Origin of the sequence: Aeromicrobium sp. Root472D3 (assembly GCF_001426485.1) — a bacterium.
Lineage (GTDB): Bacteria > Actinomycetota > Actinomycetes > Propionibacteriales > Nocardioidaceae > Aeromicrobium.
Genome location: NZ_LMET01000001.1, coordinates 2123387 through 2236570 on the forward strand (window position 1 = coordinate 2123387; position 113184 = coordinate 2236570).

115 protein-coding genes, 4 tRNA genes and 2 pseudogenes (2 of these 121 only partly in view) are annotated in these 113184 nt (G+C 71.4%); 72 read left to right on the forward strand and 49 right to left on the reverse strand.

All coding sequences use genetic code 11. The features are described from left to right. Together ASD10_RS10400 and ASD10_RS10405 are read left to right on the forward strand one after the other, a co-directional pair. Positions 1 to 83 carry the 3' portion of a histidine-type phosphatase gene (locus ASD10_RS10400; RefSeq protein WP_056607969.1) on the forward strand. It extends 1174 nt beyond the left edge of the window, so only the last 83 of its 1257 coding nucleotides appear in the window; its start codon lies beyond the left edge, outside the window; the stop codon is at positions 81 to 83. 41 nt (positions 84 to 124) lie between these two features. Continuing rightward, entirely contained in the window at positions 125 to 1399 is a 1275-nt protein-coding gene (locus ASD10_RS10405) for a histidine-type phosphatase (protein ID WP_056607970.1), read from the forward strand. Between the two features lie 19 nt (positions 1400 to 1418). Here the strand turns inward: ASD10_RS10405 and ASD10_RS10410 are convergent, their stop codons facing one another. Continuing rightward, positions 1419 to 4007: a DEAD/DEAH box helicase gene (locus tag ASD10_RS10410; RefSeq protein WP_056607973.1), complete on the reverse strand. Its 2589-nt coding sequence runs from the start codon at positions 4005 to 4007 to the stop codon at positions 1419 to 1421. A 108-nt stretch (positions 4008 to 4115) separates the two neighbouring features. On the opposite strand from ASD10_RS10410, the gene ASD10_RS10415 reads away from it, so the two are divergent. The 6 genes from ASD10_RS10415 to bluB are packed head-to-tail and all read left to right on the forward strand — an operon-like array spanning position 4116 to position 8505. Then, a complete protein-coding gene (locus ASD10_RS10415) occupies positions 4116 to 4484 on the forward strand; it encodes a DUF2256 and DUF3253 domain-containing protein (RefSeq protein WP_200938217.1) in 369 nt (122 codons plus the stop codon). 40 nt (positions 4485 to 4524) lie between these two features. After that, positions 4525 to 5700, forward strand: a complete 1176-nt coding sequence (locus tag ASD10_RS10420) for a serine hydrolase (protein WP_056607977.1) — start codon at positions 4525 to 4527, stop codon at positions 5698 to 5700. Positions 5701 to 5734: 34 nt separating this feature from the next. Further along, complete coding sequence (locus ASD10_RS10425; protein WP_056607978.1) at positions 5735 to 6211, forward strand: hypothetical protein; 477 nt, start codon at positions 5735 to 5737, stop codon at positions 6209 to 6211. A 35-nt stretch (positions 6212 to 6246) separates the two neighbouring features. After that, positions 6247 to 7065 (forward strand): dioxygenase, encoded by an 819-nt coding sequence (locus ASD10_RS10430; protein WP_056607980.1) that lies wholly within the window; start codon positions 6247 to 6249, stop codon positions 7063 to 7065. Between the two features lie 55 nt (positions 7066 to 7120). Then, positions 7121 to 7825, forward strand: coding sequence for a lytic murein transglycosylase (locus ASD10_RS10435; RefSeq protein ID WP_056607983.1), 705 nt, complete (start codon positions 7121 to 7123; stop codon positions 7823 to 7825). A 38-nt stretch (positions 7826 to 7863) separates the two neighbouring features. Further along, positions 7864 to 8505 carry a 5,6-dimethylbenzimidazole synthase gene (gene bluB / locus ASD10_RS10440; RefSeq protein WP_056607984.1) on the forward strand — a complete coding sequence of 214 codons (642 nt, stop codon included), beginning with the start codon at positions 7864 to 7866 and terminating at the stop codon, positions 8503 to 8505. 4 nt (positions 8506 to 8509) lie between these two features. Here the strand turns inward: bluB and trxA are convergent, their stop codons facing one another. Beyond that, complete coding sequence (trxA, locus tag ASD10_RS10445; RefSeq protein WP_056607986.1) at positions 8510 to 8902, reverse strand: thioredoxin; 393 nt, start codon at positions 8900 to 8902, stop codon at positions 8510 to 8512. Between the two features lie 174 nt (positions 8903 to 9076). Between trxA and ASD10_RS10450 the strand changes: the two genes are divergently transcribed. From ASD10_RS10450 to ASD10_RS18805, 3 genes are all read left to right on the forward strand, one after another. Continuing rightward, a complete protein-coding gene (locus ASD10_RS10450; RefSeq protein ID WP_056607988.1) occupies positions 9077 to 10573 on the forward strand; it encodes a DUF6884 domain-containing protein in 1497 nt (498 codons plus the stop codon). A gap of 218 nt (positions 10574 to 10791) precedes the next feature. Continuing rightward, the gene (locus ASD10_RS10455; protein ID WP_056607990.1) at positions 10792 to 11931 is read left to right on the forward strand and encodes a sorbosone dehydrogenase family protein; all 1140 of its coding nucleotides are present in this window, start codon (positions 10792 to 10794) and stop codon (positions 11929 to 11931) included. A gap of 118 nt (positions 11932 to 12049) precedes the next feature. Next, entirely contained in the window at positions 12050 to 12226 is a 177-nt protein-coding gene (locus ASD10_RS18805) for a hypothetical protein (protein WP_157432545.1), read from the forward strand. Between the two features lie 97 nt (positions 12227 to 12323). Here ASD10_RS18805 and ASD10_RS10460 read toward each other — a convergent pair whose 3' ends face one another. Together ASD10_RS10460 and ASD10_RS10465 are read right to left on the reverse strand one after the other, a co-directional pair. After that, positions 12324 to 12527 carry a cold-shock protein gene (locus ASD10_RS10460; RefSeq protein ID WP_056607991.1) on the reverse strand — a complete coding sequence of 68 codons (204 nt, stop codon included), beginning with the start codon at positions 12525 to 12527 and terminating at the stop codon, positions 12324 to 12326. Positions 12528 to 12755: 228 nt separating this feature from the next. After that, positions 12756 to 13220: a CAP domain-containing protein gene (locus tag ASD10_RS10465; RefSeq protein WP_056607993.1), complete on the reverse strand. Its 465-nt coding sequence runs from the start codon at positions 13218 to 13220 to the stop codon at positions 12756 to 12758. Positions 13221 to 13441: 221 nt separating this feature from the next. Between ASD10_RS10465 and ASD10_RS10470 the strand changes: the two genes are divergently transcribed. Then, on the forward strand, positions 13442 to 15847 hold the full coding sequence (locus ASD10_RS10470) for an immune inhibitor A domain-containing protein (RefSeq protein WP_056607995.1): 2406 nt from the start codon (positions 13442 to 13444) through the stop codon (positions 15845 to 15847). Between the two features lie 104 nt (positions 15848 to 15951). On the opposite strand, the gene ASD10_RS10475 is transcribed toward ASD10_RS10470, so the two are convergent. The 5 genes from ASD10_RS10475 to ASD10_RS10495 are packed head-to-tail and all read right to left on the reverse strand — an operon-like array spanning position 15952 to position 20195. Then, positions 15952 to 17253 (reverse strand): MFS transporter, encoded by a 1302-nt coding sequence (locus ASD10_RS10475; protein WP_056607997.1) that lies wholly within the window; start codon positions 17251 to 17253, stop codon positions 15952 to 15954. Next, positions 17246 to 17668, reverse strand: coding sequence for a MarR family winged helix-turn-helix transcriptional regulator (locus ASD10_RS10480; RefSeq protein ID WP_082556144.1), 423 nt, complete (start codon positions 17666 to 17668; stop codon positions 17246 to 17248). Before ASD10_RS10480 ends, ASD10_RS10475 begins: the two co-directional genes overlap by 8 nt. A 47-nt stretch (positions 17669 to 17715) precedes the next feature. After that, entirely contained in the window at positions 17716 to 18951 is a 1236-nt protein-coding gene (locus tag ASD10_RS10485; RefSeq protein WP_056608000.1) for an APC family permease, read from the reverse strand. A gap of 2 nt (positions 18952 to 18953) precedes the next feature. After that, the gene (locus ASD10_RS10490; RefSeq protein ID WP_200938219.1) at positions 18954 to 19769 is read right to left on the reverse strand and encodes an exodeoxyribonuclease III; all 816 of its coding nucleotides are present in this window, start codon (positions 19767 to 19769) and stop codon (positions 18954 to 18956) included. A 30-nt stretch (positions 19770 to 19799) separates the two neighbouring features. Beyond that, on the reverse strand, positions 19800 to 20195 hold the full coding sequence (locus tag ASD10_RS10495; protein WP_056608004.1) for a DUF1304 domain-containing protein: 396 nt from the start codon (positions 20193 to 20195) through the stop codon (positions 19800 to 19802). 146 nt (positions 20196 to 20341) lie between these two features. Between ASD10_RS10495 and ASD10_RS10500 the strand changes: the two genes are divergently transcribed. After that, a complete protein-coding gene (locus ASD10_RS10500) occupies positions 20342 to 20854 on the forward strand; it encodes a hypothetical protein (protein WP_056608006.1) in 513 nt (170 codons plus the stop codon). 68 nt (positions 20855 to 20922) lie between these two features. On the opposite strand, the gene ASD10_RS10505 is transcribed toward ASD10_RS10500, so the two are convergent. After that, complete coding sequence (locus ASD10_RS10505; protein WP_056608008.1) at positions 20923 to 22173, reverse strand: geranylgeranyl reductase family protein; 1251 nt, start codon at positions 22171 to 22173, stop codon at positions 20923 to 20925. Positions 22174 to 22216: 43 nt separating this feature from the next. On the opposite strand from ASD10_RS10505, the pseudogene ASD10_RS10510 reads away from it, so the two are divergent. Continuing rightward, positions 22217 to 22882 (forward strand): annotated as a pseudogene (locus tag ASD10_RS10510) (queuosine precursor transporter); the annotation flags it as partial. A 27-nt stretch (positions 22883 to 22909) separates the two neighbouring features. Here the strand turns inward: ASD10_RS10510 and tgt are convergent. From tgt to ASD10_RS10545, 7 genes and pseudogenes are all read right to left on the reverse strand, one after another. Further along, positions 22910 to 24138, reverse strand: a pseudogene (tgt, locus tag ASD10_RS10515) (tRNA guanosine(34) transglycosylase Tgt); the annotation flags it as partial. Positions 24139 to 24165: 27 nt separating this feature from the next. Then, complete coding sequence (locus tag ASD10_RS10520) at positions 24166 to 24801, reverse strand: M50 family metallopeptidase (protein WP_235501805.1); 636 nt, start codon at positions 24799 to 24801, stop codon at positions 24166 to 24168. 35 nt (positions 24802 to 24836) lie between these two features. Continuing rightward, positions 24837 to 25241, reverse strand: coding sequence for a tetratricopeptide repeat protein (locus ASD10_RS10525; RefSeq protein ID WP_056608013.1), 405 nt, complete (start codon positions 25239 to 25241; stop codon positions 24837 to 24839). A 55-nt stretch (positions 25242 to 25296) separates the two neighbouring features. Beyond that, on the reverse strand, positions 25297 to 26013 hold the full coding sequence (locus ASD10_RS18810; RefSeq protein ID WP_056608016.1) for a hypothetical protein: 717 nt from the start codon (positions 26011 to 26013) through the stop codon (positions 25297 to 25299). A gap of 10 nt (positions 26014 to 26023) precedes the next feature. Next, the gene (locus ASD10_RS10535; protein ID WP_056608018.1) at positions 26024 to 26644 is read right to left on the reverse strand and encodes an NAD(P)H-dependent oxidoreductase; all 621 of its coding nucleotides are present in this window, start codon (positions 26642 to 26644) and stop codon (positions 26024 to 26026) included. A 45-nt stretch (positions 26645 to 26689) separates the two neighbouring features. Next, complete coding sequence (locus ASD10_RS10540) at positions 26690 to 29668, reverse strand: AAA family ATPase (protein WP_056608020.1); 2979 nt, start codon at positions 29666 to 29668, stop codon at positions 26690 to 26692. Further along, positions 29665 to 30828 (reverse strand): exonuclease SbcCD subunit D, encoded by a 1164-nt coding sequence (locus ASD10_RS10545; protein ID WP_056608022.1) that lies wholly within the window; start codon positions 30826 to 30828, stop codon positions 29665 to 29667. The genes ASD10_RS10540 and ASD10_RS10545 overlap by 4 nt, the downstream gene beginning before the upstream one ends. A gap of 131 nt (positions 30829 to 30959) precedes the next feature. Between ASD10_RS10545 and ASD10_RS10550 the strand changes: the two genes are divergently transcribed. Together ASD10_RS10550 and ASD10_RS10555 are read left to right on the forward strand one after the other, a co-directional pair. After that, entirely contained in the window at positions 30960 to 32447 is a 1488-nt protein-coding gene (locus ASD10_RS10550) for an APC family permease (RefSeq protein ID WP_056608024.1), read from the forward strand. A gap of 1 nt (position 32448) precedes the next feature. Further along, on the forward strand, positions 32449 to 32883 hold the full coding sequence (locus ASD10_RS10555) for a universal stress protein (RefSeq protein ID WP_056608026.1): 435 nt from the start codon (positions 32449 to 32451) through the stop codon (positions 32881 to 32883). Here the strand turns inward: ASD10_RS10555 and ASD10_RS10560 are convergent. From ASD10_RS10560 to ASD10_RS10590, 7 genes are all read right to left on the reverse strand, one after another. Further along, positions 32830 to 33486, reverse strand: coding sequence for a DUF998 domain-containing protein (locus tag ASD10_RS10560; protein ID WP_082556295.1), 657 nt, complete (start codon positions 33484 to 33486; stop codon positions 32830 to 32832). The two genes, ASD10_RS10555 and ASD10_RS10560, sit on opposite strands and share 54 nt — an antisense overlap. After that, entirely contained in the window at positions 33483 to 34628 is a 1146-nt protein-coding gene (locus tag ASD10_RS10565; protein WP_056608030.1) for a cystathionine gamma-synthase, read from the reverse strand. Before ASD10_RS10565 ends, ASD10_RS10560 begins: the two co-directional genes overlap by 4 nt. Then, entirely contained in the window at positions 34625 to 35998 is a 1374-nt protein-coding gene (locus ASD10_RS10570; RefSeq protein WP_056608032.1) for a cystathionine beta-synthase, read from the reverse strand. The genes ASD10_RS10565 and ASD10_RS10570 overlap by 4 nt, the downstream gene beginning before the upstream one ends. A 16-nt stretch (positions 35999 to 36014) precedes the next feature. After that, positions 36015 to 36452, reverse strand: coding sequence for a hypothetical protein (locus tag ASD10_RS10575; protein ID WP_157432546.1), 438 nt, complete (start codon positions 36450 to 36452; stop codon positions 36015 to 36017). A 287-nt stretch (positions 36453 to 36739) separates the two neighbouring features. Continuing rightward, positions 36740 to 37243 (reverse strand): DUF6318 family protein, encoded by a 504-nt coding sequence (locus ASD10_RS10580; RefSeq protein ID WP_157432547.1) that lies wholly within the window; start codon positions 37241 to 37243, stop codon positions 36740 to 36742. Between the two features lie 139 nt (positions 37244 to 37382). Next, the gene (gene secD / locus ASD10_RS10585) at positions 37383 to 39683 is read right to left on the reverse strand and encodes a protein translocase subunit SecD (protein ID WP_056608037.1); all 2301 of its coding nucleotides are present in this window, start codon (positions 39681 to 39683) and stop codon (positions 37383 to 37385) included. Positions 39684 to 39749: 66 nt separating this feature from the next. Further along, a complete protein-coding gene (locus ASD10_RS10590; protein ID WP_056608040.1) occupies positions 39750 to 40094 on the reverse strand; it encodes a hypothetical protein in 345 nt (114 codons plus the stop codon). Between the two features lie 54 nt (positions 40095 to 40148). Between ASD10_RS10590 and ASD10_RS10595 the strand changes: the two genes are divergently transcribed. After that, complete coding sequence (locus ASD10_RS10595) at positions 40149 to 41117, forward strand: aldo/keto reductase (RefSeq protein ID WP_056608041.1); 969 nt, start codon at positions 40149 to 40151, stop codon at positions 41115 to 41117. A gap of 333 nt (positions 41118 to 41450) precedes the next feature. On the opposite strand, the gene ASD10_RS10600 is transcribed toward ASD10_RS10595, so the two are convergent. The 5 genes from ASD10_RS10600 to ASD10_RS10620 all read right to left on the reverse strand — a co-directional run bounded on the left by ASD10_RS10600 (position 41451) and on the right by ASD10_RS10620 (position 46103). Beyond that, positions 41451 to 42041 carry a hypothetical protein gene (locus tag ASD10_RS10600; RefSeq protein WP_056608043.1) on the reverse strand — a complete coding sequence of 197 codons (591 nt, stop codon included), beginning with the start codon at positions 42039 to 42041 and terminating at the stop codon, positions 41451 to 41453. A 76-nt stretch (positions 42042 to 42117) separates the two neighbouring features. Further along, positions 42118 to 43281 carry a serine hydrolase gene (locus ASD10_RS10605; protein WP_056608045.1) on the reverse strand — a complete coding sequence of 388 codons (1164 nt, stop codon included), beginning with the start codon at positions 43279 to 43281 and terminating at the stop codon, positions 42118 to 42120. Between the two features lie 26 nt (positions 43282 to 43307). Then, entirely contained in the window at positions 43308 to 44192 is an 885-nt protein-coding gene (efeU, locus tag ASD10_RS10610) for an iron uptake transporter permease EfeU (protein WP_056608048.1), read from the reverse strand. A gap of 67 nt (positions 44193 to 44259) precedes the next feature. Continuing rightward, positions 44260 to 45513, reverse strand: a complete 1254-nt coding sequence (locus tag ASD10_RS10615) for an HRDC domain-containing protein (RefSeq protein ID WP_200938221.1) — start codon at positions 45511 to 45513, stop codon at positions 44260 to 44262. Then, entirely contained in the window at positions 45510 to 46103 is a 594-nt protein-coding gene (locus tag ASD10_RS10620; protein WP_056608050.1) for a DUF3000 domain-containing protein, read from the reverse strand. The genes ASD10_RS10615 and ASD10_RS10620 overlap by 4 nt, the downstream gene beginning before the upstream one ends. Positions 46104 to 46173: 70 nt before the next feature. On the opposite strand from ASD10_RS10620, the gene hemE reads away from it, so the two are divergent. The 3 genes from hemE to hemQ are packed head-to-tail and all read left to right on the forward strand — an operon-like array spanning position 46174 to position 49252. Further along, positions 46174 to 47217, forward strand: a complete 1044-nt coding sequence (gene hemE, locus ASD10_RS10625; RefSeq protein ID WP_056608051.1) for a uroporphyrinogen decarboxylase — start codon at positions 46174 to 46176, stop codon at positions 47215 to 47217. After that, on the forward strand, positions 47214 to 48545 hold the full coding sequence (gene hemG / locus ASD10_RS10630; protein WP_056608054.1) for a protoporphyrinogen oxidase: 1332 nt from the start codon (positions 47214 to 47216) through the stop codon (positions 48543 to 48545). The genes hemE and hemG overlap by 4 nt, the downstream gene beginning before the upstream one ends. Next, positions 48542 to 49252, forward strand: coding sequence for a hydrogen peroxide-dependent heme synthase (gene hemQ, locus ASD10_RS10635; protein WP_056608056.1), 711 nt, complete (start codon positions 48542 to 48544; stop codon positions 49250 to 49252). The genes hemG and hemQ overlap by 4 nt, the downstream gene beginning before the upstream one ends. Positions 49253 to 49269: 17 nt before the next feature. Here the strand turns inward: hemQ and ASD10_RS10640 are convergent, their stop codons facing one another. The 4 genes from ASD10_RS10640 to ASD10_RS10655 are packed head-to-tail and all read right to left on the reverse strand — an operon-like array spanning position 49270 to position 51560. Then, entirely contained in the window at positions 49270 to 49884 is a 615-nt protein-coding gene (locus ASD10_RS10640) for a hypothetical protein (RefSeq protein ID WP_056608058.1), read from the reverse strand. A gap of 49 nt (positions 49885 to 49933) precedes the next feature. Next, complete coding sequence (gene msrB / locus ASD10_RS10645; protein ID WP_056608060.1) at positions 49934 to 50356, reverse strand: peptide-methionine (R)-S-oxide reductase MsrB; 423 nt, start codon at positions 50354 to 50356, stop codon at positions 49934 to 49936. Positions 50357 to 50394: 38 nt separating this feature from the next. After that, positions 50395 to 50883, reverse strand: coding sequence for a hypothetical protein (locus ASD10_RS10650; protein WP_056608062.1), 489 nt, complete (start codon positions 50881 to 50883; stop codon positions 50395 to 50397). Positions 50884 to 50909: 26 nt separating this feature from the next. Further along, entirely contained in the window at positions 50910 to 51560 is a 651-nt protein-coding gene (locus ASD10_RS10655; protein ID WP_056608065.1) for a dihydrofolate reductase family protein, read from the reverse strand. A 40-nt stretch (positions 51561 to 51600) separates the two neighbouring features. On the opposite strand from ASD10_RS10655, the gene ASD10_RS10660 reads away from it, so the two are divergent. After that, complete coding sequence (locus ASD10_RS10660; protein ID WP_056608068.1) at positions 51601 to 52455, forward strand: PPK2 family polyphosphate kinase; 855 nt, start codon at positions 51601 to 51603, stop codon at positions 52453 to 52455. Between the two features lie 19 nt (positions 52456 to 52474). On the opposite strand, the gene ASD10_RS10665 is transcribed toward ASD10_RS10660, so the two are convergent. The 5 genes from ASD10_RS10665 to ASD10_RS10680 form a co-directional block, all read right to left on the reverse strand. Beyond that, complete coding sequence (locus tag ASD10_RS10665) at positions 52475 to 53533, reverse strand: AbrB family transcriptional regulator (protein ID WP_056610130.1); 1059 nt, start codon at positions 53531 to 53533, stop codon at positions 52475 to 52477. 99 nt (positions 53534 to 53632) lie between these two features. Then, positions 53633 to 54391, reverse strand: coding sequence for a sirohydrochlorin chelatase (locus ASD10_RS10670; protein WP_056608070.1), 759 nt, complete (start codon positions 54389 to 54391; stop codon positions 53633 to 53635). A 55-nt stretch (positions 54392 to 54446) separates the two neighbouring features. Beyond that, a complete protein-coding gene (locus ASD10_RS19185; RefSeq protein WP_200938223.1) occupies positions 54447 to 54611 on the reverse strand; it encodes a hypothetical protein in 165 nt (54 codons plus the stop codon). Beyond that, positions 54608 to 56293, reverse strand: a complete 1686-nt coding sequence (locus ASD10_RS10675) for a nitrite/sulfite reductase (RefSeq protein ID WP_056608072.1) — start codon at positions 56291 to 56293, stop codon at positions 54608 to 54610. Before ASD10_RS10675 ends, ASD10_RS19185 begins: the two co-directional genes overlap by 4 nt. Before the next feature lie 327 nt (positions 56294 to 56620). After that, positions 56621 to 57247: a hypothetical protein gene (locus ASD10_RS10680; protein ID WP_056608074.1), complete on the reverse strand. Its 627-nt coding sequence runs from the start codon at positions 57245 to 57247 to the stop codon at positions 56621 to 56623. A 79-nt stretch (positions 57248 to 57326) separates the two neighbouring features. Here ASD10_RS10680 and ASD10_RS10685 point away from each other — a divergent pair, with 79 nt between their 5' ends. After that, positions 57327 to 58220: a YihY/virulence factor BrkB family protein gene (locus tag ASD10_RS10685; protein ID WP_056608076.1), complete on the forward strand. Its 894-nt coding sequence runs from the start codon at positions 57327 to 57329 to the stop codon at positions 58218 to 58220. A gap of 684 nt (positions 58221 to 58904) precedes the next feature. On the opposite strand, the gene ASD10_RS10690 is transcribed toward ASD10_RS10685, so the two are convergent. The 4 genes from ASD10_RS10690 to ASD10_RS10705 form a co-directional block, all read right to left on the reverse strand. Then, entirely contained in the window at positions 58905 to 59162 is a 258-nt protein-coding gene (locus ASD10_RS10690; RefSeq protein WP_056608079.1) for a hypothetical protein, read from the reverse strand. Positions 59163 to 59301: 139 nt separating this feature from the next. Beyond that, positions 59302 to 59373 (reverse strand) — tRNA-Val (locus ASD10_RS10695). 36 nt (positions 59374 to 59409) lie between these two features. Then, positions 59410 to 59480: transfer RNA gene (locus tag ASD10_RS10700), tRNA-Cys, on the reverse strand. Positions 59481 to 59507: 27 nt separating this feature from the next. Beyond that, positions 59508 to 59579 (reverse strand) — tRNA-Gly (locus ASD10_RS10705). An 84-nt stretch (positions 59580 to 59663) separates the two neighbouring features. Between ASD10_RS10705 and ASD10_RS10710 the strand changes: the two genes are divergently transcribed. The 4 genes from ASD10_RS10710 (at position 59664) to ASD10_RS10720 (ending at position 61405) form a co-directional block, all read left to right on the forward strand. After that, positions 59664 to 60497 carry an aminotransferase class IV gene (locus tag ASD10_RS10710; protein ID WP_056608081.1) on the forward strand — a complete coding sequence of 278 codons (834 nt, stop codon included), beginning with the start codon at positions 59664 to 59666 and terminating at the stop codon, positions 60495 to 60497. Then, positions 60494 to 60634: a hypothetical protein gene (locus ASD10_RS18815; protein WP_157432548.1), complete on the forward strand. Its 141-nt coding sequence runs from the start codon at positions 60494 to 60496 to the stop codon at positions 60632 to 60634. The genes ASD10_RS10710 and ASD10_RS18815 overlap by 4 nt, the downstream gene beginning before the upstream one ends. Before the next feature lie 36 nt (positions 60635 to 60670). Beyond that, the gene (locus ASD10_RS10715) at positions 60671 to 61270 is read left to right on the forward strand and encodes a hypothetical protein (RefSeq protein WP_056608083.1); all 600 of its coding nucleotides are present in this window, start codon (positions 60671 to 60673) and stop codon (positions 61268 to 61270) included. A 63-nt stretch (positions 61271 to 61333) separates the two neighbouring features. Further along, positions 61334 to 61405: transfer RNA gene (locus tag ASD10_RS10720), tRNA-Val, on the forward strand. Between the two features lie 131 nt (positions 61406 to 61536). On the opposite strand, the gene ASD10_RS10725 is transcribed toward ASD10_RS10720, so the two are convergent. The 5 genes from ASD10_RS10725 to ASD10_RS10745 all read right to left on the reverse strand — a co-directional run bounded on the left by ASD10_RS10725 (position 61537) and on the right by ASD10_RS10745 (position 65120). Further along, positions 61537 to 61722, reverse strand: a complete 186-nt coding sequence (locus ASD10_RS10725; protein ID WP_157432549.1) for a hypothetical protein — start codon at positions 61720 to 61722, stop codon at positions 61537 to 61539. Between the two features lie 117 nt (positions 61723 to 61839). Next, positions 61840 to 62403 carry a hypothetical protein gene (locus ASD10_RS10730; RefSeq protein WP_056608087.1) on the reverse strand — a complete coding sequence of 188 codons (564 nt, stop codon included), beginning with the start codon at positions 62401 to 62403 and terminating at the stop codon, positions 61840 to 61842. Positions 62404 to 62458: 55 nt separating this feature from the next. Beyond that, entirely contained in the window at positions 62459 to 63070 is a 612-nt protein-coding gene (locus ASD10_RS10735; RefSeq protein WP_056608089.1) for an acetoacetate decarboxylase family protein, read from the reverse strand. Next, positions 63067 to 64509: an NAD(P)/FAD-dependent oxidoreductase gene (locus ASD10_RS10740; protein ID WP_056608091.1), complete on the reverse strand. Its 1443-nt coding sequence runs from the start codon at positions 64507 to 64509 to the stop codon at positions 63067 to 63069. The genes ASD10_RS10735 and ASD10_RS10740 overlap by 4 nt, the downstream gene beginning before the upstream one ends. Next, positions 64506 to 65120: a TetR/AcrR family transcriptional regulator gene (locus tag ASD10_RS10745; protein WP_056608093.1), complete on the reverse strand. Its 615-nt coding sequence runs from the start codon at positions 65118 to 65120 to the stop codon at positions 64506 to 64508. Before ASD10_RS10745 ends, ASD10_RS10740 begins: the two co-directional genes overlap by 4 nt. A gap of 56 nt (positions 65121 to 65176) precedes the next feature. Here ASD10_RS10745 and ASD10_RS10750 point away from each other — a divergent pair, with 56 nt between their 5' ends. The 19 genes from ASD10_RS10750 (at position 65177) to ASD10_RS10840 (ending at position 85271) form a co-directional block, all read left to right on the forward strand. Next, complete coding sequence (locus tag ASD10_RS10750) at positions 65177 to 66910, forward strand: FAD-dependent oxidoreductase (RefSeq protein WP_056608095.1); 1734 nt, start codon at positions 65177 to 65179, stop codon at positions 66908 to 66910. A gap of 74 nt (positions 66911 to 66984) precedes the next feature. After that, entirely contained in the window at positions 66985 to 68973 is a 1989-nt protein-coding gene (gene thrS, locus ASD10_RS10755) for a threonine--tRNA ligase (RefSeq protein WP_056608097.1), read from the forward strand. Further along, positions 68970 to 69533, forward strand: a complete 564-nt coding sequence (locus ASD10_RS10760) for an HIT domain-containing protein (RefSeq protein WP_056608099.1) — start codon at positions 68970 to 68972, stop codon at positions 69531 to 69533. The genes thrS and ASD10_RS10760 overlap by 4 nt, the downstream gene beginning before the upstream one ends. 35 nt (positions 69534 to 69568) lie before the next feature. Beyond that, positions 69569 to 70201: a phosphatidylinositol phosphate synthase gene (gene pgsA / locus ASD10_RS10765; RefSeq protein WP_056608101.1), complete on the forward strand. Its 633-nt coding sequence runs from the start codon at positions 69569 to 69571 to the stop codon at positions 70199 to 70201. Positions 70202 to 70309: 108 nt separating this feature from the next. Next, a complete protein-coding gene (locus ASD10_RS10770) occupies positions 70310 to 71350 on the forward strand; it encodes a diiron oxygenase (protein ID WP_056608103.1) in 1041 nt (346 codons plus the stop codon). A 1-nt stretch (position 71351) separates the two neighbouring features. Continuing rightward, positions 71352 to 73028 (forward strand): FAD-dependent oxidoreductase, encoded by a 1677-nt coding sequence (locus ASD10_RS10775; protein ID WP_056608105.1) that lies wholly within the window; start codon positions 71352 to 71354, stop codon positions 73026 to 73028. A 58-nt stretch (positions 73029 to 73086) separates the two neighbouring features. Continuing rightward, the gene (gene pdxS, locus ASD10_RS10780) at positions 73087 to 74022 is read left to right on the forward strand and encodes a pyridoxal 5'-phosphate synthase lyase subunit PdxS (protein ID WP_082556146.1); all 936 of its coding nucleotides are present in this window, start codon (positions 73087 to 73089) and stop codon (positions 74020 to 74022) included. A 342-nt stretch (positions 74023 to 74364) separates the two neighbouring features. Then, positions 74365 to 74976 carry a pyridoxal 5'-phosphate synthase glutaminase subunit PdxT gene (gene pdxT, locus ASD10_RS10785; RefSeq protein ID WP_235501807.1) on the forward strand — a complete coding sequence of 204 codons (612 nt, stop codon included), beginning with the start codon at positions 74365 to 74367 and terminating at the stop codon, positions 74974 to 74976. Between the two features lie 67 nt (positions 74977 to 75043). After that, on the forward strand, positions 75044 to 75805 hold the full coding sequence (locus tag ASD10_RS10790; RefSeq protein WP_056608108.1) for a YebC/PmpR family DNA-binding transcriptional regulator: 762 nt from the start codon (positions 75044 to 75046) through the stop codon (positions 75803 to 75805). Further along, entirely contained in the window at positions 75802 to 76230 is a 429-nt protein-coding gene (locus ASD10_RS10795; RefSeq protein WP_056608110.1) for a hypothetical protein, read from the forward strand. The genes ASD10_RS10790 and ASD10_RS10795 overlap by 4 nt, the downstream gene beginning before the upstream one ends. A gap of 70 nt (positions 76231 to 76300) precedes the next feature. After that, a complete protein-coding gene (ruvC, locus tag ASD10_RS10800) occupies positions 76301 to 76840 on the forward strand; it encodes a crossover junction endodeoxyribonuclease RuvC (RefSeq protein WP_056608112.1) in 540 nt (179 codons plus the stop codon). Then, positions 76837 to 77427 carry a Holliday junction branch migration protein RuvA gene (gene ruvA / locus ASD10_RS10805; protein WP_056608114.1) on the forward strand — a complete coding sequence of 197 codons (591 nt, stop codon included), beginning with the start codon at positions 76837 to 76839 and terminating at the stop codon, positions 77425 to 77427. Before ruvC ends, ruvA begins: the two co-directional genes overlap by 4 nt. 17 nt (positions 77428 to 77444) lie before the next feature. Beyond that, positions 77445 to 78485, forward strand: a complete 1041-nt coding sequence (gene ruvB / locus ASD10_RS10810) for a Holliday junction branch migration DNA helicase RuvB (protein WP_235501808.1) — start codon at positions 77445 to 77447, stop codon at positions 78483 to 78485. Positions 78486 to 78601: 116 nt separating this feature from the next. Further along, positions 78602 to 78892 (forward strand): preprotein translocase subunit YajC, encoded by a 291-nt coding sequence (gene yajC, locus ASD10_RS10815; protein WP_056608118.1) that lies wholly within the window; start codon positions 78602 to 78604, stop codon positions 78890 to 78892. Continuing rightward, on the forward strand, positions 78892 to 80529 hold the full coding sequence (secD, locus tag ASD10_RS10820; protein ID WP_056608119.1) for a protein translocase subunit SecD: 1638 nt from the start codon (positions 78892 to 78894) through the stop codon (positions 80527 to 80529). The genes yajC and secD (ASD10_RS10820) overlap by 1 nt, the downstream gene beginning before the upstream one ends. Continuing rightward, a complete protein-coding gene (gene secF / locus ASD10_RS10825) occupies positions 80529 to 81632 on the forward strand; it encodes a protein translocase subunit SecF (protein WP_056608121.1) in 1104 nt (367 codons plus the stop codon). Before secD (ASD10_RS10820) ends, secF begins: the two co-directional genes overlap by 1 nt. Positions 81633 to 81721: 89 nt before the next feature. Next, positions 81722 to 82210 (forward strand): hypothetical protein, encoded by a 489-nt coding sequence (locus tag ASD10_RS10830; protein WP_056608123.1) that lies wholly within the window; start codon positions 81722 to 81724, stop codon positions 82208 to 82210. 47 nt (positions 82211 to 82257) lie between these two features. Further along, positions 82258 to 82788 carry an adenine phosphoribosyltransferase gene (locus ASD10_RS10835; protein ID WP_056608125.1) on the forward strand — a complete coding sequence of 177 codons (531 nt, stop codon included), beginning with the start codon at positions 82258 to 82260 and terminating at the stop codon, positions 82786 to 82788. Between the two features lie 173 nt (positions 82789 to 82961). Further along, positions 82962 to 85271, forward strand: coding sequence for a bifunctional (p)ppGpp synthetase/guanosine-3',5'-bis(diphosphate) 3'-pyrophosphohydrolase (locus tag ASD10_RS10840; protein ID WP_082556148.1), 2310 nt, complete (start codon positions 82962 to 82964; stop codon positions 85269 to 85271). On the opposite strand, the gene ASD10_RS10845 is transcribed toward ASD10_RS10840, so the two are convergent. Beyond that, complete coding sequence (locus ASD10_RS10845) at positions 85253 to 86248, reverse strand: hypothetical protein (RefSeq protein WP_056608127.1); 996 nt, start codon at positions 86246 to 86248, stop codon at positions 85253 to 85255. The genes ASD10_RS10840 and ASD10_RS10845 overlap by 19 nt on opposite strands. A gap of 131 nt (positions 86249 to 86379) precedes the next feature. After that, positions 86380 to 87615 (reverse strand): DUF349 domain-containing protein, encoded by a 1236-nt coding sequence (locus ASD10_RS10850; protein ID WP_056608129.1) that lies wholly within the window; start codon positions 87613 to 87615, stop codon positions 86380 to 86382. Between the two features lie 64 nt (positions 87616 to 87679). Between ASD10_RS10850 and ASD10_RS10855 the strand changes: the two genes are divergently transcribed. The 27 genes from ASD10_RS10855 to carA form a co-directional block, all read left to right on the forward strand. Continuing rightward, positions 87680 to 88375, forward strand: coding sequence for an MBL fold metallo-hydrolase (locus ASD10_RS10855; RefSeq protein ID WP_056608131.1), 696 nt, complete (start codon positions 87680 to 87682; stop codon positions 88373 to 88375). Next, the gene (gene hisS, locus ASD10_RS10860; protein ID WP_056608134.1) at positions 88372 to 89673 is read left to right on the forward strand and encodes a histidine--tRNA ligase; all 1302 of its coding nucleotides are present in this window, start codon (positions 88372 to 88374) and stop codon (positions 89671 to 89673) included. Before ASD10_RS10855 ends, hisS begins: the two co-directional genes overlap by 4 nt. After that, positions 89670 to 91487 (forward strand): aspartate--tRNA ligase, encoded by a 1818-nt coding sequence (aspS, locus tag ASD10_RS10865; RefSeq protein ID WP_056608136.1) that lies wholly within the window; start codon positions 89670 to 89672, stop codon positions 91485 to 91487. The genes hisS and aspS overlap by 4 nt, the downstream gene beginning before the upstream one ends. Positions 91488 to 91562: 75 nt before the next feature. Next, the gene (locus ASD10_RS10870) at positions 91563 to 92927 is read left to right on the forward strand and encodes a replication-associated recombination protein A (protein ID WP_082556149.1); all 1365 of its coding nucleotides are present in this window, start codon (positions 91563 to 91565) and stop codon (positions 92925 to 92927) included. A gap of 51 nt (positions 92928 to 92978) precedes the next feature. Then, positions 92979 to 93473, forward strand: coding sequence for a hypothetical protein (locus ASD10_RS10875; protein ID WP_056608139.1), 495 nt, complete (start codon positions 92979 to 92981; stop codon positions 93471 to 93473). Further along, positions 93470 to 93751 carry a DUF6167 family protein gene (locus tag ASD10_RS10880; protein WP_056608141.1) on the forward strand — a complete coding sequence of 94 codons (282 nt, stop codon included), beginning with the start codon at positions 93470 to 93472 and terminating at the stop codon, positions 93749 to 93751. The genes ASD10_RS10875 and ASD10_RS10880 overlap by 4 nt, the downstream gene beginning before the upstream one ends. 35 nt (positions 93752 to 93786) lie before the next feature. Next, the gene (alaS, locus tag ASD10_RS10885) at positions 93787 to 96444 is read left to right on the forward strand and encodes an alanine--tRNA ligase (protein ID WP_056608143.1); all 2658 of its coding nucleotides are present in this window, start codon (positions 93787 to 93789) and stop codon (positions 96442 to 96444) included. Next, complete coding sequence (gene ruvX / locus ASD10_RS10890) at positions 96441 to 96893, forward strand: Holliday junction resolvase RuvX (protein ID WP_056608145.1); 453 nt, start codon at positions 96441 to 96443, stop codon at positions 96891 to 96893. Before alaS ends, ruvX begins: the two co-directional genes overlap by 4 nt. Before the next feature lie 2 nt (positions 96894 to 96895). Continuing rightward, positions 96896 to 98053, forward strand: a complete 1158-nt coding sequence (gene mltG, locus ASD10_RS10895; protein WP_056608148.1) for an endolytic transglycosylase MltG — start codon at positions 96896 to 96898, stop codon at positions 98051 to 98053. Positions 98054 to 98078: 25 nt separating this feature from the next. Beyond that, positions 98079 to 98882 (forward strand): shikimate dehydrogenase, encoded by an 804-nt coding sequence (locus ASD10_RS10900; protein WP_056608151.1) that lies wholly within the window; start codon positions 98079 to 98081, stop codon positions 98880 to 98882. A gap of 9 nt (positions 98883 to 98891) precedes the next feature. Next, on the forward strand, positions 98892 to 99578 hold the full coding sequence (locus ASD10_RS10905) for a prepilin peptidase (protein ID WP_056608154.1): 687 nt from the start codon (positions 98892 to 98894) through the stop codon (positions 99576 to 99578). Positions 99579 to 99613: 35 nt separating this feature from the next. After that, the gene (gene aroC / locus ASD10_RS10910) at positions 99614 to 100792 is read left to right on the forward strand and encodes a chorismate synthase (RefSeq protein ID WP_056608157.1); all 1179 of its coding nucleotides are present in this window, start codon (positions 99614 to 99616) and stop codon (positions 100790 to 100792) included. Further along, positions 100789 to 101313, forward strand: a complete 525-nt coding sequence (locus tag ASD10_RS10915; RefSeq protein WP_056608161.1) for a shikimate kinase — start codon at positions 100789 to 100791, stop codon at positions 101311 to 101313. Before aroC ends, ASD10_RS10915 begins: the two co-directional genes overlap by 4 nt. Further along, positions 101310 to 102407 (forward strand): 3-dehydroquinate synthase, encoded by a 1098-nt coding sequence (gene aroB, locus ASD10_RS10920; RefSeq protein WP_056608164.1) that lies wholly within the window; start codon positions 101310 to 101312, stop codon positions 102405 to 102407. Before ASD10_RS10915 ends, aroB begins: the two co-directional genes overlap by 4 nt. Next, positions 102404 to 103471: a Xaa-Pro peptidase family protein gene (locus ASD10_RS10925; protein ID WP_056608167.1), complete on the forward strand. Its 1068-nt coding sequence runs from the start codon at positions 102404 to 102406 to the stop codon at positions 103469 to 103471. Before aroB ends, ASD10_RS10925 begins: the two co-directional genes overlap by 4 nt. Then, the gene (efp, locus tag ASD10_RS10930) at positions 103468 to 104034 is read left to right on the forward strand and encodes an elongation factor P (RefSeq protein ID WP_192166969.1); all 567 of its coding nucleotides are present in this window, start codon (positions 103468 to 103470) and stop codon (positions 104032 to 104034) included. Before ASD10_RS10925 ends, efp begins: the two co-directional genes overlap by 4 nt. Continuing rightward, complete coding sequence (nusB, locus tag ASD10_RS10935; protein ID WP_056608173.1) at positions 104034 to 104444, forward strand: transcription antitermination factor NusB; 411 nt, start codon at positions 104034 to 104036, stop codon at positions 104442 to 104444. Before efp ends, nusB begins: the two co-directional genes overlap by 1 nt. A 100-nt stretch (positions 104445 to 104544) precedes the next feature. Next, positions 104545 to 105276 (forward strand): WecB/TagA/CpsF family glycosyltransferase, encoded by a 732-nt coding sequence (locus ASD10_RS10940; protein ID WP_056608175.1) that lies wholly within the window; start codon positions 104545 to 104547, stop codon positions 105274 to 105276. A gap of 204 nt (positions 105277 to 105480) precedes the next feature. Further along, positions 105481 to 106131: an ABC transporter permease gene (locus ASD10_RS10945; protein ID WP_056608178.1), complete on the forward strand. Its 651-nt coding sequence runs from the start codon at positions 105481 to 105483 to the stop codon at positions 106129 to 106131. Beyond that, on the forward strand, positions 106124 to 107323 hold the full coding sequence (locus tag ASD10_RS10950; protein ID WP_056608181.1) for an ABC transporter ATP-binding protein: 1200 nt from the start codon (positions 106124 to 106126) through the stop codon (positions 107321 to 107323). The genes ASD10_RS10945 and ASD10_RS10950 overlap by 8 nt, the downstream gene beginning before the upstream one ends. Continuing rightward, positions 107320 to 108111 carry an ABC transporter permease gene (locus tag ASD10_RS10955; RefSeq protein ID WP_056608184.1) on the forward strand — a complete coding sequence of 264 codons (792 nt, stop codon included), beginning with the start codon at positions 107320 to 107322 and terminating at the stop codon, positions 108109 to 108111. The genes ASD10_RS10950 and ASD10_RS10955 overlap by 4 nt, the downstream gene beginning before the upstream one ends. 1 nt (position 108112) lies before the next feature. Continuing rightward, positions 108113 to 109084, forward strand: a complete 972-nt coding sequence (locus ASD10_RS10960; protein WP_200938224.1) for a glycine betaine ABC transporter substrate-binding protein — start codon at positions 108113 to 108115, stop codon at positions 109082 to 109084. Between the two features lie 102 nt (positions 109085 to 109186). Then, on the forward strand, positions 109187 to 109495 hold the full coding sequence (locus ASD10_RS10965; protein ID WP_056608187.1) for a hypothetical protein: 309 nt from the start codon (positions 109187 to 109189) through the stop codon (positions 109493 to 109495). Between the two features lie 74 nt (positions 109496 to 109569). Further along, positions 109570 to 110175 (forward strand): bifunctional pyr operon transcriptional regulator/uracil phosphoribosyltransferase PyrR, encoded by a 606-nt coding sequence (pyrR, locus tag ASD10_RS10970; RefSeq protein WP_056608190.1) that lies wholly within the window; start codon positions 109570 to 109572, stop codon positions 110173 to 110175. Further along, complete coding sequence (locus ASD10_RS10975; protein WP_200938321.1) at positions 110175 to 111152, forward strand: aspartate carbamoyltransferase catalytic subunit; 978 nt, start codon at positions 110175 to 110177, stop codon at positions 111150 to 111152. Before pyrR ends, ASD10_RS10975 begins: the two co-directional genes overlap by 1 nt. Beyond that, positions 111149 to 112465, forward strand: coding sequence for a dihydroorotase (locus ASD10_RS10980; protein WP_056608196.1), 1317 nt, complete (start codon positions 111149 to 111151; stop codon positions 112463 to 112465). Before ASD10_RS10975 ends, ASD10_RS10980 begins: the two co-directional genes overlap by 4 nt. Continuing rightward, positions 112462 to 113184: the 5' portion of a glutamine-hydrolyzing carbamoyl-phosphate synthase small subunit gene (gene carA, locus ASD10_RS10985; protein WP_056608197.1), read on the forward strand. 414 nt of this gene lie beyond the right edge of the window; the window shows 723 of its 1137 coding nt (coding positions 1-723); its start codon is at positions 112462 to 112464; its stop codon lies off the right edge, out of view. Before ASD10_RS10980 ends, carA begins: the two co-directional genes overlap by 4 nt.

Consider the following 113184-nt stretch of genomic DNA (forward strand, 5'->3'; position numbering starts at 1 on the left):
AGCCCGTCCGGCTCGCGAGCCGGTGCCGCGAGACGGTGCCGTACTTCTACCGTCCGGCCGAGCTCGAGCGCTGCCTCGCCTGAGCGTCGCGTTCCCGGGGCGACCGAGGCATAGGGTGGGCCGCATGCGATCCCGCCTCACGGCCTCCGCCTCGGTCCTCGTCACTGCCACGGCCCTCGTGGCGGTGACGCTGCCGCTGTCGTCGGCCCACGCCGCCGACGGGCCGACCGGCGCCTACGCCAACCAGCAGCCGTACGGTGACCCCGCGTCCACCCAGGTCGTCGCCCCGCCGACCGGCTACGACCTGTTCTTCGTCGAGAACGTCGGACGCCACGGGGCCCGCTCGCTGACCAGCAGCGGCGCCGAGAAGCGCGCGCTCGCGGTCTGGAGGGGCGCCGCGCGTCGAGGCGACCTGACGACGCGCGGCCGGACGCTCGACGACCGCATCCGCACGTTCCAGCGGGCCGAGAAGAAGCTCGGATACGGCAACCTGAGCTCGGTCGGCAAGCAGGAGTGGCGAGGCATCGGACGACGGACGGCCACGAGCTACGCGGGCTTCCTGAGCGCCTCGGCCGCCAGGGGTGAGAAGGTCGCGATGCAGACCAGCCCCGTCTACCGCACCAAGCAGAGCGCCGTCTCGTTGCGGCAGGGCCTCGAGTCGGTCGTGCCGGGTCTGCGGACGTCCGCGCGCACCGTCAACCGCGACCTGCTGATCGAGGAGGGCTCGACGAGCAAGGGGCGCGCGGCGATCGCGAAGGCGCAGCGGCGCTCGTCGGTCAAGGCCGCCGCGCGGCAGGTGCTGCTGCGGGCGTACCGACCGTCGTACGTCAAGCGCCTGGCCGACCCGGTCGGCGCGGCCCTCGACCTGCACCTGCTGTACTCGACGGCCGCCGGCATGGCCGGCGACACCCGCGTGACGTTCGCGGAGTTCGTGCCGCTGCAGGCGGCCCGGCGGCTCGCCGAGGCGACCGACGCGCGGACGTTCTACCGCTTCGGTCCGGGGGTGTCGGGCCAGAGCACGACGTACCGCCAAGCGCGGCCCGTGCTCGACGACTTCTTCGCCGCGCTCGACCGGCGCGTCGCCGGCGGCGACACCGCCGCGGTGTTCCGGCTCGCGCACGGCGAGGTCACGATGCCGTTCGCGGCGCTGATCAAGGCGCCCGGCAGCCAGAAGCAGGCGTCGCGCACGTTCTCGTACGGCAGCAACCCGTGGCGTGGGTCGGTCGCAGGACGCCTGGCCAGCAACATCGAGTGGGCGGCGTACCGCAACGCCGGCGGCGAGGTGCTGGTGACCATGCGCGTGAACGAGCAGCCCGTGCAGTTCAACGCCTCGTGCACCCCGTCGGCGTCGAACCCGTACTTCTACCGCCTCGACCAGCTGCGGACGTGCCTCACCTGAGCCGATCGGCGGGCAGCGTCTAGTGCTTGAGGCGGACGAGATCGGCCAGCGCGGCGTCCGACAGCTCGGTCAGCGCGCCCTCGCCGCCGTTGACGACGGCGTCGGCGAGTGAGCGCTTCGAGCGGATGAGCTCGGCGATCGACTCCTCGATCGTCCCCTCGCTGATGAGCCGGTGCACGTGGACGTTCTTGGTCTGACCGATGCGGTGCGCGCGGTCGGTCGCCTGGTCCTCGACGGCGGGGTTCCACCAGCGGTCGTAGTGGATGACGTGATCGGCCCGCGTCAGGTTGAGACCCACGCCAGCGGCCTTCAGCGACAGGACGAACACCGGCACCTCGCCGCCCTGGAACTGCCGCACCATCTTCTCGCGCCCGCGCACCGTCGTGCCGCCGTGCAGGAACTGGTTGGCGATCTTCTTCTCGTCGAGCCGGCGCGTCAGCAGGCGTCCCATCTGGGCGTACTGCGTGAAGACGAGCGTCGCGCCCTCCTCGGACACGATCTCGTCGACGAGGTCGTCGAACACGCCGAGCTTGCCCGAGCGCCCGACGAGCTTGGTCTCGGGCTCGCGCAGGAACTGCGCGGGGTGGTTGCAGATCTGCTTGAGCTGGGTCAGCAGCTTGACGACGAGCCCGCGACGCTGGATGCCCTGCGCCTGCTCGATCTGCGCCATGGTGCTGCGCACGACGGCCTCGTACAGCCCGACCTGCTCGCGGGTCAGGTTGATGCGGTGGTCGGTCTCGATCTTCGGCGGCAGCTCAGGGGCGATGCCGGGATCGGACTTTCGCCGGCGCAGCACGAACGGCCGGATGAGGTGCGACAGCCCGGTGGCCTTCTCGGGGTCGCGCCGGGACTCGATGTCGCGCGACCACGTGCGACGGAACTGCTCGTACGTGCCGAGCAGGCCCGGCGTCGTCCAGTCGAGGATCGCCCACAGCTCGGAGAGGTTGTTCTCGACCGGCGTGCCGGTCAGGGCCAGACGTGCGACGGCAGGGACGTCGCGCAGCGCCTTGGCCGTGCGGGCGTGCGGGTTCTTGATGTTCTGCGCCTCGTCGGCCACGACGAGGCCCCAGCCGGGCTCGTGCTCGGACAGCTCGATGACGTCGGCGCGCATCGTGGCGTACGTCGTGACGAGGAAGCCCTCCTTGACGTCCTCGAGCGAGCGGCCCGGACCGTGGTAGCGGCGCACGGGCACGTCGGGGGCGAAGCGCTGGATCTCGCGCTCCCAGTTGCCGAGCACCGAGGCGGGGCACACGACGAGCGTCGGGGCGGTGGTGTCGACGGCACGCTGCAGGTGCAGCGCGATCAGCATGACGGTCTTGCCCAGGCCCATGTCGTCGGCGAGGATGCCACCGAGCCCCAGGTCGACGAGCTGGGTCATCCAGCGCAGGCCCTGCAGCTGGTAGTCGCGCAGGTGGCCGTCGAGGTCGCCGGGCTGGACGGCCGGGGCGATGTCGCGGTCCTGGACGGCCAGGCGTCGTCGGACGTCCTCGAGCCACCCGACCGTGTCGACCTCGGTGCGGCGGCCGTCGATCTCGAGCTCGCCGGTGACGGCGGCCCGCAGCGCCTCGATCGCCGAGATGTCGTGGGTGCGCTGGTCGAGGACACGGTGCAGCCGCGCCTTGTCGACGAACACCCACCGGTCGCGCAGCCGGAGCAGTCCGGTCTGCGACTGGGCGAGCTGGTCGAGCTCGGCGGCCGACAGCACGTCGTCGCCGAGGGCGACCTGCCAGTCGAAGCTGAACAGCTGGCCGTGGGTGAAGGCCGACGGGCGGTCGGAGCCGGGTGTCTCGCGCCGGCTGACGACGGCGGTCGTCGACAGCTCGCGCACGAGCTCGGGCGGCCAGCGCACCTCGATGCGGTTGGCCATGAGCGTCGGGGCGAGGCTGCGGTCGCCGAGGCGGGCGAGCGCGTCGGGGCCGACCGTCACCGCGCCGCGCGCGTGCGGGTCGCGCAGGGTCTCGGCGGGCGACCACCACACCTCGATGCGACGCAGCATCGCCGCGGTGGGCTCCTTGGCGTCCTGCGCCATGGGGTGCGACGAGCCGTTGAACAGGTCGCCGGCGTCGAAGGCGCCCCACGAGCCGGCGCGCGGGTGGACCCGCAGCCGCACGACCGCGGCCTGGTCGGGTGTCGGCTCCTCGAGGAACGTGACGATCAGCGACCACGAGAACGTCGTCTCGCGGGTGCGCTGCGGCGCGGCCTTGGGCGAGACGTACGCCTGGCGCTGCGGCGTGGACGCGGCCTCGGGAGCGTCGACCTCGAGGGCCCGCAGGAACGCGGAGATGGCGGCCTGGCCGGCGCCCGCGTTGGGGCCGATCGCGGCGCCCGCGTTCTGCAGCTGGTTGAGCTCGGTCGCGTCGGGGGAGCCGAGGGCACCTCGCGCCATGATGCGCAGCGCGAGGATCGCGGGGGTCGCCCACGCGCGCACCGACTTGTCGGCCGACATGACCCGGATGCCCTGGCTGAGCGCGCCGATGGCCTCGTTGGCGGTCGCGGTCTCGTCGCCGTCGGGGGTGTGGAAGACGAAGCGCGACTCCGCGGGCGTGGCACCCGCCACGAACTCCACCGGATGGCGCAGCAGGAGGCGCAGATCCGTCGCAGCAGGCATCCCTCCATTGTCGCGCACGGGTCCAAGGAGCACTCGTCGAGGTCGGGTGGTGAGCGTCACGACGGTGGACGAGATGCCGTCCGGCCGCGCCCGGTGCACGCTGGACGGGTGTCTCCCGAGTCCAAGACCTGCGCCGCGTGCGGTCGCACGATCGAGTGGCGCAAGAAGTGGGCGCGCGACTGGGACGACGTGAAGTACTGCAGCCAGGCCTGTCGACGGCGCGGTGTGACGTCGCAGGACGTCGACCTCGAGCGTCGCGTGCTCGAGATGCTGGCGAGCCGTGCGCGCACGTCGACGATCTGCCCGTCGGACGTCGCCCGGGCCGTCGCGCCCGACGACTGGCGCCCGCTGATGGAGCCCGTGCGGCGCGCGGCGCGGCGCCTCGTCGACCGCGGCGAGGTCGAGATCACGCAGAAGGGCTCGGTCGTCGACCCGTCCACCGCCAAGGGCCCGATCCGCATCCGGCTCCCGCGCTGACAGGCTCGTCCGGTCCGGTCCGGTCTGGCACGCTGGACTCGTGAAGGTGCGCGCTGGGCTGGTCGTCGCGACGCTCGCGACGGCGGCGGCCTGCTCGGGGCCGGTCGACGAGCCCGCGACGCCCGCCACGCCGGCCGCCCCGACGTCATCGCCTGCCCCGGCCGCCCCGGCCGCGCCGGCCACGACGACGCCGTCACCCGCGGAGCCCGCGGTCTTCCCCGGCCGCACGTGGCAGCGGGCCGACGAGGGTGACTGGTCCGACCTCGACGCCGAGCTGCGGCGCGACGGGTCGACGTGCGTCGCCGTCGTCAAGGACGGTCGTCTGGTGCACGACGCCTACTTCAACGGCGGCGCCGAGCGGACGGGCGGGCGGATCTACTCGATCACCAAGTCGCTGACGGCCCTGCTGGCCGGCCAGCAGGTCGACGACGGCGACCTCGACCTCGACGCGCCGGCGGCCCGGCAGGTCGAGCGCTGGCGGGCCGCCGGCACCGGCGCCGCGGACGTCACGGTGCGCAGCCTGCTGTCGATGACCTCGGGCCGCCGCTGGAGCGAGGCCGCCGACCGGCAGATGATCCGCGCCACGACCGACCAGACCGGCTTCGCCGTGGCCGCCGCGCAGGAGCGGCCGCCGGGGGAGCGGTGGGTGTACGACAACGCCGCGGCGCAGACGCTCGAGGACGTCCTCGACGACGCGGCCCCGGGCGGCGACGTCGTCGCGATGGCGGACGACCGCCTGCTGGGCCCGCTCGGCATGCGCGACACCGCGTGGGGGCGCGACGGCGCCGGCAACGCGCTGACGTACTCGGGCGCCACGTCGACGTGCCTCGACCTCGCCCGCGTGGGTCACCTGATGCTCAACGAGGGCCGGTGGGACGGCCGCCAGCTGGTGTCGTCCGACCTCGTCCGCCAGATCACGACGCCGTCGTCGGCCGACAACGCCGCGTACGGGCTGCTGTGGTGGACCAACGCGACAGGTCGCGTCGTCGAGATCAGGCGGCAGGCGGGCTTCGCGGTCGACCGCGAGCCCTACGCGGGTCGGATCGCCCCGAACGTCCCATTCGACGCGTTCTGGGCCCTGGGCTACGGCAACCAGTACGTCGCGGTCGTGCCGAGCGAGGGCGTCGTCGCGGTGCGCCTCGGTGCCCGGCCGGCCTCGCCCGACCGGGTCACGTTCGACGGTTTCACCGCGGGCGTGCTGGACGCGCTCGACTGACGCTTGTGTCGGACCCGGCTGCTTGAGTCGAGGCATGGACCACGACGAGCCGGGCTGGCCGCTGATCGACGACTTCTTCCGCGCCGAGGCCGAGGGGCGCTCGACCGCCACCGCACGCCGCTACGACCGGGTGCGGTCGCGCCTCTACGACTTCCTCGACACGGCCGACATGACGCTCGGGCTGGGCAGCCACTGCGCCGTCCTGCTCGAGTCCGAGCGACAGTTCCACCAGACGGGTGCGTTCTGGACGCTTTTCGGCGTCGACGAGCTCGCGTGCTGCCTGCCCAGCTTCGTCCACGAGACGTGGTTGCCCGCGTCGAACGGCGAGGCGCGCACGCAGATCAGCCTCGTGGGGCGTCTGCTCCCACGGCTCGGCTCGTCGTGCGGCCGGCCCGAGGCCGAGGCGGCCGTCGCCCGTGCGCGCCGTGAGGTCGCGGAGCGTCCCGCGGGCGAGACGGGGTCGCCGCGGATGCCCGACCGGTTTCGTCGGCAGGAGGGACCGCGATGGTGATATGATTGAACCATCAACTAGTCAAGGGATGCGTCATGGCCACCTACTCGATCTCCGACCTCGACAACCGCCTGGCGCCCAGCGCCCTCATGCCGGTCATGTTCGTGGGCCACGGCAACCCCATGCACGCGATCTCCGACAACGCGTACACGCGCACGTGGACGCACCTGGGCACCGAGCTGCCGCCGGCCCAGGCGATTGTCGTGGTCAGTGCGCACTGGCTGACGCCCGGGGCGACGCACATCACCGACGCCCCGCGCAACCCGATCATCTACGACTTCGGCGGCTTCCCCGACGAGCTCTCGCGCGTCCGGTACGACACGGTCGGCGACACCGACGTCGCGCGGCTGCTGGCCCGCCAGCTCGTCGAGTACGAGGCCGCGCTCGACCAGCAGTGGGGCCTCGACCACGGCACCTGGAGCGTCCTGAAGTTCATCGCACCCGCGCCCGAGGTGCCGGTGCTGCAGATCAGCATCGACTACTCGATGCCCCTGCCGCAGCTGTACGAGCTCTACGGACGTCTGCGGGCGATGCGCCGTCGCGGCGTGCTGTTCATCGGCAGCGGCAACATCGTCCACGCGCTGGGCCGGGCCCGGTGGGACGGCGGCGCCGCGTGGGACTGGGCCGAGCAGTTCGACGCCGACACCGCCGTGGCCCTGCGCGAGCGGCAGATCGGCAAGCTGCTCGACCCGTACGGCACGTGGGCCGAGGCGCGCATCGCCGTGCCGACCGACGACCACTACCGCCCGATGGTCGCGGCGCTGAGCCTGCTCGAGGACGGCGAGGACATCCGCTTCTTCAACGACTCGATCGACATGGGCTCGATCAGCATGCGGTCGTTCGTCTCGGTCTGACGAGGACTGCTCGAGGGGCGACGGCCGGGTTGGTCCGGGTCGGGAGAATGGCGACGTGACTCGTTCCTCCACCTCGGTCGTCCTGGCCGTCGCCGTGCCTGCCGCGATCATCGTCCTGGTGATCGTCGCGGGGCTGGTGACGACGGGCACGGGCTCGCGCAGCGCCGGGCCCCCTGCCGCCGAGGTGCCACCCGTCGCCGCGACCCCGACGCCCGAGCAGCTGCGCCAGGTGTCGCGGTCGACCGGCATCCCGCGGCGGGCCCTGACCGCCTACGTCGCGGCGGCGCAGACCGTCGAGCGCGACGACGCCACGTGCCGCATCGCGTGGAACACCTTGGCGGGCATCGGCTCGTCCGAGAGCAGCCACGGCGCGTTCGGGGGTGCGCGCCTCGACGCCGAGGGCGTCGCCCGACCGCTCATCATCGGCGTGCCGCTCGACGGCAGCGGAGGCAACCGGGCGATCCGCGACACCGACGGCGGACGCCTCGACGGCGACACCCGGTGGGACCGGGCCGTCGGGCCGATGCAGTTCATCCCGACCACGTGGAGCACCTGGGGGGCCGACGGCGACGGCGACGGCCGCGTCGACCCGCACGACATCGACGACGCCGCGCTCGCCGCGGCCCGCTACCTGTGCCGGGCCGGCACCGACCTCAGCAGCTCGGCAGGGTGGTCACGCGCGGTGCTGACCTACAACAACAGCGGCGAGTACGCCCGCAAGGTCGCCCGGACGGCCACGGAGTACGCCGAGGCCACCTGAGCGTCGGGTCGACGACCCGCTCGTGTGACGCTGGTGTCGTGCACGACCACGCCTACTCGGACCCCGACCGCGCCGCGGTCCACCGCGTCATCGCCCAGCGCCGCGACATGCGGCACTTCGTCGGCGGTGTCGTCGACGACGACGTCCTGGTGCGGCTGCTGACCGCGGCGCACCACGCGCCCAGCGTCGGGCTGATGCAGCCGTGGCGGTTCATCCGCGTCACCGACCCCGGGCTGCGGGTCGCGATCCACGGGCTCGTCGAGGTCGAGCGCGAGCGCACCGCCGAGGCGCTGGGGGAGCGGTCCGACGAGTTCATGCGGCTGAAGGTCGAGGGCGTGCTCGAGTGCGCCGAGCTGCTGGTCGTCGCGCTGGGCGACGACCGCGAGCGGCACGTGTTCGGGCGACGCACCATGCCGCAGATGGACCTCGCCTCGGCGGCGTGCGCGATCCAGAACCTGTGGCTCGCCGCCCGGGCCGAGGGCCTCGGGATGGGCTGGGTGTCGCTGTTCGAGCCGGACGACCTGCGCCGGCTGCTGGGCATGCCCGTGGGCAGCGAGCCCGTCGCGGTGCTGTGCCTCGGCCCGGTCGAGGAGTTCTACGACCGCCCGATGCTCGAGGAGACCGGGTGGGCCGTGGCCCGCCCGCTGACCGACCTCGTGTCGGTCAACGGGTGGGCCTAGGGCGTCACTCGGACTGGGGAGCGCCGGCCGCCTCGGCGGCCTCCTGCTCGGCGACCTGTCGCTTGACGTCGTCCATGTCGAGGTCGCGCACGGCCTGGATGACCTGCTCGAGGCCCGCGGCGGGCAGCGCGCCCGGCTGCGAGAACACCAGCACGCCGTCGCGGAACGCCATCAGGGTCGGGATCGACGAGATCTGTGCGGCGGCGGCGAGCTGCTGCTGGTCCTCGGTGTCGATCTTGCCGAAGACGACGTCCTCGTGCTTCTCGCTCGCGGCCTCGAAGACCGGTGCGAACTGCCGGCACGGGCCGCACCACGACGCCCACCAGTCGACGAGCGTGATGCCCTCGGCTCCGATGACGTCGTCGATGGATTCCTGGGTCAGGGTGACGGTGCTCATGATTGCCTCTCGTCCGAAGATCTGTACCGGGGTGTCAACGGTCGCCGGGGCGTGGACATTCCCGGTGGAGAAAGTCCGCGGATCGCCGTCATGCGCGCCGGGACGAGGGCTCTCCACGTCTGTGGGAATGAACTCAGACGGTCGGGACGTCTCGACTCGGGGACGGAGCGGGTCGTGAAGTACGACAGGCCGGTGTGGCAGATCATGCACGAGTGTGCCGATGCCATGCCCGACGTCTTCCGGTACGACGACGTGCGCGGCTGGTTCGCCGAGAGCTATCCCGACGTCAACGAGGCGACGATCCGAGCCCACCTGATCGGCATGACCGAGGGGGGCCGCGCCAAGCACGTGCAGTTCGCCGCTCGCTCGCCGATCTTCCGCCGCGTCGCCCGTGGCGAGTACTCGCCGATCCCGCTGCCCGAGCGCGGCGAGGACCCCGACGCCGCCTACCCGTCGCCGAGCCGCATCAAGATGTCCGGCACCGGACACCACCCGCTGCCGCCCGACGACGGCCCCGTCCCTGACGCCCCGGTCCCCGACGCCGAGGCGGGCGTCGACGACGCGCCCTCGACCTCGGCCGGTCCGGCCGCGAGCACCTTCGACGACGAGCCGCCGACGCCCGACGTCGTCCTGCTGGGCAGCATCGGCGACCGGGTCAACGTGCCGGCCCCCGCCAAGGAGGTCTACCGCGAGGTGTCCTTCCAGCTCAGCCGTCTCGACGCCGAGCTGAGCGGCTCGGAGTGGTTCGTGCTGTCGGCCGAGCACGGTCTCCTCGCGCCCAACGAGTGGATGTCGCCCGACTCGCGCACGATGGCCGACATGGACCCGGCCTACCGGGTCGTGTGGGCGTCGTGGGTCGTGGCGCGGCTGCAGTCGCTCGTCGGGTCGCTCGACGGCCTGATCGTGCGGGTCGACGCCCCCGATGCCTTCGTCGGCCCGCTGTTCGCCGGCCTGCAGGACGCCGGTGCGGCGGTGTCGTCGGGCTCGCCCGCCGCCGCCGGGGAGGTCGTGGTCGACGACGAGATCGACACGGAGCCTGCCGCCGAGACCCAGGTGCCGGACGAGGACGAGGACGTCGACGTCGTTGACGACGACGTCGTGGTCGAGCAGGACGACCGGGTGCTGGCGACGGTGTCGGGCATCGGACGCCGTGCCATCATCACGCAGCACCTGGGCGACCCGCGCAACGCGGTGCCCGCGACCGAGCTGGCAACGCTGCCGCAGGTGCCGGGCCTCTACGGCTGGCTCGTCGACCCGATCGGCGCACGTGTCCTGAACCGGTGCCTGCGTCTGCCGGTCCGGCCCGGGCTGGTGTTCGTCGGCGAGGTCGGCGGGTCCACGTGGCACGCGCTCGTCGATCCCGTGCTCAACCTGCGCGACCACCTCGACCGGGTTCAGCTCAACGGTCGCACCCGTGCCTCGACGTTCCGCATGACGCTCGCGACGGTGCTGGGCGACCACCTCGGCATGACGTCGATCGAGGACCCGAAGCTGACCGAGTGGATGCTCGAGCACCTCTCGATCACGACGTGGGGCGTCGACGACGGCAACGGGCTGCGCGAGCTGGCGCGCGTCGTGATCGACGAGCTCGACCCACCGCTGAACGTCGACCACCTGGCCTCGACCGAGTACCGCGCACGCCTGCAGCAGATGCGCGGCGAGCTGGCCTGAACTGGTACGTCCGCACCTGTTCGGACGATCGCCGACGTAACTCCCGGTTGCGGTCCAGACTGGATGACGCACCCCCTGCGAGGGAGGGAGTCCCGGTCGGTCCGCCGAGCGCGAGGGTGCCACGGAGGCCTGACGGCGTCGCCCGGCACGAGGCGGGCGACGCCTCAGGCCGTCCTCCTCGCTCGGCGAGGGTTGGCCGTCGCGGGCATGATCGGTCCATGGACCGTCGAGTCGTCGAACGTCGCACCTTCCTGTCGAGCCTGGCCGTGATCGGCGCCGCGGCGCTGGTCGGCTGCAGCCGGGGTGGCGGGGGCGGTCCGGCACCCGAGCCGACGACTGCGGGCACGGCGTCGTCGCCCTCGGCGTCCCCGGTGCCCAGCGCCCCGCCGACGGCCGGCACGCCGACCGTCGCCGGCACCGTCGCGACAGGCCTCAACGTGCCGTGGGGCATCGCCTTCCTCTCGACCGGGGACGCCTTGGTCTCGCAGCGTGACGAGGGCACGATCGTGCGCATCGCGACCGACGGGACCGTCACCGAGCTCGGCGCGGTGCCGGGATCGGTGGGTCGACCCGGCGGCGAGGGAGGCCTCCTCGGGCTGGCCGTCGCGCCGGGCGACGACGGCACGGTGTTCGCGTACGTCACGACCAGCACCGACGACCGCGTCGTCCGCATGAGACTGCGGGGGGATCGGCTGGGCTCGCCCGTCGAGATCCTGACGGGCATCCCGGTCGGGTCACGACACCACGGCGGGCGCCTGTTGTTCGACGCGTCCGGATCGCTGTTCGTCTCGACCGGCGACGCCGGCGACGGGCGTCTCGCCCAGGACCGCGACTCGCTGGCGGGCAAGGTCCTGCGCATCGACACCGACGGCGCGGCCCATCCCGACAACCCCTTCGACAACCGCACGTGGTCGTACGGCCACCGCAACATCGAGGGCCTCGCGCTCGACGCCGACGGCCGTCTGTGGGCCGCCGAGTTCGGCGACAAGTCCGCCGACGAGCTGAACCTGATCCGGCGGGGCGGCAACTACGGCTGGCCGGGCGTCGAGGGCACCGGGGGAGGCGGCGCCCTGGTCGACCCCCTCGTCACGTGGGCCCCCGACGACGCCTCGCCGGCCGGCATCGCGATCACGGGGTCGACCGCGTTCATCGGCGCCCTGCAGGGCGAGTGCCTCTTCGCGGTCCCGTTGGACGGCGAGACCGCCGGCGAGCCGGTCGCGCACCTCGCGGGGGAGCACGGACGCATCCGCAGCGTCGCGCTGGCTCCCGACGGCGCGCTGTGGGTCACGACCAGCAACACCGACGGACGCGGCGACCCGTCGTCCGGCGACGACCGCATCCTGCGCGTCACGGTCTGAGGACGTCGCGAAGACTACCCACGGGTAGGGCCTTCCCGCGACGCAAACATGAGGATAGCCTCATGAAAGGCGTCGGTACCTCGTCGCCGACCACCGTCCGCGACACCGGGAGACCGCCATGGAAGAGACCGCCTTCGACGTCGACTCGCGTCAGCTCGCCGAGACCTCGCGTCGCTTCCCGGCCACCCGTCTGGCGCCGGTCGCCCCGCGACCCGTCGGCGACGTGAGCTACCTGAGCGCCCCGCACGGCGCCGACTTCGTCCGCCACGCCTGGGACGAGGCCGGACGCCCCTGAGTCCGCGCTCTCCCTCGGGCGCACACGAGGAAGCCCCCGGAGCACTGGGCTCCGGGGGCTTCGTCGTGCTCACCGGCGCGGCCGGTGGGCGATGGCGTCAGAGGGGACGGATGTTCGCCGCCTGCAGGCCCTTCTGGCCCTGCTCGACGTCGAACTCGACCTTCTGGTTCTCGTTCAGCGAGCGGTAGCCGCTCGTCTGAATGGCGGAGAAGTGCGCGAACACGTCCTCGCTGCCGTCGTCAGGGGCGATGAATCCGAAGCCCTTGTCAGCGTTGAACCACTTGACGGTTCCTGTTGCCATTGTCCTACTCCTCTTGGCGAGATGCCGCCCACGACCGTCGCGAGCGGCTGTCGCGACGTACATCCAACCTTCGAGAAGAACTAGACACCCGAGAAACTCGTACCCGAGAGAAGTGTTCATTCATTCAAACGGCCCAACGTCGTGCAACTGGCCAAAGCCTAGGGCACCGATCTGCGTTTGTGGGGGGTGCCGAACGCGCTGAATGAAAATTCTGGGTGAACGCGGGATCTACCGGCGGCTGCCGAACACCTGCGCGACGTAGATCTCGCCGTCGTCGGACCGCGCCACCCCGACGCCGATCCACCGCATGCGCGGTGCCCGCATGTTGGCCGCGTGACCGGGCGACGCGGCCCAGGCGGCGACCGCCTTGCGACCCGTGGAGTAGTTCCACGCGATGTTCTCGGACGCCGCCCCGAGCTTGCACGAGCGCATCATCTTCTCGAGGCGGCCCTTGCGGTGCTTGAGGGTGTCGTGGTCGGCCATCCAGCGGGCCTGGCCGTTGGCGAACCGGTCGAGGCACCGGCGGAGCTTGACGGTCCTGAGGTCCTCGTGGGTGCGGAACGCGTTGGTGGCCGCGACGACCTGCTTCTCGTACGTCTTGGCGCTGACGGCCGAGGCCGGCGCGATCGCGACGAGCGTGAGCAGGGCGACGAGGGCGGTGGCACGGGCGATCGTGGGAGCGATACGGGGCATGGGTCGAGCGTAGGTCATCGACGGCCGTCGGCGTCTAGTCCGAAAGAACTAGGCGCCTATAGTCCGTCCGGGTCAAAGTCAAGACTGCCGTTCTTCCTGAAAGTTGCCTAAGTTGGCGTGATCGCGCCGGGCGCGCCCCACGAGGGTGTGCCCGGCACCGACCGGGGCAACCGTCCCGACGCGTCGACACCGACACCAGCGAAGTTCAACTAGGGGGAACAGTGAAGCGTGTGATCCCAGGCCTCGTCGGCCTCACACTCGCAGCCTCACTCGGTCTGGCATACGCCTCTCCGAGCTCGGCGGCACCCGCACCACCGACCAACGCCACCGACCAGCCGACGAAGGTCGGCAAGGACGAGCTGCCGAACCCGCTCGAGCAGAAGCGGCGCGCCCTGCGCGAGGCGGGACTGACGTCGGTGCTCAACGGAGACGCCACCGCGGTCCAGAAGAACGGCGCCTCGGTCGTCAAGGTCGGCAAGGGCTACAGCCCGGCCGATGCGGCGGCGCTGGCCAACAAGCGGGCCTCCAAGACGCAGAAGAAGGCCATCCAGAACAAGAAGCAGAAGGACCAGTACGTCGAGCTCGAGCAGGAGCGCGCCGACAAGATCTTCGTGATCCTGGCGGAGTTCGGCGACCAGCGTCACCCCGACTTCCCCGACCAGGACACCGACCCGTCGGTGCCCGGTCCCACGACCTTCGACGGTCCGCTGCGCAACCAGATCCCCGAGCCCGATCGCACGAAGGACAACTCGACGATCTGGCAGAAGGACTACGACCGCCAGCACTACCAGGACCTCTACTTCGGCACCGGCAAGGGCAAGGAGTCGGTCAAGACGTACTACGAGACGCAGTCGTCGGGCCGGTACACCGTCGACGGCCAGGTGCAGGACTGGGTCAAGGTGCCCTACAACGAGGCCCGCTACGGCCGTGACGAGTCCTACCGCACCGTCTGGAACCTGATCCAGGACTCGCTGACCGCCTGGGTCGCCGACCAGAAGAAGGCCGGCCAGACCGATGCCCAGATCAAGGCCACGATCGCGTCGTACGACAAGTACGACCGCTACGACTTCGACGGCGACGGCGACTTCAACGAGCCCGACGGCTACATCGACCACTTCCAGATCGTCCACGCCGGCGGCGACGAGGCCGACGGCGACCCGCAGCAGGGTGAGGACGCGATCTGGTCGCACCGCTGGTACGCCTTCGGCACCGACGCCGGTCTGACCGGTCCGTCGCAGAACAAGCTCGGCGGCACCCAGGTCGGCAACACCGGCGTGTGGGTCGGCGACTACACGGCCCAGCCCGAGAACGGTGGCCTGTCGGTCTTCGTCCACGAGTACGGCCACGACCTCGGCCTGCCCGACGACTACGACACCAGCGGTGGCGGCGACAACAGCAGTGAGTACTGGACGCTGATGGCCCAGAGCCGGCTCAACGCCAAGGGCGAGGCGCTCGGCACCCGTCCGGGCGACCTCGGGGCCTGGAACAAGCTGCAGCTCGGCTGGCTCGACTACGAGGCCATCGCGACGAAGCAGAAGAAGACGCTCGAGCTCGGCCCGCAGGAGTACAACTCCAAGAAGGCGCAGGCCGCGGTGGTGGTGCTGCCCAAGAAGGAGGTCAGCAAGGACAACGGCGCGCCCGCCTCGGGCACGAAGCAGTTCTTCTCCGGCTCCGGCGACGACCTGAGCAACACCATGACGACCGACGTCGACCTGACCGGCAAGACCGGTGGGGTGCTGACGGCGAAGGTCCGGTACGCGATCGAGGCGGGCTACGACTATGCGTACGTCCAGGCCTCGACCGACGGCGGATCGTCGTGGACGTCCCTCGACGGGACGATCGGCGGCACCGCGATCGCCGACGACGCCTCGGGCAACCCGGCGATCGACGGCGAGCAGGCCACGTGGGCCGATCTGAACGTGCCGCTCGGCGCGTACGACGGCCAGAAGATCAAGCTGCGGTTCCTGTACAAGACCGACGGCGGCGTGGCCGAGGCCGGACTGTTCGTCGACGGCCTCGCGGTCACGGCCGGTGGCCAGACGCTGCTGACCGACGGCGCCGAGGCCGGCGGCCCCGCGTGGACGTACGACGGCTTCTCGATCGTCGGGTCGACCTCGACGGAGCTGTTCGACAACTACTACATCGCAGGTCACCGGTCGTACGTCTCGTACGACAAGTACCTGCAGACGGGACCGTACAACTTCGGCTTCCTGAACACCAAGCCGGACTACGCCGAGCACTACTCCTACGGCCACGGTCTGCTCATCTCCTACTGGGACACCTCCCAGCAGGACAACAACACCAACGTGCACCCGGGAACCGGACGCAACCTGATCATCGACGCCAACCCGTCGCCGATCACGAACATCGCGACGGGAGCCCCCTGGCGGGCCCGCGTCCAGATGTACGACGCGCCCTTCTCGCTGCACAAGGCCGACTCGTTCACCCTGCACACCGACGGCAAGCCCAGCTACATCCGTGGCCAGGCCGCCAAGCCGCTGTTCGACGACACCAAGAAGTACTGGTTCAAGGAGCTGCCGAACCACGGCGTCAAGCTCCCGGCCGCCGGTGTCACGATCCGTGTCCAGAAGGAGAGCGGGACGTCGATGAAGGTCAGGTTCAACTGACCCTCCCATGATCGGCCGGGCGTCCATCAGGGGGTGGACGCCCGGCCCACCGTCAGAGGCGGCACGTACCGGGGGGTGCGTGCCGCCTCTCGTCGTGCCGGGGGTCAGCGCCGCGCGTTGACGACCTCGTCGATCGCGCCGGAGGCTCCGCCGAACTCGTCGGCGACCTCTCCCTGCACGTCGTCGACGTCCTCGGCGTGGTGCCCGTCCTCGTCGAGCCCGGCGTCCGCCGCGGCCAGGAGGCGGTGGCCGCTCGCGAGCACCACGATCGCGACGAGCACGGTGCCCGAGGCCAGGGCGAAGGGCACGTGCACGTTGAGGTGCTCGACGAGCTTGCCCGCGGCGAAGGGCGCCAGTCCGCCGCCGATGAAGCGCACGAAGCCGTAGGCGGCGGAGGCGACGGGACGCTCGACCGGCGAGACGATCATGACGGCCTGGGTCATCAGGGTGTTGTTGATGCCGATGAAGATGCCGGCCGCGATGACCGCGCCGATCATGAGTGTCTGGTTGGTCGGGCTGATGGCCATGACGCCCAGGTCGACCGCGAAGAGCAGGAGCGAGCCGTACAGCGACGCCGCGGTGCCGAAGCGACGCTGCAGCCATGGGGCGCCGAGCACCGAGAAGAACGCGACCAGGATGCCCCAGCAGAAGAACACCCAGCCCAGCGCCGTGATCGACAGGTCCATCGGGAAGGGGGCGTAGCCGAGCATCGTGAAGAAGCCCCAGTTGTAGAGCAGGGCCGTGATGCTCATGGTCAGCAGCCCGCGGTGGGTCAGGGCCTTGAGCGGGGCGCTGAGCGCCGTCCGGTGCTCGGGCTTCGGGGTGGCCGGCAGCAGGAGAAACGTCGCGACCAGGGCGATCGCCATGAGGGCCGCCACGCCGAAGAACGGACCGCGCCAGCTGATGTTGCCCAGCACGCTGCCGACGAGCGGACCCGCCGCGATGCCGAGGCCCAGGGCGGCCTCGTACAGGATGATCGCGCCGGCGAAGCCGCCGCGCGCGCTCGAGACGATCGCCGCCAGCGACGTCGCGATGAACAGCGCGTTGCCCAGACCCCAGCCGGCGCGGAACGCGACGATGCCCGAGATCGTGTCGGTCGACCCGGCGAGCGCCGCGAAGATCACGATGATCAGCAGGCCCGTGAGCAGGGTGCGCTTGGCACCCAGGCGGCTCGAGACCCAGTTGGTCGCGAGCATCGCGACGGCGGTGACGACCAGGTAGCTCGTGAACAGCAGCGTCACCTGGCTCTCGGTCGCGTCGAGCTGGGTCTTGAGCGCCGGCAGGATCGGGTCGACGAGCCCGATGCCCATGAACGAGATGACGCAGGCGAACGCCACGGCGTAGACGGCCTTGGGCTGGTTGAACAGGGAGGTGCTGCCGGTGTGACCGGCGGTCGTGTCAGACATGTGACTCCATGAGGTGGACGAGGGCGGGAGCGGCCGCGGCCAGCAGGGCGCGGTCGTACGACGACAGCAGGCCGAGGCGCGCGGAGATCGCGTCCTCGTGACCCTGTCGTCGCGCGGCGAGCTCGTGCGAGCCCGCCGGGGTGATCGTGATGAGCGCGGCGCGCCCGTCGACGGGATCGGCCTCGCGCGAGACGAGTCCGGCGGCCTCGAGCCGCTGGACGAGGCCGGTCATCGCCGGCTGCGACACCGACTCGTGCGTCGCGAGCGTCGTGATGCGCTGGGGGCCGCCCCGTTCGAGGACGGACAGCGTCGCGGCGGCCGTACGACTCAGCGAGTCCTGCGGGGCGTCGCGCACCAGCGAGAGCGCGAACTCGCGGAGCACGGGTGCCAGCTCGGCGAGGTGTGGTTGCAACATGCAACCAACTGTATCAGGACCTTATGCATCTGTCGGCGTCTCGTGCGTCACGTCCAGGCGCCGGTGCGCACCCGGAACGACGCCGCTCCGGTGGCGAGCACGACCAGGGCGACCACCGCCGTCGTCCACGGCAGGAGCGCGGCCAGGACGACGCACCCGGCCAGGCCGGTGCCCGCGACGACACGCGACACCGGCGACGACGGGATCGTGAGCGCGGCGCAGTTGGCGACCGCGTAGTAGACCAGCACGCAGAACGACGAGAACGCCACGCTCGTCGCCAGGTCGCCGAGCAGCACGGTGGTGGCGACGACGACCGCGACCGCGATCTCGGCGGCACGGGGGACCCGGTGCCGCGGGTCGACGGCCGCGAGACGCCGGGGCAGGTGCCCGTCGCGGGCCATCGCCAGCACGGTCCGCGACACGCCGAGCACGAGCGACAGCAGGGCACCGGCCGCAGCCAGTGCGGCCGCCCCGATCACGACCGGCACGGCGTCGCCGTGTCCCGCGGCCCGCAGGCCCGTGACGAACGGACGGGCGGACGCCGCGAGACGATCGGTGCCCAGCGCGTGCAGCAGGGCGACGGTGCAGACGGCGTAGACCGCCACGACCAGCACGACGGCGACCGCGATGGCCAGAGGGATCGTTCGGACGGGGTCGCGCACCTCCTCGCCGAGGGTCGCGAGCCGCGCGTAGCCCGCGAAGGCGAAGAACAGCAGCCCGGCCGCCTGCAGCACGCCCCGTGCGTCGGTGCCGACCTCGGCGGGTCGCGCGACGGCCCCGGGGGCGCCGAGCATCAGGACGACCGACGTCAGCACGACCGCGAGCACCAGGCCGAGGATCGCGATGCCGGCCACCGCGGACTTCTCGACGCCGCGGAGGTTCACGAGCGTGACGAGCGCGACGACCGCGAGGGCCACGGGGCGCTGGTGCTCGGGCCAGGCGTACGTACCCACCGCGAGTGCCATCACGGCGCACGACGAGATCTTGCCGATCACGAACGCCCACCCGGCCAGGTGCCCCCAGCCCGGTCCGAGGCGCTCGCGCCCGTAGACGTAGGTGCCGCCCGACACGGGGTGCAGCCGCGCCAGCCGTGCCGTGGAGTGCGCGTTGCACCCGGCGACGAGTGCGGCGATCGCCAGGGCGAGCAGGACCGCGTCACCCGCGGCCGCGACCGCCGGACCCAGCACGACGAACAGTCCCGAGCCGATCATGGCGCTCGCGCCGACCGCGACCGCCCCGGTCGGACCGAGGCGACGGTCGAGACGGCCGGGGGAGCCGGTCATCGTCAGAGGTCGTAGTCGACCACGAGCGGCGCGTGGTCGGACCAGCGCTCGGCCCAGCTCTCGGCCCGGTCGACCGTGGCCGACGTGGCCGTCGCGGCCAGCTCGGGCGTCGCGATCTGGTAGTCGATGCGCCACCCGGTGTCGGTGTCAAAGGCCTGGCCGCGCATCGACCACCACGTGTAGGGGCCCGGCACGTCGCCGGCGAGCGTGCGGTGCACGTCGACCCAGCCGAGCTCGCCGAGGAAGCGGTCGAAGTAGGCGCGCTCCTCGGGCAGGAAGCCGGCCTTCTTCTGGTTGCCCTTCCAGTTCTTGATGTCGAGATGGGTGTGACCGACGTTGAGGTCGCCCGTGACCACCGCGTGGTGGCCGTCGGCGCGGATCTCGGCCAGCCGCGTCGCCATCTGCTCGAGGAAGCGGTACTTCTCCTCCTGGCGCGGCGTGCCGGCCTCGCCGGAGTGGACGTAGGCCGACACGGCGGTCAGGGTCGAGCCGTCGGGCAGCGCGATGTCGGACTCGATCCAGCGACCCGCGTCGTCGAAGAACTCGTCGCCGTTGCCGATGCGGTGGGCGGTCGGTGCGGTGCGACTCAGCACCGCGACCCCCGCGCGTCCCTTGGCGGCGGCCTCGGCGTGCACGACGTGGTAGCCGGAGTCGTCGAGGATGTCGTGCACGATCGCGTCGGGGGCCCGCACCTCCTGCAGCGTGACGACGTCGGCGCCGCGCTCGGCCAGCCACTCGCTGAGCCCGGACGACTGGCCGCGGGTCTTGTTGTGGGCGGCACGGATGCCGTTGACGTTGACGGTGGCGATTCTGAGCACGTGCCTCACCCTAACCGGGCGCGCCGACGCTCACGCGGTGGCGGCCACCAGCGCGGTCGCGACCGCGAGCAGCGCGGGGACGCCCTGGATCGAGGCGGCACGCAGGTTCGACAGGCCGGTCGAGAGCAGCACCAGGGCGGCCGCGAGCATGCTGCCGCACGCGAACACGACCAGCGTCCAGCCGATCGGGTCGTGCGTGTCGGAGACGGCCACGACGACGATGCCGACGAACGTGCCGACCGCCAGGAAGAGGTTGTAGAAGCCCTGGTTGTAGGCCAGCGGTGCCGTGGTGTCGGCATCGGCCTGCGACGCGACGCCGAACGTCCGCCACGTGCTGGGCTCGCGCCAGCGCAGCGACTCCAGCGTGAAGATGAAGACGTGCAGGAGGCCGGCGGCTGCGGCCAGGACGAGGGCGATCACGGTCATGCGGGGAGCCTAGCGGGGTACAGGCCGTCTTCTACCACACCGTGCGGGGTGCGAAAGCCGCGCCAACACGGGGCGAAACGATTGTTCTGGAGCGCTCGCGACCACTAGGTTCGAGTCGTTCACACTCATCGTTGGGAGAAAACGACATGGCCACCGACTTCAAGTCAATCGGCAAGTACGACCAGGGTGCGCTGATCTCTGGTGGGCTCGCCCTCATCCTGTCCTTCATCAGCAGCTACGTCACGGTGTCGTTCGACGGTCCGGGCAGCGTCAGCATCTCGGACGGCACCAACGCGTGGACGAGCTACGCGACCCTCGGGATCCTCCTGGTCATCGTGGCCACCGCGATCGTCGCGGTCAAGGCGTTCGCGCGCGAGAACCTGCCCGACGGCGTCCCGTGGAACCTCGCGGCCGCCGCGCTCGCCGGTGTCGGCACCCTGCTGCTCATCCTGCGCGCCGTCTTCCCCGGTGGCCCTGACATCTCCGGGTACAGCATCGGTCCCGGCTGGTCGGGCTACCTGCTGTTCCTCGCCGGCATCGCGCTGACGGTCTTCACGGTGCTCTCGTTCCGCGCGTCGGGCGAGAAGCTGCCGCAGGCCAACAAGAACAACAACAACAACGGCGGCACGACGCCGCCGGCGGCTCCGCCCGCTGCCTGATCGGCACCACCTCGGACGTCATCCCCGGCGAGCGCCTCGGCGCTCGCCGGAGATGACGTCCTCGTGTCTCAGGACGTGAAGGGCGGACGGTCGTCGAGCCGCACCGACTGCCGCCCGGCCCAGCGCCAGAGGCGTGCCGTCAGGTCGCGGTCCTCGTCGGTCACGAGGTTGCCCATGACCCGCAGGGCGAACGTCATCAGCGTGTGCGAGCGCATGCCGACGGGACCGGCCGTCGGCAGCAGGCGAGGGACGGTGATGAGGCCCGCCAGGCGCCGGGCGATCGAGAACGCCTCGCCGTAGCGGCTCGTCAGCAGCTGGGGCCACGCCTCGGCCAGGTCGGTGCGCGAGCGCATCAGCTCGGCGGCCTCGCGACCGGTCTCCATGCCGTAGTCGATGCCCTCGCCGTTCAGCGGGTTGACGCACCCGGCGGCATCGCCGACGACGACCCAGTTGGGCCCGGCGACGCCCGAGACGGCACCGCCCATCGGCAGCAGCGCGCTCGTGGGGGCGCGCAGCTCGCTCGTGAGGTCCCACTCCTGGCGGCGCAGCGTCGCGTAGTACTCCATCAGCGGACGGATCTGGATCTCGGCCGGACGCTTCGCGGTGGCCAGCGCCCCGACGCCGAGGTTCACCTCGCCGTTGCCGAGCGGGAAGATCCACCCGTAGCCGGGCAGCAGCTCGCCGCCCTCGCCGCGCAGCTCGAGGTGCGACGAGATCCACGGGTCGTCGCTGCGACCGGACTTCACGTACGACCGACCGGCCACGCCGTACGCGGTCTCGCGGTGCCACTCGCGGCCCAGCACGCGGCCGAGCGGTGACCGGACGCCGTCGGCGACGATCAGCCGCTCGCACGTGACGGTGTGCGGCGTCCGGTCCTTGCCGACGTGGAACACGACGCCCGTCACGCGACCGGCCGGGTCGCGGACCGCGTCGACGGCGCGCGCACCCTCGAAGGCGGTCGCCCCGGCCTCGGTGGCCACGCGGAAGATGCGGTCGTCCAGCTCGGTGCGGGGCACCGCGGAACCGTGGTCGGGCAGCGAACCGCCGGGCCAGGGCAGCAGCAGCTCTTGGCCGAAGCCGGCCGCGCGGAGCCCACGGTTGGTGCCGTGGCCCCGCACCCAGTCGCCGAGGCCGAGCAGGTCGAGCTCGGCGATCGCCCGTGGCGTGAGTCCGTCGCCGCACGTCTTGTCGCGCGGGAAGGTCGCGGCGTCGGCCAGCACGGTGTCGAGGCCGAGGCGGGACGTCCAGGCGGCGGCCGCCGAGCCGGCGGGTCCGGCACCGACGACCAGGACGTCGGTGTGGACGGGGAGCTGCGTCATGCCCTCATTCTCCCACCGATCGGCCGGTGGGAGGATGTGGGCCATGAGCTCCCGAACGACCTCGCCGCGCCCCGATGCCGAGATCCACTACGCGTCGCGCGGCTCGTCCTACTTCGACGTGATCCTCGCGGTGTTCTGCGTCGTGCTGGTCGTGTCGAACATCGTCGCCACGAAGGGGATCGAGTTCGGCTCGTGGGACTGGTCGATCGGGTCGATCCAGGTCTCGCCGGTCATCACCGACGGGGGCGCGTTCCTGTTCCCGCTCGCCTACATCCTCGGCGACGTGATCTCGGAGGTCTACGGGTTCCGGGCGGCCCGGCGGGCGATCCTGACGGGCTTCGCGATGGCGATCCTCGCGGCCGTGACGTTCTACGTCGTCGAGCAGGCGCCCGCCGCGGGCTTCTACGCCAACCAGGCCGCCTACGAGGCGGTGCTGGGCTTCGTGCCGCAGATCGTGCTGGCCAGCCTGTGCGGCTACGTCGTCGGGCAGCTGCTCAACTCGTTCGTGCTGGTGCAGATGAAGCAGCGCATGGCCGAGCGCGGTCTGTGGGCCCGCCTGATCGGCTCGACCGGTGTCGGCGAGGCCGCCGACACGCTCATCTTCTGCGCGATCGCGGCCTCGGCCATCGGCATCACGACGGTGGGCCAGTTCTGGAACTACGCCGTGATCGGCTTCGTCTACAAGGTCGGCGTCGAGGTCGTCGTCAGCCCGCTCACGGTCGGCGTCATCGGCCTGCTCAAGCGGCGCGAGTCGTCCTACTTCGCGTAGAACCTCGCGAGGAAGTCGGCCTTGAAGTCCGCGAACGTGCCGGCCTCGAGGTGGGCGCGCATGTCGTCGACCAGGCGCACCGTGAACCGCTCGTTGTGGATCGTGCAGAGCGTCGCGGCGACGTACTCCTTGGTCTTGAACAGGTGGTGCAGGTACGCCTTGGTGTAGTGCGCGCACGTGTAGCAGTCGCAGTCGGCGTCGATCGGGCCGAAGTCGCGCCGTGACGCCGCCACCAGCAGGTTGTAGCGACCCGTCATGGCGTACACCCGCGACGAGCGGGCCACGCGCGACGGCGAGACACAGTCGAACGTGTCGCAGCCGTTCTCGACCGCGGTGAACAGGTCGTCCGGCTCGCTGATGCCGAGCAGGTGGCGTGGCTTGTCGACCTCGAGCTCCTCGGCGACCCACCGCACGATCGTGCCGAGGTTGTCCTTCTCGATCGCGCCGCCGATGCCGTACCCGTCGAACCCCGCGCCGTCGACCTCGAGCGAGACGAGCCCGCGGGCGGCCTGGCGCCGCAGGTCCTCGTGCTGGGCGCCCTGCACGACCCCGAACAGCGCCTGGGCCGGCTTGTCGGCGCGCTCGGCCGACAGGCGGCGGTGCTCGACGAGGCACCGCTGCGCCCACGCCTGGGTGCGCGCCAGCGACTCGACCTGGTAGCCGTACGAGTTCATCAGGGTCGTCAGCTCGTCGAAGGCGAACAGGATGTCGGCGCCGAGCTGGTGCTGGATCTGCATCGACACCTCGGGGGTGAAGCGGTGCTTCGAGCCGTCGAGGTGCGACGTGAACGTGACGCCGTCGTCGTCGACGTGCGCGAGCCGGTTCTTGCCCTCGGCGATGACGTCGTCGGCCTCGACGCCCGTCGACGCCATCGACAGCGTCTTCTGGAACCCGGCGCCCAGCGACAGCACCTGGAAGCCACCCGAGTCGGTGAACGTCGGCCCGGGCCAGTTCATGAACGCGCCGAGCCCACCGGCCTCGTCGACGATGTCGGGACCGGGCTGCAGGTACAGGTGGTAGGCGTTCGCGAGCAGGGCCTGGGCGCCGAGCTCGGCCATCTGCTCGGGCAGGACGGCCTTGACGGTCGCGCGCGTGCCGACCGGGACGAAGGCCGGGGTGCGGATCTGTCCGTGCGGTGTCGAGATCGTGCCGGTGCGTCCGAGGGCGCCGGGCAGCTCGTGGCCGAGGGTGAACATCTGGCCCCCATTAGACCAGAGCGGCGATCAGGGCACGCCGACGAGCCGGACCGCCCCGGCCAGCGAGGCACCGGTCAGCACGACGAACACGATGTTCCAGACGGGGGCGGGCAGGAACGTCAGGCGCGCCAGCACGTCGGCGTCGGTCGTCCGGGTGCGCGCCCGTCGGCGGTGCGACCACAGGTCGACCGTCGTGCGGGGTGCCGCGATCAGCAGGAACCACGCGAAGGTCAGGGCGGCGAGGTCCTGGACGTCGGCGGGTGCCCGCCAGATCAGCAGCGCGACGGCGGCGCCCACGACCACGACGACGACCAGCCCGAACCAGTTGCGGATGAAGGCCAGCATCAGCGCCATCGTCGTCAGGCCGGCGTAGAGCGCCCAGGGGGTGTGCCCGCCCTCGACGAGCACGATCGACAGCAGGCCCAGCACGGCCGGTGCGAGGTAGCCAGCCGCCGCCGTGGCGATCATGCCGGGGCCGCGCGGCTTGCCGCTCGAGACCGTCAGTCCGGACGTGTCGGTGTGCAGGCGGATGCCGTTGAGCCGTCGTCCCGTCAGCACCGCGACGAGCGCGTGCCCCGCCTCGTGGACGAGCGTCACGAGATGGCGCGTCACGGACCACGCGGGCGGCAGGACGACGAGCAGCAGTGCTGCCGCCGCCGCCACCCACGTGGGGTCGAACGACTCGAGCGCGGGCGGGATCAGCCGGCCTGACGGTCGACGAGCTCGACGCGCGTCGCATCGTGCGGGGAGGCGCCCATCGCGGCGGCCAGGCGGTGGTGCACGGCGCCCTCGCGGTGCCGGCTCTGCCGGTCGAGCGACAGCCCGAGCGCGGTCTGCGCCCACGCGCTGGTCGGCTCGAGGTCGACCAGGCGGCGGAACGCCTGCTCGGCGGGCACGAGCTGCGCGGCCGCGAAGTGCGCGCGACCCAGGAGCTCCCACCCGGCGGCGTTGGACGGCTCGGCGTCGACGACCTTGCGCAGGACGCGGACGGCGTCGCGCGGGTGGCGGTCGGCGACGAGCTCCTCGCCGGTGCGGAAGGCGTCGAAGACGTCCATCGACTCGATCATGGCGTCCGAGATGCTGGGGGTGAAGCGGATCGTCATGGGTGGTGCGCTCCTCTCGGGGTGGGTGCCCACCTCAACAGCGGGGCCGGCGCGGTCATTCCGCGCGCTTGGGGGTGGCCGTGGGCGTCGGGGTCGCGGTCGGCGTCGGCGTCGTGGCGGTCGGCGTCGGGGTGGGCGCCGGCGTGGTCTCGCTCGGCGCCGGTGTCGTGGCCGTCGGTGCGGGTGCCGGCGTGGTGGCCGGGGGAGCGGGCGTCGTCGTGGAGGCGGTCGGCTCGGGGGTGGGGCTGTCATCGGGTGCGGGGTCGTCGCCCTTCGAGTCGTGCGACCCGCCCAGGGGGTTGCCGATGCGCGCATTGTCGCCGCGGACGCCGTACGACTCGCCCGTGACGAGCTCGTACGTGCCCATGGCTCCCAGCGAGATCGCGAGCACGATCGCGGTCGTGGCGCCGATGGTCTTCCAGTGCAGGCGGCGGGGTGCCTCGCCGTCCGCGTCGTCGACGACCTGCGCACCCGTGACGGGGGAGCCCTCGGCCTCCTCGACCTTCTCGAAGGCCTCGCCGATGTCGCCGTCGTCGACGGGCGCCTGGACGATCGTCCCGCTCGCGGTCTGCACGATCAACGTCTTGCCCTTGTCGAGCGTCCGGCCGTAGAACGCCGAGCTGATCGTCACGACCGAGCTGCCGAGCGCCGCGCCGATCAGGGTGCCGGCGACGCCGAGGCTCGACGCGATCCAGGCCGCCGTCACGGCGGCGAGCGCGCTGACGGTCACCTGGAGCCAGGAGACCTCTGACAGGAAGCCGGGACGGGACATGGCGTCCAGACTAGGAGGTGCGACCGAACGTCTCGACCGTCAGCGCGTCGACCTCGTCGAGCCAGTCGGCGCGCTGCTCCGGTGTCGCGTCCGTGACGGGGCGCAGGACGCGCCGGGTGACCTCCGGACCGCCGAGGTACGGCGCGACGCACCGGCCCCAGATCGAGGCGAGCGGGTCGCCGTAGAGCGTGGCCTCGCGCTCGTCGGTCGTGTCGGACGTGTTGACGACGAACAGCTGCTGCACCGGCGCCAGCGGCTCGGGGTGCCCCGTCGCCTCGGCGAGCCGGTAGGCGACGCCCGGCACGACGACCCGGTTGATCCAGCCGGTCAGGATCGCGGGCGGCATGCCCCACCAGTTGGGGTGGACGACCACGAGCCCCTCGGCCTGGCGCAGCTCCTCGCGGTGCAGGGCGACCAGGGGGTCGTCCTCGCGGGCGAGCGTCGACTCGATCGCCGGTCCGCTGGTGTGCGACTCGAGCGCCGGCATGATGGGGTCGAACAGCTCGGCGTAGAGGTCGTGCGACCGCACCTCGTGGCCCAGGTCGAGCAGTCGCTCGCCGATGCGCTCGGCGATGGCGTGGCAGTAGCTGTCGACCCGCGGGTGGGCCAGCAGCAGCACGAGGTGACTCATGGATCGATAGTGCCAGTGGTCGGGGGCAGCCGCGCGCGAACCCGGTCAGCCCTGCCGGGACGTCCGGATGGTGCTCCAGCCGCCCTCGGTGCGATCGACGAACAGCTGCGCCGGGATCGACTCCTTCATGGCCTCGACGTGGCTGATGAGGCCGATCGTGCGGCCTCCCTCGCGCAGGTTGTCGAGCGTGGTCATGGTCGTCTCGAGGGTGTCGGCGTCGAGCGAGCCGAAGCCCTCGTCGATGAACAGGGTGTCGAGGCGGATGCCGCCGGCCCGGTTGGTGAGCACCTCGGCGAGCCCCAGCGCGAGGGCGAGGGAGGCCTGGAACTTCTCGCCGCCCGACAGCGACTGCGGCGGGCGCGTCTCGCCCGTGTAGGCGTCGAGCACGTCGAGCGCCAGACCCGACTGGGCACCTCGCCCGGCGAGCGCGTCGGAGTGGAGGAACTCGTAGCGGCCGCCGGTCATCTCGACGAGTCGCGAGTTCGCCGCGCGAACGATCTCCTCGAGCTCGGCGGCCAGGGCGAACGTCTCGAGCGCCATCTTCATGGTGTTGGGCGTCTGACCGCGCACGGTGCTGGCGAGACGGTGCACGACCGCGTGCTCGTCGCGCAGGCCGCCGGCGGCCGCCAGCGCCTCGCGGATCTGCGTCGCCAGGCGGTCGACCGTCGCGAGTCTCTGGCGAGCGGTCGACTCGGCGGCGACCGCCTGCTTGTCGGCGGCGTCGGCGGCGGTGAGGTCGGCGCGCGGACCCTGGAGATCGACGGGCTCGTCGGGAAGGTCGTGCAGGTCGGCCGACGCGAGGGTCGTGGCGACCGCTCGAGCCTCGCCGTCGTGGTCGGCGAGGCGGGTCTCGAGGTCGGACTGCTCGCGTGACGAGAGGCGGGCGGCCTCGGCGGTCGCCGCGTCGTCGAACTCGTGCTCGACGAGCGCGGCGGCCAGCAGCTGGTGGGCGGCCTCGATGTGCTCGGCCGACTCGGCGAGCGCCGCGGTCGACTCGATCAGGGCGCGACCGGCGCGCACGTGGGCCGTGACGGCGGCGAGGCGTCCGGCCACCGAGTCGTGGTCGCCGCGGGCGGCGGTCAGCGAGCGGACGGCCTCGTCGCGGCTGCGTGCCGTCGCGGCCTCGTCGGCGACGAGCGTCGCGCGACGCTGCTGGGCGGAGCTGATCTGCTCGGTCAGGGCGTCGACGTCGGTCGTCAGCTGCTCGATCGACTGCTGCGCCAGGTGGAGCTCGGCGACGGCCTCGGCGGCGTCGTGGGCGGCGAGCTCGGCCTCGCCGACCAGGGCCGTGAGCGTCTCGGACGTCTCGTCGCCGCCGGCCTCGCGCTCGGTGGCCAGACGGTTGACGAGCTCCTTGAGGTCGCCGTCGGCGGAGAAGGAGGCGCGCATCGCGACCTCGAAGTCGGCCTCGGCCCGGTCGACGTCGCCCTCGTCGACGTGGTCGGCGGCGAGTGCCGCCGGCGACGGGTGGGACGTCGACCCGCAGACGGGGCAGTGCTCGTCCGGCGCGAGACCCTGCGCCAGCACCCCGGCGAACCCGGCGCGCTGCTGGGCGCGCACCTCGTCGCGCCGCGCGGACGCCCGGGTGACCTCGCGCCCGGCGTCGAGACGACGTCGTTCGGCCTGCTCGATCCGGACGGTCGTGCGGTCGGCGGACCGTGCGGCCTCGAGCCGTCCGCGCAGGGCGGTCAGCGTCTGCTCCGCCGCGACGGTGCCGGCGGCGCGCTGCTCGAGGGCCGGCACCGACGCCCGGACCTCGTCGCGGCGGGCGCGCAGCGCCGCGTGGGCTTCGGTCTGCTCGGTCACCTGCTCGTCGAAGGACGCCAGCGCCGTCGAGGCGTCCAGCACCGCCCGGTGCAGGCCGTCGAGCGCCTTCTCGCGCTCGGCGCTCTCGCGCAGCGACCCCAGCAGCTCGGACCACCGCTGCACCGACGCCGAGAGCGTGTCGGCGTCGGTCGGCTCGTCGGGCAGCAGCGCCCGGAACCGTTCGTCGGCGGTGCGGTGCCGATGCTCGGCGTCCTGCTCGGCGCGCAGGGCGTCGCGGGCCGCCTCGATGCGGTGCCACACGTGGGCGGCGCGTCGCGCCTCGGCCAGACGGATGCGGGCCTCGTCGATCTCGGGGCGGACGAGCTCGAGATCGGCCTGGCGTCGCAGCACGTCCGCACGGCGGTCCTGGCGGGCTCGCAGCGTGCGCGCCTCATCGTGCGCCGCGCGGGCGGTCTCGAGCGCCGCCTCGGTGGCCCGACGCTGCGCCACGGCGTCGTCGACGGTCTCGGCGTGCCGCGCGACGACCTCGTCGACCCACGCGCCGACCCCCTCGCCCGTGACGGTGTCGACGGTGTCGGGCAGCTCGTGCTGCGTCTCGCCGGCCAGCGACGCGGTGTGGGTGCCGATTGCCGCCGACGAGACGGCGAGGAGCTCGCCCAGCGTGCGTGCCCTCTCGTCGAGCGCCTCGCTGTAGTCGGAGAAGCGGCGGGTGTCGAACAGCATGCGCAGCAGCTCGCGCCGCTTGTCGCTGGTGGCGACCAGGAACTCCTGGAACTGCCCCTGCGCCAGCAGGATGACCTGCAGGAACTGCTTGGCCGACAGGCGCACGATCTCCTCGATGCGCACCTCGGCGTTGCCGGTCTTGGACTCGACGACCTCCCACTCGTCGCCGTCCTGCCGGGCCAGCTCGAACGTCGGTGGGGCCGTGGTCGTGCCGGAGCCGCGCTGCTTGGGGCGCAGGTGCGCGGGGCTGCGGGTCACCCGGAACCGACCGTCGGCGGTGCTGAGCTCGACGACCACGCGGCACGGATCGGTCGGGCCGATGTGGTCGCTGCGCACCTTCTCGCCGGCGCCGCCCTCGTAGCGGGGGACGCTGCCGAACAGCGCGTACGTCACGGCGTCGAGGATCGTGGTCTTGCCGGCCCCCGTGCGTCCCGTGATGAGGAAGATGCCGTCGTCGTCGAAGGCGTCGAAGTCGACCGTCTCGGTGCCCCGGTACGGACCGAACCCCGTCATGGTGACCTGGTGGATCTTCACGCCGACGACCTCGCCTCGTGCTCGGCGATGACGTCGCGCACCAGGTCGACCTCGAGCTCGGTCGAGCCCTCGCCGTTGCGCACCTTGGTCAGGAACGTGTCGACGAGCTCGTCGTCGGACTTGCCGCGCACCAACTCGGCGTAGCTGCGGCCACCGTCGTCGTGGACGCGGCTCGGCCGGAACTCGAGGTGCGCGCAGTGCGGGAACCGCGACTGCAGCCGCCGCATGGCGTCCATCGGTCGCGTCCGGTCGGTGAGCACCGCGCTGACCCAGTGGTCGGTGACGCCGTCGAGCGATCCGTCGGACAGGAGCTCGTCGATCGTGCCGGTGACGACCGACAGCGGCCGGGGGACGGGCAGGTCGACCCACGTGACGTCGGCGAGCCCCGCGGCGTCGAGGTCGACGAGCCAGCCGCCGCGCGGCTTGCCCGCCTCGGAGAACGAGTAGTGCAGGGGCGCACCGCTGTAGCGGACGTGCGGCGACAGCTGGGCGCGACCGTGGATGTGCCCCAGCGCGGCGTAGTCGACACCGTCGAGGACCGGCACCGGCACCTTGTCGACACCGCCGACCGTCGTGCCGACGATGTCGCGCTCGGAGTCGCACGACTCGCCCTCGACACCCTGCACGAAGGTGTGGGCCAGCACGACGGAGCGCCCACCGCGCTCGGCCAGGTCGGCGCGCACGAGCTGCATCGCGCGGGTGAGCACGTCCTTCTGCGAGCGCATGGGCGCGTCGGACCAGACGTGGCGCAGCCGGGCCGGCTCGAGGAACGGGATGCCGTAGACGTGCACCGGCCCGTGCTCGTCGTCCAGCGTGACCGGCTGCGTGATCTGCGCGGGGTTCGTGACGACGTGCACGCCGGCCGCGGCGGCGAACGCCGACATCGTGCCGAGGCGGGCGGGGGAGTCGTGGTTGCCGCTGGTCAGGACGACCGTGGCGCCCGCGTCGCGCAGGCGCAGCAGGATCGAGTTCAGCAGGTCGACGGCGTCCGCCGACGGCGTCGAGGAGTCGTAGACGTCGCCCGCGACCACGACGACGTCGACGTCGTGCTCGCGCACGACCCGGGCCATCGCCTCGACGACCTCGTCGAGCGCGGCGAGCGTCGAGTGCCCGTGGAAGGTGCGCCCGACGTGCCAGTCGGAGGTGTGCAGGATCCGCATGCCTGGAGCCTAGACGGGACGACCGACAGCCCGTCCGTCACACCGATCCGACCGTCCGGTGGACAGGACGGCGTCGGTGCGATGGGGTGTCACCACGGCACCGTGCCGGTGGACGAGCGGAGGGAGACCCGGTGGCCGAGGTGGAGGAGGAGCCGCGCGAGGAGCTGCGGGCCGATGCGATCGGCTTCGTCGACGCGCTGGTCATCGGGCTGAACGCGACGTCGCCGGCGTACTCGATCGCCGCCGTGATCGGCCCGCTCGTGGTCGTCGCCGGGGTGCACGCACCGGGCGTCATGCTCGCCTCGTTTGTGCCGATGCTGTTCATCGCGTCCGCGTTCTACTACCTCAACAAGGTCGACAAGGACTGCGGCACGACGTTCTCGTGGGTCACCCGGGCCATGGGCCCCTGGGCCGGCTGGCTCGGCGGCTGGGCCATCACGATGACCGGCGTGCTGGTCGTCGGATCGCTCGCCGACGTCGGCGTCAGCTTCACGCTGCGCGGATTCGGGCTCGACGACGCCGCCGACACGGCGTGGATACGGCAGGGCCTCGCGGTGCTGCTGATCGTCGTCATGACCGCGATCTGCGTCGCGGGCACCGAGGGGTCGGCGAGGCTGCAGAACGTCCTGATCCTCGCGCAGGTCGTGTTCCTGCTGGTGTTCGCCGCGGTCGCGTTCTACCGCGTCTACGCCGACACGAGCTCGCTCGACTCGATCAGGCCGAGCCTCGGCTGGCTCAACCCGTTCGACGTCGGGGGAGCGGCGCTGACGTCCGGCCTGCTGCTCGGCGTGTTCATCTACTGGGGCTGGGAGTCGGCGGTCAACCTGACCGAGGAGACCAGCGGTGCCGCGTCGGCGCCGGGCCTGGCGGCCATCTGGTCGACCGTCGTGCTGCTGGCGACGTACCTCGCGGTCGCCTTCGCGGTCGTCGCCTACGCGGGCACGCAGTTCCTCGTCGACAACGCCGACGAGGAGGAGTTCATCTTCCCGCTGCTGGCGACCGAGGTGCTGGGCCAGTGGGACTGGATCGTGTACTTCGCCGTCGCGACGTCGGCGATCGCGTCGACCCAGACGACGATCATCCCGGCGTCCCGCACCGCCCTGTCGATGGCGCGGAGGGCAGCGCTGCCACGGACGTTCGGGCACGTCCACCCGCGCTTCCGCACCCCCGACGTCAGCACGTGGTGGGTCGCCGGCATCGCGATCGCCTGGTACCTGGTCGTCAACCAGCTCAGCGAGAACGCCCTGTTCGACTCGCTGTCGGCCCTGTCGCTGCTGATCGCGTTCTACTACGCGCTCACCGGCATCGCGTGCGCCGTCTACTACCGCCGGCACCTGACCGAGAGCGTCCGCAACTTCGTGCTGATCGGCCTCGCGCCCGTGGTCGGCGCGCTGCTGCTGGCGTGGCTGCTGGTCGCCTCGGTGCGCGACCTGTCCGACCCCGCCAACTCCTACAGCCAGACGTCGTGGTTCGGGCTGGGCCCGCCGCTCGTCATCGGCATCGGCATCGCCCTGGCTGGAGTCGTCATCATGCTCTGGTGGCGCATCGTGGCGCCCCGCTTCTGGCAGGAGCGGCCCGGCGTGGCCGATCCCGCCCTCGTCCACGGCAAGGAGTCCTGACATGGCAGTGGTGCTCGGCTACGACGAGTCGCCCGGCGCGGCGCGCGCCCTCGAGGCGGCCATCGAGGTGGCGGCCGCCTTCGGCGAGCCGCTCGTCATCGTCCACGGGGTCGGGGCTCCCGGCGGGCTCGGCGAGGAGTACCGCAGCCACCGAGCCGCCCTCGAGGCGGCCGGACGCACGGCGCTGGCCGCGGCCGTCGAGGCCGCCGACGAGGCGGGCGTGCCGACGTCCGTCGAGCTCGTCGACGCCAAGCCGGCCGACGCGCTGCTGCGCGTGGCCGACGCCCACGACGCCCGGGTGGTCGTGGTGGGCTCGTGGGGCGAGAGCCCCCTCAAGGGTGCGGTGCTGGGGTCGACGCCGCACAAGCTGCTGCACCTGTCGTCACGTCCGGTGCTGTGCGTGCCGGCGAGGCCCGACCAGACCTCCCAGGGCTGAGCCGATCGCGAAGGCCGAGACCCACAGGTAGCCGGGCCACAGGGCCAGCCGCTCGAGCGCGCCGATGGCACCCGAGTCGCTGCCGACCGTCACGCCGAAGCCGATCGCCCCGACCAGGGAGACGGCGGCCACCACGAACGCGGCGGTCGACGCGCGGGGGCGCGTGCCGCGCAGGCTCACGCCCATCAGCGCGACCGCGAGGGGCTGCGCGACGAAGATCGGCAGCGCGACGAGCCCGTGCGCCGCGGCGTCCTCGTTGACGGGGAACAGGCCGACCCCGATCGAGCCGACGCCCGACACGCACCACGCGACGACCGCAACCGTCCCCGAGCGCCCCTCGAGCAGGCGGGACCCGATGAGCAGCGCGCCGACGAGCAGGGTGCAGCCGAACCACACGAAGGCGACGTTCATGCCCGCGTGCCACGGCGAGCACAGGACGTCGCCGCGCACCTGGCGGCACGCGGTGTTGCCGAGGTCGCTGACGGTGCTGCCCGCGAACGAGTAGTCGGCCGAGGCCCGCAGCCCCACCACCACCTCGACGGCGATGTACAGGGGCTGCAGGGCCCACGCGAGCAGGCCGGCGCCGACCAGCCGCGACGTCAGCGCAGTGCCTGCTCGAGGTCGCCGACGAGGTCGGCGACGTCCTCGATGCCCACCGACAGGCGCACCAGGTCGTCCGGCACCTCGAGCTGCGACCCGGCCGTCGAGGCGTGGGTCATCGCCCCCGGGTGCTCGATCAGCGACTCGATGCCGCCCAGGCTCTCGGCGAGCGTGAACAGCTCGGTGCGGGCGCAGAAGTCGAGGGCCGCCTGCTGGTCCTTCAGACGCACCGAGACCATGCCGCCGAACCGCTTCATCTGACGGGCCGCGACCTCGTGGTTGGGGTGCTCGGGCAGGCCCGGGTACAGCACCGACTCGATCGCGGGGTGGCCCTGCAGGAAGTCGACGACGGCCTCGGCGTTGTCGCAGTGCTTGTCCATGCGGACGGCGAGCGTCTTGGCGCCGCGCATCGTCAGGTAGGCGTCGAACGGTCCGGGCACGCCGCCCGACCCGTTCTGCAGGAAGGCGAACGCCGCGTCGAGCTCCTCGTCGTCCGTGACGAGCACGCCGCCGACGACGTCGGAGTGCCCGCCGATGTACTTGGTGGTCGAGTGCAGCACGACGTCCGCGCCGAGCGTCAGCGGCTGCTGCAGGTACGGCGAGGCGAAGGTGTTGTCGACTACGAACGTCGCGCCGGCGTCCCGGGCGATCTGGGCGATCGCCGACACGTCGCCGACGTTGAGCAGCGGGTTGGTGGGGGTCTCGATCCAGATCGCCTTGGTCGCGTCGGTGACCGCGGCGCGGATCGCGTCCAGGTCGTTGACGGCGGCCACGGTGTAGGTGATGCCCCACTGGCTGAAGACCTTGTCGATCAGCCGGAACGTGCCGCCGTACGCGTCGTCGGGGATCACGAGGTGGTCGCCGGGGCGCAGCAGCGACCGCAGCGCGCAGTCGGTCGCGGCCATGCCGGAGCTGAACCCGCGTCCGTACGTGCCGTTCTCGAGCGACGCGAGGTTCGCCTCGAGGGCCTTGCGGGTCGGGTTGCCGGTGCGGGCGTACTCGTAGCCGCCGCGCATGCCGCCGACGCCGTCCTGGGCGAAGGTCGAGCTGGCGTAGATCGGCACGTTGACCGCGCCGTTCTCGGCGTTCGGCTCGTAGCCGGCGTGGATCGCGCGTGTCGCGAAGCCCTGCTCGTCGGTGCTCATACGTGGACTCCCAGCAGGTCGTGGCGGGTCAGGACGCCGAGTGGCTTGCCGTCCTCGACGACCATGACGGCGTCGCTGGCGCTCAGGGCCTTCAGCGCGTCGTCGAGGCTCTCGCCGGAGCCGAGCAGGGGGAGCGCGGGCTCCATGTGCTGCGACACCGGGTCGGTCAGCTGCGCGCGGCCCTCGAAGACGGCGCTGATGAGCGCCCGCTCGTTGACGCTGCCGGCGACCTCGCCGATCACGACGGGCGGTTCGGCACCGACGACGGGCATCTGCGAGACGTTGTACTCGCGCAGGATCTCGATCGCGTCGCGGATCGTCTCGGACGGGTGGGTGTGCACGAGCGCCGGCATGCCGCCGGTCTTGCCGTGCAGCAGGTCGCCGACCGTCATCTCGTGCGGCTTGCCGCCGAGGGGCTGGCGCAGGAAGCCGTACGACGACATCCAGTCGTCGTTGAAGATCTTCGACAGGTAGCCGCGGCCGCCGTCGGGCAGCAGCACGACGACGAGGGCGTCGGGCCCCGCCTCGGCTGCGACCTGTAGCGCCGCGACGGTCGCCATGCCGCACGAGCCACCGACCAGCAGGCCCTCTTCGCGGGCGAGGCGGCGGGTCATGTCGAACGAGTCGGCGTCCGAGACCGCGATGATCTGGTCGGGGATCGACGGGTCGTAGGCGCTGGGCCAGAAGTCCTCGCCGACTCCCTCGACGAGGTACGGGCGCCCCGTGCCGCCGGAGTAGACCGATCCCTCCGGGTCGGCGCCGATGACCTTGATGTCGGGGTTCTTCTCCTTCAGGAACCGGCCGACGCCCGTGATCGTGCCACCGGTGCCGACGCCGGCCACGAAGTGCGTGACCTTGCCGTCGGTGGCCTCCCAGATCTCGGGACCCGTCGTCTCGTAGTGGCTCGCGGGGCCGGCGGGGTTGGAGTACTGGTCGGGCTTCCAGGCCCCCTCGGTCTCGCGCACGAGGCGGTCGGACACGTTGTAGTAGCTGTCGGGGTGCTCGGGCGGCACGGCCGTCGGGCAGACGACGACCTGGGCGCCGTAGGCCTTCATGGTGTTGACCTTGTCGGCGCTCACCTTGTCGGGGCACACGAAGATGCACGTGTAGCCGCGCTGCTGGGCGACCAGCGCGAGGCCGACACCGGTGTTGCCGGACGTCGGCTCGACGATCGTCCCGCCGGGCTTGAGGGCGCCGGAGGCCTCGGCGGCATCGACCATCTTGACGGCGATGCGGTCCTTGGCGCTTCCGCCGGGGTTGAGGTACTCGATCTTGGCGGCGACCGTGGCTGATCCAGCGGTGGTCACGGAGTTGAGCCTGACCAGCGGGGTGTTGCCGATCAGGTCGACGATGTGCTCTGCAATGGGCATGTCGCCATTCTTGCACTCACGGTCTGGTCATCACCGGGGCCGCTTCGTCGACGTCGAGGGCCGTGGGCGGGCCGGCGGCGAGCAGCGTCTGGCCGATCGTCTGCCACGGTCCGCCGTCGACCCGGAACCGCACGCGATACGTCACGTCGACGCGGGCGCGGACGTCGTCGGCCGGGACGGTGTAGCGGTGGACGACGTCCATCGCGGGGTAGGGGCGGCCCGGTTCGGTGGTCGTCGCGGTCGTGCCGTCGCCGTGCACCCACTGGTACCCGACGGGCTCGGCGACGAGGTCGACGTCGAAGCCCAGCAGCTCGACGCTGCGCTCGAACGGCTGCGGCTCGGTGTAGAAGATGGTCTCGACGTTCACGAGCGTCTCGGCATCGGGCTGCACCTCGAGCCGCAGGCTCGGCAGCCCGATCTCGCGCACGGCCCGCAGGATGTCCCCGGGCGTCACCTCGGGCCCGTCCGCCTCCGCCTCCGGCCCCGGCTCGACGTTCTTGCACCCGTAGATCCCGAGGGACGCATCCGTCCTGCACGACACGATCGGATCGAACGTCGGCTTCTTCGATGCCACGGGGTTGGCGGTGGTGGGGGCTTGAGGTGACGACGTTGGCGACTGCTCTCGCTCAACTCGAACGAAAAGCTCAGGACTCAAGTCCGAGGGGTCGACGTCTACGCCGGCGAAGGCAGGAAAAGCGATCAGGGACACGATGCAACCGATCACTAAGCTTGACAAGATCTTCACGACGTCTCCTCGAGTGTCAATTGCTCAACGACGAAGGGAGCTTCGTTCGGCAGGTCGAAGTTGAACTTGTAGGGCTGAGTTTGTCCGTGGCCCTTATTGACATTGATCACTGCTGTCACACGCATATGTCGGCTAATCAAGAGGTCGCTATCGCTTAGCGTCCAAAGTTTCTCCGCAATTCGGTCTCCGCCTGAGTAGATCGCGCGGAACTTCGAGGCGTATTTCTGGCAGCCCTCGCAGTCGGGGGACGAGAGGCGGGACAGCTCGTCGACGTCGCCGGTGGCGGCGGCGTAGTTGAAGACGTCGACGTAGTGCTTGACGAAGGCGGCGGCTCCCTCGGGGGAGTCCTCGGACGCCTGCGGCGGCATGGTCGGAAGGGTCGCGGTGGATGTCGGTGCTGCCGAGGCCGATCGTGTGGGGCCGGGCTCGCGGGGAGCGGGATCGGACGAGCAGGCGGCAAGGGTCAACGCCGTGACCAGAACAATTCCCCCGAATCGCATGGCCAGAAACTACCGAAACCCCAGCAGATCTGTCAGCCCCGTCTCCCGAACTGTGGACAGCCCGGCGCGAGGGCAGAAAGAATCTGGGTTTGTCCGCGCGGGGGCGGACAAACCCAGATTCTTTCGTCGACGGGTGGTGCTAGAGGATCGCGCCCGTCGTGGTGCGCCCGTCGTCGACGTTGGCGTACGGGTCGATGACCTTCTTCGGCGCATCGGTCGGGTCGTACGGCCAGCGCTCCTCGAGCAGGATCGCGATCGCCGACGCCGTGAAGATCGTCGACAGGATGCCGACCGACAGGCCGATCAGCAGCGCGATCGCGAAGTCGGTCAGCGAGTCCCCACCGAGGACGGCCAGGGCCGCCAGGATGAACATCGCGCCGAGCCCCGTGTTGATCGTGCGGGGGATCGTCTGCAGGATCGCCTCGTTGACGACACCGCGCAACGGCTTCTTGCGGTTCGCCGCGGTGTACTCGCGGATGCGGTCGAACACGACGATCGTGTCGTTGACCGCCAGGCCGATGATCGACAGCACCGCGGCCAGGAACACACCGTCGATCGGCTTGCCCCACCACGCGAAGACGCCGACGACCGTCAGCACCACCGACGACATCGACAGCACCGCCGCCGCCGCGTACGTCCACCGGAACCGCCACGCCAGGTAGAGCATCTGCGCCGCGATCGCGATCGCGAAGGCGATCAGGGCCTTGTCGCGCAGCTCCTTGCCGAGGCTGGGCCCGATCAGCTCGTCGCGCTCCTTCTCGACCGAGCCGGCGACGGCCGCGAGGGCCTCCTCGATCTGGACGGCCTCCTCGTTCGTGATGTCGTCGAGGCGGACGCTGACGTTCTCGCGCCCGTCCTCGCCCGACGACGACTGGACGACGGCCTGGCTGAAGCCCGCGTCGCTGACGGCCACGCGCGCGTCCTCGGCGTCGATCGCCTGCGACGTCGAGTACTCGAGCAGGCGACCGCCGGTGAACTCGACACCCAGGTTGAGCCCCTTGACGGCGATGCCGCCGACCGACACGACCGCGACGACCAGCGTGATGACGATCCACGTGCCGCTGCGCTTCATGAGGTCGGGGCCGCTGTCGGTCAGCCACTGGCGGATCCGTCCCGTACCGGCCAGGCCCGAGATGGCCGGACGGCCCTTGACGACCGAGCGCTTGACGGCCCACTCGCACAGCACGCGGGCGATGACGAGCGCCGACACCATCGAGGCGACGACACCGATCGACAGGGTCACGCCGAAGCCCTTGACGGGCCCGGACGCGAAGAAGAACAGCAGGGCGGCGGCGAGCAACGTCGTGACGTTGGAGTCGATGATCGCCGACCACGCCTTGTTGAAGCCCGTGGTGAGGGCCGGTTCGAGCCCCCCGGACGTCCGCTCGGCGTACTCTTCGCGCGCTCTCTCGAAGACCAGGACGTTGGCGTCGATGGCCAGCCCGATCGCCAGCACGAAGCCGGCCAGTCCCGGGAGGGTCAGGGTCGCGCCCAGCCAGACGAGCATGCCGTACGAGATGAGCGCGTAGGTGCCGAGCGCGATCGTGGCGAGGAAGCCGACGAGGCGGTAGACGAGCACGATGAACAGGCCGGTGAGGGCGATGCCGATGATGGCGGCCTCGATCGAGGCGTCGATCGCGACCTTGCCGAGCGTCGGACCGACGGTCCTCTGCTCGACCGTCTCGACGGGCACCGGCAGGGCGCCGCCCTTGATCAGGATCGCGAGGTCGTCGGCCGTGGCCTGCGTGAAGTTGCCCGTGATCTGGGTGGAGGCGCCGCCGCCGGACTGGCACAGGCTCGGCTGCACGGACGGCGACGAGATCACCTGCGTGTCGAGCACGATCGCGACGCGCTGGGCGGCGGCGGGGTTGGCGCACGCCGCGCTGACGAGGTCGGCCCAGCCACCACGGCCCTGGCCGTTGAACTCGACGTTGACGACCCACTGGCCGACGCCGCCCTCGGGGATGCCGGACGAGGCGTCGCTGACGCCGTTTCCGTCGAGCAGCTGCGGCCCGAGGACGATCGGGTTGCCGTCCTCGTCGGTGCTGAGGGTCTCGCCCTCCGGCGGGGCGGTGTCGTCGGTCGGGACCGACCGCACCTCGTGGAACGACAGCTGCGCGGTCTGGCCGATGACCTCGGCGGCCTCGCGGGGGTCCTGGACGCCGGGGAGCTCGACGATGATGCGGTTGGAGCCGGATCGGGCGAGCGTCGGCTCGGACACGCCGAGCGCGTCGACACGTCCGCGGATGACGGTGAGCGCGCGGTCGGTCGACTCGGCGTCGGCCTTGACCCGCTCGGAGTCCTTGGTCTCGAGGACGATCTGGGTGCCGCCCTTGAGGTCGAGGCCGAGATTGGCCTTGCTGGTCAGGGCGAGGAGGAGGGCGACGGCGATCACCGCGAACGCGGCTATCGCGCGCCACATGGGGGCACGGGAGGACATGGGAGGACTTTCGAGAGACGCCCAGGGGCGTGGTCGGACGGGACGGTGGGGAGGAAGGGCGCGGGCTCAGGGAGCCGGCGGCGCCCGTCCTTCGACCGTGACCGTCGCCGCCGCGACGTGCGACGCGTCGTGCGTCGCGACCGGCTCGTCGACCACGGCGGCCGGCGAGGCGACGTCGTCCGGGGCGGTGGAGGCGAGGTCGAGGTGCAGGTGCCCGTGGTCGTGCGAGGCCGGGGGCACCGACGCGGCGTGGCGCCCGTGCTGCGGGGCGGCCGTGAGGTGCCCGGTGCCGGCACTCGTGCGCGCCTGCTGCGTCGCGCGGGCCGATCCGCCCGTGGCGACGAGGAGCATCGCGACGAGCGCCATCATCAGCACGACGGCCGATCGACGCGTCGCGGACCTCGTGAGCATTCGGCGAGTCTACGCGAGACGAGCGACCTCGGAGGTCGTGCCTATCGTGGGCGCATGTCCTCCTCCCGCACCCTCGGTCCCACTGGAATCCCGGTCAGCGTCGTCGGCATCGGCTGCAACGCCTTCGGCTCGCGCATCGACGGCGAGCAGACGCGTGCCGTCGTCGACGCCGCGTTCGAGAACGGCGTGACGTTCTTCGACACCGCCGACACGTACGGCACGGGTCGCAGCGAGGAGCTGCTCGGCGCGGCCCTGGAGGGTCGGCGCGACGAGGTCGTCGTGGCGACCAAGTTCGGCATGGACATGCAGGGCGTCAACGGCGACGACGGTGGACGTCGGGGCACCCGCTCCTACGTCCGCACCGCCGTCGAGGCGAGCCTGCGCCGGCTCGGCACCGACCACATCGACCTGTACCAGCTGCACACGCCCGATCCGACGACGCCGATCGAGGAGACCCTGGGAGCGATGACCGAGCTCGTGTCGGAGGGGAAGGTGCGCGCGATCGGCTCGTCCAACCTGCAGGCATGGCAGCTCGTCGACGCCGCTTGGCGCTCGCGGAGCGCCGACCTGGCGTCGTTCGCGACGGCCCAGAACGAGTACAGCCTCTACAACCGGACCGCCGAGGTCGAGCTCGTGCCGGCCTGCCTCGAGCTCGGCGTCGGCGTGCTGCCGTACTTCCCGCTCGCCTACGGCCTGCTGACCGGCAAGTACCGTCGCGGGGAGTCGGCACCCGAGGGCACCCGTCTGGCCCTGCAGTCGGCGCGGCTGGACGGCGCCGACTGGCACCGCATCGACGCTCTGCAGCAGTTCGCCGACGAGCGCGACATCTCGCTGCTCGAGCTGGCGATCGGCGGGCTCGCGGCCCAGCCGGCCGTCGCGAGCGTCATCGCCGGTGCGACGCGGCCCGACCAGGTGCGCGCCAACGTCGAGGCCGCGCGGTGGATCCCGTCGGCCGCCGATCTCGTCGACCTGGCCGAGATCGGGGCGCCGACGCAGTCGTACACGACCTACGCGCCGCGCTGACGGCGGCCGACCCGGCCCGCGATCGCCCCTGGAACGTTCGCCGGCCGGGTCTCGACGTCCGAGGACACCGAGATCGACGGTAGATGATCCTGGGCGTCACGTCTGCCGGATTCGGATGGTTCTCGACGTGATCTTGGACAAATGACCCACAAAGGACCGGATGCCGGTGATCGGGGGTCGCGCCGGGCTGGGAAGCGCCTCACGGCGCATGGCCGCTCGTAGCGGCTAATTGTGGGACCCGGGGCTACCGCAGCCCGACGCGACCACCAGCCTAGTCGAGCGATCTGCGCACACAAGGCGGGTTCGGCGGTCGCCCTGCGATGCCGGACGAGATCAGGTCAGCTCGCCCAGGCGTTCCAGCTCGGCGGCGCGCCGCAGGTGCAGGGCGGTGTCGACGAGCTTGGCGGCGCTGTGCGGGTCGCCGCTGTCGAGCTGCGCCCGCCCGACCCCGACGATGTGGGCGAACGAGGCCGCGCGGTCGAGCGTCACGTCGAGGTCGCTCGTGACGATGCCGCGCACGACGGTGTCGACCAGTGCGATGACCTCGGCCGGCCCGGGCGGGTCGACGACGCCCGCGAGCACCTCGTGCACCGGGGCGTACGCCTTGCCGGCGGCGTACTCGCGGGCGGCCTGGTCGGGCTGCCGGTGCACCCAGGTGCGCAGCAGGTACAGGCGCCACAGCGACCCCGGGAGGGTGTCGGCCGGCGCCGAGGCCCACAGGTCGGCGATGACGCCGAGCCCCTCCTCGTCGGCCAGGTGCAGGACGCGGTCGACCATGCCCTGGTCGTCGTCGGTGCGCGGCCCGCGCACCAGCAGTGTGGCGATGCGGTGACCCGCGGCCGCCAGCTCGGCCGGGTCGTCGCCCCCGGCCTGCGCCTCGAACAGCGCGTTGCCCGGCAGGGAGGGCTTCTTGAACTCGCTCATGCGGTCACCCTCGTGACGAGGCAACGGTGTGAGGGCGCCCGCACGAGGGCGTTGATGACGAGCTCGCTCCGCTCACTCATGCGAGCGCCTCGTCGATGACCTCGGCGTACGCGTCGAAGCGCGAGTCGCCGCACGGCCTGATGGTGCGCGTGCCGGGGGAGTGCTCCATGACCATGCGGTTCATGGCGTAGGCGATCGTCAGTCGCTGCTCGACGTCGTTGACCACGACCGACCCGCCCAGCCCTCCCCAGAAGCACCGGCGGCCGGGACGCACCGACGGCATGGAGTCGGCGTCGGGCAGGGCCCACCCGGTGCCGAACGTCAGGGGCAGACCGAGCACCCGGTCGATGCCGGACGCCCGCACCTCGAAGATGCGCTCGACCGTCTCGGCCGCGAGCAGGCGCACGCCGTCGACCTCGCCGCCGTGCGACACGACCGACTGCACCCGCGCGATCGAGCGGGCGTTGCCGTGACCGTTCGCCGCGGGGATCTCGGCCCGTCGCCACCGCTCGCTGTTGCACTCCGAGGCGCGCAGGAACGGTCCCGTGAGGGTGCGCAGCGCGACGTCGTCAGGATCGTCGAACCGCTCGATCTCGGGCGGACGCGGCGGCGTCAGCGGCGAGACGCGCTGGTCGTGCACGGCGTCGAGACCGATGTGGAAGTCGGCGTCGAGCGGAGCGGCGACCTCGTCGGCGAACCACGTGCCGAGCGACGACCCCGTGACCCGTCGGACGACCTCGCCGACGAGGTGGCCCTGGTCGAGCAGGTGGTAGCCCGATGCGGTGCCCGGCGTCCACCACGGCGGCTGGGCCGCGAGCTTGGACGTCGCGACGTCCCAGTCGTAGAGGTCGTCGACCGTGACGGGCTGGGCCCAGCCCGACACGCCGGACGTGTGCCCGAGCAGGTGGCCGACCGTGACGTCCTGCTTGCCCGCCGCGGCGAACTCCGGCCAGTAGGTCGCCACCGGCTCGTCGAGGTCGATGAGCCCGCGGTCGACCGCGACCAGTGCGGCCAGGTTGGTCATGACCTTCGAGATCGACCAGACGGGGACGATCGTGTCGCGCTCCCACGGCACGGTGCCCTCGAGGTCGGACCAGCCGTCCCAGATGTCGACCAGCACCTCGCCGTCCTGGACGACGCACAGGCTGGCGCCGCGCTCGACGCCGTCGCTCACGTGCTGGTGCAGCAGGTCGGCCAGGGGGGCGAAGCGGTCGTCGAACGTGCCGGCTGCCGTCGTCATGCGATCACGGTAGTGGGGGTGACCAATCAGTGGCGGACGTGTGCGGGTGCCGCATCGTCGGACGGCTCCACGGGACGCTGCACGGCAGGGCGGGGCTTGCGGGAGTAGAGCCACAGCACGGGGAACAGGTAGCAGGCCCATCCGATCAGCTGCAGCCACGACGGATTGGGCTGGAAGTTCACGGTCCCCTTGAGCAGCGTGCCGTACCAGCTGTCGGGCGGGATCGTCGACGAGATGTCGAAGACCGCGTTGCCGAGGTGCCCGATGCCACCGACGTTGCCGGTGAGCCGGGGCAGGAAACCGGCCTCCTGCAGGTCGTAGATGCCGTACGCCAGCACGCCGGCCGCGACGACGATCAGCAGGTAGCCGGTGATGGTGAAGAACTTGCCGAGGTTGACCGTCACGGCGCCCCGGTAGATGAGGTAGCCGAGCACGACGGCCACGAGCAGTCCGCCGGCGGCGCCGATGAACGGCCGCGGGGTGTAGGCGTCGGCGACCGTGCCGTACATGATGGCGGCGGTCTCGAGCCCCTCGCGGCCGACGGTCAGGAACGCGACGATCGCGACGGCGAACGGGCCGAGCGTCACGGCGGTCGCGAGCTCGCTCTCGAGCTCCCGCTTGAGCCCGCGTGCCGTGCGCCGCATCCAGAAGATCATCCAGGTCACGAGGCCCGCGGCAAGGATCGACAGCGTCCCGCCGACGAGCTCCTGGGTGCGGAACGGCAGGGAGCCGATCGCGATGTTGATCGCCGTGAAGACGGCCACGACGAGCAGCACGGCGGCGGCGATGCCACCCCAGATGTACCGGACATCGTGACGACGGTCGGTCTTGACGAGGTAGGCGATCAGGATGCTGACGACGAGGCTGGCCTCGAGGCCCTCACGCAGTCCGATCAGGAAGTTGGCGAGCACCTACGAAGAATAAGGCAAGGCAACGCTCACCACATCGGTCCGAGGCTGTGATCTCGGCAAGAAGCCCTCAGGCCGTCAGTGCCTCGGCCAGCTGGTCCGCCAGCAGGCCGATCTGCCACTCGCGGGCGCCCTGCAGCCGCAGGGTCGCGGCGACCGTCTCGGACGAGACGTCGGCGGGGGGCTCCCACGCCAGGTTGCGGACGAGCTGCGGGCTGACGAGGTTCTCGGTCGGCAGGTCGTGCTGGTCGGCGACGGCCTGCACGACGTCGCGGCACCGGCCGAGACGCTCGGCGGCGATCGGGTTCTTGTCGGCCCAGGCGCGCGGGGGCGGAGGGCCGTCCGACCGCTGGTTGGTCGTCGGCAGCAGGGCCTCGTCGAGCGCCAGCCCGCGCTCGATCGCGTCGAACCACTCGCTCATGAACCGCCGTGGCCCGCGGTTGCGCATGATGCGCAGGCTCTTGAGCGCGTTGAGGTCGTTCGGGGGAGCCGTCGCGAGCTCGAGGATCGACGCGTCGGGCAGGATGCGTCCCGGTGTCGTGTCGCGGTCCTCGGCGATCTCGTCGCGGGTCTGCCAGATCTCGCGGACGATGCCGAGCGCCCGGCGTCCGCGGGCCTTGTGCAGCCCCGACGTGCGGCGCCACGGCTCCTTGCGCTCGGGCGGCCCCTGGAACAGCAGCAGCGACTCGAACTCCTCGGCGGCCCACTCGCGCTTGCCGGCCTTCTGCAGGTCGGCGTCGATGAGGTCGCGCAGCTCGACCAGCACCTCGACGTCGAGGGCAGCGTAGACCAGCCACGGGTCGGGCAGCGGACGCGTCGACCAGTCGGCCGCGGAGAACTCCTTGGCCAGGCTGAGCCCCAGGTAGTGCTCGACCAGGGCGGCCAGCCCGACGCGCGGCAGGTTCAGCAGGCGTCCGGCGAGCTCGGTGTCGAACAGGTGCTCGGGGTAGAGACCGACCTCCGCCAGACACATGAGGTCCTGCGTCGCGGCGTGCAGGATCCACTCGTTGCCGTCGAAGGCGGTGTCGAGCGGCACGAGGCTGTCGAACGCCGTCGGGTCGATCAGGTGCGTGCCGGAGCCCTCGCGCCGCACCTGGATGAGGTAGGCGCGCTGCGAGTAGCGGTAGCCCGACGCCCGCTCGGCGTCGAGCGCGATCGGCCCCGTGCCGGCCATGATGCGGGCGCAGGTGTCGTCGAGCGCCGCCCGGGTGTCGACGACGGGCGGCAGGGGGTCGCGCAACTGCAGGCGCGGCGCCTCGGGCGCGACCGGCTCGATCGTCTCGTCGCCGCCGGGGGTCTCGGGCGTCTGGTCGGGAACCGTCACCGCGCACCGCGCCTGCGCTGCAGCGGGATCACGCCCGGGGCCAGAGGAGGCAGCCCGGCGATGGCGCACAGCAGGTTCGACCAGGCGCCCGCGTGGCCGCCCGTGCCGGTCGTGGGTTCCTCCATGTGCGGCGTCCACGACGCCCGCACCTCGATCTGCGCGTCGCCGCCGTCCTCGGCCATCTCGCCGAAGCCCTCGGAGCGGACGACCGTGACGCTGCCGCTCGCGGCCGAGTACTCGCTGCCGTACGCGTCGAGCGCCTCGGTCAGCCAGCTCCAGCCGACGGCGGGCAGCGACGGGTCGGCGGCCATGTCGGCCTCGATGTCGGCGCGGACGAACGTGACGCAGCGGAACGTCCCGCCCCACGCGTCGTTGCCGGCCGGGTCGTGCAGCAGGATGAACCGCCCCGTCGCGAGCTCCTCGTCGTCGACCAGCACGTCGCCGCTCATCGCGAAGGCGTGCGGTGCGATGCGCTGGGGCGCGGGCATCTCGTCGACGACCACCTCGGGTCGCAGGACGGCCTGACGCACCTGCTCGACCGCTTCGGTGAACCGGGCCGGCGTGCGATCGATCTCACTGCGGACTGCCACCCTGTGATGGTAGGCGCGGCGGCGTCAGGTCCCGGGAGCGACACTCCGCACGACCTGAGAGACTGACCCGGTGACATCGACACTGACTGACAGCGCGTTCCTGCAGGCCTGCCGGGGTGAACGACCGGCCCACACGCCGGTCTGGTTCATGCGGCAGGCGGGGCGGTCGCTCCCCGAGTACCTGGCCATCCGCGAGGGCACGGCGATGCTCGACTCGTGCTTCCGCACCGACATGGTCGTCGAGATCACGATGCAGCCCGTCCGCCGCCACGGCGTCGACGCCGCGATCTTCTTCTCCGACATCGTCGTGCCGCTCAAGGCGATCGGCGTCGACCTCGACATCGTCCCGGGCACCGGCCCCGTCGTCGCCGAGCCGATCCGGTCGGCGGCGCAGCTCGACCAGTTCCGTGACGTCGAGCCGGACGACGTCCGCAGCATCACCGACGCCGTGACGGCGCTGGTCGGCGAGCTCGGCTCGACACCGCTGATCGGCTTCGCGGGCGCTCCCTTCACGCTGGCGTCGTACCTCGTCGAGGGTGGTCCGTCGCGCGACCACCGCCTCACCAAGCAGCTGATGTACTCCGACCCCGAGCTGTGGCACGCCCTGCTCGGCCGCATGGCGGCCATCGCGGCCCAGTTCCTGCGCCTGCAGGTCGAGGCCGGCGCCTCGGCGATCCAGCTGTTCGACTCGTGGGCAGGGCACCTGTCGCTGGCCGACTACGAGACGTACGTCAAGCCCCACTCGACCGCGGTGCTCGAGTCGGTCGCCGACCTCGGTGTGCCGCGCATCCACTTCGGCGTCGGCACCGGTGAGCTGCTGCACGCCATGGGCGACGCCGGCGCCGACGTCGTGGGCGTCGACTGGCGCGTGCCGCTCGACGACGCGGTCCGGCGCATCGGCCCCGGCAAGGCCGTGCAGGGCAACCTCGACCCGACGACGCTGTTCGCGCCGACCGAGTTCGTCCACGCCCGCGCCGCCGAGATCATCGAGGCCGGACGCGCCGCCGAGGGGCACGTGTTCAACCTGGGACACGGGGTGCTGCCGGCCACCGACCCCGACTCGCTGACGCGCCTGGTCGACTTCGTCCACTCCTACACGCCCACCGCGCCGTGAGGGTCGCCGTCGTCGGAGGCGGCATGGCCGGGCTCGCCGCGGCCCACGAGCTCGCCGCGGGCGGCGCCGAGGTCGTCCTGCTCGAGGGCTCCGACCGGGTCGGCGGCAAGCTGAGGCTCGGCGAGGTCGGGGGCATCACGCTCGACCTCGGCGCCGAGTCGGTCCTCGCCCGGCGGCCCGAGGGGCTCGACCTGATCCACGCCGTCGGCCTCGACGACCGGGTCGTGCACCCCGCGACCATCACGGCGTCGATCTGGACGCACGGAGCCCTCCGCTCGATGCCGCCGACCGTCATGGGCGTCCCGGCCGACGCCGATGCCCTCGCCGCGTCGGGCATCGCGCTGATGCCCGAGCCGCGCATCCTGCCCGTCCCCGACGAGGACGTGTCGGTCGCCGACTTCGTCACGGCGCGGCTCGGGCGCGACGTGCTCGACCGGCTCGTCGAGCCGCTGCTGGGCGGGGTCTACGCCGGCCACACCGACCAGCTGTCGCTGCGCGCGACGACCCCCCAGATCGCCGCGCTGGGGGAGGACCTCGTCTCGGCGGCCGCCGAGCACCGCGCGGCGTCCGACAGCACCGGGCCCGTGTTCGCCGGGCTGGTCGGTGGTGTCGGTCAGCTGCCGGCGGCCGTCGTCGCGGCCCACGACGTCGAGGTGCGGCTCTCGTCGACCGTGCGGTCGATCACGCGGGCCGGCGACGGCTGGCGCCTGTCGGTCGGGCCGACGACCGACGTCGAGACGCTCGACGTCGACGCGGTGGTCGTCGCGACGCCCGCCCCGGCGGCGGCCCGTCTGCTGGCCGAGGAGGCACCCGACGCCGCGTTCGCCCTCGCCGCGATCGACTACGCGAGCATGGCGATCATCACCTTCGTCTTCGACGACGCGGTCGTGCCCGACGGATCGGGCTTCCTGGTGCCACCCGTCGACGGCACGTTCATCAAGGCCGCCACGGTGTCGTCCAACAAGTGGGGGTGGGTCGGCGACACCGGCCGCACCGTGATCCGCACGTCGGTCGGCCGCGCGGGCGAGACGACCCTGCTGCAGCACGACGACGGCGAGCTCGGCCGCCGCGCCCTGGTCGACCTGCGCGAGGCGCTCGGCACGCTGCCCGACCCCGCCGACCAGGTCGTGCAGCGCTGGGGCGGGGGGCTCCCGCAGTACGACGTGGGTCACCTCGACCGCGTCGAGACCGTCGAGCGCTCCGTCGAGGGCGTGCGCGGGCTCGAGGTGTGTGGAGCGGCCTACCGCGGCGTCGGTATCCCCGCCGTCATCGCGTCGGGCCGGGCGGCTGCCCGCCGGTTGCTCGACGCTGGGATGATCGAGTCATGACTTCGCCCATCCCGAACAAAGGCAAGCTCGCCAAGGAGATCAACGACACCATCCGCTACACGATGTGGTCGGTCTTCAGGCTCGACCGCGTGCTCGGCGACGCCGACCGGCAGGCCGAGGCCGCCGAGGTCGAGGCGCTGATCGAGAAGCTCGCGGCCGACGACGTCGTGGTGCGCGGCACGTACGACGTCAGCGGCCTGCGGGCCGACGCCGACCTGATGGTCTGGTGGCACGCGCCGACCAGTGACGCGCTGCAGATCGCGTACAACGCCTTCCGCCGCACCGCACTGGGGGCGCGCATGGCGCCGGTGTGGTCGCAGATGGCGCTGCACCGTCCGGCCGAGTTCAACCGCTCGCACATCCCGGCGTTCATGGCCGACGAGGAGGTGCAGCCGTACGTCTGCGTCTACCCGTTCGTGCGCTCGTACGACTGGTACCTGCTGCCCGAGGACGAGCGTCGCGCGATCCTCAAGGAGCACGGCATGGCGGCGCGCGACTACCCGGACGTGCGCGCCAACACCGTGGCGTCGTTCGCGCTGGGCGACTACGAGTGGATCCTGGCCTTCGAGGCCAAGGAGCTGCACCGCATCGTCGACCTCATGCGCGAGCTGCGGGCCACCGAGGCCCGTCGCCACGTGCGCGAGGAGATCCCCTTCTACACCGGTCAGGTGCACACCGTCACCGAGCTCGTCGACATCTGGCCCTGACACTGGTCCGTCCCGCGTCAGCGCACCCTGCAGTCGCCGAGGTCGAAGGTCCTGCCGTCCTCGCCGGTCGCGTCCTCCAGGTCGCGGTCGCGCTCGTCACCGGCGCAGAGGGTGACGGTCGTCTGCGCGGTCAGCCGGTGCGACCGGCCGCCGATCTCGTACTCGACCGCGAACTCACGGGCCACGGCGGGCAGCTCGGCGTCGGGCGGGTCGGCGATCTGGACGACGAGGCCGCGCAGGTCGTAGTCGTCGCTGCACCGCGTCGACAGACGGGTCGTCCCCGGTCCGGTCGAGAAGGCCTCCACGTCGGCCACGTAGCCCTCGATCGATCCGGGCTCCTGGTGGCCCATCGCCTGCATGGCGGTCAGGGTGAAGTCCGTGACCTCGACGCGTCCGATGGTGTCGACGGCGCGGACGGACGTGATCCGCGCGTGGTCGGCTCCGACGATGCACACGCCACCCACCTGGAGAGCGTGGCTGTCGCCGGGCTCCCGGGTGGCGATCGGCACCCCGATCGAGTTGCCGTCGCTCTCGAGGTGCGCGCGACGGCCGTCGAGCCACGTCGTCACGCCGAGCGTGCCCGTCACTCCCAGTGCGAGGCCGAGCAGCACCAGGGCAGCGCGTCTGATCACGCCCGCAGACTAGTTCAGCGGGACCTCGCGCCGGGGACGTTCGGCGACGTCAGTCGGCCTCGAGCTTCAGGGCGACGCCGTTGATGCAGTAGCGCTGGTCGGTCGGGGTGCCGAAGCCCTCGCCCTCGAAGACGTGACCCAGGTGCGAGCCGCACGTCGCGCAGCGCACCTCGGTGCGCACGCCGCCGAACATCGACCGGTCCTCGATGTACTCGACGCGGTCCTCGGCCAGCGGCGCGTAGAACGCCGGCCAGCCGCAGTGGGCGTCGAACTTGGTCTCGCTGCGGAACAGCTCGACGTCGCACGCGCGACACGCGTACACGCCGACCGTCGGATCGGTCTCGTACGACGAGCTGAAGGGGCGCTCGGTGCCCGACTTGCGCAGCACCTGGTACTCGGCCGGGCTCAGCTCGGCCTTCCACTCGGCATCCGTCTTGTCGACGGCGTAGGTCTTCTCACTCGGCTTGCTCATGACTCAAGCCTACGTCGGCGGGCCAGCGCCCGCCGCGCTCAGCGCTGGGCGTCGAACGGCACGTGCTCGAGCAGGCGGATGCTGGGGACGTCGAGCTTGCGCTGGGCGCGGGACTCCCAGTCGATGTGCAGGAACTCCTTCACGACGTGCGGCTCGGTCAGGATGATGACCTCGGACGAACCCGTGCTCTCGACGAGCGCGACGAGCGCCTCGATGGGGTCGTCCTCGGTGATCGTCGCAGTCACCTGCTGGCCCCGCTGGGTCAGCAGCGCGGCACTGGCGTCGAGCTCGGCCTGGCCGGCCCGGTCGAGCGAGTCCTGGACGTCCTCGAGCGCCCCCGGCTCCGACAGCGGCACGACCTGGCCGCCGAGGCTGCCCATCGACGACATCAGCACCGCCGACGAGCTCTCGACCGGCAGGAGCAGGTGGTAGCGGACCGTGTCGTCGAGCCCCTCGTGCAGGGCGACGACCTGGTCGGCGTCGAGGTCGTTGAGCTGGCGCTCGATGAGCAGTGACACGTCGAACATGTGGTGGTCCCTTCGTCGTGGTCAGCCTACGCGCGGTCGCGGACCCACCGCGTCAGCAGGACGTCGTCGACCGCCAGGGCGTGACCCAGCGTCATGGGCCGGTCGGCCGCGTCGTCGGCGTGCGCGATGCGGGGCGCCGGGCCCGCGGCCATGACGGGGGCGACGGTCAGGCAGACCTCGTCGACGAGGTCGAGCCCGACCAGCTCGCCGTGCAGCGACGGTCCTCCCTCGCACAGCACGTGCAGCCAGCCGCGGGTCGTGAACTCGTCGAGGACGGCCGTCCAGTCGATCGCGCCGCTCCCGCGCGCGACGACGTCGACGTCGTCGCCCAGGGCGTCGAGCCGGTCGCGCGGGGCGTCCACGGTCGTGACGACGACGGTGCCGGGGACGCGGAGCGCGTCGGGGACGTCGAGGCTCCTGGTGACGAGCGCGATCGGCACGTCCGCCGGTCCGTACCCCTCGTCGCGCGCCGTGCCCGCACCGACGAGGACGACGTCGGCCAGCGACCGCAGCACCCCGAACACTCTCTTGTCGGCCTCGCCGCCGAGCGTCCCCGAGACGCCGTCGGCACCGTGGGCGGCCCCGTCGACCGTCGCGACGAAGTTGGTGCGCACCCACGGTCGGTCGGTGGCGGGATAGGCGTAGAGCCGCGCGATCTCGGCGTCGTCCAGGTGCATGTCCAGCAGCGTACGGGGGCCTGTCGGGCATACTTCGGACATGTCGAAGTCGTCGCCTCCGCCGTCCCTGTCGTCGCAGCTCTCCGTGTCGGGACACGTCGATCTGTCGACGTTCGACTCCCGGGCGACGACGGGCTTCGACGGCAAGAAGAAGGACGCCGCCGAGGCGCTGGCCGCGATCGGCGAGGAGCTCGACGACCTCCAGGAGAAGCTGTTCGCGGGAGGACGCGCGGGGACGAGCGACGCCAAGGTGCTGGTGGTGCTGCAGGGCATGGACACGTCGGGCAAGGGTGGCATCGTCCGCCACGTCGCCGGGCTCGTCGACCCCCAGGGCCTGTCGATCACGTCGTTCAAGAAGCCGACGCCCGAGGAGCTCGAGCACGACTTCCTGTGGCGCATCGAGAACGCGCTGCCCGAGGCCGGCATGATCGGCATCTTCGACCGGTCGCACTACGAGGACGTGCTGATCGGCCGGGTGCGTCACCTCGCCGACGAGAAGGAGATCGACCGTCGGTACATCGCGATCAACGACTTCGAGCGGTCGTTCAAGGCGTCCGGCGGCGTCATCGTGAAGTGCTTCCTGCACATCACGGCCGACGACCAGAAGGAGCGTCTCGTCGCGCGGCTCGACGACCCGACGAAGCACTGGAAGTACAACTCGGCCGACCTCGACGAGCGGGCGCTGTGGGACGACTACCAGGTCGCGTACGGTGTCGCGCTCGAGCGCTGCTCGACCGGCAACGCGGCCTGGCACGTCGTGCCGAGCGGCCGCAAGTGGTACCGCAACTGGGCCGTCGCGACGCTGCTGCTCGAGCAGCTGCGCGCGCTCGACCTGCAGTGGCCCGAGGGCGACTTCGACGTCGACGCCGAGAAGGCCCGCCTCGCCGCGATGTGACGCGGTGCGAGGCCGGCGCTCAGCCGTGGCGTGAGGTCAGCCAGCGGGCGAGCAGGGGAGCCGCGATCAGCACGAGCAGCAGCCGGATGAGCTGCACGGCCGTCACGAACGTCACGTTGCCGCCGGTGTCGGCCGACGTCGCGAGGACGGCGTAGAGCCCGCCGGGCGTCGTGGCGAGGTAGGCGTCGAGCTGCGAGACCCCCGTGAGATCGGCGAGGAGCACCCCGAACGCCGCGCACGAGGCGATGATGAACGCGATGACGACCAGCGCCGTGGGGAGCATCCGGCCGATCGCCCGCAGGCTCGCGACGGTGAACCGCAGACCGACCTGCACGCCGATCAGCAGGTAGCCGATGCCCTGCACCCACACCGGCACCTCGACGTCCCGGAACGACGGCACGGTCGAGAGGACGACCGCGACGGCCAAGGCGCCGAGCAGCGCTGGCGACGGCAGCCGCAGCAGCCGTCCGGCGACGATCCCGAGCCCCACGGCGAGGACCGTGTAGGCCATGGCGGCGACGGTCGTGTGCGGCGCGGCTGAACCGGTCGCCGCTCCGTCGTCGGCGTGGAAGACCAGCGAGACCGCGGCCGGCATCGCCAGCAGCACGATCAGGACGCGGAGGTACTGGATGACCGTGACGACACGGTCGTCGGCTCCGAGGTCGCGGGAGATCGCGGTCATGCCGGACGCGCCACCCGCGACCAAGGCGAACGACGCGGTGACGGGGCTGACGCCACGGTGGAGACGCAGCAGCTGCGCGGCGACGACGCTGAGCGCGAGCGTCACGATCGAGATGACGATCACGACCGGCCAGTCGGACCCCAGGTCGGCGAGGGCGTCGAAGTCGACGATCGCGCCGATCGTGACGCCGATGATGCCCTGACCGATCGTGAACGACCAGCCCGGCACCGCGACGCTCCGCGTGGAGACGAGGGCGAAGACCAGCCCGCCCACCAGCCCACCGAACAGCAGCGGCGACGGGAACCCCGCCAGGCTCAGCGCTGCCGACACCGCTCCGACGCAGGACGTCAGGACCAGCCAGGACGTCCAGCCGCGGCCGCGAGGGGGAGAGGTCACGACGTCCACGGTAGGGGGCACGACGCCACCGGGGACGTCATCACGGCTGGACGCGAGGTGCAGCGTCGGTGACGACGTCCCCGGTGGGACGGGCGGGTCTCAAGCGAACATGGCCTCGAGCGGCACGAGACCGACGGCGCCGACCGCGTAGCGGGCGAGGATGACGCGGGCCACCTCGACGTCGACGCCCAGCGGCTCGGCGACCGCCACGGCTCCGGCTTCGTACGCCAGCTCCGACACCCGGTCGGGCAGGACGCCCGGCGCGAGGAACAGCTGGCCGACCGCGATGTGACGGCGACCGTCGGCACGGTGCTGCCGCACGGCCTCGCCCGCAGCCGGAGGGACGCTCGAGGCGAAGGCCGCGATGGTCGGCAGCTTGTGGTGCGCACCCCAGGCCCGTGCCGCGCGCGAGATGGCCGCGTTGGCGATCGGGTCGGACGAGCCGGCGCCCGCGAGCACCAGGGCGTCGAGCTCGCGCACGCGGTGCTTCGAGAGGGCCTCGCGCAGTCGCTTGTCGAGCACGTGGAAGAACGCCGACTCGATGCCGAGGACGTTCGTCGCGTGCACCTTGATGCCGTCGTGGCGCGACACGGCGGCCGCGACGGCGCGGGGGACGTCGACGTTGGCGTGGTACGCCTCGCTCAGCAGCAGGGGGACGACGACGATCTCCTGGTGGCCCTCGGCGACCAGCCGGTCGACGGCCTCGTCGAACGAGGGGCCGACGTGGTCGAGGAATGCGGGCACCACGCGGAGGTCGGGGCGCATGCACGCGACCATCTCCGTGAGGGCTGTGATGGTGGCGGACGAACGAGGGTCCGTGCTGCCGTGCGCAAGAGCGATGAGTGCTGGTGCGGTCATGATGCGTGCCTCCTTCCAGGGGGTGGTGCTGTGGTGGGTGTGAGGGGGGTGGTGGTCACAGGGTGGTCAGGTCGGTGGGGGAGAGCTGGCCGATGAAGCCGAGCCGGAACGCCCGCAGGCACGAGCGACACTCCCACTCCCCGTGCGTCTCGCCGTGGGGACGCAGGTCCTCGTCGGCGCAGTACGGGCAGTGGAACGGGACGGCCCGGGTGGCGCTCATCGGAGGGCCTCCTCGGGTGCGCGGGCGACCCACCGGGCGAACGACTCGTCGGGCTCTCGCTCCTGCAGGTACGTCTTGGAGAGCTTCTCGACGTAGTCGGGCAGGTGCTCGCCGGTGACCTTGTGCTGGCGGAGCTTGCGGCCGAAGCCGGCCTCGAGCCCGAGGGCGCCGCCGAGGTGCACCTGGAAGCCCTCGACGGTGTCGCCGTTCTCGTCGAGCACGAGCATGCCCTTGAGGCCGATGTCGGCGGTCTGGATGCGGGCGCACGAGTTCGGGCAGCCGTTGACGTTGACCGTGATCGGGGTGTCGAGCTCGGGGACGCGCTGCTCGAGCTCGCCGATCAGGGTGCGAGCGGTGTCCTTGGTGTTGACGATCGCGAGCTTGCAGTACTCGATGCCGGTGCACGCCATCGTGTTGCGGCGCCACTGCGACGGCCGCGCGTGCAGCCCGATCTCGTCGAGGGCCGCGACGAGCGACTCGACCCGGTCCTCGGCCACGTCGAGCACCACGAGCTTCTGCATCGGCGTGGTGCGCACGCGGTCGCTGCCGTGGGCCTCGACGATGTCGGCGACCTGGTTCAGCAGGGTTCCCGAGATGCGGCCGACGGTCGCGGCCACGCCGACGTAGAAGCGTCCGTCGGTCTGCGGGAACACGCCGACGTGGTCGAGCGGGGTCTCGGGGGCCTCCGGGGCGTCCAGGTCGGCGAGCGGGCGTCCGAGGTACTCGGTCTCGAGGACGTCGCGGAACTTCTCGACGCCCCAGTCGGCCAGCAGGAACTTCAGGCGCGCCCGGGTGCGCAGGCGGCGGTAGCCGTAGTCGCGGAAGATGCTGACGACGCCCTTCCAGACCTCCGGGACGTCCTCGAGCGAGACCCAGGTGCCGAGACGCTGCGCCAGCATCGGGTTGGTCGACAGGCCGCCGCCGACCCAGAGGTCGAAGCCGGGGCCGTGCTCGGGGTGGACCGCGCCGATGAACGCGATGTCGTTGATCTGCGGGACGACGTCGTGACCGGGGTGGCCGCTGATCGCGGACTTGAACTTGCGCGGCAGGTTGCTGAAGGCGCGGTCGCCGATGAACTGGCTCTCGATCGCCGCGATGGCCGAGGTGCCGTCGATGATCTCCTCGTGCGAGACGCCGGCGACGGGGGAGCCGAGGATGATGCGCGGGCAGTCGCCGCAGGCCTCCTGCGTCGACAGGCCGACGGACTCGAGACGCTCCCAGATCGTCGGGACGTCGCGCACGTCGATCCAGTGGTACTGCACGTTCTGGCGGTCGGTGAGGTCGGCGGTGTCGCGGGCGAACTCGGTCGACACGTCGGCGACGGCGCGCAGCTGCGCGAGGTTCAGCTGACCGCCGTCGATGCGCACGCGCATCATGAACCGGTCGGCGTCGAGCTCGTCGGGCTCGAGGGTCGCGGTCTTGCCGCCGTCGATGCCCTCCTTGCGCTGCGTGTAGAGGCCCCACCAGCGGAAGCGGCCGCGCAGGTCGCCGCCGTCGATCGACTCGAAGCCGCGGTGCGCGTAGATGTTCTCGATGCGAGCCCGGACGTTGAGCGGGTTGTCGTCCTTCTTGGACTGCTCGTTGGCGTTCAGTGGCTCGCGGTAGCCCAACGCCCACTGGCCCTCGCCGCGCTTGGGGCGCGGACGACGGGCGGGGGTGTCGGTACCGGGTGCTGAAGCCATGGGGTTCCCTTTGCGGCGGCAAGGGCACACGGCGATCAGGACAGGCTCGTCACGGTGGTCGCCGCGCGCCTGGATTGATTCGACTGGTGGAGCTTCGAGTCAGGACAGAGGTCGCGCGTTGATCAGCGACACATCATGTTGCGGGCGCGGCCGAGGTCGACGTGGAGTCGTCCCACGAGCCAGAGGGTCTGCGCCGAAAGCATGTGTTCAGTCTGGGGACCGGACGGCCGCGCGACAAGCGATGGTCTCACTCCGTGGGACGGGTGTCCACATCATGGACTCGTGCAGCGGCGACACGGGAGAAACGAGGCCTCGCTGTGGTCCGCGTCACTCCGCCGGGACGAGCGCCGACACGGCGAACGCCCCCACCACCGACGCGACCAGCACCGCCGCGACGCTCACCAAGGCGACGTCCCACGGCAGGATCCCGGCCGTCGCGAGACCCACGACCGCCGCCGGCTGGAAGGACGTCAGCAGCCCGAGCGGCAGCACTGCGCCGCCGACCAGCACCGGGACGGCCACGACGGGGGGCTGACCGTCGGCGTCGACGGCCAGGGTCGTCCAGGCGCCGATCAGTCCGACCACCGCGGCCCCGGTGCCCGCGAGCACGAGGCCGGGGGTGCCGAAGACCAGCGTGTCGCCGAGGCGGTCCTCCAGCCCCAGGGCGGCGAGGCCGGCCAGCACGGCCCCCACGACGTGGGCCGCGACGACCGGCAGGAGGGTCGACCACGGGTGGCGACCGACGACGGCGAGCGTGACCGCCGCAGCGGGGTTGGCCAGTCCGAGTGCCGACTGCTCGTCCGTCGAGTGCAGCTGGGCGTACCAGGTGAACAGGACGGCGACCGCGGCCACGGCCACGACGGCGAGGGTCGCATCGGCCGCGCGAAGGGCCATCGCCGCGACGAACGTCGTGAACGCGGACACGACGGTCGCCAGGAGCAGGTGCCGGCTCATCGGGTCTCGCGCCGAGACACCGTGCGCGCCGGGTCGTGTGATGCGCGGGGAGCGGGATTCATGTCGCTACGGTAGAGCCATGGTGGCGCAACCGGTAGGTCGACCGGCGCTCCCCGACCTGCTGAGCAGGCTCGTCGCCAGGACGGTCGGCAGCTGCTTCCGCTACCGGGTCACGGGGCTCGCCGCCGAGGCGGCCTTCTTCGCGATCCTGTCGCTGCCGCCGCTCGTGTTCGGCCTCGCCGGCACGATCGGGTTCATCGCCGAGCGCTTCGACGTCGCGCAGGTCGACGTCCTGAAGGACCGCATCATCGACCTCGCCTCGCAGGCGCTGACCGACAGCACCGTCGACAAGGTCATCGCCCCGACCCTGGACGAGGTGCTGGGGTCGGGACGCATCGACGTCATCTCGATCGGCTTCGTGCTGGCGCTCTGGTCGGGCTCGCGGGCGCTCAACGTCTTCCTCGACACCATCTCGATCATCTACGGGATGGGCGGCCAGCGCGGCATCGTCAAGACGCGGGCTCTGTCGTTCGCGCTCTACATCGCGGCCCTGGTCGTCGGCATCGTCCTGGTGCCGCTCGTGCTGACCGGGCCCGAGCTCGCGGCCGACATCCTGTCGGACCGGTGGTCGTTCCTGCGCGTCTTCTACTGGCCGGCCGTGCTGGTGCTGTCGCTCGGGTTCCTGACGACGCTGTACCACCTCGCGGTCCCGGTGCGGCAGAAGTGGCGTGCCGGTCTGCCGGGCGCGGCCTTCACGCTCCTGCTGTGGATCCTCGGCAGCTACTTCGTCCGCTGGGCGCTCGGCTTCTCGACGGGCGGCATGTCGATCTACGGGCCGTTGGCGGCGCCGATCGCGGTGCTGCTGTGGCTGTACGTGCTGTCGATCTCGGTGCTGATCGGTGCCGCGATCAACGCGGCGGTCGAGGAGGGCGTCGACGACTCCCGCTGGGGACGCGACGCCGTCACGAGCTGACCGCACGACGAAGCCCCTCGGCCGGGGTGGTGGGCGGCGGAGGGGCTGGGTCGCGGCTGGGACCTCGTGGAGGAGGGGTCGTGGCCGCACGGGCACCGGCTGTGCGTGACCAACCGGCTCGTCCTCGACGGTACGAAGGTCTCGCGTGCGGCTCCACCAACGCCGGGCGAACGGTCGCCGAACACCGAGGTCCGGCAACAAGATGCCGCCCCTGCCCTCCAGGGGAGGCAGGCAGGGGCGGCACCCCGATGCTACGTGCAAAGAGTCCTGCCGCGCGAGGTCTGTAGGTCCCGAATGTGGACAGAACCGGCCCGAATGTACACATCGGGGTCCCGTCGACGTCCAGTGTGACCAGGGTCATGCATCGCATCGTCCGTCTCGCGGTGCTAGAACGATGTCACGGCCGGCCCCCGTCTTCGGAGTCGGTGGTCCGGCGCGCCGAGCGCGTCTCGGATGGGGGCCCTCGACCAGAAGTCCTCAGGCAGTCGTGAGTCGGGCTCGACGTCGGCGAGCTCTCGGTCGAGCTATCGGACGACCGTGGGCGTCGACGGCGCGCCGAGACGACCGGCACGCAGGAGGCTGGTCCATGGTGACGTCGGCCACGCACCCGATCTCGCACAGCCTGCGCCTCCTGCGGTGACGCCGAGCCGACGTTCTGTGCCGGCTGCTCAGGCGGGGTAGGCGTCAGCTCTCGCGGCGAGCCCTTCGACGCTGCTCTCTGCGTCGTTGTCTGCGTCGTTCTCTGCGTCGGACGAGCGTGCCGTAGCCCCAGACGTCGTAGCGAATGGCGAGCGCCAGCGTAGGTGCCAGCAACGCGCCCAGCAGGAAGAGCCGCGCGATCTCCGGTAGGGAGCCGTCCCATTCTTCGGTGAGCGCTGAGATCGCGATGAACAGGCCCAGGAAGGTGACGATGCCGAGGGTGATGCCGAGCGCGCGTCGCATGGGCAGATCGTAGGGCAGCCGGTGACGGTCGGTTGCTCACCACCTGAGTGACGACACGTCGACGGCGTGCGTTCGGTGTTGAGAGGCAGGACGACGAGAAGCCCCCGGAATCCGTGGGGATTCCGGGGGCTCCGTGGTGTGGGCGATACTGGGTTTGAACCAGTGACCTCTTCCGTGTCAGGGAAGCGCGCTACCGCTGCGCCAATCGCCCGTGGGTGTTCATCGTGCTGATCATTCAGTTGTGTCGAGGTGGGTACGGGATTTGAACCCGTGTAAACGGATTTGCAGTCCGTTGCCTCGCCTCTCGGCCAACCCACCGCTGGATGGGTATGGAGACCCTCTCCGAGCGGACAACGAGATTCGAACTCGCGACCCTCACCTTGGCAAGGTGATGCTCTACCACTGAGCTATGTCCGCAACCGGCCCGCTTGGCGGGCCGAGATGAAACATTAGCGGATGCTCCTCGTCCACCCCAAACCGGGGTCGGCGTAGCGTGGCGGCATGCGCACATGGCACAACGGTCGTCTCCTGCAATCCCCGGACGAACCGTCGATCAGCGTCCTCGATCACGGCATGATCGTGGGCGACGGGGTGTTCGAGACGGTCCAGATCCTCCGCAACCAGCCGTTCGCACTGACCCGTCACCTCGACCGGCTCGTCCGTTCCGCGGCCGGCCTCGGCATCGGCACCCCCGACGTCGGGGCGGTCCGCGAGGGCATCGCGGCGACGATGGACGGCCAGGACATCGCCTTCGGCCGCATCCGCGTGACCGTCACGTCCGGACGTGGTCCGCTGGGTTCGCCGCGCGGCGACGGCGAGCTGACCCACGTGGTCGTCTCGGAGCCCTCGACGCAGCCTCCGCCGGTCGCGAGCATCGTCACGGTGCCTTGGCCCCGCAACGAGCGCGGGGCGCTCAGCGGGCTCAAGACGACGTCGTACGCCGAGAACGCGCTGATGATCGAGCACGCGCTGGCGCAGGGCGCGTCGGAGGCCGTCATGCCGAACACCCGCGGCGAGCTGTGCGAGGGCACGGGGTCCAACATCATGTACGTCGTCGGCGACCGGCTCATCACGCCGACGCTCGCCGCCGGCCCGCTCGCGGGCATCACGCGTGCGCTCGTGCTCGAGTGGTGCGCCGGCGAGATCGACGTCGTCGAGCAGGACGCCCCCATCGACGTGCTGCAGACCGCCGACGAGGTGCTGCTGGTCGGCACGACCCGCGACGTCCAGGCGATCTCACGCGTGGACGACCGCGAGCTCGAGGCGCCCGGACCGATCACGCGGCTGGCGCAGCAGATCTGGGCCCGCGAGGCGGCCAAGGGCATCGATCCGTGACCGTCGACGACTTCGGCGTCCTGCAGGCGGTGCTCGACGCCGAGGCCGCTCGGGGCAACGTGGCGAGCGTCGACGTCGCGGGCGCGGCGCACCGTGGCGACGCTCCCGTCGCCCAGCTCGCGGGCGTGCTCGACTGAGGAGCGGTCGAGGCCGACTTCGAGCTCGGGCCGCTGGTGGCGTGGTGGCCGCGCTCGCCCCGCGAGTGGGACCTGGTCGACACCGTCACGGGTGCGACCGTCCGCAGCGGTTCGCCGGGGCCGCTGACGTGGTTGCGGCGGCACGTGGCCGCCGACGTGGTCGAGCCTCGACGACGTCTCGGGTGGCTGGCGGACGACCCGCGCCTCGGGCCGGGTCTGACGGAGCGACGGGCCCGCGTGCACGTCAGCGGGTCGGCCGTCGAGGCGTTCACCCGCATCGACCGCCTGCTGGCCGCTCTGGACGACGTCGACGGCGTCCTGCCCGAGTGGTTCGTCGAGCTGTTCGCCCCGGAGCGGGACCGGGAGGGCTGGAAGGCGTACTTCCGCGAGCGGCGCCGCCTCGACCACGCTGAGCTGGAACGGGCAGGGTGGACGACCCGCTGGACCGAGACCGCGTGGAGGCGGTCGGTCTCGCCGACCGAACGCACCTGGCGGTGGCTCGACGCCGAGGTCGTGCACGAGCATGCGCTCGACGTGGTCGTCGACGTGATCGACGGCGCGCCGGTCGACTCGCTGACGTGGCTCCTGGCGTCCGTCGGCGCCGTGCGGTGCGGCCCGTTCGGCTCGGACGTCTGACGGTGCGCCGACCTCGCTGGAGACGGCCTGCCCCGGTAGGTTAGAGTCTTCGACGCACCACGCGGGCGATTGGCGCAGTGGTAGCGCGCTTCGTTCACACCGAAGAGGTCACTGGTTCGAACCCAGTATCGCCCACCTCAGAGAAGTCCCGGGAGACCGGGACTTTCTCATGTCCGGGGTCGGGCCGAGCCGCGGCGGACGCACGAATCGGGGTTTGTCCGCGTGGGTGCGGACAAACCCCGATTCTTATGTCCCGACGCGCTCGGTCAGGGGACGGCGACCGGTGAGCGCCGAGCCCGGCGGTGCTCCGCCCAGCGCGCCGAGATCGCCCGCCAGGTGATGAGCGACCCGAAGACCCAGAACGGCCAGAAGATCGCGCTGACGGCCGCGATGGCGACGGACTCCTGCTGCGTCCGGTCGAAGAGGCAGCGGCTGCGCCGGTAGCTCGCCACGAACACCGCCAGGGGGGGCGAGCACCGCGATCAGCGCGATGGCGACCTCCGCCGGGTGAGGCGACAGCGGGCTCAGCTCTTCCATGGGCGAAGCCTAGGTGACCGCAGGGTCGCGCCTCAGGCCACGCATGTCGCGGCGCCCTCGGGCGACTCGCTCGTCGTCTCGGGGCCGATCGTCCGGTTGCGCTTCGGGTAGACGAGCCGGTGCTCGTCGCCGCGCGCCACGGCCTGGACGTCCTCGGCCACGCAGCTGCCGTCGTCGAACCAGAACTCGAGGGTCGCCGGCGTCGCGGCTGCGGGCGCCTCGGGCAGGACGAAACCGCCGGCGTCCGAGGCCGCCCCCACCCAGGCGTCGTCGTCGGCCGGCACGGGCAGCCACATCTGTGTCCCGTTGACGGGCACCCTGCGACCGTCCACCGACACCGTCACGCCCATGAGCGACACCTCGACGTCCCGTGGGTTGCGCACCCGGGCGCCCACCGCCCCGGATCCGTCCGAGTTGACGACCAGCTGGGGGTCGAGCACGCGCAGGGGTGTGTCGTCGACCGGTGCGGCCACGGGGGACGCGACGACGATCGAGGGGGCGAGCGCCGTGCGGTCTCCCTCGACCAGGACGACGCCGGCCGCGGCGACGAGAGCGATGCCGACGACGGCCGTCGCGGCGAGGAGGGCACGCTTCATGGATCCACCTGGGGTGAGAGAGGTGAGCCCAGTGTGGGGATGCCCGGACAGGCTGTCAACTACCGGGACGACGCCGTCCGAAGAGCATCCGGAACGGCCGGATCGCCAGTGTCAGGAGCGGCTTGCGGCCGTGCAGGAACGCCAGTGGTCCGTCGTCGGCGAACGACCACCGGGCGGATGCCACGCCGAACCGCATGCGACCGGTGACGGGTGACACGAGCAGGCTGCCGTGCTGGTCCTGAGCGATCGCGAACCCGGCCGGCAGCGCCCGCGGGAGCCGCCGCACCCGCCGCAGGGCGACGGACCCGATGCCCCGGGCGATGTACGACCGGTGCGTCACGACGTCGAACCCGGCCAGCTGCTTGGGGATCGCCCACAGGTCGCGTCCACCGTCGCGCGACGCCTCGCTGTCGACCCAGATGTGAGTGATCGACACGCGCACCCGCCAGCCCTGGCGCACCAGCACCGTCGACATGATCTCGTTGTACGTCAGCGGGCTCGGCCGCTCGTACACGAAGAACGCGGCACCGACGATGCCCCGCCCGAACAGCGTGACGGGCCGGGTGGCGGGGGAGTGCGGCGCGGGCAGGTCGGCGAGCGGCACGAGCCACGTGCCGACGTAGGCGTGGCCGTGGAGGTCCCACGGCTCGGGGGGATAGGACGTCATGACCAGCGGAACGCTTCCGGCTCGAGCACCTTGGTGCGCTGGGCGTACGGGTGGGTCGAGCCCGGCCAGTTGGACGTGATGCGGCCCGACGCGTGGCGGTACCAGCTGTCGCAGTGCGCCCAGACGGAGTGGGAGAGCCGGCCCTGGACGTCGTGGTCGTACGCCTCCTCGGCCTCGGGCGTCACCTCGACCGCGCGGTACGACCCCGCGACGAGGCGGTCGACGGCCTGACGCATGTGCCGTGCCTGCGCCTCGAGCATGTAGACGATCGATCCGCCGCCGAGGTTGGTGTTGGGTCCGTAGGTCACCAGCAGGTTCGGGAAGTTCGGCACGTAGATGCCGAGGTAGGCCCGGGCGCCGTCCTTCCACTGGTCGGCGAGCCGGCGTCCGCCGACGCCCGTGATGTCGATCGACTCGAGGAACTCCTGTGCGTCGAAGCCCGTCGCGTAGATGATGACGTCGACCTCGTGGACCGTCCCGTCGGCCGTCTGCACCCCGGTCGGGGTGACGGCGGTGATGCCGTGGTCGACGAGGTGCACGTGGGGCCGGGCGATCGCCGGGTAGTAGCTGTTGGCGAACAGGATGCGCTTGCAGCCGACGGGGTAGTCGGGCGTCAGCTTGGCCCGCAGCTCCGGGTCCTTGATGCGCGCCTTGAGGTGCTGGCGCGCCAGCGTGCTGATGCCCTTGCCGACGAGCGAGTCGTCGTCGAGCCCGCGCGAGAACTGCTCGGCCAGGCCCCACGAGCCGGCCCTCTCGGCCTTCAGCGCCCCGGGCGCGTGCCGGAGCATGCGGCGGTAGACCGGACCGAACCGCTGGTCGGGCTTGGGCAGGATGTACGACGGCGTCCGCTGGAAGACGACGAGGTCGGACGCCTGCTCGGCGACGTGCGGGATGAACTGGATCGCGCTGGCCCCCGTGCCGACGACCGCGACGCGCCGGCCGTCGAGCTCGACGTCGTGGTCCCAGCGGGCGGAGTGGAACGACTGTCCCTCGAACGTGTCGACGCCGGGGATGCGCGGCAGCACGGGCTGCGACAGCTGGCCGACGGCCGACACGAGCACGTCGACCGTCTGCTCGTCGCCGTCGTCGAAGCGGACGGTCCACGTCGAGGCCGACTCGTCGTGGTGGGCCGCGACGACGTCGCGGCCCAGCTGGACGAGCGGGGTGATGCCGTACTTGTCGGCGGTCGAGCGGATGTAGTCGAGGATCTCGGGCTGGACGCCGTAGCGAGACGACCACTCCGCCGACGGCTCGAACGAGAAGGAGTACAGCGGTGACGGGACGTCGCAGGCGGCGCCCGGGTAGGTGTTGTCGCGCCACACGCCACCGATGCCGTCGGCACGCTCCCACAGCCGCAGGTCGGTGTGGCCCGCGCGCTTCAGCTCGATCGCGACGGCCAGGGCGCCGAAGCCGGATCCGATGATGCCGATGGAGGTCATGAGTCGGTGCCTTCCGTGGGACGTGCGGGAGTCGGAGGGGTCTGCCGGACGAACAGCAGCACGCTGTCGGTCAGCAGGTCGAGGGCCTCGTCGCGGGTGAACGTGCCGCGCTGCAGCCACTCGCGGCACACGGCCTTGGTCAGGGCCGCGGTCGGACGCAGTCGCGCGCGCAGGTGCGGCGTGTCGGGCAGGCCGAGGGCGTCGAGCACGAGGCGCGCCGCACGGTCGTCGGCCTCGTCGACGACGGCCTGGATGTCGGAGCTGCCGTGCAGGTTGGCCGCGCCGCTGGCCGCGACCCAGGCCTGCCCGTACGTCGTGGCCGCCTCGAGGATCCAGTCCATCGTGAGCCGGGCCCGCTCCTCGACGCTGCGGCCGTCGTAGTCGGGCAGCGCCCGCTCCGGCATCGTGATCGACTCGCGCATCACGGCCAGGAAGAGCTCGCGCTTGTCGCCGAAGTAGTGGTTGATCAGCCCGCGCGCGACGCCTGCGGCGTCGGCCAGCTCGCTCGTCGACACCGCGTCGTACGGGCGGTCGGAGTACAGCTCGCGCGCGGCGTCGATGATCTGCTGTCGTCGCTCGGCGGGTGCCAGACGGAGTCGCGGGGCGGCCATGGCACCAGTTTCGCGGCCTATTGGCACAGTGTCAACAAGAGTCGTATGCTCGGGCCATGAGTTCGTACGACTACGACGTCCTGGTGGTGGGTTCCGGCTTCGGCGGGAGCGTGGCGGCCCTGCGGCTGACCGAGAAGGGGTACCGCGTCGGCGTCATGGAGGCCGGTCGCCGCTTCGAGGACGACGAGCTGCCGAAGAACAGCTGGGACGCCCGCCGCTACCTGTGGGCGCCGTGGGCGCGGTGCTTCGGCATCATGCGCATCACGCTGCTGCGCGACGTGCTGATCGCGAGCGGCACGGGCGTGGGTGGCGGGTCGCTCGTCTACGCCAACACGCTCTACGAGCCGCTCGACGCCTTCTACCGCGACCGCCAGTGGGCCCACCTGGCCGACTGGAAGAGCGAGCTGGCGCCGCACTACGCGCAGGCCAAGAAGATGCTCGGCGTCACGACCTACCCCGGCAGCAGCCCCGCCGACGAGCACCTGCGGGCGCTCGCACGCGACTACGGCGTCGAGGACACGTTCCACCCCACCGACGTCGGCGTGCTGTTCGGGGCCGACCACGGCGTCGCACCCGGCGAGCCCGTCGCCGACCCCTTCTTCGGCGGCGCCGGACCCAACAGGACGGCGTGCATCGACTGCGGTGCCTGCATGACCGGGTGCCGCCACAACGCCAAGAACACGCTGGTCAAGAACTACCTGCACCTGGCCGAGAACGCCGGCGCCGTCGTCCACCCGCTGACGACCGTCACGGACGTGCGTCCCCGCCGGTCCGGCGGGTACGAGGTCCGCACGCGGCGCACCGGCAACCCCCTGCGGCGGCGCAGCTTCACCGCCGAGCAGGTCGTGTTCGCCGGCAACGCCCTCAGCACCCAGCGACTGCTCCACCAGCTCAAGGAGACGTCGCTGCCGCGCCTCTCGCCGCGCATCGGCGAGCTCAGCCGGACCAACTCCGAGGCCGTCCTGACGGCTCGCTCGATGCGTCGCGAGGCCGACTACACGCCCGGGGTCGCGATCACGTCGTCGTTCCACCCCGACGAGCACACCCACGTCGAGGTCTGTCGGTACGGCGTGGGATCGAGCGCGCTGGGCCTCATCAACGCGCCCTTGGTCGACGGTGGGCACGGCGGCTCGCAGCTCGGCGCGGTCGTCAAGGCGTACCGGATGCTGGGGCTGCGGCGCGCACTCGCGATCCACAACCCGCGCCGGTGGGCCGAGCAGTCGATCGTCGTGCTGGTGATGCAGACGCTCGACAACTCGATCACGACGTACGTCAAGAAGGGCCTGCTCGGGCGCCGCATGACCAGCCGGCAGGGCGTCGGCGACCCCAACCCCAAGTGGATCCCGATGGCCAACAAGGTCGCCCGCGACCTCGCAACGGAGGTGGGCGGCAACGCCGGCAGCTCGACCGCCGACCTGGCCGGCATCCCGATGACCGCCCACTTCATCGGCGGGTGCGTCATCGGCGACTCCCCGGCCACGGGCGTCGTCGACCCGTACCAGCGGGTCTTCGGCCACGAGGGCCTGCACATCACGGACGGATCGGCGATCACCGCGAACCTCGGCGTCAACCCCTCCCTGACGATCACGGCCCAGGCCGAGCGGGCGATCGCGCTGTGGCCCAACAAGGGCGAGGCCGACGCCCGTCCCCCGCTGGGGCAGCCCTACGTCCGGGTGCCGGTCGTCGCGCCGGTGCGTCCCGCCGTCCCCGAGGGCGCTCCCGCCGCCCTGCTGATGCCGGTGCCGGAGATCCCGCCGCGCGCACCGCACCGGGCGCGGGTCCGCGGGTGACGGCGGGCACTAGGGTGGTGCCAAGCAGCACGCGCCATCCGTAGGGCGCGTCACACCGAACGAGGAGCTCCACCGTGTCCGACATCCAGATCACCGTCAGCTCAGAGGGTCGATCCGTCGAGGAGGGCACGAAGGCCTGGCAGCTCTTCGCCGACTCGCCCGACGTCATCGCGGCGCGCGTGGGCGGCGAGCTCAAGGACCTCGCGTACCCGCTCGTCGAGGGCGACGAGGTCGAGCCGGTCGCGATCGACTCGGCCGACGGCCGCGACATCCTGCGCCACTCGACCGCTCACGTCATGGCGCAGGCGGTGCAGGAGCTGTTCCCGCACGCCAAGCTCGGCATCGGCCCGCCGATCGTCGACGGCTTCTACTACGACTTCGACGTGCCCGAGCCGTTCGTGCCCGAGGACCTCGTCAAGATCGAGTCGCGCATGCGCAAGATCGTCAAGGAGGGCCAGAAGTTCGACCGGCGCGAGGTCAGCGACGACGCCGCGCGCGTCGAGCTGGCCGACGAGCCCTACAAGCTCGAGCTCATCGGCCTGAAGTCGACCGCCACCGGCGACGTGGAGGGGGCGGCCGAGGGCGCCAGCGTCGAGGTCGGCGAGGGCGGCCTGACGATCTACGACAACCTCAAGCGTGACGGCTCCGTCGCCTGGGGCGACCTGTGCCGCGGCCCGCACCTGCCGACCACCAAGCGCATCCCGGCGTTCAAGCTCATGCGCAGCGCGGCGGCCTACTGGCGCGGCAACGAGAACAACAAGCAGCTCCAGCGCATTTACGGCACCGCGTGGGAGACCAAGGAGGCGCTCGACGAGCACCTCCACCGCATCGAGGAGGCGCAGCGACGCGACCACCGTCGCCTCGGCACCGAGCTCGACCTGTTCAGCTTCCCCGACGAGATCGGGTCGGGCCTGCCGGTCTTCCACCCCAAGGGTGGCGTCATCAAGCGCGAGATGGAGGACTACGTCCGCCGCCGGCACATCGAGGAGGGCTTCGAGTACGTCGGCACCCCCCACGTGGCGAAGGAGGGCCTGTTCTACACCTCGGGCCACCTGCCGTACTACGGCGAGGGCATGTTCCCGGCGCTCGACATGGACGGCCAGGACTACCGCCTCAAGGCCATGAACTGCCCGATGCACAACCTGATCTTCCGCTCGCGGCAGCGCTCGTACCGCGAGCTGCCGCTGCGCCTGTTCGAGTTCGGGCACGTCTACCGCAACGAGAAGTCCGGCGTCATCCACGGGCTGACGCGCGTGCGCGGCTTCGCGCAGGACGACTCGCACTCGTACGTCACCCCCGAGCAGGCACCCGACGAGATCCGCCACCTGCTCGACTTCGTGCTGAGCCTGCTGCGCGACTTCGGCCTCGACGACTTCTACCTCGAGCTGTCGACCCGCGACGACTCCAAGCCCGACAAGTTCATCGGCTCCGACGCCGAGTGGGAGGTCGCGACCAAGGTGCTCGAGGACGTCTGCCTCGAGAGCGGTCTCGAGCTCGTGCCCGATCCCGGCGGGGCGGCGTACTACGGACCGAAGGTCTCGGTGCAGGCGCGCGACGCGATCGGACGCACCTGGCAGATGTCGACGATCCAGTACGACTTCAACATGCCGTCGCCGCCGCGGTTCAACCTCGAGTACGTCGCGGCCGACGGCTCGCGCCAGCAGCCCGTCATGATCCACTCGGCCAAGTTCGGCTCGATCGAGCGGTTCATGGGCGTCCTGGTCGAGCACTACGCCGGCGCGTTCCCCCCGTGGCTCGCGCCGGTGCAGGTCGTCGGCATCCCCGTGGCCGAGCGGCACGCCGACTACCTGTACGACCTGACCAAGCGGCTCAAGACGCTGGGCATCCGGGTCGAGGTCGACGACTCCGACGAGCGGATGCAGAAGAAGATCCGCAACGCGCAGCTGCAGAAGGTGCCGTTCATGCTGATCGCCGGCGACAACGACGTCGAGGGTGACGCGGTGTCGTTCCGCTACCGCAACGGCGAGCAGGAGAACGGCGTCCCGGTCGACGACGCCGTCGAGCGGATCGTCGAGGCGATCCGCTCACGGGTCCAGGTATGACCTCCGGCGGCGACGGGCCCGACGCCCCCCGCGAGCAGGACGGCGTGGGGGAGCCGGACGCGTTCGAGCGCCTGTGGACGCCCCACCGCGTCCGCTACATCAAGGGTGAGGGCAAGCCGTCGACGTCCGACGCCGTCGACTGCCCGTTCTGCCGCATCCCCGCGATGGACGACGCCGAGGGGCTGATCGTCCACCGTGGCGAGCACGCCTACGCCGTGCTGAACCTGTACCCGTACAACGCCGGGCACCTGCTGATCTGCCCCTACCGCCACGTCGCCGACTACACCGACCTGGACGCCGACGAGACCGCCGAGGTCGCGTCGCTGACCCAGACGGCGATGCGGGTCATGCGCGAGGTCACGAGCCCCCACGGCTTCAACCTCGGCATGAACCAGGGCGACGTCGCCGGCGCCGGGATCGCAGCGCACCTGCACCAGCACGTCGTGCCCCGGTGGGGCGGCGACGCGAACTTCCTGCCCGTCATCGGGCGGACCAAGACCATGCCGCAGATGCTCGGCGAGACCCGCGAGATGCTCGCGGACGCCTGGCCGGCGCACTGACCTCGAGACCCGACCTCAAGAGTAAAGGGAACACCGTGCTCGAACGCTTCCGCCAGTTCTGGACGAACATCTGGGCGCCGCTCGGCGACCTGTTCCTCCGGCTCGGCATCACGCCCAACCAGGTCACGGTCGTCGGCACGCTGGGAGTCAGCGGCGGGGCCCTGTTCTTCTTCCCGCGCGGCCAGTTCTTCGTCGGCGTCATGGTCGTGACGGCGTTCGTCTTCAGCGACCTGATCGACGGCTACATGGCCCGCAAGCTCGGCAAGGCGTCCAAGTGGGGGGCGTTCCTCGACTCGACCCTCGACCGGGTCGGCGACGCCGCGGTGTTCGGCGGGATCATGCTGTACTACACGACGTCCGACGCCGAGGCCGACCTCGGCGACCCGCGCATGTACCTGTACCTGAGCCTCGCGTGCCTGGTGCTCGGCAACCTGACGTCGTACGCGCGCGCACGGGCCGAGAGCCTCGGCATGACGGCCAAGGGCGGCATCGCCGAGCGGTCCGACCGGTTGGTCGCGATCCTGGTCATGACGGGCTTCGCGGGCCTGCTCGACCTGCCGTTCCTGCGCGAGATCACGCTGTGGGCGCTCGCGATCGCATCGCTGATCACGGTGTTCCAGCGCATGCGCATCGTGTACGACCAGACGGTCGACGACCCCGCGCTGTGACGCATCGGTCGTGACAGTCGCGATGTGACAGATCGTATGTGACATCGGCATTGACACATACCCTCGGTATCCCACATGCTGTGAGGACCGCCACACCGAGGAGTGCCCATGTCTCAGACCCTGGACCACCACAGCGCCCAGCACGACGCCGAGCTGCCCGACATCCCGGTCGACGTCAGCCCCGAGCAGTACGCCGACATCCTGCGCTCGCTGTCGCAGGCGTCCGTCGACCGTCACTTCGACGCCTTCGTCGACGTCCCGTGGGACCACCCCGACTTCCAGGTCCGTCCCGACGACCCGCGCTGGGTCCTGCCGTCCGACGTCGACCCCCTCGGTGCCCACCCCTGGTACCAGGCGCAGTCGCTGGAGCGTCAGATCGCGATCGGGCAGTGGCGCCAGGCCAACATCCTCAAGGTCGGCCTGCAGTTCGAGAACATCCTGATCCGCGGCATCATGCAGTACGTCTTCACCCTGCCCAACGGCTCGCCCGAGTACCGCTACCTGACGCACGAGGCGACCGAGGAGTGCCACCACACCCAGATGTTCCAGGAGACCGTCAACCGCATCGGTGCGCCGGTCGAGGGCATGCCGTGGCTCATGCGCCGCGTCGCCGGCCTGCTGCCGTGGGCGGGGTCGGCGGCGCCCTACGCGTTCTTCATCGGCGTGCTGGCGGGGGAGGAGCCGATCGACCACACCCAGAAGGGCGTCCTGCGCAGCGGCAAGGAGCTGCCGCCCGTGCTGTCGCGCATCATGGAGATCCACGTCGCCGAGGAGGCCCGTCACATCTCGTTCGCGCACCACTACATCCGGCGCAACGCGCCGCGGCTCGGGCCCGTCGAGAAGGTCGTCATCTCGCTGCTGTTCCCGGTCATCATGCGGGTGCTGTGCGACGTCATCATGGTGCCGTCGAAGTCGTTCCGGCGTGAGTTCGGCATCCCGCGCTCGGTCATGAAGGACCTCTACTGGCGTGCCCCGGAGTCGCGCGAGCGTCTGCAGGAGCTGTTCGGCGACGTGCGCATGCTGGCCGACCAGGCGGGCCTGCGTCGCAGCCGGGCGTCACGACTCATGTGGCGCCTGTGCCGCATCGACGGTCGCGTGTCGCGCTACCGCAGCGAGCCCCCCGTGGTCTTCGCCGCGCCCCGGGACTGACGTGCCCCACGTCGTCACCCAGGCGTGCTGCGGCGATGCCTCGTGCGTGTTCGCGTGCCCCGTCAACGCGATCCACCCGACGCCCGACGAGCCCGACTTCGGGCTCGCCGAGATGCTCTACATCGACCCGGTGTCGTGCGTCGACTGCGGCGCGTGCGTCACGGCGTGCCCCGTCGGCGCGATCAGCGCCCACGACAGGCTGACCGCCGAGCAGCTGCCGTTCGTCGACATCAACGCCCTGTTCCACGAGACGCCGCGCTCGTACCCGGCGCAGGCTCCCGTCACGCCGCTCGTCGCACGGACGTCGACCGACCGGCTGCGGGTCGCGATCGTCGGCTCGGGCCCGGCAGCGCTGTTCGCGGCCGACGAGCTGCTGAAGCGGCCGGGCGTGCGGGTCACCGTCATCGACCGGCTGCCGACGCCGCACGGCCTGGTGCGGGCTGGGGTCGCCCCCGACCACCCGTCGACCAAGACCGTCGAGGGCCTGTTCCGGCACATCGAGGAGCAGCCGGGCTTCCGGTACCTGCTCGGTGTCGACGTCGGTGTCGACGTGACGCACGACGAGCTCGCGGCGCACCACCACGCGGTGGTCTACGCGACCGGTGCCTCGCACGACCGCCGGCTCGGGATCGCCGGCGAGGACCTGCCGGGCAGCACGACGGCGACCGACTTCGTGGCCTGGTACAACGGCCACCCCGACCACGCCGACCGGACGTTCGACCTCTCGGGCCACCGCGCGGTCGTCATCGGCAACGGCAACGTGGCCCTCGACGTCGCGCGGGTCCTCGCGACCGACCCCGAGCGACTGGCGGGCACCGACATCGCCGACCACGCCCTGACGGCCCTGAGGGCGTCCGCCGTGCGCGAGATCGTGCTGGTCGGTCGTCGCGGCGCCGAGCACGCGGCGTTCACGCTGCCCGAGCTCGTCGGGCTGGTCGAGCGGGACGACATCGACGTCGAGGTGCACGGCGACACCCTCGTCGTGCCGGCCGGCACCGACGTCATGACGGCACGCAAGCTCGACCTGCTGCGCGAGGCCGCGGCCCGGCCGCGGCGCCCCGGCGCGCGCACCATCGTGTTCCGGTTCGCGAGCTCACCCCAGGTCGTCGACGCAGACGGCGACGGTCGTGTCGCCGGCGTCGGGCTCGTCCGCAACGACCTCGTGCCGGACGGCGGGGGAGTCGTGCGCGCGGTCGCGACCCGCGACGTCGAGACCGTGTCGGCCGGGCTGGTGCTGCGGTCGATCGGCTACCGCGGGGTGGCCCTGCCCGGGCTGCCCTTCGACGCCGCGTCCGCGACGGTGCCGCACGCGTCCGGCCGGGTCGACGGCATGCCCGGCACCTACGTCGCGGGCTGGATCAAGCGGGGTCCGAGCGGCTTCATCGGCACCAACAGGTCGTGCGCGCAGGAGACCGTCGACGCCCTGGTGGCCGACGCCAACGCGGGGCTGCTGACGGAGCCGGCGGGGGCGTCGAGCGAGTTCAGGCGGCTGGTCGGGGACCGGGTGGCGGCCGCGATCGACCTGCGCGGCTGGCGTGCGATCGACGCCGCCGAGCGGGCCGCGGGCCGGACGGAGGGCCGTCCGCGCCGCAAGATCGTCCGGCTCGACGCGATGCTCGAGGCCGCCTCGACGTCCGCCGCGTCGCGCCGCCGCCGGCCCCGGCTCGTCCGTCGCTGAGCCGCTCGTCCGGCATGTGTCCGGCAGATCGTCCCCGGCGTCTCGGGAGTAGACTGAAATGACGACCTCCAGCAGAACGAAGGACACCGCAGTGAGCAACGAAGCAACGTCAGCCGGCACCGGAACGTCACGCGTCAAGCGTGGCATGGCAGAGATGCTCAAGGGCGGTGTGATCATGGACGTGGTCAACGCCGAGCAGGCCCGGATCGCCGAGGACGCGGGCGCCGTGGCGGTCATGGCGCTCGAGCGGGTCCCGGCCGACATCCGGTCGCAGGGCGGCGTCGCACGCATGTCCGATCCCGACCTGATCGACGGCATCGTCGCCGAGGTCTCGATCCCCGTCATGGCCAAGGCGCGCATCGGCCACTTCGTCGAGGCGCAGGTGCTGCAGAGCCTCGGCGTCGACTACATCGACGAGTCCGAGGTGCTGACGCCCGCCGACTACGTCAACCACATCGACAAGTGGAACTTCACGGTCCCGTTCGTGTGCGGCGCGACGCACCTGGGCGAGGCGCTGCGTCGCATCACCGAGGGCGCGGCGATGATCCGCTCCAAGGGCGAGGCCGGCACCGGCGACGTCTCGAACGCGACGGGCCACATGCGCAAGATCGGTGGCGAGATCCGCCGCCTGCAGTCGCTGAGCGAGGACGAGCTGTACGTCGCCGCCAAGGAGCTGCAGGCCCCGTACGAGCTCGTCAAGGAGGTCGCCGAGGCCGGCAAGCTCCCGGTGGTGCTGTTCACCGCCGGCGGCATCGCGACGCCCGCGGACGCGGCGATGATGATGCAGCTGGGCGCCGAGGGCGTGTTCGTCGGCTCGGGCATCTTCAAGTCCGGCAACCCCGCCGAGCGCGCTGCCGCGGTCGTCAAGGCCACGACGTTCTACGACGACCCCGACGTCATCGCGAAGGTCTCGCGCGGCCTGGGCGAGGCCATGGTCGGCATCAACGTCGACGACATCCCCGAGCCCCACCGCCTGGCCGAGCGCGGCTGGTAGGTCTGGACCGGCTCCGCCGGTCCCCGCGACTCCGTCGCGGCCTGCGCTCCGCGCAGGACGATCTGGCCTTCGCTCGCTGCGCTCGCTCGGCCTCGTGGTGGCGTCGCGTGGTGGCGGGGAGAGTATGATGCTCCTGCCGGTCTGTGAGAGGTATGGGAGTGCCTCGCACCGCGGACCGGTGAGAGGGAGTTCAGACCCGTCCGACGTTCGCGTCGGACGACGAGACCGACCTCGTGCGGCGGCGGTGGCGTATCCCCTGGGGGACCTCGGTCCTCTCACGCCATCGCCGTCGTCACACCGGGCATGAGTCGTCGCGCCGCACCCCTTCAGTAGGGTGGGCCGGTGCCCGCCTCCGCCCCCACCCCCGCCATCGGTGTGCTCGCCGTCCAGGGTGACGTGCGCGAGCACGTGGAGGCCCTGACCCGGTTGGGCGTCGACGCGTTCACGGTGAGGCGCCCCGCTGAGCTCGACCGCTGCGACGGGCTCGTGCTGCCCGGCGGCGAGTCCACGACGATGGCCAAGCTCGCCCGCACCTTCGAGCTGTTCGACCCGCTCGTCGATCGCATCCGCGGTGGCCTGCCGGCGTTCGGCACCTGCGCCGGCATGATCATGCTGGCCGATCGCATCGAGGACGGCATCCCAGGCCAGGAGACCCTCGGAGGGCTCGACATCACGGTGCGGCGCAATGCGTTCGGACGCCAGGTCGACTCCTTCGAGGGCGACATCGACGTCGCCGGTCTCGACGACCCGGTGCACGCCGTCTTCATCCGTGCACCGTGGGTCGAAGAGGTCGGACCCGCCGTGGAGGTGCTCGCCACGATCCCCGACGGCCCGGCAGCCGGTAGAATCGTCGCGGTCCGGCAGGGCAGCGTCATGGCGACCTCGTTCCACCCCGAAGTGGGCGACGACGATCGCGTGCACCGCTCCTTCGTCGACCTCGTCCAGCAGTCGTAGACCGTCGAGCACCCGGGGCTCGCTGAACCGCCGAACACTCGTTTTACAGCCGAAGAGAGGGTCCCTCATGTCAGGGCATTCCAAGTGGGCGACCACGAAGCACAAGAAGGCCATCGTCGACGCCAAGCGCGGCAAGATGTTCGCCAAGATGGTCAAGAACATCGAGGTCGCCGCCCGCATCGGCGGTCCCGACCCCGACGGCAACCCCACGCTGTACGACGCGATCCAGAAAGCCCGCAAGTCGTCGGTGCCCAAGGACCACATCGATCGCGCCGTCAAGCGCGGCGGTGGTGTCGGCGCCGACGCCGTCGACTACACCACGATCATGTACGAGGGCTACGCCCCCGGCGGCGTCGCGCTGCTGGTCGAGTGCCTGACCGACAACAAGAACCGTGCCGCGATGGAGGTCCGCACCGCGATGACCCGCAACGGCGGCACGATGGCCGATCCGGGCTCGGTGTCCTACATGTTCCACCGCAAGGGCGTCATCATCGTCCCGCAGGAGCAGGAGGGCGGCCCGACCAACGAGGACGACGTCCTGGTGGCCGTCCTCGACGCCGGCGCCGAGGAGGTCAACGACCTCGACGGGTCGTTCGAGGTCATCAGCGAGGCGACCGACCTCGTGGCCGTCCGCACGGCGCTTCAGGAGGCGGGCCTCGACTACGACTCGGCCGACGCGTTGTTCGTCCCGACCATGACGGTCGACGTCGACGTCGACGCGGCCACCAAGATCATGCGACTCATCGACGCCCTGGAGGACAGCGACGACGTGCAGAACGTCTTCGCCAACTTCGACGCCTCCGACGAGGTCATGGCCCAGGTGCAGTGATCGTCCACGACCCGTCGGGTGCCACCTGGCGGGTCAAGCGGCGGTGGCTGCCCTGGCGGCTCCGCAGGCGCGATCCGGAGCGGCTCGCCGACGTCGCCGACGCCGGTGGGGGCTCGCCGGACGACCTGCTGATCGGGCTGGCGATCTTCGTGGGGGTGATCGTCCTGGTCGTCGTGGTGCCGTTCATCGCGGTGCTGGCGATCATGGTCGCCGAGCTCCTCCTGCTGCTGCTCCTGCTGCCCCTGTTCGTGCTGCTGCGAGCCGCCGCGGTGGCCCGGTGGCCGGTCGAGGCGTGGAGGGCCGACCGGCTTGTGCGGGCCGAGGCGGTGCGCGGCTGGCGCACGTCGCACCACCGGATGCTGGAGCTCGCCGACGACATCCGTGGGGGGCGTCTGGCACGTCCCGGCGAGTCGCCGACATCGTGACGGGGGAGACCCGTAGGCTGTCGAACATGCGTTCTACCGCGATGGCGTCCCACGGCTCGGACTCGACCGCATGAGGGTGCTCGGCATCGACCCCGGACTCACGCGCTGCGGTGTCGGCGTCGTCGACGGCAGCGTCGGCCGGACGCTGTCGATGGTGCACGTCGGCGTGTTCCGCACCCCGGCCGAGCTCGACACCGCCCGCCGCCTGCACCAGCTCGAGCAGCTCATCGACGCCAGCGTGGTCGCCCACCGCCCCGACGTCGTCGCGGTCGAGCGGGTCTTCAGCCAGCACAACGTCAGCACCGTGATGGGCACCGCCCAGGCCAGTGGCATCGCGATGCTGGTCGCCGCGCGCCACGGCATCCCGGTGCACCTCCACACGCCCAGCGAGGTCAAGGCCGCCGTCACCGGCAGCGGCCGGGCCGACAAGGCTCAGGTCACCGGCATGGTCACGCGGCTCCTGCGGCTGGCCGAGGCGCCGAAGCCCGCCGACGCCGCCGACGCGCTGGCCCTCGCGATCTGCCACATCTGGCGCGGTGGGGCCCAGAACCGCCTGCAGGAGGCCATCGCCAAGGCCGAGCAGGCATCCCGCACGGCGGCGGTCCGGTGATCGCCCACGTCCGGGGCCCGGTCGCGGCCGTCACCCTGACGTCGGCGGTGCTCGACGTCGGCGGCGTCGGCCTGCAGGTCATGTGCACGCCCGGCACGATCGCGTCGCTGCGCATCGGGCGCGAGGTGCAGCTGTCGACGTCGATGGTCGTGCGCGAGGACTCCCTGACGATCTTCGGCTTCGCGACGCCCGACGAGCGCGACATGTTCGAGCTCGTGCAGACCGCGAGCGGCGTCGGCCCCAAGGTCGCCCAGGCGATGCTGGCGGTCCTCGACCCCGACCGGCTGCGCCAGGCCATCGGGCAGGGCGACCTCGCGACCCTGACGACCGTCCCCGGCATCGGTCGCAAGGGCGCCGAGCGCATCGTCGTCGAGCTCAAGGACCGCGTGGGCGTGACGACCACGGTCGCCGCCGGCGCAGCGTCGTGGCGCGGGCAGGTGCACGAGGCGCTGCTCGGCCTGGGCTGGTCGACCCGCGACGCCGAGGCCGCGCTCGACTCCGTCGCGGGCGACCTGCCGCCCGGTGAGGTGCCCGACGTCTCGACGATCCTGCGCGACGCGCTCCGTTCTCTGGCGAAGACCCGCTGATGCACGACGACGGACCCATGGACGACGGTTTCGAGGCCATCGTGGCCGAGGCGAACCCCGAGGACCGGGCGTTCGAGGCCGCCCTGCGACCCCGCACGCTCGACGAGCTCGTCGGACAGGAGCGCGTCCGCGAGCAGCTCTCGCTGATGCTCGAGGCGGCCGTCGCCCGTGGCCGCACCCCCGACCACGTCCTGCTGTCGGGACCGCCCGGCCTCGGCAAGACGACGCTGGCCATGATCATCGCGAACCAGCTGGGCGCCCCGTTGCGCATCACGAGCGGTCCGGCGATCCAGCACGCCGGCGACCTCGCGGCGATCCTGTCGGGGATCAACGAGGGCGACGTCCTGTTCATCGACGAGATCCACCGCATGTCGAGACCGGCCGAGGAGCTGCTCTACATGGCGATGGAGGACTTCCGGGTCGACGTGATCGTGGGAAAGGGGCCCGGCGCCACGGCCATCCCGCTCGAGATCCCGCCGTTCACCGTCGCCGGCGCGACGACCCGGGCGGGCCTGCTGCCCAGCCCCCTGCGCGACCGGTTCGGGTTCACGGCGCAGCTCGACTACTACGACACCGACGAGCTGCACCGCATCGTCGACCGGTCGGCCGGCCTGCTCGACCTGCGGGTCACCGACGACGGCGGGCGCGAGATCGCGTCGCGGTCGCGGGGCACGCCGCGCATCGCCAACCGGTTGCTGCGCCGGGTGCGCGACTACGCCGAGGTGCGCGCCGGGGGAGTCGTCGACCACGACGTCGCCCGCGACGCGCTGGCGCTCTACGAGGTCGACGAGCTGGGGCTCGACCGACTCGACCGGGCCGTGCTGACCGCCCTGTGCCGCAGCTTCGGCGGCGGACCGGTCGGCATCTCGACGTTGGCCGTCGCGGTCGCCGAGGAGCGCGAGACCGTCGAGGAGCTCGCCGAGCCGTTCCTGGTCCGGCTCGGGTTCCTCGCCCGGACGCCTCGGGGACGCATCGCGACACCGGCCGCCTGGCGCCACCTGGGGCTCGCGGTGCCGGCGGGCACCGACCAGCTCGCGCCGCCCGACGACCCTGGGTGATCACGCCGTGGCGTGGGGGAGCACCATGAGACGGTTGCCGGGCTAAACTATCCGACGGCCCACCGGCCATGGCCCGCTCCCGCGGGTCTCCTCACACGCACAACGGAGCATCCATCGTGAACGACTGGGCGTCCATCCTCCCCCTCGTCATCCTGGTCGTCGCCTTCCTGGTGCTGGTCATCCGACCGGCCCGCGCGAACCGCCGCCAGTTCCAGCAGCTGCAGAGCACGCTCACCCCGGGCCAGCACGTCATGCTCGCCAGCGGCATCTTCGGCGAGATCGTGACGATCGGCGACGAGACGATCGAGCTGCGCATCGCGCCCGAGGTGGTCGTGACGGTCAACCGGCACGCCGTGTCCCGCGTCATCGGGTCCGAGCCCACCTCCGAGCCGGGCACCGACGTCTGATGGCCGCCAAGACCACGCGCAGCGCCAACCGCGCGCGCCCCCAGCGCACCCTCGTCCTGTTCCTCGCCGTGATCATCGCGCTCTACGGCCTGGTCGCGCTGATCGGCGCCACGGACGACTCGAAGGACAACCCGTGGCACCCCAAGCTGGGCCTCGACCTCGAGGGCGGCACCCGCATCACGCTCGAGGCCAAGGCCGAGTCCGGCGGCGTCACCGCCGCGAAGCTCGAGCAGGCCAAGAACATCATCGACCAGCGCGTCAACGCCACCGGCGTCGCCGAGGCCGAGGTCACGACGCAGGGCAGCAACCAGATCATCATCGAGATCCCCGGTGAGCGCCGCGCGAACATCGTCGACCAGGTCGGCAAGACGGCGCAGCTGCGCTTCCGCCTGGTCTGGGCCGGCAACCTGCCGAGCGCGACGACCCCCGCCGACGTCACGGCCCAGCAGGCCGAGATCGACAAGGTCGACTGGTCCCAGCTGACGCTCGACCAGATGATCGCCGCCGAGACGCAGGGCGTCACGTCGCTGCCGGCCGAGTACCAGCCCGCCATCACGGCGCTCCAGCAGGAGGCCGCCGGCTTCGTCTGCGACCCCAACGGCGTCGACGTCGACGACACCGCCGGCAAGCCGCTCGTGACGTGCGACGCGTCGACCGGGCAGGTCATGATCCTCAGCCCGACCGTCATCCCCGGCTCCGACATCTCCGGCGCCGACCCGATGTACGACTCGCAGCGCGCCGAGTGGAGCGTCCAGCTCAAGCTCAAGGGCGACGGCAAGCAGGCGTTCAAGGACGTCACGACGGCGCTGACCCCGGCGCAGAGCCCGTTCGCCGTCGTGCTCGACGGCGAGGTCATCACCGCGCCCGCCTCGCAGGCCGCGATCACCAACGGCGTCTCGTCGATCACGGGCGGCTTCACCGCCACCACCGCCAAGGAGCTGTCGAACCAGCTCAAGTTCGGCGCCCTGCCGCTGACGTTCGGCGTCAACGGCAGCGAGGAGATCGGGCCGTCGCTGGCCGGCACCCAGCTGCAGGCCGGGCTCGTGGCCGGCGCGATCGGCCTGCTGCTGGTCGTCGTCTACTGCCTGCTCTACTACCGCGGCCTGGGTCTCGTGATCATCGGCTCGCTGCTCGTCGCGTCCGCCCTGACCTACGTCATGGTGCTGCTGCTCGGCAAGGGCGTCGGGTTCACCCTGACCCTGCCCGGCATCGCCGGACTCATCGTCGCGATCGGCATCACGGCCGACTCGTTCATCGTGTTCTTCGAACGCATCCGCGACGAGGTGCGCGAGGGCAAGTCGCTGCGCCTGGCGGTCGAGGCCGGCTGGACCCGCGCCCGCGGCACGATCCTGGCGGCCGACGCCGTCTCGATCATCGCCGCGCTGACGCTGTTCATCTTCGCGATCGGCGTCGTCCGCGGGTTCGCGTTCGCCCTCGGCCTCACGACGCTGATCGACGTCTTCGTGGTGTTCTTCTTCACCAAGCCGCTCGTCTCGATCCTCGCCCGCACGAAGTTCTTCGGCCAGGGGCACAAGCTCTCGGGCCTCGATGCCGGGCACCTGGGCATCTCCGGCCGCAAGGTCAGCGAGATCGCCCGGACGTCCCGCTCCGCCGGCACCGCTGGAAAGGTCTCCTGATGGGTCGCATCAGCACATTCGGTCAGCACCTCTACGAGGGGCGCGTCGCGTTCGACTTCGTCGGACGACGCAAGCTCTGGTACTCCATCTCGGCGGCGATCGTCGTGCTCGCGGCGCTCGCCTTCGTGGTGCGGGGGTTCAACTACGGCGTCGAGTTCAAGGGGGGCGTCGAGTTCACCGCGACGGTCCAGGTCGCCAACTCCGAGTCCGCCGACGACATGGTCACGGCGGTCGAGGACTCCGGCGTCGCCGAGGCCGGTGACCCGACCGTCCAGACCTCGGGCGCCGACACGATCCGCGTGCAGACCCGGGCCCTGACCCAGGACCAGGCCACGCAGGTCGCGCAGTCGCTCGAGGAGGCCGGCGCGTCCGAGGTCAGCCAGAACCTGATCGGCCCGACCTACGGCAAGCAGGTCGCCACCAAGGCGCTGACCGGTCTGATCGTCTTCCTGGTCATCATCGTGATCTTCATCTGGGCCTACTTCCGCGAGTGGCGGATGTCGGTCGCGGGCATCGTGGCGCTGGCGCACGACCTGGTCATCACGGCGGGCGTGTACGCGCTGTCGGGCTTCGAGGTGACGCCCGCGACCGTCACGGGCCTGCTGACGATCCTCGGCTACTCGCTGTACGACACCGTGGTGGTCTTCGACAAGGTGCGCGAGAACACGAAGGGCGTCCTGTCGTCGACGACCCGCACGTACGCCGAGCAGGCCAACCTGGCCGTGAACCAGACGCTCGTCCGCTCGATCAACACCTCGATCACGGCCCTGCTGCCCGTCGGCGCGCTGCTGCTCGTCGGCGCCGGCGTGCTCGGCACCGGGCCGCTCAAGGACCTCGCGCTGGCCCTGTTCGTCGGCATGGCGGCCGGCACGTACTCGTCGATCTTCATCGCGACACCGCTGGCCTCGCAGCTCAAGGAGCACGAGCCGGCGATCAAGGCCCAGGCCGCCCGCGTCATGGCCCGCCGCGCGAAGGAGGCCGCTGCGGAGCCGGTGGCCGTCGCATCGGCCGCCCCGTCGCGTCCCGTGCAGACGACCGGCTCGGCGAAGCGCGCGCAGCCCTCCCGCAAGCCGCGCTCCCAGCGCGGCAAGGGGGGTTCCTGACCCGACCCGTCACCCGTGCGTGACATCATGCTGACGACACCCAGTCAGCGGTGCGGGACGCCTCCGCACCCGTCGCACGAGGAGCGCGCGTGAAGATCTCCCTGGCTCTGGCCGGCATCGTCCTGATCGGCACGTCGGTCGCCGCGTGCACCGGTGGCGACGGGGGGAGCGGCGGCGACGGGGCGGACGGCGGCGCCGGCAGCACGTACTGCCAGGACATCGCCGCGGCGAGGCCGACGTTCGAGTCGCTGTCGTCCGGCGACCTGACGAAGCTCGAGGAGGGCTTCGCGACCTTCCACCGCCTCGCCGACGAGGCGCCCGACGGGCTCGAGGACCAGTGGAAGACGCTCGACGACGCCGCGACGTCCGTCGAGGAGAAGATCAAGGAGGCCGGGCTGACGTTCGACGACCTCCCCGACATCCAGTCCGGCAAGATCCCCGAGGGCGTCAGCGTCGACAAGCTGACGGCCTTCGCCGCCGACCTGCAGAAGCTCAACAACTCGGCCTTCGCCGACGCCCGCGCCGACATCTCGAAGCAGGCCAAGGACGTCTGCGACGTGAACCTCGGCGCCAGCTGACCCGACCACCGCTCACCCCTGACACCCCGACGAACGGAAGGACCCTCGTGAGCGAGCTCGACGCCGTGATCGACCGCCTCGTACGACCCATCGCCGACTGGCCCGAGCCGGGGGTGACGTTCCGCGACATCACCCCGCTGCTGGCCGACCCCGTGGCGTTCGGCGCCGTCATCGACGGGCTCGTGAGCCTGGCCGAGGAGACCGGTCCGGTCGACGCGGTGCTCGGGATGGAGGCCCGCGGCTTCCTGTTCGGCCCGTCGATCGCCCTGCGCCTCGGCGTCGGCTTCGTCCCCGTCCGCAAGGCCGGCAAGCTGCCCTCGACGTCCCTGTCGACGTCGTACGACCTCGAGTACGGCTCGGCGACGATGGAGATGCACGTCGACGCGATCCCCCCGGGCGCGCGGGTCCTGGTCGTCGACGACGTGCTCGCGACCGGCGGCACCCTGCTGGCGGCCGACGACCTCGTGCGCCAGGCCGGCGCGACGGTCGCCGGCAACCTCGTCCTCATCGAGCTCGCGGCCCTCGGCGGCCGTGAGCGTCTGGGCGCGACGGGCTGCGGCACGTTGCGCACGTACTGACCCGATCCCTACCGAAACGAGACCGCATGAACCCCCACCAGGTGCGCATCGTCGCGCTCGTCCTCGTCGCGATCCTCGTGCTCGGCGCGGCCGCGACCCTCATCGGCGAGCTGGTCTGACGCGCGCCGCGTGCACACCGTCCGACTAGACTGACAAGACAGTGAGGAGAGCGCGTGGCTGATCGCATCGAGACCCCGTCGGTCGAGTCGAAGAACACCGACTCGGTCCCCACCTCCGCGCGCGTCCGCAACCGCCTCGCCCGCATCGGCGGCAGCAAGGCCGGATCGGTCGACGTCCTCGACCCGCTGTTCAAGGTGTACCGCGCGACCCACCCCAAGGGTGAGATCACCGCGATCCAGAAGGCGTACGAGATCGCCGAGCGGATGCACGACGGCCAGAAGCGCAAGAGCGGCGATCCCTACATCACCCACCCGCTCGCGGTCGCCACGATCCTCGCCGAGCTCGGCATGACGTCGCCGACGTTGTGCGCGGCGCTGCTGCACGACACCGTCGAGGACACGCCCTACACGCTCGACCAGCTGACCGCCGACTTCGGCGACGAGGTGCGGCACCTGGTCGACGGCGTCACCAAGCTCGACAAGGTCAAGTACGGCGACTCCGCGCAGTCCGAGACGATCCGCAAGATGGTCGTCGCGATGAGTCGCGACATCCGCGTGCTCGTCATCAAGCTCGCCGACCGCCTGCACAACATGCGCACGCTGCGCTACCTGCGCCAGGACAAGCAGGAGCGCATCGCCCGCGAGACGATCGAGATCTTCGCACCGCTGGCCCACCGCCTCGGCATGAACACGATCAAGTGGGAGCTCGAGGACCTCGCGTTCGCGACCCTGCACCCGAAGGTCTACGACGAGATCGTGCGGCTCGTGGCCGACCGGGCGCCGTCACGCGGCCAGTTCCTCGAGCGGGTCACGGGCGAGGTCGAGTCCGACCTGCGCCACGTCAAGCTCAAGGCGACGGTCTCGAGCCGTCCCAAGCACTACTACTCGATCTACCAGAAGATGCTCGTCGGCGGCCGCGAGTTCTCCGAGATCTTCGACCTGGTCGGCGTGCGCATCCTCGTCGACTCGGTGGCCGACTGCTACGGCGTCCTCGGCGTGCTGCACGCCCGCTGGAACCCGATCCCGGGTCGGTTCAAGGACTACATCTCGGTCCCGAAGTTCAACATGTACCAGTCGCTGCACACGACCGTGATCGGCCCGCAGGGCAAGGCCGTCGAGCTGCAGATCCGCACGTACGCGATGCACCGGCGCGCCGAGTACGGTGTCGCGGCGCACTGGAAGTACAAGGAGGACGCCGGCGCGAAGGGTGCCAAGGGTGGCGGTGGGGGAGCCGACGCCAACGACATGCTGTGGCTGCGCGAGGTGCTCGACTGGCAGTCCGAGACCGAGGACTCCGTCGACTTCCTCGACTCGCTGCGCTTCGAGATCAACAATGCGGGCGTCTACGCCTACACGCCCCGTGGCGACCTGATCCAGCTGCCGGCCAACGCGACGCCCGTCGACTTCGCGTACGCCGTGCACACCGAGGTCGGGCACGCCTGCATCGGCGCGCGCGTCAACGGTCGGCTCGTGTCGCTGGAGTCGACGCTCGAGAGCGGCGACGTCGTCGAGGTGTTCACGTCCAAGTCGGTCGACGCCGGCCCGAGCCGTGACTGGCTCGACTTCGTGGCGAGCCCCCGCGCGCGCAACAAGATCCGGCAGTGGTTCACCAAGGAGCGGCGCGAGGAGGCGATCGAGCGGGGCAAGGACCTCATCGCCAAGCAGATGCGCAAGGAGGGGCTGCCGCTGCACCGCCTCTTCAAGCACGAGACGCTGTCGACGGTCGCCCAGGAGCTGCACCTGGCGGACGTCTCGATGCTGTACGCCGCGGTGGGCGAGGGCAACGTCGGCCCGCAGAGCGTCGTCGAGCGGGTCATCGACCTGGCCGGCGGTCGCGAGGGCGCGCAGGAGGACCTCGCCGAGGCGACGACCCTGCCGGGCATCGGCGCCCGTCGCCCGCGAGCCGAGAACCGCGATGCGGGCGTCATCGTGGCCGGCCTCGAGGGCGACGTGCTGATCAAGCTCGCGCGGTGCTGCACCCCCGTGCCGGGCGACGACATCCAGGGCTTCGTGACCCGCAGCGAGGGCGTCTCGGTGCACCGCACCGACTGCGTCAACCTGCTGTCGCTGCGCAGCCAGCCCGAACGGCTCGTCGACGTCCGCTGGGCGCCGACGGGCAAGAGCACGTTCCTGGTCGCAGTGCAGGTCGAGGGCCTCGACCGTCCACGCCTGCTGAGCGACATCACCCGGGTCATCTCCGACCAGCACGTCAACATCCTGTCGGCATCGTTGTCGACCGGTCGTGACCGCGTCGCGAAGTCGAAGTTCACGTTCGAGATGGCCGATCCCAAGCACCTGGGCCACGTCCTGAGCGCCGTCCGCACCGTCGAGGGCGTCTTCGACGTCTACCGCCTCACCCAGTGACGTCGAGGAGGGGGTTGCCGCCCCTCGACGAGGGGGTTGCCGCCCCGGGCAGGCGGCGTGTGCCCCACCGGCGCGCCGACGGCGTGATGCCCAGCAGCGTCCCCAGCTCGTGCTCGAAACGACACGTCGTCGCCGAAGATGCGCTCGCGGGTGCCGATGACCCACCGCCACCCGTAGAGGTCCGAGAGGTACGTGCGCCGCTCGCGGTCATGCTGCCGATGCCGGTCGTCGGTGTGGAACTCGCGCCCGTCGTACTCGGTGCCCACGAGGACGTCCGGGTAGGGCAGGTCGATGAAGTACGAGCGGCCGAAGTCGTCGACCACCTCGAACTGCGGTGTCGGGGGAGGGAGCCCGGCGTCCAGGATGCGAAGACGCTGCCACGACTCGCCGGGTGCCTGCGTCCTGGCGTCGACGACGGCGGCCAGGCTCCGTGCCTGCACGATGCCCCGGTATCCCTTCAGCCGGGCGACGTAGTCGATCATCTCGTCGACATCGATCAGGCCGGCGTGGGCGAACGCGTCGGCCGCCGCCAAGGCGTAGGGACGGTACATGCGGCGCAGCAGGTCGGACGCCGTGCGGAGCGGGGTCGTGACGAACAGGCCGTCGACGTACTCGACGTCGTCGGGGTCGATGATCGCCTGCCGACCCGAGCTCCCCGGACGTTCGACCCGGGCGGTGCCGTGCCGCACGAGCATGGACGGAGCGAGATCTCGGCGACGTCCGGGCGCGAAGACGTCGAGTCCGCGGACCCACGCGGCCGTCTCGTCGCAGACGATCGCGTTGTCGGGCGTGACCAGTGCCAGCGCGCGCAGACGGGTGCGGCGCGAGTCGGGCACCGCGGCATCGACGTAGACGTTCCTGAACTCGCGCCGGAGCAGGCCCTGGTCGAGGCGCAGCCTCAGCATCTTCGGGGTGAGCCCGATGGAGGGTGCGTGCTCGGTGGTGAACGGCGATCCGTCGTTGATCAGCTCCGGCATGCCGGCATGCAAGCGCATGCTCGACGTCCGGGTCCACGCCGCCGTCCACAGGCGGGCCGCGAGGGGGCAGCAACCCCCTCGTCAGGGGGCGGCAACCCCCTCGTCAGGGGCGGCAACCCCCTCGTCAGGGGTCAGGAGAAGTCGGCCTGGGCCTTCTGCGCCATCTCGAGGAAGGCCTTCTTCGAGTCGAGGTCCTGCTGCAGGTCCTTGACCTTCTTGGCGTCGCCCTTGGCCTCGGCGGCCGTGAGCTTGTCCTGCACCTCGTCGATCGCGCGCTGGAGCTTGCCGATCATGTCGTCGGCACGGGCCGACTTCTCGGGATCGGTCTTCTTCCAGACGCTGTCGGTGGCGTCCTTGACAGCCTGCTCGACGGCGCGGATGCGTCCCTCGAACTCGCCGATGCGGGCCCGCGGCACCTTGCCGGCGGCCTCCCACCGGTCGGCGATGTCGAGCCACGCCTTGCGGGCGGCGTCGACGTTCGTGATCGGCAGCAGCTTCTCGGCGTCGGCCAGGATCTCGAGCTTCTTCTCGGCGTTGACCTCGTACTCGGCGTCGAGCAGGCTGTTGGCCGCGTCGCGCGCCTCGAAGAAGGCGTCCTGGGCCGCCCGGAACTTCTTCCAGAGCTTGTCCTCGACGTTGCGGGGGGCCGAGCCGGCCTTCTTCCACTCCGTCATCAGGTCGCGGTACCGGCCGGCGGTCGGGCCCCACTCGGTGGACGACGAGAGCGCCTCGGCCTCGACGATGAGCCGCTCCTTGACGACCTTCGCGGCGTCGCGCTGCGTCGACTGCTCGCCGAAGTGGGTCTTGCGGCGTCGGGTGTAGGTCGTGCGGGCCGAGCTGAAGCGGTGCCACAGCTCGTCGTCGGCCGACTTGCTGAGACGCGGCAGCGCCTTCCACTCCTCGAGCAGGGCGCGCAGCTTGTCGGCGCCGTTCTTCCAGTCGCTGCCCGCCGCGATCCTCTCGGCGTCGTCGGCGATGCGCGACTTCTCGGTCTGCGCCTCGGCGACCTTCGCGGCGCGCTCGGCCTTGCGCTGCTCGCGCTGAGCGTCGATCGCGGGCTGGAGGGCGTCGAGCCGCGTGACGAGCGAGTCGAGGTCGCCCATCGCCTGGGCGTCGACGAGCTGGCCGCGCACCTTGGTGACGGCCTTGGCGGCGTCGTCGGGCGAGACCGTTCCGCCCTTGAGGCGCGCCTCGAGCAGCCCCACCTCGGTCTCGAGACCCTCGAAGCGTCGGACGTACAACGACATCGCCTCGGCGGGGTCGCCCCCGGGCCACTGGCCGATCAGTCGTTCGCCGTCGGTGGTCTTGACGTAGACGTTGCCGTCGTCGTCGACACGACCCCAGGGGTTCGTGGGCGCAGAACTCATGGGGCACAGTCTAGGGCGACGACTGCGTGGAGCGCGCCCGCCCGTCTCGCGTACCCTGTCGCACGTGCTTCTCACGTCTTTCCCGGCCGGTCCGCTGCAGGCGAACTGCTACTTCGTGTCGCGCGGACCGGGCGCCGGCTGCGCGATCGTCGACCCCGGGATGGATGCGATCGAGGGCGTCCGGCAGGTCGTCGCCGAGCACAACCTGCGGCCCCTCGCGGTGCTCGTGACGCACGGTCACTTCGACCACATGTGGCACGCGCAGGACGTCGCGGACGAGTACGACTGCCCCGTCTGGATCCACCCCGCCGACCGTCACCTGCTGAGCGACCCGATGGCCGCGATCTCGGGCCAGTCGGCGGCGATGCTGCGCTCGCAGCTCGGCATGCACGACCTGCCCGACTTCACCGAGCCCGCCGACGTCCGCGACGCCGTCGACGGCGCCGAGATCGAGGTGGACGGGCTGACGTTCACGGTCGACCACGTGCCGGGCCACACCCCCGGCACGGTGTTCTACCGCGTCGACTACGACGGCCCCGAGGACGTCTCGCAGGTCATGTTCTCCGGCGACTTCCTGTTCGCCGGCTCGATCGGCCGCACCGACCTGACCGGTGGCTCCCACGACCAGATGCAGGCGAGCCTGCGCGACCGCGTCCTGCCGCTCGCCGACGACGTCGTCGTGCTGCCGGGCCACGGCGGGCAGACGTCGATCGGCCGCGAGCGCGCCACCAACCCCTTCCTCGCCGAGGCCGGCGCATGAGCAAGAAGCTGTCGGGCTTCCCCGAGTTCCTGCCGCGCGAGCGGATCGTCGAGCAGCAGGTGCTCGACCACCTGCGTCGCACGTTCGAGCTGCACGGCTTCGCCAACATCGAGACGCGCGCCGTCGAGCCGATGGACGTCCTGCTGCGCAAGGGCGAGATCGACAAGGAGGTCTACGCCGTCAAGCGGCTGGCCGCCGCCGAGGGCGAGCCCGCCGAGCTGGCGCTGCACTACGACCTGACGGTGCCGTTCGCGCGCTACGTGCTCGAGAACGCGGGCCGGCTCGAGTTCCCGTTCCGTCGCTGGCAGATCCAGAAGGTGTGGCGGGGCGAGCGGCCGCAGCAGGGACGCTTCCGCGAGTTCACGCAGGCCGACATCGACATCGTCGGCCGCGACGTCCTGCCGTTCCACTTCGACGTCGAGGTCGCACGCGTCATGGCCGAGGCGCTCGCGGGCCTGCCGATCCCCACCGCGACGCTGCAGATCAGCAACCGCAAGATCCTCGAGGGCTTCTACCTCGGCCTCGGCGTCGACGACCCGACGGCCGTCATGCAGGTCGTCGACAAGCTCGACAAGGTGCCGGCCGAGCGCATCCGCGAGCTGCTGGTCGAGCAGGGTCTCGACGGCTCGCAGGCCGACCGCGTGCTCGCCCTGGCCGAGATCGTCACGACCGACACCTCGTTCGTCCAGCGCGTCGAGGCGCTCGGCGTCGAGCACGAGATGCTCGCCGAGGGCCTGTCGGAGCTGGCCCAGGTCGTCGAGGGAGCCTCGGGCGTCGAGGGCGTCGTCGTGACCGCCGACCTGCGCATCGCCCGCGGCCTCGACTACTACACGGGCACGGTCTTCGAGACGCGCCTGCAGGGGTGGGAGCACCTCGGCTCGATCTGCTCGGGCGGACGCTACGACCGTCTGGCCCAGGACCGCCGAACGACCTACCCGGGCGTCGGCATCTCGCTGGGCGTCTCGCGCCTGCTCGTGCCGCTGGCCCTGTCGGCGTCGCGGTCGGTCCCGTCAGCCGTGCTGGTCGCGGTCGACGACGAGGACACGCGGGCCGACAGCACCGCGATCGCCCAGCAGCTGCGCGCCCGCGGCATCCCGACCGAGGTCGCCGCCAAGGCCGATCGCTTCGGCAAGCAGATCCAGTACGCCGAGAAGCGTGGCATACCGTACGTCTGGTTCCCGCCGACCGCAGTCAAGGACATCCGCTCCGGCGACCAGGTCGAGGCCAGCCCCGACACGTGGACGCCTCCCACCACCGACCTCACCCCGACGATCCTCTCCAAGGAGCAACTCTCGTGATCCGCACCCATGACGCCGGAAGCCTGCGCACCGAACACATCGGCCAGCAGGTGACGCTCGCCGGATGGGTCGCCCGTCGGCGCGATCACGGCGGTGTCGCGTTCATCGACGTCCGCGAGGCGTCGGGCGTCGTGCAGGTCGTCGTCCGCGAGGAGGTGGCGCACCAGCTGCGGGCCGAGTACTGCCTGAAGATCGTCGGCACGGTGCAGCAGCGCCCGGCCGGCAACGAGAACGCCGGCATCCCCACCGGCGACATCGAGGTCATCGCCGAGGACGTCGAGATCCTCAGCGCGTCGGCGCCGCTGCCGTTCCCGATCGACGACACCGCGTCGTCGGGCGCCGGCTCGGTCGGCGAGGAGGCGCGCCTCAAGTACCGCTACCTCGACCTGCGCCGCTCCGGCCCGGCCGCGGCGATCCGTCTGCGCAGCAAGGTCAACGCCGCCGCCCGCGCGGTGCTCGAGCACCGCGACTTCGTCGAGATCGAGACCCCCACGCTGACCCGCTCGACGCCCGAGGGCGCGCGCGACTTCCTGGTGCCGGCGCGTCTGCGTCCCGGCAGCTGGTACGCGCTGCCGCAGAGCCCCCAGCTGTTCAAGCAGCTGCTGATGGTCGGCGGCATGGAGCGGTACTACCAGATCGCGCGCTGCTACCGCGACGAGGACTTCCGTGCCGACCGCCAGCCCGAGTTCACCCAGCTCGACATCGAGATGAGCTTCGTCGAGCAGGCCGACGTCCTGGCGCTGATGGAGGACATCCTGAAGCGGATGTGGTCGCTGATCGGCTACGACATCCCGACCCCGATCCCGCACATGACGTACGCCGAGGCGATGCGGCGCTTCGGCTCCGACAAGCCCGACCTGCGCATGGGCCAGGAGCTCGTCGAGTGCACCGACTACTTCAAGGACACGTCGTTCCGCGTGTTCCAGGCCGAGTACGTCGGCGCCGTCGTGATGCCCGGTGGCGCGTCGCAGCCGCGTCGCCAGTTCGACGCGTGGCAGGAGTGGGCCAAGCAGCGCGGCGCCCGCGGTCTGGCGTACGTCACGATCAGCGAGGACGGCGAGCTCGGGGGACCGGTCGCCAAGAACCTCACCGACGCCGAGCGCGACGGCCTCGCGGCGCACGTCGGCGCAAAGCCGGGCGACTGCATCTTCTTCGGTGCCGGCGCCACCAAGTCGACGCGCGGCCTGCTGGGTGCGGCGCGCCTCGAGATCGGCGAGCGCTGCGACCTGATCGACCGCGACGCGTGGGAGTTCGTCTGGGTCGTCGACGCACCGCTGCTCGAGCCGTCCGGCGACGCCGTCGCGTCCGGTGACGTCGCGGTCGGCGCGGGTGCCTGGACCGCGGTGCACCACGCCTTCACGTCCCCGCAGGACGTCGACGGCTTCGACGCCGATCCCGGCAACGCGCTGGCGTGGGCGTACGACATCGTCTGCAACGGCAGCGAGCTCGGCGGCGGGTCGATCCGTATCCACCGCGAGGACGTCCAGAAGCGGGTCTTCGCTTTGATGGGCATCGGCGAGGAGGAGGCGCAGGAGAAGTTCGGCTTCCTGCTCGACGCCTTCACGTTCGGCGCGCCGCCGCACGGCGGCATCGCGGTCGGCATGGACCGCATCTGCGCGATGCTGGCCGGTGCCGACTCGATCCGCGAGGTCATCGCGTTCCCGAAGTCCGGTGGCGGCTACGACCCGCTGACCGCCGCGCCGGCGCCCATCACTCCCGAGCAGCGCCGCGACGCGGGCGTCGACGCCCAGCCCAAGGCCGAGAAGGTCGCGTCGGGCGAGTCGCCTGACGGCGGAATCAGCCAGGCCGGCTGAGCACCGTCCGGACGCGAGTCACCACGGGACCGTGGTGAACCGCGGCGGCGGGCGGGGCGGAGATAGGGTCGGGGCATGAGCTCCGACGGGTTGTTCGACATCCCCGACACGCCTGTCGCGATGGGATCGGGCTCGGGGACGCTGAGCGGCAACACGCACTCGTCGGCGCCTCTCGCGGTGCGCATGCGGCCGCGCACGCTCGACGAGCTCGTGGGCCAGCAGCACCTGCTCGCGCCCGGCTCGCCCCTGCGGCAGATGATCGACGGCAACCAGCCGCTGACGATCCTGCTGTGGGGCCCGCCCGGCACCGGCAAGACGACGATCGCGAGCCTGCTGAGCGCGCACACCGACCGCCGCTTCGTCGAGGTCTCGGCCGTCTCGGCCGGCGTCAAGGAGGTGCGCGAGACGATCGCCGGCGCCCGGCGCGCCCTCGCGCAGAGCGGCACCGAGACGGTCCTGTTCGTCGACGAGGTGCACCGCTTCAGCAAGTCGCAGCAGGACGCCCTGCTGCCGGGCGTCGAGAACCGCTGGGTCTCGCTCGTCGCGGCCACGACCGAGAACCCGCACTTCAGCGTCATCTCGCCGCTGCTGAGCCGCAGCCTCCTGCTGACCCTCGAGAGCCTGACCGACGATGACATCGGCGTCCTGGTCGACCGCGCCCTCACCGACGAGCGGGGTCTCGCGGGCGCCGTGACGCTGACCGACGAGGCGCGCTCGCACCTCGTCCGGCTCGCCGGGGGCGACGGCCGCCGCGTGCTGACGTACCTCGAGGCCGCCGCGGGTGCCGCGACGAGCCAGGGCAAGGCCGAGATCGACGTCGAGGACGCGGCGCTCGCGGTCGACAAGGCGGCGGTCCGCTACGACCGGCAGGGCGACCAGCACTACGACGTCATCAGCGCGTTCATCAAGTCGATCCGCGGCTCGGACGTCGACGCCGCCCTGCACTACCTGGCGCGGATGATCGAGGCGGGGGAGGACCCGCGTTTCATCGCCCGCCGCCTCATGATCCACGCCAGCGAGGACATCGGCATGGCCGATCCGACCGCGCTGCCGCTGGCGACCGCGACGGCGCAGGCCGTCGCGATGATCGGCTTCCCCGAGGCGCGCATCCCGCTGGCGCAGGCCGTCATCCACCTCGCCGCGGCGCCGAAGTCCAATGCCGTCATCACCGCGATCGACGCCGCGCTGGCCGACGTCCGTGCCGGCAAGGTCGGTGCCGTGCCGCCGGCGCTGCGCGACGCGCACTACGCGGGCGCCAAGAAGCTCGGGCACGGTCACGACTACCGCTACCCGCACCACGACCCGCGGGGCGTCGTCGAGCAGCAGTACGCCCCCGACGACGTCGACGGCGCGACGTACTACGAGCCCACCGACCACGGCTTCGAGGCCCGCCTGGGCGAGCGCCTCGCGATGATCCGCAAGATCCTGCGCGACCGCTGACGCCCCCGGCCACGCAGGTCCGGCAGCCGTCCCCGCGATAGGGTCGAGGTCATGTCGGCGGAGGTGTGGATCCTCGTGGCGACCGCGGTGCTGGCCGTGGTCGCGATCGGTGCTGCCGTCGTCGCGGTCCGCGCCGTGCGGCAGATGTCCCGGGCCGCCGTCGCCACCCCCGCTGTCGACGCGCCCGCCGCGCCCGCGCAGCAGCCCGACACGACGCGCCCGCGTGCCGTGGTCGTGCACGAGGACGTCGCGACGGTCGCGCCGGTCGGTCTCGAGCCGCGGATCGTGCAGGGACGTCTCGTCGTGCCGCCGACGCAGCACCAGGTCGTCCAGGCCGCCCTCGGACGACCCGGCGTGCGCCTGTCGATCGTCGCCCACGGGCTCGCCCACGCCCTGCGCCCCGAGAGCCGCGACCGCATCTCGGCGCTGATGCGCCGCGAGTTCCGCCGCCGGCGCCGCGAGCGCCAGCAGGCCGGACGCCGTGCGGTGCGAGCCGCGCAGCCCGCGCCCCCGGCCGCCCCGTCCGACCCGTGGCTGGGCTCGTGAGCTCGCGTCTCGTCTGGTTCGTGGCCGGCACGGCAGCGGGGGTCTACACCTCGGTCAAGGCCCGCCGCGCGGCCTACCGCCTCTCGGCCCCGGGCGTCGTCGACCAGGCCGCAGCGCTCGGCACCGGCTGGCGTGAGCTCAGCGCGGAGGTGCGCGAGGGAATGCGCGTCCGCGAGCAGCAGATCGCGCACCGCCTCTCCGAGCTGCCGCCGACCGCGGCCGATCCGCCCGTCCTCGACGAGGCACCCCGCGACACCCCACCCACCCCGTCCGCCTGACCCGACTCCACACCACCAGATCTGAGGGCCACCTGATGCACACCGCGGAGATCCGCCGCCGCTTCCTCGAGCACTTCGAGCAGGCAGGACACACCGTCGTGCCCTCGGCGCCGCTGCTGTTCGACGACCCCAACCTGCTGTTCGTCAACGCCGGCATGGTGCCGTTCAAGCCGTACTTCCTCGGCCAGGAGACCCCGCCGTGGCAGACCGCGACGAGCGTGCAGAAGTGCGTCCGCACCCTCGACATCGAGGAGGTCGGCAAGACGACCCGGCACGGCACGTTCTTCCAGATGAACGGCAACTTCTCGTTCGGCGACTACTTCAAGGAGGGCGCCATCACGCACGCGTGGCGCCTCATCACGGGGTCCGTCGACGACGGCGGCCTCGGCATCGACCCCGACACGATCTGGGTCACGGTGCTGCACACCGACCAGGAGTCGCGCGAGATCTGGAAGCGCGTCGCGGGCCTGCCCGACGAGCGCATCCAGGACCGTGGCCTGCTCGACAACTACTGGCACATGGGCGTGCCCGGCCCCGGTGGACCGTGCAGCGAGATCTACGTCGACCGCGGCCCCGAGTTCGGCCCCGACGGCGGGCCGGTCGTCGACGAGGACCGCTTCCTCGAGATCTGGAACCTCGTGTTCATGCAGGAGGAGATCACCGACGTGCGGGCCAAGGACCGGTTCGAGGTCGTCGGCGAGCTGCCGAACAAGAACATCGACACCGGCATGGGCCTCGAGCGCGTCGCCTACCTGCTGCAGGGCAAGGGCAACCTCTACGAGATCGACGAGGTCTTCCCGGTGATCGAGAAGGCCTCGGAGGTCTCGGGACGCGTCTACGGCAAGGACCACGACGACGACGTCCGCTTCCGCGTCGTCGCCGACCACGTCCGCAGCGGCCTGATGCTGATGGGCGACGGCGTCACGCCCGGCAACGAGGCCCGCGGGTACGTCCTGCGCCGCCTGCTGCGCCGCGCGGTCCGCTCGATGCGCCTGCTGGGCTTCGACGACCCCGCCCTGCCGCTGCTGCTGCCCGTCAGCCTCGAGCGCATGAAGACCTCGTACCCCGAGCTCGAGGCCGACTTCCCGCGGATCGAGCAGATCGCCTACGCCGAGGAGGACGCGTTCCGGCAGACGCTCGGCAAGGGCACGCAGATCTTCGAGAGCGCCGCCGTGAAGGTCAAGGACTCCGGTGGCACGTCGCTGTCCGGCCAGCAGGCGTTCACGCTGCACGACACGTACGGCTTCCCGATCGACATCACGCTCGAGATGGCCGCCGAGCAGGGCCTCAGCGTCGACGAGGACGGCTTCCGCTCGCTGATGGCCGAGCAGCGCTCGCGCGCCAAGGCCGATGCGAAGTCCAAGAAGGGCAACCACGCCGACACGACCGTTTACCGCTCGACCCTCGACGCCAACGGCCCGACCGACTGGCTGGCGTACTCCACGCTGACGACCGAGTCGCGGGTGCAGGCGCTGATCGCGGGCGGCGCGCCGGTGCCCGCGATCCCGGCCGGCGCGATCGGCGAGGTCGTCCTCGACCGCACGCCCTTCTACGCCGAGTCGGGCGGCCAGAACGCCGATGCCGGTCACCTGCGGTGGGACGGCGGCAGCGCCGAGGTGCTGGACGTGCAGCGGCCCGTGCGCGGGCTCGTCGTGCACCAGGTGCGCGTGCTGGAGGGCGAGCTGACGCTGGACGCGACCCTCGAGGCGGCCGTCGACCCCGAGTGGCGACTGGGAGCGCGCCAGGCGCACTCGGGCACGCACGTCGTGCACGCCGCGCTGCGCGAGGTGCTCGGGCCCACGGCGCTGCAGGCCGGCTCGTACAACCGTCCCGGCTACCTGCGGCTCGACTACGGCTGGAGCGGCGGCCTGTCGCCCGAGCAGCTGCACGGCGTCGAGGAGGCCTCGAACCGTGCCCTGCGCGCCGACCTGCCCGTCACGGCGCAGACGATGTCGCTGCCCGAGGCCCGCGAGTGGGGCGCGCTGGCGCTGTTCGGCGAGACCTACGGCGAGGACGTTCGCGTCGTCGAGATCGGCGGACCGTGGTCGCGCGAGCTGTGCGGTGGCACGCACGTCGACCGGTCGTCGCAGATCGGCACCGTCGTCATCACGTCGGACGGCTCCGTCGGCGCGGGCAACCGCCGCGTCGAGGCGCTCGTCGGCATCGAGGGCTTCCAGTACCTCGCCAAGGAGCGGGACGTCGTCCGCCAGCTGACCGATCTGCTGAAGACGCAGCCCGAGGACGTGCCGGCCCGCGTCGGCGACCTGATGGAGCGGCTCAAGGCCGCCGAGAAGGCCGCCGAGAAGATCAAGGCCGCCCAGCTGCTGGGCGCGGCCGGCGACGTCGCGAGCAGCGCCAAGGACGTCGGCGGGGTGGCGTACGTCGGCCACCACGCGGCGGGTGCCGGCGGGGGAGACGTGCGCACGATCGCGCTCGACATCCGCAAGCGCCTCGCCGACCGCCCGGCCGTCGTGGTCGTGATCGGCGACGCCGGCGACAAGCCCGCGGCGGTCGTGGCGCTCAACGAGGCCGCGCAGGCCCGCGGGCTGTCGGCCAACGACCTGATCAAGGTCGTCGGCGAGCAGATCGGCGGTCGCGGCGGCGGCAAGGCCGACGTCGCGCAGGGCGGCGGCACCGACGTCGCCGGCATCCCCGCGGCGCTGGCGGCGGTCGAGGCCGCGCTGGACGCGTGAGGCGCGGACGACGGCTCGGCGTCGACGTGGGCGACGCCCGCATCGGCGTCGCCGTGAGCGATCCCGACGGGATCCTCGCGACGCCGGTCGAGACCGTCGCGGCGGGTCCGCGGGCGATCCCGCGGCTCGCCGAGATCGTCCGCGAGCACGAGGTGCTCGAGTGCGTCGTCGGCCTGCCGATGGGGCTGTCGGGGCGCGAGGGACCGGCCGCGACCAAGGTGCGGGCGTTCTGCGCCGAGCTCGCGACGGCGATCGCGCCGGTGCCGATCCGGCTGTTCGACGAGCGGATGTCGACCGTCTCGGCCGACGCGATGCTGCGGCACAGCGGACGCTCCGGGCGGGGCAAGCGCAGCATCATCGACCAGGCAGCCGCTACCGTGATCCTGCAGACGGCACTGGATTCCGAACGAACCCGCGGGTCAGCCCCCGGCGAAGCATTGAGGACTTGAGCATGAGCGACAGCGGACTCGACCTCGTCACCGGGGGACCCGACGAGCCGATCGAACCCACCGGGCCCGGACGCCGGCGCGCCGACACCCCTCCCCGCAAGCCGTGGGGGCGTCGCATCGTCGCCCTTCTGGTCGTGGTGGTGCTGGTCGGCGCGGTCGTCGTGGTCGGCGGCAAGGTCAAGGACCGCTTCTTCTCGAGCGCCGAGGACTACACGGGCCAGGGCACGGGCTCGGTGACGGTGCAGATCCCCGACGGAGCCGGCGGTCAGCAGATCGCCAACATCCTGAAGGAGGAGGGCGTGGTCAAGAGCGCCGAGGCGTTCTACCAGCTGAGCCTCAGCGACAACCGCTTCATGGCCGTCCAGGCGGGCTACTTCTCGCTGCGCAAGCAGATGTCGTCCGACGCCGCGCTGGGCGCGCTGGTCGACAAGGCCAACCGGGTCGAGGGCAAGGTCACGATCCCCGAGGGGGCGCGGCTCGACCAGGTGGTCGACATCATCGCGGCCAACACCGAGATCTCGAAGGCCGACCTGCAGGCCGTCCTCGACGACCCCACGGAGCTCGACCTGCCCGCCGTCGCCGACGGCAACCCCGAGGGCTACCTGTTCCCGGCGACGTACGAGGTCCCGCCCGGCACGACGGCCGTCGCGCTGCTCAAGCAGATGGCGGCCAAGACCGTCTCCGTCGCGACCGATCTCGACATCGGCACCCGTGCCAAGGCGCTGGGCTACACCGGCGAGCAGATCCTGACCGTCGCGAGCATCCTCGAGTACGAGGCCAACAACGACGAGGACTACGCGAAGGTCGCGCGGGTGCTCTACAACCGCCTCGACGCCGGCATGCCGCTGCAGCTCGACTCGACGGTCTCGTACGTCAGCGGCCGCAAGGGCGACGTCTTCACGACGCCCGAGGAGCGCGACGCGGAGTCGGCCTACAACACGTACCAGAACCCGGGCCTGCCCCCGGGGCCGATCGGCTCGCCCGGCGAGAAGACCATCGAGGCGGCGCTCAACCCCGCGCAGGGCAGCTGGCTGTTCTTCGTGGCCGTCAACCTCGAGACCGGCAAGACGGTCTTCTCCGACACGTTCGCCGAGCACAACCGGGCCGTCGCGCAGCTGCAGGAGTACTGCAAGACGGCACCCGAGGGCGTCTGCGGATGACCCCGTCGACGACCGGGGCCGCCCGATGATCTGCGCGGTCCTCGGGTCGCCGATCGCCCACTCGCTGTCGCCCGCGATGCACCGCGCGGCGTACGCCCACCTGGGCCTCGACTGGACGTACGAGCCGGTCGAGGTGCCGGCGGGCGGCCTGGCGGAGTTCGTGGGCGCCCTGGGCGACGACGTGCGGGGGCTGTCGGTCACGGCGCCGCTCAAGCGCGAGGCGGCCGCGGTCGCGCACCAGCGCAGCGGCGACGTCGAGACCCTCGGGGTGGCCAACACGCTCGTCGTCGAGGACGGCGTGCTGTCGGCGCACAACACCGACGTGCCCGGCGCGGAGGCGGCGCTGGTGGAGCGCGGCGTCTCCCGTCCCGTGACCGCCCGCGTCCTGGGCGGCGGCGCGACCGCGGCGTCGATGGCCCTGACGCTGGCGCGCATGGGCGTCGAGACGGTCGAGTTCGTCGTGCGCGACGCATCGCGGGCCGCCGAGGCCGAGGCGGTGGTGCGGGGCCGTGGCATCGGCGTCGCCGTGCGGCTGCTCGACGAGCCGATGATCGAGCGGGTCGACCTGCTCGTGTCGACCGTGCCGGGCGAGGCGATCGGATCGCGCGCGCACGAGCTCGTCGAGTCGTCCCACGCGGTGTTCGACGTCGTCTACGACCCGTGGCCGACGGCGCTGGGAGCGGCGGCCGACGAGGCGGGCGTCCCGGTCGTGTCGGGTCTGGACCTGCTGGCCCACCAGGCGGCGCTGCAGGTCGAGCTCATGACGGGCTCGGACGTGTCTGCACAGCTGCTGCGCGAAGCGGCCCTCGAGGCGCTCGCGTCCCGCTAGGGTCGGCGCGTGGACCTCGTGATCGTGCTGGCGGCCGTCGGGGCCGCCGTCGTCGCGGCGGCCGGTCCCGAGGTGCTGCGGCGCATCCCCGAGCCGCCCGTCCCCGACGACGACAAGCTGCCGTACGCCGTCCTCGCCGAGCTGCGTCTCGTGCGGCCCGGTCTGGCGGTGGCGGCCGCCGCGATGGCGGCGCTCGTGGCCTGGCGCATCGACACCCCCGAGCTCGTGCCGGTGTGGATCGTGCTGACGGGCGTGGGCGCGTGGCTGGCGTTCGTCGACTGGCACACCCGCCTCCTGCCGTACGCGATCGTCGCGCCGCTGTACGTCGTGACGCTCGCGCTCGTGGCGCTCGGAGCGCTGCTGCTGCGCGACGTCGACGTCCTGGTGCACGCCGTGGTCGCCAACGTCGTCGTCTACGGCGTGTTCCGGCTGTTCCACTGGTTCGGGCACCGCTACTTCGGCGGGGCGTTCGGGTACGGCGACGTGCGGCTGTCGGGCGTGCTGGGGCTCGCCCTCGGCGCCCTCGGCGCGAGCGAGGTGTTCGTCGGGATGTACGGCGGATTCGTCCTCGGCGCCGTGTTCGGCGTCGTGCTCTCGCGGCTGAGGATCGTCGACGCGAAGGGCTTCGCGTTCGGGCCGTACATGGTTGTCGGAGCCGTCGTCGGCGCGGCGTTCGGTCCGGCGTTCTACCGCTGAGCCGAACCCGGGAGCAGGCATGGGAGAATCTCCGCATGCTTCGTTGGTTGACCGCTGGTGAGTCCCATGGCCCCGCTCTCGTAGCCGTCCTCGAAGGGCTGCCGGCCGGTGTGCAGGTGACCAGCACCGAGATCCAGGCGGCGCTCGCGCGCCGCCGGCTCGGCTACGGCCGCGGCGCGCGCATGGCGTTCGAGGCCGACGAGCTCGAGATCGTGGGCGGCCTGCGCCACGGCTCCACGATGGGCAGTCCCATCGCGCTGCGCATCGGCAACAGCGAGTGGCCCAAGTGGGAGCAGGTCATGTCGGCCGACCCCGTCGACGCCGAGGTGCTCGACGGGCTCAAGCGCAACGCGCCCCTCACGCGTCCGCGCCCCGGCCATGCCGACCTGGCGGGCATGCAGAAGTACGGCTTCGAGGAGGCCCGCCCCGTGCTCGAGCGCGCCAGTGCCCGCGAGACCGCGGCCCGCGTGGCCCTGGGCGAGATCGCCGCCCAGTTCATCCGCCAGGTCACCGGCGCGACGATCGTGTCGCACGTCGTCGAGCTCGGCACGGTCCGCGCACCCGCGGGTGCGATCCCGTCGCACGCCGACGTCGAGGCACTCGACGCCGATCCCGTCCGCTGCTTCGACGCGGCCACGAGCGCCGCGATGGTCGAGGAGGTCGACCTGGCCCACAAGGAGGGCGACACGCTCGGCGGCGTCGTCGAGGTCGTCGTGGAGGGGCTCCCGCCGGGACTCGGCTCCTACACGCACTGGGACCGCCGGCTCGACGGCCGTCTCGCCCAGGCGCTGATGGGCATCCAGGCCATCAAGGGCGTCGAGATCGGCGACGGCTTCGAGCTGGCCCGCACCCGCGGCTCGCTCGCCCACGACGAGATCGTGCCGACCGACGACGGCATCCGGCGTGCCTCCGGCCGCGCGGGCGGCACCGAGGGCGGCATGACGACCGGCGAGATCCTGCGCGTGCGGGCCGCCATGAAGCCCATCGCCACGGTGCCGCGCGCGCTGCGGACGATCGACGTCCAGACCGGCGAGGAGGCGCGGGCGCACCACCAGCGCTCCGACGTCTGCGCCGTCCCCGCCGCCGGCATCGTCGCCGAGGCGATGGTCGCGCTCGTCGTCGCCGACAGCCTGGTCGAGAAGTTCGGTGGCGACTCGGTCGAGGAGACCAGCCGCAACGTCGAGAGCTACCTCGCGAACCTGAGGCTGCGTTGACGACGTCCCGCACGGGACCCGTCGTCGTCCTGGTCGGGCCCCCGGGCGCCGGCAAGTCGACCGTGGCGCAGGATCTCGCCGCGCGCCTCGGCGTCGGGTTCCGCGACACCGACCACGACATCGCCGCGGCGGCCGGCACGTCGGTGCAGGACATCTTCGTCGACCACGGCGAGGAGCACTTCCGTGCCCTCGAGGAGCAGGCCGTCGCGACCGCCCTCGCCGAGCACGACGGCGTGCTGGCGCTCGGCGGGGGAGCCGTCCTGAGCGACGCCACCCGAGCCCTGCTGCGGCAGCACCGCGTGCTGTTCCTCGACGTCGGGCTGACCGCCGCCGTCTCGCGCGTCGGCCTGAACGGCCACCGACCGCTGCTGCTCGGCAACGTCCGCTCGCAGATGAAGGCGCTGATGGACCGTCGGCGCCCCCTGTACGACGAGGTCGCCCGCTTCACCGTCCTGACCGACTCGCTCGACGCCTCCGCGGTGACCGACCGGGCGCTCCAGCTCATCCGGGAGGATGCATGACCACCCGCCTGACCGTCCCGACCGCGCGACCGTACGACGTCGTGATCGGCAACGGCGTGCACGAGCAGCTGCGCGGCCTCGTCGGCTTCGGCCTGGGGGTCATGCGCGTCGCGATCATCCACGCGCCGACCATGGCGGCGCACGCCGCCCGCCTGCGCGAGCCGCTGGTCTCCGACCACCTCGAGGTGCACCTGATCGAGGTGCCCGACAGCGAGCAGGCCAAGACGACCGACGTGCTGGCGTTCTGCTGGAAGGTGCTGGGCGAGGCCGGCTTCACCCGCTCGGACGTCATCGTGGGCCTCGGCGGGGGCGCGACGACCGACCTGGCGGGCTTCGTCGCGGCGAGCTGGCTGCGTGGCGTGCGCTTCGTCAACGTGCCCACGACGGTGCTCGGCATGGTCGACGCCGCGGTCGGCGGCAAGACCGGCATCAACACCGCCGAGGGCAAGAACCTGGTCGGTGCGTTCCACGAGCCGGTCGGGGTGCTGTGCGACCTCGACGTCCTCGAGGGCCTGCCGGCGCGCGAGCTGCGCAGCGGAATGGCCGAGGTCGTCAAGTGCGGCTTCATCGCCGATCCGTCGATCCTCGACCTCGTCGAGGCGGCCCCCGGTGCGATCGCCGACCCGACGTCGTCGATCGTGGCCGAGCTCATCACGAAGGGCATCTCGGTCAAGGCCCGGACGGTCGCCGGCGACCTGCGCGAGACGGGCGAGGACGGCTCGATCGGTCGCGAGGCGCTGAACTACGGCCACACGTTCGGGCACGCGATCGAGCGCTTCGAGCACTACCGCGTGCGGCACGGCGAGGCGATCTCGGTCGGCATGGTCTACGTCGCCGAGCTCGCGCACCGCACCGGCATGATCGACCGCGACCTGCTCGACCGTCACCGCTCGGTGCTGGCGCAGGTGGGTCTGCCGACGCGCTACCGCCGTCCCGGCATCTGGGAGGCGCTGGCCACCACGATGCGGCTCGACAAGAAGACCCGCGGCGACCAGCTGCGGTTCGTCGTGCTCGAGTCGCTCGCGCAGCCCGTCATCCTCGCCGGCCCGGACGAGTCGCTGCTGCTCGACGCCTACCGGGCCGTGTCGGCGTGACGGCCGCCGCGCGCCGCGCCGCCCTCACCGAGGCGCTCGCCGCGAAGGGGCTCGACGGCCTGCTCGTCACGACGCTGGTCAACGTCCGCTACCTCACGGGGTTTACGGGGTCGAACGGTGCGCTGGTCGTGCCGGTGCACGGCAACCCGCTGTTCCTGACCGACGGCCGCTACCGCGACCAGGCCGCCGCGGAGCTGCCCGACGTCGCGCACCGGATCGGCCGCGACCTCCTCGGCACGGCCGCCACCCGGATGACGTCCGGCACCTGGGGCATCGAGAGCCACACCCTGAGCGTCGACGCGCACCGGCAGCTCGTGGCCGCGACCGGCGACGACCGGCTGACCGGCGCCGATCGCGTGGTCGAGTCCCTGCGCGAGGTCAAGGACGCCGACGAGATCGACGCGCTGCGACGCGCCTGCGCGATCTCGACCGACGCCCTCGAGCAGCTGCTGGCCGGGCCGCTGGTCGGGCGCAGCGAGCGCGAGGTCGCCCGCGACCTCGAGAACCGCATGCTCGACCTCGGCGCCGAGGCGATCGCCTTCGAGACGATCCTGGCCGCGGGCGACCACACCGCCGTCCCGCACCACCACCCGACCGATCGTGTCCTGGCGACCGGCGACCTGCTCAAGATCGACTTCGGCGCGCGCGTCGACGGCTACCACGCCGACTGCACCCGCACCGTCGTCCTGGGTCGCGCCGACGACTGGCAGCGCGAGGTGCACGCGGCGGTCCGCGCGTCGCAGCAGGCCGGTCTCGACCTGCTGCGCGACGGCGCCGACGTCGCCGCCTCCGACGCCGCGGCACGCGGTTCGCTCGAGGCGTCGGGGTGGCTCGAGGCCTTCACGACGGGGCTCGGACACGGCGTCGGACTGCAGATCCACGAGGACCCGTTCATCGCGGGCTCGCACGCAGGTAAACTGACTCGTCGCACCGTCCTCACGATGGAGCCGGGCATCTACGTGCCGGGCCGTGGGGGAGTGCGGATCGAAGACACCGTCCTCGTGACCGCGGGTGCCCCCGAGGTGCTCACCACGATGACCAAAGACCTCCTGGAGATCGGCTGATGGCCACCACGAACGACATCAAGAACGGCATGGTCCTCGACCTCGACGGGCAGCTCTGGTCCGTCGTCTGGTTCCAGCACCACAAGCCCGGCAAGGGCGGCGCGATGGTCAAGACCACGCTCAAGAACGTCATGAGCGGCAAGACCGTCGACAAGACGTTCAACGCGGGCCTCAAGATCGAGACCGCCAACGTCGACAAGCGCGACTTCACGTACCTGTACCACGACGGCGACTCGTTCGTGTTCATGGACAAGGTCACGTACGACCAGCTCAACGTCTCGGAGTCCGTCGTCGGCGACGCCAAGGACTACATGCTCGACAACCAGGACGCGATGCTCGCGCTGCACGAGGGCGTCCCGCTCTACATCGAGCTGCCGGCCTCGGTCGAGCTGCTCGTCGAGTACACCGAGCCGGGCCTGCAGGGCGACCGCTCGAGCGGCGGCACGAAGCCGGCCCGTCTCGAGACCGGCAAGGAGATCCAGGTCCCGCTCTTCATCGTCAACGGCGAGAAGATCAAGGTCGACACCCGCGACGGCAGCTACCTCGGTCGCGTGTCGTCCTGATGTCAGCCCGCACCAAGTCACGCAAGCGCGCGCTCGACATCCTCTTCGAGTCCGAGGCCCAGAGCCTGCCGCCCGGCGGCACGCTCGCCGACCGGCAGGCCGAGGGCGACTACCCCGTCAACGAGTACGCGGTGCTGCTGATCGAGGGCGTCGTGGCGCACCGTGACCGGCTCGACGAGATCATCGCCGAGAACGCCAACGACTGGACGCTGGAGCGGATGCCCGCGGTCGACCGCAACCTGCTGCGCATCGGGGCGTTCGAGATCCTGTACGTCGACGACGTCCCCGACGCCGTCGCCGTGAGCGAGGCGGTCGGGCTGGCCGCCGACCTGTCGACCGACGAGTCCCCGTCGTTCGTCAACGGGCTGCTGAGCCGCATCGTCGAGCTCAAGCCGTCGCTGACGTCCTGACGGCTCCCTGACCGATCGGTCACACCGCGTCATGAAGACGCCGCGACCCGCTCTTGACCCGTGAGGCCCCGAGGCCTCCTGGGCAGAGAGCGGGTGCGCGGTGATCACCGAGGACTTGATCGACCGGATGGCGGAGAAGTGCCTCCTGAACGACGACGACTTCGACGCCGTCGTCCTGCAGCAGGGGTCGAAGCGCATCCAGACCGTGAACCTGCACCACCTGGCCCTCGCCTCGCGGTCCGACGACTTCGCGCGGACGATCGACAAGGCCGACTTCATCACCGCCGACGGATGGCCCATCGTCTCGCTGATGCGCTCGCGTGGCATCGACCCGGCGCGGGTGACGGGCTCGGAGTTCCTCGAGCGCATGCTGGCCGGTCGCCAGTTCCAGGGCACCAAGGCCGCGATCCTGGGCGCCGACCGCGACGCGGGCTACGACTTCCGCGGTCAGCTGCACGGCTCGGGCCTGCACGTGGTGTTCCGCGACCACGGCAACCGCGGTGACTGGAAGCCCAAGCGCCTGGCCAAGAAGCTCGAGAAGTACGGCGTCGACCTCCTCATCGTGGCCGTCACCCCGCCGTTCGGCGACATGATCGGCGAAGAGGTCCGCCGGGCCGGCTTCCGCGGCGTCGTGGTCAACGTCGGCGGCGCCGTCAACATGGTCACGGGCAACGCGACGATGGCGCCGGGCTGGGTGAGGGCCGCCAAGGTCGAGTGGCTCTACCGTCTCGTGCAGGAGCCCACCCGGCTGTTCCGGCGCTACATCATCGAGTGCCTGCCGGTCTTCGTGAAGTACATCCTGCCGCACTACTGGCGTCGCTCGCGGGCCTGACGGCGCCGTCGCGGCCGTCGTCAGCGACATTCTTTCGCGAATGTCGCGCAGGGGCGACGATCTCGCTCCCGCCGCGTGGTTGAGCCGATCTGTCGAGGTCCGCGGCGTCTGCGCGACGTGACGGAGCGGCTCCGGGACGCCATTTCGGGTAGCAGGTCACGCCCCGGCTCACTACGGTCGTCAGGACGCCAAGGGGGCCGATCAGTGGGTAGCTTCTTCGATTTCGTGCAGGACCGGTGGTCGGTGCTGTCGTTCCTCGCGTACCAGCACATGAGCCTGGTCGTGCAGACGCTGGTGCTCTCGACGGTGCTCGCGCTGGTCGTGGGCGTCGCGCTGTACCGGTCCGGCTGGGGCGTCGCGCTCGGCAACTCGATCACCGCGATCGGCCTCACGATCCCGTCGTACGCGCTGCTCGGCGTCCTCGTCGGCGTCGTCAGCATCGGCGTCCTGCCGTCGGTCGTGACGCTCGTGTTCTTCGGCTTCATGCCGATCCTGCGCAACGTCATCGTGGGGCTCAACGGCGTCGACCAGACGCTCGTCGAGTCGGCGCAGGGCATGGGCATGGGTCGCATGACCCGGCTCGTGCGGCTCGAGCTGCCGCTGGCCTGGCCCGTCATCATGACCGGCGTGCGGGTCTCCGGCCAGATGCTGATGGGCATCGCCGCGATCGCGGCGTACGCGCTCGGTCCCGGCCTCGGCGGCTACATCTTCTCCGGCATCTCCCGCACGGGAGGCGCCAACGCGACCAACTCGATCGTCGCCGGCACCGTGGGGATCCTGGTCCTCGCGGTGATCCTCGACGTCGTGCTGAACGTCTTCACCCGGCTCACGACTCCTAGGGGCATCCGTGTCTGAACCCACCTCGACCACCTCCGTCACCGAGCCGGCGCGCGCCGGAGGGGCACGCATCCTGCTCGACGGCGTCACGAAGCGGTACCCGGGCCAGGAGAAGGCGGCCGTGGACGACGTGACGCTGGAGATCCCGGCCGGTGAGATCGTCATGCTGGTCGGCCCGTCCGGGTGCGGCAAGACCACGACGATGAAGATGATCAACCGGCTCATCGAGCCCACCAGCGGGCGCATCTTCATCGGCGACGACGACGTGACGGACCGCAACGCCGACGAGCTGCGGCGCCACATCGGCTACGTCATCCAGGGCGCCGGGCTCTTCCCGCACATGACGGTCGCCGAGAACATCTCCCTCGTCCCGAAGCTGCTGAAGTGGGACAAGAAGCGCACGAGCGCGCGCGTCGACGAGCTGCTCGAGCTCGTGAACCTCGAGCCCGGCCAGTACCGCGACCGCTACCCGCGCGAGCTGTCGGGCGGCCAGCAGCAGCGCATCGGCGTCGCCCGCGCCCTGGCCGCCGACCCGCCCGTCCTGCTGATGGACGAGCCGTTCGGCGCGGTCGATCCCATCACGCGGCAGCGCCTGCAGGACGAGCTGCTGCGGCTGCAGGAGGAGCTGCACAAGACGATCGTGTTCGTGACGCACGACTTCGACGAGGCGGTCAAGCTCGGCGACCGCATCGCGATCCTGCAGGTCGGCTCCGAGATCGTCCAGTACGACACCCCCGAGCGCATCCTCAGCCACCCGGCCGACGACTTCGTGCGCGGCTTCGTCGGGCACGGCGCGGCGCTCAAGCAGCTGACGCTCACGCGCGTCCGCGACGTCGAGCTGCACGAGGCGGCCGTGGCGCACGTCGGCGGCGACGAGAAGGCCGCGATCGCCGACGCCCGCGCGATCGGCCGCGAGCACGTCATCGTGCTGGACGCACAGGACCGTCCCCAGCGGTGGCTGTCGTTGCGCGAGCTCGAGCGCCCGGGGTCGCTGCGCGACGTCCGCCGCGACCACGACCTCGAGTCCGTCAGCCTGGCGTCGACGCTCAACGACGCGCTCGACGAGATGCTGACCGCGTCGCACGGCGTCGTGGTCGTCACGGGCCGGCGCAATGCCTACCAGGGCGTCGTGCGGGTCGAGACGATCATGGACGCGATGAGCGACCTGCGGGGCGACGAGCAGGCCGAGGACGCGGAGCCGGTCGCGTGACGGCCGGCGTCGCCGAGCGCGGTGTCGACGGACCGGTCGACACGTCCTCGACCGTCAGCGTCGACCGTCCGGGCCGTGCGCGCTGGTTCCTGCAGCCGACCCTGTGCGTCGCGGCGGTCGTCGCGTCGCTGGTCTACGTCAACACCGCGTCGGTGTCCGACACCGAGCGCCGGTCGCTCAGCGTCTCGGCGCTGCTGACCCTGCTGCGCCAGCACATGGCCCTCAGCCTGACCGCGACGGTGCTGACGTGTCTCGTCGCGATCCCGCTCGGCATCCTGCTGACCCGTGGGCGCCTGCGCCGTTTCGCCAAGCCCGTGACGACCGTCGCGGGCTTCGGCCAGGCGGCGCCCGCGATCGGGCTGATCGCGCTCGGGGCCGTGCTCCTCGGGATCGGGTTCTGGGGCGCCGCGATCGCCCTGACCGTGTACGGCGTGCTGCCGATCGTCGCCAACACCGTCACGGGGCTCAACAGCGTGGACGCACGACTCGTCGAGGCGGCCCGGGGGATGGGCATGTCGGCCTTCTCGACGCTGGTGCGGGTCGAGCTGCCGCTGGCGCTGCGCGTCATCGTCGCGGGCGTCCGGACGGCGCTGGTGCTGATCGTCGGCACCGCGACGCTCGCCTCGTTCACCGGCGCGGGTGGTCTCGGCACGCTCATCACGACCGGCATCAAGCTGCAGCAGGACGTGACGCTCGTGGTCGGCGCGATCCTCGTGGCGTCCCTTGCCCTGTTCATCGACTGGCTGGCTCGTCTCGTCGAGCTCGTCGCCGCACCGAAGGGGGTCTGACGTGACCACACGTCGCACCAGCAAGGTCGTGCTCGCCGCCGTCGCCGTCATCGGCCTCGCCATGACGTCCGGCTGCGGTCTCAGGTCCGCCAGCGGGGCCGTGCTCGACGCCGAGCCGGGCGAGATCAGGCACTACGACTCGCTCGAGGGCGTGAGCCTGACGGTCGCGGCCAAGGACTTCACCGAGCAGCTGATCCTCGGCAACATGCTCTCGATCATCCTCAACGCGGCCGGCGCCGACGTCACGAACCTGACGAACATCCCCGGCAGCTTCGGCGCACGGGCCGCCCTCACGGGAGGGACGGCGAACGTCTCGCCCGAGTACACCGGCACGGGCTGGATCAACTACCTCGGCAACGACAAGCCGGTCAAGGGCGAGAAGGAGCAGTGGAAGGCCGTCGACGACGCCGACCGCTCGAACGGCCTGACGTGGCTCGAGCCCGCCCCGATGAACAACACCTACGCGTTCGCGATCCGCGCCGATGCCGCCAAGAGGCTCGGCGTCGCGAAGCTGTCCGACCTGAAGAAGCTGCCCAAGGACGAGCTGACGTTCTGCGTCGAGAGCGAGTTCGCGGCCCGCAACGACGGATTCGTCCCGATGCTCGAGGCGTACGGTCTCAGCAAGGACGCGATCGGCAAGGTCACGACGCTCGACACCGGCGTCGTCTACACCGCCACGGCCGACGGCTCGTGCAACTTCGGCGAGGTCTTCACGACCGACGGCCGCATCCCCGGTCTGGACCTGACGGTCCTCGAGGACGACCAGCAGTTCTTCCCGCTCTACAACCTGACCGAGGTCATCGCGTCGGACGTCCTGGCGGAGCACCCCGAGCTGAAGGAGATCTTCGCCCAGCTCAACCCCAGGCTCACCAACGAGGTCATGCTGGAGCTCAACGCCAAGGTCGACACCGACGGCGAGGACCCCGCGATCGTGGCCCGCGACTGGCTCGTCGACGAGGGCCTCCTGAAGTAGACGGTCCAGCCCCGACCCGGCCGGGTAGCGGTGCCTCAGCCACCCAACGCACCATCTCGGACGTGATCGCGGTGTCTTACGCACGTATCAGGTCTCTGATACGTGGGTGAGACACCGCGCCAGTCGGCGCTGCGGCTGCCGACGCTGCAGCTCCGGCTCGAGGCGCGACCCGAGGTGTGGGAGATCGGAGACGACGGGTCGTTCAGCGCCATGGTCGACTTCGAGGCCTTCCTGCTGCTCGAACGGCGCCCACACGAGGAGTCCGAGTGGGAGAGCGACGACCTCCGCCCGTCCTGCGCCTGGACGCAGGACGGATGGGACTGGCGACTCCGCGGGCCGGAGGAGCTGGCGGCCTCAGAGCTCGACAGCATCCGCGCCCAGCTCTCCGAGCCGCGTCCGGACGAGGGGTGAGTCGCTGCTAGGCTCGGACCGTTCGATCGACATCCTTTAACGGCCGTCCCGAGAGGCGGAGAAGGAGGTCAGACATGTCTGCGTCCCACGACGCCGAGCGTGCTGGCAGTGCCCGAGACCGCGCCCACGACGACGGTGGCGGTGGCGATGCCCGCACCGTCCTCGACGACCAGGACATCTCGCGGGCGCTGACGCGCATCACGCACGAGATCCTCGAGCGCAACCGCGACTCCGCCGGGCTCGTCCTGCTCGGCATCCCGACGCGCGGGGTCCACCTGGCCCGCCGCATCGCCCAGCGCATGTCGGACGTCGAGGACCGCGCCATCACCGCGGGCGCGCTCGACGTCACGATGTACCGCGACGACCTGCGGCTCAAGCCCGCACGGGCCCTCGAGCACACCGAGATCCCCGACGACATCGACGGCAAGGTCGTCGTGCTGATCGACGACGTCCTGTTCTCGGGCCGCACGATCCGCGCCGCCCTCGACGCCCTGACCGAGCTCGGACGCCCCAAGGCCGTCCAGCTCGCGGTGCTGATCGACCGTGGCCACCGCGAGCTGCCGATCCGCGCCGACTTCGTCGGCAAGAACCTGCCGACGTCGCTCGTCGAGCAGGTCAAGGTGCGGCTCACCGAGTCCGACGGCTCGGACGCCGTGTCGATCACCGGGGGGCAGGCGTGATCACCAACCTGCTGAGCGCCGGCGACCTCGACCGCACCGACGCGATCCGCATCCTCGACACCGCCGAGGAGCTCCTGGGCGTCGCGAGCCGCCCCATCAAGAAGCTGCCGACCCTGCGCGGGCGCACCGTGGTCAACCTGTTCTTCGAGGACTCGACCCGCACCCGCATCTCGTTCGAGGCCGCCGCCAAGCGCCTCAGCGCCGACGTCATCAACTTCTCGGCGAAGGGCTCGAGCGTCAGCAAGGGCGAGAGCCTCAAGGACACCGCCCTGACGCTGCAGGCGATGGGCGCCGACGCCGTCATCATCCGGCACCACTCGTCGGGTGCCCCGCACCGCCTCGCGCAGGCCCGCTGGACCAAGGGCGCCGTCATCAACGCCGGCGACGGGACCCACGAGCACCCCACGCAGGCGCTGCTCGACGCGTTCACGATGCGGCGGCACCTGAGCGACTCGCCCGCGGGCAGCCTCGGCGCCGACCTGCAGGGCAAGAACGTCACGATCGTCGGCGACGTGCTGCACAGCCGGGTCGCGCGCTCGAACGCCCTGCTGCTGCACACGCTGGGCGCGCACGTCACGCTCGTCGCCCCGCCGACGCTGCTGCCGGTCGGCGTCGACCACTGGCCCGTCGAGACGTCGTACGACCTCGACGCGTCGCTCGAGAAGGCCGACGCCGTCATGATGCTGCGCGTGCAGGCCGAGCGCATGAACGCGTCGTACTTCCCGAGCGCGCGGGAGTACTCACGGCGCTACGGCCTCGACACGGCACGGCTCAACCGTCTGCCCGACCACGCGATCGTGATGCACCCCGGCCCCATGAACCGCGGCATGGAGATCACCGCCGACGTCGCCGACCACGTCCGGTCGGTCATCGTCGAGCAGGTCACCAACGGCGTCGCGGTGCGCATGGCGGTCCTGTACCTCCTCCTCGGCGGCGCCGCCGGGGAGTCCGACACCACCGAGGAAGGCACCGCATGAGCACCGTGATCCGTGGAGCGAGGCTGCTCGGCGAGGACGTCGTCGACATCGCCGTCGAGGACGGCGTCATCACCGCGATCGGCACCGACCTCGACACCGCCGGGGCCGACGACGTCGTCGACGCGGCGGGCCTCGTGGCCCTGCCGGGGCTGGTCGACCTGCACACCCACGTGCGCGAGCCCGGACGCGAGGACGCCGAGACGGTGCTGACCGGCTCGCAGGCCGCGGCCCGGGGCGGCTTCACATGCGTGCACGCGATGGCCAACACCGAGCCCGTCGCCGACACCGCCGGCGTCGTCGAGCAGGTGTGGCGACTCGGCCGCGAGGGCGGCTACTGCGACGTGCAGCCCGTCGGCGCCGTCACGGTGGGTCTGCAGGGCACACAGCTCGCCGAGCTCGGCGCGATGGCCGACTCCGCCGCCGGGGTCACGGTCTTCTCCGACGACGGCAAATGCGTCTCGGACGCCGTCCTGATGCGTCGCGCGCTCGAGTACGTCAAGGCCTTCGACGGCGTCGTCGCCCAGCACGCCCAGGAGCCGCGCCTCACCGAGGGCGCCCAGATGAACGAGGGCCCCCTGTCGGGCGAGCTCGGGCTGGTCGGGTGGCCCGCCGTCGCCGAGGAGGCGATCATCGCCCGCGACGTCCTCCTGGCCGAGCACGTGGGCTCGCGCCTGCACGTGTGCCACCTGTCGACGCGCGGCTCGGTCGAGATCGTCCGCTGGGCCAAGAGCCGCGGCATCGACGTCACGGCCGAGGTCACGCCCCACCACCTGCTGCTGAGCGACGACCTGGTCCGCAGCTACGACCCGATCTACAAGGTCAACCCGCCGCTGCGCTCGAACGACGACGTCGAGGCCGTCCGCGAGGGCCTCGCCGACGGGACGATCGACATCGTCGCGACGGACCACGCACCGCACCCCATGGAGGACAAGGAGCGCGAGTGGTCGGCCGCCGCGTTCGGCATGCTGGGGCTCGAGACCGCCCTGTCGGTCGTCCAGCAGACCATGGTCGACACCGGCCGCCTGACGTGGGCTCAGGTCGCCCAGAAGATGTCGGCCGTCCCCGCCGCGATCGGCCGGGTCGGCGACCAGGGGCGCCCGCTGGCCGTCGGCGAGCCCGCCAACATCGTGCTGGTCGACCCCGCGGCGACGCGCACGATCGACCCGCGCGACACGGCCTCGCTGTCGCGCAACACCCCGTACGCGGGGCTGACGCTGCCCGGCGAGGTCGTCGCGACGTTCCTGCGCGGCCGGCCGACCGTCCGTGACCGCGCCCTCGTGACCCCGCTCCCGAAAGAGGTACGCACCGCATGACGACCGAAGCCATTCTCGTCCTGGAGGACGGCCGCGTGTTCCGCGGCGAGGCGTACGGCGCCGTCGGCGAGACGATCGGCGAGATCGTCTTCTCGACCGGCATGACCGGCTACCAGGAGACGTTGACCGATCCGTCGTACAAGGGCCAGATCGTGGCCATGACGGCACCGCACATCGGCAACACCGGCATCAACGACGAGGACTTCGAGTCGCGTCGCATCTGGGTCGACGGCTACGTCGTGCGCGACCCCGCCCGCGTCCGCAGCAGCTGGCGCGCCGACCGGTCGCTCGACGACGAGCTCGTCGCGCAGGGCGTCGTCGGCATCTCGGGCATCGACACCCGCGCGCTCACGCGCCACCTGCGCGAGCGCGGGTCGATGCGCGGTGGCATCAGCTCGGCGTCGACCGACGTCGCCTCGCTGCTCGAGCGCGTCACGGCCGCCCCGCCCATGAAGGGGGCGAACTTCCTGGCCGACGTCACGACCGAGCAGGCGTACGTCGTGCCGGCGGTGGGGGAGAAGCGCTTCACGGTCGCCGCGATCGACCTCGGCATCAAGGGCATGACCCCCCGCCGCCTCGCCGAGCGCGGCATCGAGGTCCACGTGCTGCCCGCGACGTCGACGTACGACGACGTCCGCGCGGTCGACCCCGACGGGGTCTTCATGTCGAACGGCCCCGGCGACCCGGCCTCGGCCGAGCACGCCGTCGCGCTGCTCAAG

What these genes read in the sequence shown, in the direction of transcription:
- ASD10_RS10405 (WP_056607970.1), top strand. Translation starts at nt 125, where the DNA reads ATGCGATCCCGCCTCACGGCCTCCGCCTCGGTCCTCGTCACTGCCACG.
- ASD10_RS10410 (WP_056607973.1), bottom strand. Translation starts at nt 4,007, where the DNA reads ATGCCTGCTGCGACGGATCTGCGCCTCCTGCTGCGCCATCCGGTGGAG.
- ASD10_RS10425 (WP_056607978.1), top strand. Translation starts at nt 5,735, where the DNA reads ATGGACCACGACGAGCCGGGCTGGCCGCTGATCGACGACTTCTTCCGC.
- ASD10_RS10430 (WP_056607980.1), top strand. Translation starts at nt 6,247, where the DNA reads ATGGCCACCTACTCGATCTCCGACCTCGACAACCGCCTGGCGCCCAGC.
- trxA (WP_056607986.1), bottom strand. Translation starts at nt 8,902, where the DNA reads ATGAGCACCGTCACCCTGACCCAGGAATCCATCGACGACGTCATCGGA.
- ASD10_RS10455 (WP_056607990.1), top strand. Translation starts at nt 10,792, where the DNA reads ATGGACCGTCGAGTCGTCGAACGTCGCACCTTCCTGTCGAGCCTGGCC.
- ASD10_RS18805 (WP_157432545.1), top strand. Translation starts at nt 12,050, where the DNA reads ATGGAAGAGACCGCCTTCGACGTCGACTCGCGTCAGCTCGCCGAGACC.
- ASD10_RS10460 (WP_056607991.1), bottom strand. Translation starts at nt 12,527, where the DNA reads ATGGCAACAGGAACCGTCAAGTGGTTCAACGCTGACAAGGGCTTCGGA.
- ASD10_RS10465 (WP_056607993.1), bottom strand. Translation starts at nt 13,220, where the DNA reads ATGCCCCGTATCGCTCCCACGATCGCCCGTGCCACCGCCCTCGTCGCC.
- ASD10_RS10475 (WP_056607997.1), bottom strand. Translation starts at nt 17,253, where the DNA reads ATGTCTGACACGACCGCCGGTCACACCGGCAGCACCTCCCTGTTCAAC.
- ASD10_RS10480 (WP_082556144.1), bottom strand. Translation starts at nt 17,668, where the DNA reads ATGTTGCAACCACACCTCGCCGAGCTGGCACCCGTGCTCCGCGAGTTC.
- ASD10_RS10485 (WP_056608000.1), bottom strand. Translation starts at nt 18,951, where the DNA reads ATGACCGGCTCCCCCGGCCGTCTCGACCGTCGCCTCGGTCCGACCGGG.
- ASD10_RS10495 (WP_056608004.1), bottom strand. Translation starts at nt 20,195, where the DNA reads ATGACCGTGATCGCCCTCGTCCTGGCCGCAGCCGCCGGCCTCCTGCAC.
- ASD10_RS10500 (WP_056608006.1), top strand. Translation starts at nt 20,342, where the DNA reads ATGGCCACCGACTTCAAGTCAATCGGCAAGTACGACCAGGGTGCGCTG.
- ASD10_RS10505 (WP_056608008.1), bottom strand. Translation starts at nt 22,173, where the DNA reads ATGACGCAGCTCCCCGTCCACACCGACGTCCTGGTCGTCGGTGCCGGA.
- ASD10_RS10525 (WP_056608013.1), bottom strand. Translation starts at nt 25,241, where the DNA reads ATGACGATCCGCTTCACCCCCAGCATCTCGGACGCCATGATCGAGTCG.
- ASD10_RS18810 (WP_056608016.1), bottom strand. Translation starts at nt 26,013, where the DNA reads ATGTCCCGTCCCGGCTTCCTGTCAGAGGTCTCCTGGCTCCAGGTGACC.
- ASD10_RS10535 (WP_056608018.1), bottom strand. Translation starts at nt 26,644, where the DNA reads ATGAGTCACCTCGTGCTGCTGCTGGCCCACCCGCGGGTCGACAGCTAC.
- ASD10_RS10545 (WP_056608022.1), bottom strand. Translation starts at nt 30,828, where the DNA reads ATGCGGATCCTGCACACCTCCGACTGGCACGTCGGGCGCACCTTCCAC.
- ASD10_RS10555 (WP_056608026.1), top strand. Translation starts at nt 32,449, where the DNA reads ATGGCAGTGGTGCTCGGCTACGACGAGTCGCCCGGCGCGGCGCGCGCC.
- ASD10_RS10565 (WP_056608030.1), bottom strand. Translation starts at nt 34,628, where the DNA reads ATGAGCACCGACGAGCAGGGCTTCGCGACACGCGCGATCCACGCCGGC.
- ASD10_RS10570 (WP_056608032.1), bottom strand. Translation starts at nt 35,998, where the DNA reads ATGCCCATTGCAGAGCACATCGTCGACCTGATCGGCAACACCCCGCTG.
- ASD10_RS10580 (WP_157432547.1), bottom strand. Translation starts at nt 37,243, where the DNA reads ATGCGATTCGGGGGAATTGTTCTGGTCACGGCGTTGACCCTTGCCGCC.
- secD (WP_056608037.1), bottom strand. Translation starts at nt 39,683, where the DNA reads ATGTCCTCCCGTGCCCCCATGTGGCGCGCGATAGCCGCGTTCGCGGTG.
- ASD10_RS10590 (WP_056608040.1), bottom strand. Translation starts at nt 40,094, where the DNA reads ATGCTCACGAGGTCCGCGACGCGTCGATCGGCCGTCGTGCTGATGATG.
- ASD10_RS10595 (WP_056608041.1), top strand. Translation starts at nt 40,149, where the DNA reads ATGTCCTCCTCCCGCACCCTCGGTCCCACTGGAATCCCGGTCAGCGTC.
- ASD10_RS10600 (WP_056608043.1), bottom strand. Translation starts at nt 42,041, where the DNA reads ATGAGCGAGTTCAAGAAGCCCTCCCTGCCGGGCAACGCGCTGTTCGAG.
- ASD10_RS10605 (WP_056608045.1), bottom strand. Translation starts at nt 43,281, where the DNA reads ATGACGACGGCAGCCGGCACGTTCGACGACCGCTTCGCCCCCCTGGCC.
- hemQ (WP_056608056.1), top strand. Translation starts at nt 48,542, where the DNA reads ATGACTTCGCCCATCCCGAACAAAGGCAAGCTCGCCAAGGAGATCAAC.
- msrB (WP_056608060.1), bottom strand. Translation starts at nt 50,356, where the DNA reads ATGAGCAAGCCGAGTGAGAAGACCTACGCCGTCGACAAGACGGATGCC.
- ASD10_RS10650 (WP_056608062.1), bottom strand. Translation starts at nt 50,883, where the DNA reads ATGTTCGACGTGTCACTGCTCATCGAGCGCCAGCTCAACGACCTCGAC.
- ASD10_RS10655 (WP_056608065.1), bottom strand. Translation starts at nt 51,560, where the DNA reads ATGCACCTGGACGACGCCGAGATCGCGCGGCTCTACGCCTATCCCGCC.
- ASD10_RS10660 (WP_056608068.1), top strand. Translation starts at nt 51,601, where the DNA reads ATGTCGAAGTCGTCGCCTCCGCCGTCCCTGTCGTCGCAGCTCTCCGTG.
- ASD10_RS10670 (WP_056608070.1), bottom strand. Translation starts at nt 54,391, where the DNA reads ATGACCGCACCAGCACTCATCGCTCTTGCGCACGGCAGCACGGACCCT.
- ASD10_RS19185 (WP_200938223.1), bottom strand. Translation starts at nt 54,611, where the DNA reads ATGAGCGCCACCCGGGCCGTCCCGTTCCACTGCCCGTACTGCGCCGAC.
- ASD10_RS10675 (WP_056608072.1), bottom strand. Translation starts at nt 56,293, where the DNA reads ATGGCTTCAGCACCCGGTACCGACACCCCCGCCCGTCGTCCGCGCCCC.
- ASD10_RS10680 (WP_056608074.1), bottom strand. Translation starts at nt 57,247, where the DNA reads ATGAGCCGGCACCTGCTCCTGGCGACCGTCGTGTCCGCGTTCACGACG.
- ASD10_RS10685 (WP_056608076.1), top strand. Translation starts at nt 57,327, where the DNA reads ATGGTGGCGCAACCGGTAGGTCGACCGGCGCTCCCCGACCTGCTGAGC.
- ASD10_RS10690 (WP_056608079.1), bottom strand. Translation starts at nt 59,162, where the DNA reads ATGCGACGCGCGCTCGGCATCACCCTCGGCATCGTCACCTTCCTGGGC.
- ASD10_RS10710 (WP_056608081.1), top strand. Translation starts at nt 59,664, where the DNA reads ATGCGCACATGGCACAACGGTCGTCTCCTGCAATCCCCGGACGAACCG.
- ASD10_RS10730 (WP_056608087.1), bottom strand. Translation starts at nt 62,403, where the DNA reads ATGAAGCGTGCCCTCCTCGCCGCGACGGCCGTCGTCGGCATCGCTCTC.
- ASD10_RS10735 (WP_056608089.1), bottom strand. Translation starts at nt 63,070, where the DNA reads ATGACGTCCTATCCCCCCGAGCCGTGGGACCTCCACGGCCACGCCTAC.
- ASD10_RS10740 (WP_056608091.1), bottom strand. Translation starts at nt 64,509, where the DNA reads ATGACCTCCATCGGCATCATCGGATCCGGCTTCGGCGCCCTGGCCGTC.
- ASD10_RS10745 (WP_056608093.1), bottom strand. Translation starts at nt 65,120, where the DNA reads ATGGCCGCCCCGCGACTCCGTCTGGCACCCGCCGAGCGACGACAGCAG.
- ASD10_RS10750 (WP_056608095.1), top strand. Translation starts at nt 65,177, where the DNA reads ATGAGTTCGTACGACTACGACGTCCTGGTGGTGGGTTCCGGCTTCGGC.
- ASD10_RS10760 (WP_056608099.1), top strand. Translation starts at nt 68,970, where the DNA reads ATGACCTCCGGCGGCGACGGGCCCGACGCCCCCCGCGAGCAGGACGGC.
- ASD10_RS10770 (WP_056608103.1), top strand. Translation starts at nt 70,310, where the DNA reads ATGTCTCAGACCCTGGACCACCACAGCGCCCAGCACGACGCCGAGCTG.
- pdxS (WP_082556146.1), top strand. Translation starts at nt 73,087, where the DNA reads ATGACGACCTCCAGCAGAACGAAGGACACCGCAGTGAGCAACGAAGCA.
- ASD10_RS10790 (WP_056608108.1), top strand. Translation starts at nt 75,044, where the DNA reads ATGTCAGGGCATTCCAAGTGGGCGACCACGAAGCACAAGAAGGCCATC.
- ruvC (WP_056608112.1), top strand. Translation starts at nt 76,301, where the DNA reads ATGAGGGTGCTCGGCATCGACCCCGGACTCACGCGCTGCGGTGTCGGC.
- ruvB (WP_235501808.1), top strand. Translation starts at nt 77,445, where the DNA reads ATGGACGACGGTTTCGAGGCCATCGTGGCCGAGGCGAACCCCGAGGAC.
- secD (WP_056608119.1), top strand. Translation starts at nt 78,892, where the DNA reads ATGGCCGCCAAGACCACGCGCAGCGCCAACCGCGCGCGCCCCCAGCGC.
- secF (WP_056608121.1), top strand. Translation starts at nt 80,529, where the DNA reads ATGGGTCGCATCAGCACATTCGGTCAGCACCTCTACGAGGGGCGCGTC.
- ASD10_RS10845 (WP_056608127.1), bottom strand. Translation starts at nt 86,248, where the DNA reads ATGCCGGAGCTGATCAACGACGGATCGCCGTTCACCACCGAGCACGCA.
- ASD10_RS10850 (WP_056608129.1), bottom strand. Translation starts at nt 87,615, where the DNA reads ATGAGTTCTGCGCCCACGAACCCCTGGGGTCGTGTCGACGACGACGGC.
- hisS (WP_056608134.1), top strand. Translation starts at nt 88,372, where the DNA reads ATGAGCAAGAAGCTGTCGGGCTTCCCCGAGTTCCTGCCGCGCGAGCGG.
- ASD10_RS10870 (WP_082556149.1), top strand. Translation starts at nt 91,563, where the DNA reads ATGAGCTCCGACGGGTTGTTCGACATCCCCGACACGCCTGTCGCGATG.
- ASD10_RS10875 (WP_056608139.1), top strand. Translation starts at nt 92,979, where the DNA reads ATGTCGGCGGAGGTGTGGATCCTCGTGGCGACCGCGGTGCTGGCCGTG.
- alaS (WP_056608143.1), top strand. Translation starts at nt 93,787, where the DNA reads ATGCACACCGCGGAGATCCGCCGCCGCTTCCTCGAGCACTTCGAGCAG.
- mltG (WP_056608148.1), top strand. Translation starts at nt 96,896, where the DNA reads ATGAGCGACAGCGGACTCGACCTCGTCACCGGGGGACCCGACGAGCCG.
- ASD10_RS10900 (WP_056608151.1), top strand. Translation starts at nt 98,079, where the DNA reads ATGATCTGCGCGGTCCTCGGGTCGCCGATCGCCCACTCGCTGTCGCCC.
- aroC (WP_056608157.1), top strand. Translation starts at nt 99,614, where the DNA reads ATGCTTCGTTGGTTGACCGCTGGTGAGTCCCATGGCCCCGCTCTCGTA.
- aroB (WP_056608164.1), top strand. Translation starts at nt 101,310, where the DNA reads ATGACCACCCGCCTGACCGTCCCGACCGCGCGACCGTACGACGTCGTG.
- nusB (WP_056608173.1), top strand. Translation starts at nt 104,034, where the DNA reads ATGTCAGCCCGCACCAAGTCACGCAAGCGCGCGCTCGACATCCTCTTC.
- pyrR (WP_056608190.1), top strand. Translation starts at nt 109,570, where the DNA reads ATGTCTGCGTCCCACGACGCCGAGCGTGCTGGCAGTGCCCGAGACCGC.
- ASD10_RS10980 (WP_056608196.1), top strand. Translation starts at nt 111,149, where the DNA reads ATGAGCACCGTGATCCGTGGAGCGAGGCTGCTCGGCGAGGACGTCGTC.